The sequence below is a fragment of the Pseudomonas sp. A-B-19 genome, assembly GCF_019947515.1.
Taxonomy (GTDB): Bacteria; Pseudomonadota; Gammaproteobacteria; order Pseudomonadales; family Pseudomonadaceae; genus Aquipseudomonas.
On sequence record NZ_JAGYGN010000022.1, the window covers coordinates 1 to 110,513 of the forward strand.

General features: G+C 59.5%; 95 protein-coding genes, 1 tRNA gene and 1 pseudogene. 55 read left to right on the forward strand and 42 right to left on the reverse strand.

Going from position 1 to position 110,513, the window contains the following annotated elements:
- Window positions 1–391: 391 nt before the first annotated feature.
- A complete protein-coding gene (gene tyrS / locus KGA81_RS21740; protein WP_223548506.1) occupies window positions 392–1,591 on the reverse strand; it encodes a tyrosine--tRNA ligase in 1,200 nt (399 codons plus the stop codon).
- A gap of 211 nt (window positions 1,592–1,802) precedes the next feature.
- Here tyrS and KGA81_RS21745 point away from each other — a divergent pair, with 211 nt between their 5' ends.
- Window positions 1,803–3,227 carry a peptidoglycan DD-metalloendopeptidase family protein gene (locus KGA81_RS21745; protein ID WP_223548309.1) on the forward strand — a complete coding sequence of 475 codons (1,425 nt, stop codon included), beginning with the start codon at window positions 1,803–1,805 and terminating at the stop codon, window positions 3,225–3,227.
- A gap of 3 nt (window positions 3,228–3,230) precedes the next feature.
- Window positions 3,231–4,322, forward strand: a complete 1,092-nt coding sequence (locus KGA81_RS21750) for an anhydro-N-acetylmuramic acid kinase (protein WP_223548311.1) — start codon at window positions 3,231–3,233, stop codon at window positions 4,320–4,322.
- 68 nt (window positions 4,323–4,390) lie between these two features.
- Here KGA81_RS21750 and erpA read toward each other — a convergent pair whose 3' ends face one another.
- Both erpA and argC read right to left on the reverse strand, forming a co-directional pair.
- The gene (gene erpA / locus KGA81_RS21755; protein WP_007906865.1) at window positions 4,391–4,741 is read right to left on the reverse strand and encodes an iron-sulfur cluster insertion protein ErpA; all 351 of its coding nucleotides are present in this window, start codon (window positions 4,739–4,741) and stop codon (window positions 4,391–4,393) included.
- A gap of 166 nt (window positions 4,742–4,907) precedes the next feature.
- Window positions 4,908–5,942, reverse strand: a complete 1,035-nt coding sequence (argC, locus tag KGA81_RS21760; RefSeq protein ID WP_223548314.1) for an N-acetyl-gamma-glutamyl-phosphate reductase — start codon at window positions 5,940–5,942, stop codon at window positions 4,908–4,910.
- 135 nt (window positions 5,943–6,077) lie between these two features.
- On the opposite strand from argC, the gene hemJ reads away from it, so the two are divergent.
- The 6 genes from hemJ (at window position 6,078) to coq7 (ending at window position 10,667) form a co-directional block, all read left to right on the forward strand.
- Window positions 6,078–6,509: a protoporphyrinogen oxidase HemJ gene (gene hemJ, locus KGA81_RS21765; protein WP_223548316.1), complete on the forward strand. Its 432-nt coding sequence runs from the start codon at window positions 6,078–6,080 to the stop codon at window positions 6,507–6,509.
- 33 nt (window positions 6,510–6,542) lie between these two features.
- A complete protein-coding gene (locus KGA81_RS21770) occupies window positions 6,543–7,511 on the forward strand; it encodes an NAD(P)H-dependent flavin oxidoreductase (protein ID WP_223548318.1) in 969 nt (322 codons plus the stop codon).
- A gap of 93 nt (window positions 7,512–7,604) precedes the next feature.
- Complete coding sequence (locus KGA81_RS21775) at window positions 7,605–8,570, forward strand: DUF805 domain-containing protein (RefSeq protein WP_223548320.1); 966 nt, start codon at window positions 7,605–7,607, stop codon at window positions 8,568–8,570.
- Between the two features lie 61 nt (window positions 8,571–8,631).
- The gene (locus KGA81_RS21780) at window positions 8,632–9,420 is read left to right on the forward strand and encodes an SDR family NAD(P)-dependent oxidoreductase (protein WP_223548322.1); all 789 of its coding nucleotides are present in this window, start codon (window positions 8,632–8,634) and stop codon (window positions 9,418–9,420) included.
- 80 nt (window positions 9,421–9,500) lie between these two features.
- The gene (locus KGA81_RS21785) at window positions 9,501–9,839 is read left to right on the forward strand and encodes a histidine triad nucleotide-binding protein (RefSeq protein ID WP_007986008.1); all 339 of its coding nucleotides are present in this window, start codon (window positions 9,501–9,503) and stop codon (window positions 9,837–9,839) included.
- Between the two features lie 180 nt (window positions 9,840–10,019).
- On the forward strand, window positions 10,020–10,667 hold the full coding sequence (gene coq7, locus KGA81_RS21790) for a 2-polyprenyl-3-methyl-6-methoxy-1,4-benzoquinone monooxygenase (protein WP_007980187.1): 648 nt from the start codon (window positions 10,020–10,022) through the stop codon (window positions 10,665–10,667).
- A gap of 176 nt (window positions 10,668–10,843) precedes the next feature.
- Here the strand turns inward: coq7 and speD are convergent, their stop codons facing one another.
- Both speD and KGA81_RS21800 read right to left on the reverse strand, forming a co-directional pair.
- Window positions 10,844–11,635, reverse strand: coding sequence for an adenosylmethionine decarboxylase (gene speD, locus KGA81_RS21795; protein WP_057396317.1), 792 nt, complete (start codon window positions 11,633–11,635; stop codon window positions 10,844–10,846).
- A 239-nt stretch (window positions 11,636–11,874) separates the two neighbouring features.
- The gene (locus KGA81_RS21800; protein WP_007994936.1) at window positions 11,875–12,297 is read right to left on the reverse strand and encodes an OsmC family protein; all 423 of its coding nucleotides are present in this window, start codon (window positions 12,295–12,297) and stop codon (window positions 11,875–11,877) included.
- Between the two features lie 228 nt (window positions 12,298–12,525).
- Between KGA81_RS21800 and crp the strand changes: the two genes are divergently transcribed.
- On the forward strand, window positions 12,526–13,170 hold the full coding sequence (gene crp, locus KGA81_RS21805; protein WP_223548325.1) for a cAMP-activated global transcriptional regulator CRP: 645 nt from the start codon (window positions 12,526–12,528) through the stop codon (window positions 13,168–13,170).
- Window positions 13,171–13,180: 10 nt separating this feature from the next.
- Here the strand turns inward: crp and KGA81_RS21810 are convergent, their stop codons facing one another.
- The 4 genes from KGA81_RS21810 to KGA81_RS21825 form a co-directional block, all read right to left on the reverse strand.
- Complete coding sequence (locus KGA81_RS21810; protein ID WP_223548327.1) at window positions 13,181–13,882, reverse strand: biotin/lipoate A/B protein ligase family protein; 702 nt, start codon at window positions 13,880–13,882, stop codon at window positions 13,181–13,183.
- Between the two features lie 142 nt (window positions 13,883–14,024).
- Window positions 14,025–14,861 carry an indole-3-glycerol phosphate synthase TrpC gene (trpC, locus tag KGA81_RS21815; RefSeq protein ID WP_223548330.1) on the reverse strand — a complete coding sequence of 279 codons (837 nt, stop codon included), beginning with the start codon at window positions 14,859–14,861 and terminating at the stop codon, window positions 14,025–14,027.
- On the reverse strand, window positions 14,858–15,907 hold the full coding sequence (gene trpD / locus KGA81_RS21820) for an anthranilate phosphoribosyltransferase (protein WP_223548332.1): 1,050 nt from the start codon (window positions 15,905–15,907) through the stop codon (window positions 14,858–14,860). Before trpD ends, trpC begins: the two co-directional genes overlap by 4 nt.
- Before the next feature lie 9 nt (window positions 15,908–15,916).
- Window positions 15,917–16,510 (reverse strand): aminodeoxychorismate/anthranilate synthase component II, encoded by a 594-nt coding sequence (locus KGA81_RS21825; protein WP_007980194.1) that lies wholly within the window; start codon window positions 16,508–16,510, stop codon window positions 15,917–15,919.
- A gap of 408 nt (window positions 16,511–16,918) precedes the next feature.
- Here KGA81_RS21825 and estP point away from each other — a divergent pair, with 408 nt between their 5' ends.
- Window positions 16,919–18,829, forward strand: a complete 1,911-nt coding sequence (gene estP / locus KGA81_RS21830; RefSeq protein ID WP_223548334.1) for an esterase EstP — start codon at window positions 16,919–16,921, stop codon at window positions 18,827–18,829.
- A 164-nt stretch (window positions 18,830–18,993) separates the two neighbouring features.
- Here the strand turns inward: estP and trpE are convergent, their stop codons facing one another.
- The 9 genes from trpE to KGA81_RS21875 form a co-directional block, all read right to left on the reverse strand.
- Window positions 18,994–20,475: an anthranilate synthase component I gene (gene trpE / locus KGA81_RS21835; protein WP_223548336.1), complete on the reverse strand. Its 1,482-nt coding sequence runs from the start codon at window positions 20,473–20,475 to the stop codon at window positions 18,994–18,996.
- Between the two features lie 70 nt (window positions 20,476–20,545).
- Window positions 20,546–21,364 carry a phosphoglycolate phosphatase gene (locus tag KGA81_RS21840; protein ID WP_223548338.1) on the reverse strand — a complete coding sequence of 273 codons (819 nt, stop codon included), beginning with the start codon at window positions 21,362–21,364 and terminating at the stop codon, window positions 20,546–20,548.
- Window positions 21,361–22,035, reverse strand: a complete 675-nt coding sequence (rpe, locus tag KGA81_RS21845; RefSeq protein WP_218431068.1) for a ribulose-phosphate 3-epimerase — start codon at window positions 22,033–22,035, stop codon at window positions 21,361–21,363. Before rpe ends, KGA81_RS21840 begins: the two co-directional genes overlap by 4 nt.
- Before the next feature lie 282 nt (window positions 22,036–22,317).
- Window positions 22,318–23,142, reverse strand: a complete 825-nt coding sequence (locus KGA81_RS21850; protein WP_223548340.1) for an ABC transporter permease — start codon at window positions 23,140–23,142, stop codon at window positions 22,318–22,320.
- 12 nt (window positions 23,143–23,154) lie between these two features.
- Window positions 23,155–24,402 (reverse strand): ABC transporter permease, encoded by a 1,248-nt coding sequence (locus tag KGA81_RS21855; protein WP_223548342.1) that lies wholly within the window; start codon window positions 24,400–24,402, stop codon window positions 23,155–23,157.
- 193 nt (window positions 24,403–24,595) lie between these two features.
- Window positions 24,596–25,639: an ABC transporter substrate-binding protein gene (locus tag KGA81_RS21860; protein ID WP_223548344.1), complete on the reverse strand. Its 1,044-nt coding sequence runs from the start codon at window positions 25,637–25,639 to the stop codon at window positions 24,596–24,598.
- 48 nt (window positions 25,640–25,687) lie between these two features.
- Window positions 25,688–26,812, reverse strand: coding sequence for an ABC transporter ATP-binding protein (locus KGA81_RS21865; protein ID WP_046039490.1), 1,125 nt, complete (start codon window positions 26,810–26,812; stop codon window positions 25,688–25,690).
- A 359-nt stretch (window positions 26,813–27,171) separates the two neighbouring features.
- On the reverse strand, window positions 27,172–27,801 hold the full coding sequence (locus KGA81_RS21870) for a response regulator (RefSeq protein ID WP_223548346.1): 630 nt from the start codon (window positions 27,799–27,801) through the stop codon (window positions 27,172–27,174).
- A 14-nt stretch (window positions 27,802–27,815) separates the two neighbouring features.
- Entirely contained in the window at window positions 27,816–30,212 is a 2,397-nt protein-coding gene (locus tag KGA81_RS21875; RefSeq protein WP_223548348.1) for a PAS domain S-box protein, read from the reverse strand.
- Window positions 30,213–30,285: 73 nt separating this feature from the next.
- Here KGA81_RS21875 and KGA81_RS21880 point away from each other — a divergent pair, with 73 nt between their 5' ends.
- Complete coding sequence (locus KGA81_RS21880) at window positions 30,286–31,275, forward strand: alpha/beta hydrolase family protein (protein WP_223548351.1); 990 nt, start codon at window positions 30,286–30,288, stop codon at window positions 31,273–31,275.
- Window positions 31,276–31,428: 153 nt separating this feature from the next.
- Here KGA81_RS21880 and KGA81_RS21885 read toward each other — a convergent pair whose 3' ends face one another.
- Genes KGA81_RS21885 through KGA81_RS21895 form a run of 3 tightly spaced genes read right to left on the reverse strand, consistent with a single transcriptional unit; the run spans window position 31,429 to window position 33,885 of the window.
- Window positions 31,429–32,196 carry a DnaJ domain-containing protein gene (locus tag KGA81_RS21885; protein WP_223548354.1) on the reverse strand — a complete coding sequence of 256 codons (768 nt, stop codon included), beginning with the start codon at window positions 32,194–32,196 and terminating at the stop codon, window positions 31,429–31,431.
- Window position 32,197: 1 nt separating this feature from the next.
- Complete coding sequence (gene murU, locus KGA81_RS21890; RefSeq protein WP_223548356.1) at window positions 32,198–32,869, reverse strand: N-acetylmuramate alpha-1-phosphate uridylyltransferase MurU; 672 nt, start codon at window positions 32,867–32,869, stop codon at window positions 32,198–32,200.
- Window positions 32,866–33,885 (reverse strand): aminoglycoside phosphotransferase family protein, encoded by a 1,020-nt coding sequence (locus tag KGA81_RS21895; protein WP_223548358.1) that lies wholly within the window; start codon window positions 33,883–33,885, stop codon window positions 32,866–32,868. The genes murU and KGA81_RS21895 overlap by 4 nt, the downstream gene beginning before the upstream one ends.
- A gap of 130 nt (window positions 33,886–34,015) precedes the next feature.
- On the opposite strand from KGA81_RS21895, the gene KGA81_RS21900 reads away from it, so the two are divergent.
- From KGA81_RS21900 to KGA81_RS21950, 11 genes are all read left to right on the forward strand, one after another.
- Entirely contained in the window at window positions 34,016–36,811 is a 2,796-nt protein-coding gene (locus KGA81_RS21900) for an LPS-assembly protein LptD (protein ID WP_223548360.1), read from the forward strand.
- Window positions 36,792–38,108, forward strand: coding sequence for a peptidylprolyl isomerase SurA (gene surA, locus KGA81_RS21905; RefSeq protein ID WP_411736570.1), 1,317 nt, complete (start codon window positions 36,792–36,794; stop codon window positions 38,106–38,108). The genes KGA81_RS21900 and surA overlap by 20 nt, the downstream gene beginning before the upstream one ends.
- A complete protein-coding gene (pdxA, locus tag KGA81_RS21910) occupies window positions 38,105–39,094 on the forward strand; it encodes a 4-hydroxythreonine-4-phosphate dehydrogenase PdxA (RefSeq protein ID WP_223548364.1) in 990 nt (329 codons plus the stop codon). The genes surA and pdxA overlap by 4 nt, the downstream gene beginning before the upstream one ends.
- Window positions 39,091–39,909 carry a 16S rRNA (adenine(1518)-N(6)/adenine(1519)-N(6))-dimethyltransferase RsmA gene (gene rsmA, locus KGA81_RS21915; protein WP_223548366.1) on the forward strand — a complete coding sequence of 273 codons (819 nt, stop codon included), beginning with the start codon at window positions 39,091–39,093 and terminating at the stop codon, window positions 39,907–39,909. Before pdxA ends, rsmA begins: the two co-directional genes overlap by 4 nt.
- A 115-nt stretch (window positions 39,910–40,024) precedes the next feature.
- Window positions 40,025–40,405: a Co2+/Mg2+ efflux protein ApaG gene (gene apaG, locus KGA81_RS21920; protein ID WP_223548368.1), complete on the forward strand. Its 381-nt coding sequence runs from the start codon at window positions 40,025–40,027 to the stop codon at window positions 40,403–40,405.
- Complete coding sequence (locus tag KGA81_RS21925; RefSeq protein ID WP_223548370.1) at window positions 40,405–41,286, forward strand: symmetrical bis(5'-nucleosyl)-tetraphosphatase; 882 nt, start codon at window positions 40,405–40,407, stop codon at window positions 41,284–41,286. Before apaG ends, KGA81_RS21925 begins: the two co-directional genes overlap by 1 nt.
- A gap of 33 nt (window positions 41,287–41,319) precedes the next feature.
- On the forward strand, window positions 41,320–41,649 hold the full coding sequence (glpE, locus tag KGA81_RS21930) for a thiosulfate sulfurtransferase GlpE (RefSeq protein WP_223548373.1): 330 nt from the start codon (window positions 41,320–41,322) through the stop codon (window positions 41,647–41,649).
- A 297-nt stretch (window positions 41,650–41,946) separates the two neighbouring features.
- Entirely contained in the window at window positions 41,947–43,869 is a 1,923-nt protein-coding gene (locus tag KGA81_RS21935; protein ID WP_218431083.1) for a PrkA family serine protein kinase, read from the forward strand.
- A gap of 204 nt (window positions 43,870–44,073) precedes the next feature.
- Window positions 44,074–45,345, forward strand: coding sequence for a YeaH/YhbH family protein (locus KGA81_RS21940; protein ID WP_223548375.1), 1,272 nt, complete (start codon window positions 44,074–44,076; stop codon window positions 45,343–45,345).
- Entirely contained in the window at window positions 45,342–46,904 is a 1,563-nt protein-coding gene (locus tag KGA81_RS21945) for a SpoVR family protein (RefSeq protein WP_223548377.1), read from the forward strand. The genes KGA81_RS21940 and KGA81_RS21945 overlap by 4 nt, the downstream gene beginning before the upstream one ends.
- A gap of 63 nt (window positions 46,905–46,967) precedes the next feature.
- Window positions 46,968–48,191, forward strand: a complete 1,224-nt coding sequence (locus KGA81_RS21950) for a multifunctional CCA addition/repair protein (protein ID WP_223548379.1) — start codon at window positions 46,968–46,970, stop codon at window positions 48,189–48,191.
- A gap of 88 nt (window positions 48,192–48,279) precedes the next feature.
- On the opposite strand, the gene folK is transcribed toward KGA81_RS21950, so the two are convergent.
- Window positions 48,280–48,798: a 2-amino-4-hydroxy-6-hydroxymethyldihydropteridine diphosphokinase gene (gene folK / locus KGA81_RS21955; protein ID WP_223548382.1), complete on the reverse strand. Its 519-nt coding sequence runs from the start codon at window positions 48,796–48,798 to the stop codon at window positions 48,280–48,282.
- Window positions 48,789–49,145 carry a dihydroneopterin aldolase gene (folB, locus tag KGA81_RS21960; RefSeq protein WP_223548385.1) on the reverse strand — a complete coding sequence of 119 codons (357 nt, stop codon included), beginning with the start codon at window positions 49,143–49,145 and terminating at the stop codon, window positions 48,789–48,791. The genes folK and folB overlap by 10 nt, the downstream gene beginning before the upstream one ends.
- A gap of 74 nt (window positions 49,146–49,219) precedes the next feature.
- Here folB and plsY point away from each other — a divergent pair, with 74 nt between their 5' ends.
- Window positions 49,220–49,789, forward strand: a complete 570-nt coding sequence (gene plsY, locus KGA81_RS21965) for a glycerol-3-phosphate 1-O-acyltransferase PlsY (protein ID WP_223548388.1) — start codon at window positions 49,220–49,222, stop codon at window positions 49,787–49,789.
- Between the two features lie 23 nt (window positions 49,790–49,812).
- Here the strand turns inward: plsY and tsaD are convergent, their stop codons facing one another.
- Window positions 49,813–50,838 (reverse strand): tRNA (adenosine(37)-N6)-threonylcarbamoyltransferase complex transferase subunit TsaD, encoded by a 1,026-nt coding sequence (gene tsaD / locus KGA81_RS21970; protein ID WP_223548400.1) that lies wholly within the window; start codon window positions 50,836–50,838, stop codon window positions 49,813–49,815.
- Between the two features lie 199 nt (window positions 50,839–51,037).
- On the opposite strand from tsaD, the gene rpsU reads away from it, so the two are divergent.
- The 5 genes from rpsU to KGA81_RS21995 all read left to right on the forward strand — a co-directional run bounded on the left by rpsU (window position 51,038) and on the right by KGA81_RS21995 (window position 59,580).
- Entirely contained in the window at window positions 51,038–51,253 is a 216-nt protein-coding gene (gene rpsU / locus KGA81_RS21975; protein WP_002551877.1) for a 30S ribosomal protein S21, read from the forward strand.
- Window positions 51,254–51,733: 480 nt separating this feature from the next.
- Window positions 51,734–53,701: a DNA primase gene (gene dnaG, locus KGA81_RS21980; protein ID WP_008051597.1), complete on the forward strand. Its 1,968-nt coding sequence runs from the start codon at window positions 51,734–51,736 to the stop codon at window positions 53,699–53,701.
- A 67-nt stretch (window positions 53,702–53,768) separates the two neighbouring features.
- Window positions 53,769–55,616: an RNA polymerase sigma factor RpoD gene (gene rpoD, locus KGA81_RS21985; protein ID WP_223548403.1), complete on the forward strand. Its 1,848-nt coding sequence runs from the start codon at window positions 53,769–53,771 to the stop codon at window positions 55,614–55,616.
- Between the two features lie 125 nt (window positions 55,617–55,741).
- Entirely contained in the window at window positions 55,742–59,488 is a 3,747-nt protein-coding gene (locus tag KGA81_RS21990; RefSeq protein ID WP_223548406.1) for a bifunctional diguanylate cyclase/phosphodiesterase, read from the forward strand.
- Between the two features lie 15 nt (window positions 59,489–59,503).
- Window positions 59,504–59,580: transfer RNA gene (locus KGA81_RS21995), tRNA-Ile, on the forward strand.
- Window positions 59,581–59,739: 159 nt separating this feature from the next.
- Here KGA81_RS21995 and KGA81_RS22000 read toward each other — a convergent pair.
- The 3 genes from KGA81_RS22000 to KGA81_RS22010 are packed head-to-tail and all read right to left on the reverse strand — an operon-like array spanning window position 59,740 to window position 61,878.
- Complete coding sequence (locus tag KGA81_RS22000; protein WP_223548409.1) at window positions 59,740–60,411, reverse strand: serine/threonine protein phosphatase; 672 nt, start codon at window positions 60,409–60,411, stop codon at window positions 59,740–59,742.
- On the reverse strand, window positions 60,408–61,109 hold the full coding sequence (locus KGA81_RS22005; protein ID WP_223548411.1) for a hypothetical protein: 702 nt from the start codon (window positions 61,107–61,109) through the stop codon (window positions 60,408–60,410). The genes KGA81_RS22000 and KGA81_RS22005 overlap by 4 nt, the downstream gene beginning before the upstream one ends.
- A 1-nt stretch (window position 61,110) precedes the next feature.
- Complete coding sequence (locus KGA81_RS22010; RefSeq protein WP_223548413.1) at window positions 61,111–61,878, reverse strand: MarR family transcriptional regulator; 768 nt, start codon at window positions 61,876–61,878, stop codon at window positions 61,111–61,113.
- A gap of 531 nt (window positions 61,879–62,409) precedes the next feature.
- Between KGA81_RS22010 and KGA81_RS22015 the strand changes: the two genes are divergently transcribed.
- Window positions 62,410–62,709 (forward strand): DUF3077 domain-containing protein, encoded by a 300-nt coding sequence (locus KGA81_RS22015; RefSeq protein ID WP_223548416.1) that lies wholly within the window; start codon window positions 62,410–62,412, stop codon window positions 62,707–62,709.
- Between the two features lie 91 nt (window positions 62,710–62,800).
- Here the strand turns inward: KGA81_RS22015 and KGA81_RS22020 are convergent, their stop codons facing one another.
- On the reverse strand, window positions 62,801–63,481 hold the full coding sequence (locus KGA81_RS22020; protein WP_223548419.1) for a peptidase M41: 681 nt from the start codon (window positions 63,479–63,481) through the stop codon (window positions 62,801–62,803).
- 128 nt (window positions 63,482–63,609) lie between these two features.
- Here KGA81_RS22020 and KGA81_RS22025 point away from each other — a divergent pair, with 128 nt between their 5' ends.
- From KGA81_RS22025 to KGA81_RS22070, 10 genes are all read left to right on the forward strand, one after another.
- The gene (locus tag KGA81_RS22025; protein ID WP_007980298.1) at window positions 63,610–64,071 is read left to right on the forward strand and encodes an Lrp/AsnC family transcriptional regulator; all 462 of its coding nucleotides are present in this window, start codon (window positions 63,610–63,612) and stop codon (window positions 64,069–64,071) included.
- Window positions 64,072–64,356: 285 nt separating this feature from the next.
- Entirely contained in the window at window positions 64,357–66,039 is a 1,683-nt protein-coding gene (locus KGA81_RS22030; RefSeq protein WP_223548422.1) for a flavin monoamine oxidase family protein, read from the forward strand.
- A 12-nt stretch (window positions 66,040–66,051) separates the two neighbouring features.
- The gene (locus tag KGA81_RS22035; protein ID WP_223548424.1) at window positions 66,052–66,846 is read left to right on the forward strand and encodes a carbon-nitrogen hydrolase family protein; all 795 of its coding nucleotides are present in this window, start codon (window positions 66,052–66,054) and stop codon (window positions 66,844–66,846) included.
- Between the two features lie 38 nt (window positions 66,847–66,884).
- The gene (gene pqqF / locus KGA81_RS22040) at window positions 66,885–69,314 is read left to right on the forward strand and encodes a pyrroloquinoline quinone biosynthesis protein PqqF (protein ID WP_223548426.1); all 2,430 of its coding nucleotides are present in this window, start codon (window positions 66,885–66,887) and stop codon (window positions 69,312–69,314) included.
- Window positions 69,315–69,473: 159 nt separating this feature from the next.
- Window positions 69,474–69,548: a pyrroloquinoline quinone precursor peptide PqqA gene (pqqA, locus tag KGA81_RS22045; RefSeq protein WP_003444522.1), complete on the forward strand. Its 75-nt coding sequence runs from the start codon at window positions 69,474–69,476 to the stop codon at window positions 69,546–69,548.
- A gap of 78 nt (window positions 69,549–69,626) precedes the next feature.
- Window positions 69,627–70,538: a pyrroloquinoline quinone biosynthesis protein PqqB gene (pqqB, locus tag KGA81_RS22050; protein ID WP_223548428.1), complete on the forward strand. Its 912-nt coding sequence runs from the start codon at window positions 69,627–69,629 to the stop codon at window positions 70,536–70,538.
- Window positions 70,539–70,663: 125 nt separating this feature from the next.
- Window positions 70,664–71,416 carry a pyrroloquinoline-quinone synthase PqqC gene (pqqC, locus tag KGA81_RS22055; protein ID WP_223548430.1) on the forward strand — a complete coding sequence of 251 codons (753 nt, stop codon included), beginning with the start codon at window positions 70,664–70,666 and terminating at the stop codon, window positions 71,414–71,416.
- A complete protein-coding gene (pqqD, locus tag KGA81_RS22060) occupies window positions 71,413–71,688 on the forward strand; it encodes a pyrroloquinoline quinone biosynthesis peptide chaperone PqqD (RefSeq protein WP_223548432.1) in 276 nt (91 codons plus the stop codon). The genes pqqC and pqqD overlap by 4 nt, the downstream gene beginning before the upstream one ends.
- Window positions 71,689–71,695: 7 nt before the next feature.
- Window positions 71,696–72,832 (forward strand): pyrroloquinoline quinone biosynthesis protein PqqE, encoded by a 1,137-nt coding sequence (pqqE, locus tag KGA81_RS22065; RefSeq protein WP_411736571.1) that lies wholly within the window; start codon window positions 71,696–71,698, stop codon window positions 72,830–72,832.
- On the forward strand, window positions 72,798–74,624 hold the full coding sequence (locus KGA81_RS22070) for a S9 family peptidase (protein ID WP_223548438.1): 1,827 nt from the start codon (window positions 72,798–72,800) through the stop codon (window positions 74,622–74,624). The genes pqqE and KGA81_RS22070 overlap by 35 nt, the downstream gene beginning before the upstream one ends.
- A 233-nt stretch (window positions 74,625–74,857) precedes the next feature.
- On the opposite strand, the pseudogene KGA81_RS22075 reads toward KGA81_RS22070, so the two are convergent.
- Together KGA81_RS22075 and KGA81_RS22080 are read right to left on the reverse strand one after the other, a co-directional pair.
- Window positions 74,858–74,947 (reverse strand): annotated as a pseudogene (locus KGA81_RS22075) (transcriptional regulator); the annotation flags it as partial.
- Window positions 74,948–75,105: 158 nt separating this feature from the next.
- Window positions 75,106–76,389 (reverse strand): aspartate aminotransferase family protein, encoded by a 1,284-nt coding sequence (locus tag KGA81_RS22080; RefSeq protein WP_223548441.1) that lies wholly within the window; start codon window positions 76,387–76,389, stop codon window positions 75,106–75,108.
- A 169-nt stretch (window positions 76,390–76,558) separates the two neighbouring features.
- Between KGA81_RS22080 and KGA81_RS22085 the strand changes: the two genes are divergently transcribed.
- Window positions 76,559–77,488: a LysR family transcriptional regulator gene (locus KGA81_RS22085; protein ID WP_223548444.1), complete on the forward strand. Its 930-nt coding sequence runs from the start codon at window positions 76,559–76,561 to the stop codon at window positions 77,486–77,488.
- A 227-nt stretch (window positions 77,489–77,715) separates the two neighbouring features.
- Here the strand turns inward: KGA81_RS22085 and KGA81_RS22090 are convergent, their stop codons facing one another.
- The 4 genes from KGA81_RS22090 to KGA81_RS22105 form a co-directional block, all read right to left on the reverse strand.
- Complete coding sequence (locus tag KGA81_RS22090; RefSeq protein WP_223548447.1) at window positions 77,716–79,494, reverse strand: acyl-CoA dehydrogenase C-terminal domain-containing protein; 1,779 nt, start codon at window positions 79,492–79,494, stop codon at window positions 77,716–77,718.
- A 211-nt stretch (window positions 79,495–79,705) separates the two neighbouring features.
- A complete protein-coding gene (locus KGA81_RS22095; protein ID WP_223548449.1) occupies window positions 79,706–81,502 on the reverse strand; it encodes an acyl-CoA dehydrogenase C-terminal domain-containing protein in 1,797 nt (598 codons plus the stop codon).
- A gap of 85 nt (window positions 81,503–81,587) precedes the next feature.
- Window positions 81,588–82,880, reverse strand: a complete 1,293-nt coding sequence (locus KGA81_RS22100; RefSeq protein WP_223548451.1) for a GGDEF domain-containing protein — start codon at window positions 82,878–82,880, stop codon at window positions 81,588–81,590.
- A 197-nt stretch (window positions 82,881–83,077) separates the two neighbouring features.
- Window positions 83,078–84,883 (reverse strand): phenylacyl-CoA dehydrogenase, encoded by a 1,806-nt coding sequence (locus KGA81_RS22105; RefSeq protein ID WP_223548454.1) that lies wholly within the window; start codon window positions 84,881–84,883, stop codon window positions 83,078–83,080.
- A 319-nt stretch (window positions 84,884–85,202) separates the two neighbouring features.
- Between KGA81_RS22105 and KGA81_RS22110 the strand changes: the two genes are divergently transcribed.
- Window positions 85,203–86,459 carry a hypothetical protein gene (locus tag KGA81_RS22110; RefSeq protein ID WP_223548455.1) on the forward strand — a complete coding sequence of 419 codons (1,257 nt, stop codon included), beginning with the start codon at window positions 85,203–85,205 and terminating at the stop codon, window positions 86,457–86,459.
- 90 nt (window positions 86,460–86,549) lie between these two features.
- On the opposite strand, the gene KGA81_RS22115 is transcribed toward KGA81_RS22110, so the two are convergent.
- The 6 genes from KGA81_RS22115 to bioB all read right to left on the reverse strand — a co-directional run bounded on the left by KGA81_RS22115 (window position 86,550) and on the right by bioB (window position 91,576).
- A complete protein-coding gene (locus tag KGA81_RS22115; protein WP_223548457.1) occupies window positions 86,550–86,846 on the reverse strand; it encodes a pyrroloquinoline quinone biosynthesis protein PqqE in 297 nt (98 codons plus the stop codon).
- A 124-nt stretch (window positions 86,847–86,970) separates the two neighbouring features.
- Entirely contained in the window at window positions 86,971–87,651 is a 681-nt protein-coding gene (bioD, locus tag KGA81_RS22120; protein WP_223548460.1) for a dethiobiotin synthase, read from the reverse strand.
- Window positions 87,648–88,460, reverse strand: a complete 813-nt coding sequence (bioC, locus tag KGA81_RS22125; protein WP_223548462.1) for a malonyl-ACP O-methyltransferase BioC — start codon at window positions 88,458–88,460, stop codon at window positions 87,648–87,650. The genes bioD and bioC overlap by 4 nt, the downstream gene beginning before the upstream one ends.
- On the reverse strand, window positions 88,453–89,184 hold the full coding sequence (locus KGA81_RS22130) for an alpha/beta fold hydrolase (protein WP_223548464.1): 732 nt from the start codon (window positions 89,182–89,184) through the stop codon (window positions 88,453–88,455). The genes bioC and KGA81_RS22130 overlap by 8 nt, the downstream gene beginning before the upstream one ends.
- Window positions 89,177–90,355 (reverse strand): 8-amino-7-oxononanoate synthase, encoded by a 1,179-nt coding sequence (gene bioF / locus KGA81_RS22135; RefSeq protein WP_223548466.1) that lies wholly within the window; start codon window positions 90,353–90,355, stop codon window positions 89,177–89,179. The genes KGA81_RS22130 and bioF overlap by 8 nt, the downstream gene beginning before the upstream one ends.
- Window positions 90,356–90,520: 165 nt before the next feature.
- Window positions 90,521–91,576 carry a biotin synthase BioB gene (gene bioB / locus KGA81_RS22140; RefSeq protein WP_223548469.1) on the reverse strand — a complete coding sequence of 352 codons (1,056 nt, stop codon included), beginning with the start codon at window positions 91,574–91,576 and terminating at the stop codon, window positions 90,521–90,523.
- 93 nt (window positions 91,577–91,669) lie between these two features.
- Between bioB and KGA81_RS22145 the strand changes: the two genes are divergently transcribed.
- From KGA81_RS22145 to rarD, 5 genes are all read left to right on the forward strand, one after another.
- Entirely contained in the window at window positions 91,670–92,410 is a 741-nt protein-coding gene (locus KGA81_RS22145; protein WP_223548471.1) for a ComF family protein, read from the forward strand.
- A 63-nt stretch (window positions 92,411–92,473) separates the two neighbouring features.
- Window positions 92,474–93,238, forward strand: coding sequence for a TOBE domain-containing protein (locus KGA81_RS22150; protein WP_223548473.1), 765 nt, complete (start codon window positions 92,474–92,476; stop codon window positions 93,236–93,238).
- Window positions 93,239–93,305: 67 nt separating this feature from the next.
- Complete coding sequence (locus KGA81_RS22155; protein ID WP_223548475.1) at window positions 93,306–95,207, forward strand: PhoX family protein; 1,902 nt, start codon at window positions 93,306–93,308, stop codon at window positions 95,205–95,207.
- A 196-nt stretch (window positions 95,208–95,403) separates the two neighbouring features.
- Window positions 95,404–96,378, forward strand: coding sequence for a serine/threonine protein kinase (locus KGA81_RS22160; RefSeq protein WP_223548478.1), 975 nt, complete (start codon window positions 95,404–95,406; stop codon window positions 96,376–96,378).
- A gap of 230 nt (window positions 96,379–96,608) precedes the next feature.
- Window positions 96,609–97,496 carry an EamA family transporter RarD gene (rarD, locus tag KGA81_RS22165; protein WP_223548480.1) on the forward strand — a complete coding sequence of 296 codons (888 nt, stop codon included), beginning with the start codon at window positions 96,609–96,611 and terminating at the stop codon, window positions 97,494–97,496.
- A gap of 215 nt (window positions 97,497–97,711) precedes the next feature.
- Here rarD and KGA81_RS22170 read toward each other — a convergent pair whose 3' ends face one another.
- Entirely contained in the window at window positions 97,712–98,230 is a 519-nt protein-coding gene (locus KGA81_RS22170) for a glycine cleavage system protein R (RefSeq protein WP_223548482.1), read from the reverse strand.
- A 576-nt stretch (window positions 98,231–98,806) separates the two neighbouring features.
- Between KGA81_RS22170 and KGA81_RS22175 the strand changes: the two genes are divergently transcribed.
- Both KGA81_RS22175 and KGA81_RS22180 read left to right on the forward strand, forming a co-directional pair.
- Window positions 98,807–100,996, forward strand: coding sequence for a malate synthase G (locus tag KGA81_RS22175; protein ID WP_223548484.1), 2,190 nt, complete (start codon window positions 98,807–98,809; stop codon window positions 100,994–100,996).
- Window positions 100,997–101,030: 34 nt separating this feature from the next.
- Entirely contained in the window at window positions 101,031–101,222 is a 192-nt protein-coding gene (locus KGA81_RS22180; RefSeq protein ID WP_223548486.1) for a hypothetical protein, read from the forward strand.
- A gap of 1 nt (window position 101,223) precedes the next feature.
- Here the strand turns inward: KGA81_RS22180 and KGA81_RS22185 are convergent, their stop codons facing one another.
- Window positions 101,224–101,685 (reverse strand): response regulator, encoded by a 462-nt coding sequence (locus KGA81_RS22185; protein ID WP_223548488.1) that lies wholly within the window; start codon window positions 101,683–101,685, stop codon window positions 101,224–101,226.
- Between the two features lie 253 nt (window positions 101,686–101,938).
- Here KGA81_RS22185 and KGA81_RS22190 point away from each other — a divergent pair, with 253 nt between their 5' ends.
- From KGA81_RS22190 to KGA81_RS22225, 7 genes are all read left to right on the forward strand, one after another.
- Window positions 101,939–103,879, forward strand: coding sequence for a putative nucleotidyltransferase substrate binding domain-containing protein (locus tag KGA81_RS22190; protein ID WP_223548489.1), 1,941 nt, complete (start codon window positions 101,939–101,941; stop codon window positions 103,877–103,879).
- Window positions 103,876–104,583: a PolC-type DNA polymerase III gene (locus KGA81_RS22195; RefSeq protein WP_223548491.1), complete on the forward strand. Its 708-nt coding sequence runs from the start codon at window positions 103,876–103,878 to the stop codon at window positions 104,581–104,583. Before KGA81_RS22190 ends, KGA81_RS22195 begins: the two co-directional genes overlap by 4 nt.
- Before the next feature lie 225 nt (window positions 104,584–104,808).
- Window positions 104,809–105,327, forward strand: a complete 519-nt coding sequence (locus KGA81_RS22205; RefSeq protein WP_223548493.1) for an RNA polymerase sigma factor — start codon at window positions 104,809–104,811, stop codon at window positions 105,325–105,327.
- Window positions 105,324–106,298, forward strand: coding sequence for a FecR domain-containing protein (locus tag KGA81_RS22210; RefSeq protein WP_223548496.1), 975 nt, complete (start codon window positions 105,324–105,326; stop codon window positions 106,296–106,298). Before KGA81_RS22205 ends, KGA81_RS22210 begins: the two co-directional genes overlap by 4 nt.
- Window positions 106,299–106,541: 243 nt before the next feature.
- Window positions 106,542–108,977: a TonB-dependent siderophore receptor gene (locus KGA81_RS22215; protein ID WP_223548498.1), complete on the forward strand. Its 2,436-nt coding sequence runs from the start codon at window positions 106,542–106,544 to the stop codon at window positions 108,975–108,977.
- Window positions 108,978–109,049: 72 nt separating this feature from the next.
- Entirely contained in the window at window positions 109,050–110,180 is a 1,131-nt protein-coding gene (locus KGA81_RS22220) for a PepSY-associated TM helix domain-containing protein (protein ID WP_223548500.1), read from the forward strand.
- Complete coding sequence (locus tag KGA81_RS22225; RefSeq protein ID WP_223548503.1) at window positions 110,177–110,356, forward strand: hypothetical protein; 180 nt, start codon at window positions 110,177–110,179, stop codon at window positions 110,354–110,356. Before KGA81_RS22220 ends, KGA81_RS22225 begins: the two co-directional genes overlap by 4 nt.
- Window positions 110,357–110,513 lie beyond the last annotated feature (157 nt).

Sequence of the window (110,513 nt, forward strand, 5' to 3'; positions counted from 1 at the left end):
TAGCAGTCTGACTCCACAAGCACCCACACGAATTGCTTGATTCAGTTGTTAAAGAGCGGTTGGTTAAGAGCTTTCGTCTCAACCGAGGCGCGCATTCTACAGCAGCCTCATTTGCTGTCAAGTGATTTTTTAAGAAGCTTTCAAGGATTTCCTTAACAACTTCAACCACTTGCGCTTCAGATCTCTCATCAGCGGGAGGCGAATTCTACAGCGTTACTCGCTGTTGTCAACACCTCTTTTTCAACTTCCTTTTGGCTTCGATGACCTGAAGCAACCTGCTGCCGAAAACTGCGTAACTCGTTGTTTACCAAGGAGTTTTCCGTTTCGACTGCGCCGGAAGTGGGGCGAATTATAGGCCTCTGGAATTCGCCGTCAACACTTTATTTCAACTTTATTCAGCCTTGAGCGTAATACGCGCAAATGCCTTCTTACCGGCCTGGCAAACATGGGTCGCGCCCAGCGCATATATAAAGGTGCGATCGACCACCTCACCATCTATACGTACACCACCGGAACCGAGAAGATCCCGCGCCACGGCAGAGTTCTTCACCAGGCCCGCCTTATTCAGGACAGCTGCAATCGGCATATCCTCGGCAGCGGTCAACTCGATTTCTGGCAGATCATCCGGCAGCTCGCCATCCTTCATACGGTTACCAGCTGCACGATGAGCATTGGCCGCAGCTTCCTCACCATGGAAACGCGCAACGATCTCTTCAGCCAGCTTGATCTTGATGTCGCGCGGATTGGCACCCGACTCCACATCAGCACGGAAAGCATTGATCTCATCCATGGAACGGAAGCTGAGCAACTCGAAGTAACGCCACATCAGCGCATCCGGAATGGAAACCAGCTTGCCGTACATCACACCCGGCGCCTCCTGGATACCGACGTAGTTGCCCAGAGACTTGGACATCTTCTTCACGCCATCCAGACCTTCAAGCAGCGGCATGGTCAAAATGCACTGGGCTTCCTGACCATAACCACGCTGCAGCTCACGCCCCATCAGCAAGTTGAACTTCTGATCGGTGCCGCCGAGCTCGACGTCTGCGCGCAGAGCTACCGAGTCATAACCCTGAACCAGCGGATAGAGGAACTCATGGATGGCGATTGGCTGATTGGTCGTGTATCGCTTGTCGAAGTCATCGCGCTCGAGCATGCGAGCCACGGTGTACTGCGAAGTCAGGCGAATGAAGTCGGCCGGCCCCATCTGATCCATCCAGGTGGAGTTGAATGCCACTTCGGTCTTTGCCGGATCCAGAATCTTGAAGACCTGAGTCTTGTAGGTCTCGGCGTTCTCGAGGACCTGCTCGCGAGTGAGGGGTGGGCGCGTGGCACTCTTGCCGCTTGGATCGCCGATCATCCCGGTGAAGTCACCGATGAGGAAGATCACCTGATGCCCCAGCTCCTGGAACTGACGCAGCTTATTGATAAGCACGGTGTGACCCAAGTGCAGATCCGGAGCCGTTGGATCGAAGCCTGCCTTAATACGTAGCGGCTGGCCACGCTTGAGCTTTTCAATCAGCTCGGACTCGACCAACAGTTCTTCCGCACCACGTTTGATCAGCGCTAGCTGCTCTTCAACCGACTTCATAACCAACCTGCAAGGCTCAGATTCAAAGGGAACCAACCATACAAGATCGCGCGTCAAATACAAGGTTTGCCCGGCGCACGGACGCCAATCCGCAGACAGAGTGCCTGTGGACTTGCTTCAGAGATGATTTGGTTATATTTTATACAGTTATTTCATCTTCATCATGTCATTCATCTTTTCCAATTCATCTTTTTCAAAGTCAAAACCACTTATGACCACAGAATCGTCTAAAGCGCCGCCGCTTTACCCGAAGACCCACTTGCTTGCCGCAAGTGGCATCGCCGCCCTTCTCAGCCTGGCGCTCCTGGTATTCCCTTCCAGCGATGTTGAAGCCAAAAAGACGACCCTGAGTCTTGAACTGGAAAGTCCTGCTGAACAACTGACACAAGATCAAGACGCTGCTGACGCCGTTCAAGCCACAAATGAACCGGCAACCTCCCCCTTCGCGCAGATTGACAACAGCGCCGAAGATACCCAGGAAACCGCTCAAGCCGAACCTGTGCCGGTGCCGGTCGTCGAAGAAAAGAAGCCGGCAAGCCACAGGGAAGTGATCGTCACCAAGGGTGACACCCTCTCTACACTGTTCGAGAAGGTCGGCCTCCCAGCCACCTCGGTGCATGAAATACTGGCCAGCGACAAGCAGGCCAAGCAGTTCAGCCAGCTCAAGCACGGGCAAAAACTCGAATTCGAACTGAGTCCTGACGGTCAGTTGACCAACTTGCACAGCAAGCTCAACGATCTCGAAAGCATCAGCCTGACCAGGAACGACAAGGGCTACACCTTCAATCGCATTACCGCCAAACCGACCGTGCGCTCCGCGTATGTTCATGGCGTGATCAACAGCTCGCTGTCGCAGTCCGCAGCCAGGGCCGGCCTGTCTCATAGCCTGACCATGGACATGGCCAGTGTGTTTGGCTACGACGTGGACTTCGCTCAGGATATTCGCCAGGGCGACGAGTTCGACGTGATCTACGAGCAGAAGGTGGTCAACGGCAAGGCCGTCGGCACTGGCCCGATCCTGTCGGCACGCTTCACCAACCGCGGCAAGACCTACACCGCCGTGCGCTACACCAACAAACAAGGCAACAGCAGCTACTACACCGCTGACGGCAACAGCATGCGCAAGGCGTTCATCCGTACACCAGTGGATTTCGCCCGCATCAGCTCGAAATTTTCCATGGGCCGCAAACACCCGATCCTGAACAAGATCCGCGCCCACAAAGGCGTCGACTACGCAGCCCCGCGCGGCACGCCGATCAAGGCAGCCGGTGATGGCAAGGTTTTGCTGGCCGGTCGCCGTGGCGGCTACGGCAATACCGTGGTCCTCCAGCACGGCAATACCTACACTACGCTCTATGGCCACATGCAAGGCTTCGCCAAAGGCGTGAAGACTGGCGGCACGGTGAAACAGGGCCAGGTGATCGGTTATATCGGCACCACCGGCCTCTCCACCGGGCCACACCTGCATTACGAGTTCCAGGTCAATGGTGTGCACGTTGACCCGCTGGGCCAGAAACTGCCAATGGCCGATCCGATTGCCAAGGCCGAACGCCCGCGCTTCCTCGCCCAAAGCCAGCCACTGATGGCACGCATGGAACAGGAAAAAGCCACTCTGCTGGCTTCGAGCAAGCGCTAAGTCATGGCGTTCTATATAGGAGTGATGTCCGGAACCAGCCTTGATGGTCTGGACATCGCACTGGTCGAGCAAGCCCCGGCGATAAGGCTGATCGCCTCTCACTACATCCCGATGCCCGATTCCCTGCGCGCCGAGCTGCTCGGCTTGTGCGCCAGCGGCCCGGACGAAATCGCCCGCTCCGCCATCGCCCAGCAGAACTGGGTGAAACTGGCAGCCCAAGGGATTCATACCCTTCTCGCTCAGCAGCAACTGAAGCCTGACGATATTCGTGCGATTGGCAGCCATGGCCAGACCATCCGCCACGAACCGGCACGCGGTTTCACCGTGCAGATTGGCAACCCGGCCCTTCTGACAGAGCTGACCGGCATCACCGTGGTCAGCGACTTCCGCAGCCGCGACGTCGCTGCCGGCGGACAAGGCGCACCATTGGTTCCCGCCTTTCACGAAGCCCTGTTTGAAGAGCGTCCCGGTAATCGTGCCGTGCTGAACATCGGTGGATTCAGCAACCTGAGCCTTATCGAGCCCGGCAAGCCGGTCGCCGGCTTCGACTGCGGCCCGGGCAATGTCCTGTTGGACGCCTGGATTCATCAGCAACGTGGCGACAACTATGACCGCGACGGCCAATGGGCCGCCAGCGGCAAGGTTGAACCGACTCTATTGAATGAACTGCTCAGCGATCCGTTTTTTGTAACCAAGGGCCCGAAGAGTACCGGACGTGAAGTATTCAACCTGCCTTGGCTGACACAGCACCTGGCACAACTGCCAGCCTACGCCGCCGAAGATGTTCAGGCGACGCTGCTTGAGCTGACCGCGCTGACCATCATCGAATCACTGCAAAGCGCCCAGGCAGACACGCAGGAACTACTGGTCTGCGGCGGCGGCGCCCACAACACCACGTTGATGAACCGCCTGGCCAACCTACTGCCAAACGCCAGTGTCAGCAGCACTGCCACCTACGGCGTAGACCCTGACTGGGTCGAAGCCATGGCCTTCGCGTGGCTGGCTCATTGTTGCCTCGAAGGTATTGCGGCCAACCGTCCGAGCGTTACCGGTGCCCGCGGCTTGCGCGTACTGGGCGCCATCTACCCCGCATAAATCCTCCACACAGCAAAACGCCGCAAGACCTTGAGGCCGTGCGGCGTTCTGTGAAACAGGTACGCTGATCAGATCGAGAACGAAGAACCGCAGCCACAGGTGGTGGTCGCATTCGGGTTCTTGATGACGAAACGCGAACCTTCCAGACCTTCCTGATAGTCCACCTCGGCACCCGCCAGGTACTGGAAGCTCATCGGATCGACCACCAGACTCACACCTTCGCGCTCGACGATGGTGTCGTCATCGGCCACTTCTTCATCGAAGGTGAAGCCGTACTGAAAACCTGAACAACCGCCGCCCGTAACGAATACGCGCAGCTTCAAGCGATCATTCCCCTCTTCATCGACCAGGCTCTTCACCTTGTGCGCGGCACCATGGGTGAATTGCAAAGCCGTGGGGGTGAAGGATTCGACGCTCATGCTGACTATCTCCCGGCGTTACGCCGTCATATTGCGTGATGACGCGCATTATCCGCTTCTCCTAGAAAAGCGGTCAACTATTGTTATGGTATATCAACCAATCCAATCGCCGGCCCACAATGCAAAAAGGCCCGTCAGACGGGCCTTTTGCTGTACGCGATAAAGCTTACGGCAGCATGCCTGCGTGGGACAGGCCCAGACGCTCATCCAGCCCGAACAGAATGTTCATGTTCTGCACGGCCTGACCCGACGCGCCCTTGACCAGGTTGTCGATCACCGACAGCACAACCACCAGCTCGCCATCCTGAGGGCGATGCACCGCGATACGGCAGACGTTGGCGCCCCGTACGCTACGCGTCTCCGGGTGGCTGCCGGCAGGCATCACATCGACGAACGGTTCGTTGGCATAACGCTTTTCAAACAGCGCCTGCAGATCCACCGAGCGATCAACAACGGTTGCGTAGAGCGTGGAGTGAATGCCACGAATCATCGGTGTCAGGTGCGGAACGAAGGTCAGGCCGACGTCCTTGCCTGCCGCACGACGCAGGCCCTGGCGGATTTCCGGCAAATGACGGTGCCCTTTGACCGCATAGGCCTTCATGCTTTCCGATGTCTCGGAGTACAGCGAGCCTACGGAAGCACCACGACCGGCACCGCTGACACCGGATTTGCAGTCAGCAATCAGATGCGCAGTATCGGCCAGGCCGGCTTCGAGCAATGGCAGGAAACCCAATTGCGTTGCAGTTGGGTAGCAGCCCGGCACTGCAATCAGTCGTGCTTTCTTGATCTGCTCGCGATTGACTTCCGGCAAGCCATAGACCGCCTCATCCAGCAACTGCGGTGCACCGTGCGGCTGGCCGTACCACTTGGCCCATTCATCCGCATCCTGCAAACGGAAGTCGGCCGACAGGTCGATGACCTTGGTCCCGGCCGCCAGCAGTTCGCCCGCCAGGGCGTGGGCAACACCGTGCGGTGTGGCGAAGAACACCACATCGCAGGCACCCAGGGTCTTGATGTCCGGAACGCTGAACGCCAGGCCATCGTAGTGGCCGCGCAGGTTCGGGTACATGTCGGCCACGGCAAGGCCAGCCTCGGATCGGGAAGTGATGACAACCACCTCAGCTTGCGGATGTTGCGCCAACAGACGCAGCAGTTCGACACCGGTGTAACCCGTGCCGCCGACGATACCGACCTTGACCATAAACCTGCCCTCAACGAACCCACTGGAAAGCCGTCGATAATAGGGGCCGCGCGCGCCTGCGACAACCGCCAAGGTGACGTGCGGAGCGTCAAGCCTCTACTATTGCGGCTAACGTGAATCCTGGAATAACAAAAAATGCTCTATCTGTGGCTCAAAGCGCTTCACATCATCAGCGTCGTGTGCTGGTTTGCCGGCCTGTTCTACCTGCCACGCCTGTTCGTTTATCACGCACAAAGTGAAGACAAGATCAGCAAGGAACGCTTCAGCATCATGGAGCGCAAGCTGTACCGCGGCATCATGGGCCCGGCAATGATCGCTACGCTGATCTTCGGCGGCTGGCTGATAAGCCTCAACCCGAGTGCGTATTTCACTCAGGGTGGCTGGATGCACGCCAAGCTGACGCTAGTGGTGATTCTGATCGGCTACCACCACATGTGCGGCGCGCAGGTAAAACGTTTTGCCCGTGGCGAAAACACCCGCAGCCATGTCTTTTATCGCTGGTTCAATGAGGTTCCGGTTCTGATATTGCTGGCAATCGTAATTCTGGTCGTCGTTCGGCCGTTCTAAATCCAACAGGCACAACTCACCGGGGTACTTCCAATGTCGCTGCCCGCTCTGCTCGAACAAAGCTTGCGTCTGCCTGTAGTGGCAGCGCCGATGTTCCTGATTTCCAATCCGCAATTGGTACTGGCCTGTTGTCGCCAGGGCGTGGTCGGCAGCTTTCCGGCGCTTAACCAGCGCGAAAGCAGCGGATTCAAGGCCTGGCTGGAAGAAATCGAAGCCGGGCTGGCGACACTGAAAACCCCCGCGCCTTACGCCGTGAACCTGATCGTTCACAACAGCAATCCTCGTTTACAGGCGGATCTGCAAATCTGCGTCGAACACAAAGTACCGATCGTGATCACCAGTCTAGGTGCCGTGAAAGAACTGGTCGACGCGGTCCACAGTTACGGCGGCCTGGTATTCCATGATGTGACAACTCGTCGTCATGCAGAGAAAGCGGCCGAAGCCGGCGTAGATGGATTGATCGCCGTGGCCGCCGGCGCCGGTGGACACGCAGGGACCTGGAGCCCGTTCTCCCTGATTGCCGAAATCCGCCAGTTCTTCGACAAGACCTTGTTGCTGGCCGGCTGCTTGAACCACGGTCACGAAATTCTTGCCGCCCAACTGCTCGGCGCGGATTTGGCCTACTTTGGTACACGATTTATCGGCACGACCGAAAGTCACGCACCTGACGCCTACAAAGAAATGCTGCTGACATCCAAAGCGGCAGACATCATCCATACTCCAGCCGTGTCAGGTGTCCCCGCGAGCTTCATGCGCCAGAGCCTGGAGGCCGCCGGTTTCGACATGGCCGCCTTGCAAGGCAAGGGCGAGGTCAACTTCGGCTCCAGGCTCAAGCCCGTGAGCGATGAGGCCAAAGCCTGGAAAACCGTTTGGTCCGCAGGCCAGGGTGTGGGAGAAATCGAAGACTTGCCGAGTGTCGAGCAGTTGATTACACGTCTCGACGCGGAGTACCGCACGGCCCTGGAGCAGGCCGCCCAGTTGACCAAACGCTGGCCGCGCTGACAGCAAACCTTGGCCAGTCTTTCCCGGCTGGCCTTACACTGGCCCAGGCACAACACTCTTTTTTCAACCTCTCGCGACAAGGATGCTTCGCACATGGGCGAAAACCATTTCAAGATAGTATTCGAGGGTGCCTTGCTGCCCGGTGTCGACATCACCACGGCAAAGCTCAATCTCGCCGAGTTGTTCAAAAGTGATGTCTCAGCCATCGAGCGCCTGTTCACCGGACGTCCGGTAGCGCTCAAACGCAACCTGTCGCAAGCCGATGCCCAGACCTATCTCCAGGCGCTGAGCAAAACCGGTATCGACGCCCGCATCGAAGCCGAGACGCCGATCGAGCTGAACCTCGCCGACGTTCACGACCACCCCTCGGCCAGTAGCCAGGCTGCCCAGGCAGATCCGCAGTCCCCTTACGCGCCGCCTCGCGCCCCCGTCGGCGAAGCCGTGGCGGAATTCGCCACGCTCAAGCCCTTCAGCTTCGATGGCCGTATCGGTCGCTTGCGTTACCTCGCCTGGACGCTGGTGCTGTCAACTGTACTCCTGGCAGTTTGCGGGGTGTTTGCCTTGATCGCCCTGGCTCTCATCGGCGCGGATTCGACCGCCGGCCTGATATTGGGCAGCTTGCTGGCCTTGATCCTGTTCGTCGGATTTGTATTCGTCAGCATCCAGTTCACTGTTCAACGCTTGCACGATGTCGGCTGGTCCGGCTGGCTGTGGCTGCTGAACCTGGTGCCGTTCGTTGGCAGTTTCTTTCCGTTCGTGATCATGGTCATACCGGGCAACGACACCGCCAACCGCTACGGCCCGCCGCCCGCGCCGAACAGTACCGCGGTCAAGGTATTGTCTTCGCTGTGGCTGATCGTTATCGCGCTGGTTCTATTCGGCTCGCTGGCCGGTGGTCTCACGGCGATACGGGAAGGATACGAAAACGCCGCCCAGAGCAGCTACGAGAGCAGTTCTGTCACCACCGATGAAATCGACGTCGAGGTCGATCCGGCGCCAAATTCCACCGACGATGCAGCCGAAGAGGCCCAGCCCCCTGTAGACTCTGCGAAAGAATGAACAGCGCTCCTGGCCCGTGACACCTGCGTCGCGGCGCGGAGCTGTTGCGATGGAGAACTGCATGACCCGTTACGCTCTGATCACTGGCGCCTCCAGCGGCATCGGCCTGGCGATGGCCGAAGCGCTGGCCCGGCGCGGCCGCAGCCTGATTCTGGTGGCCCGACAACGTGATCAGCTGGAAAGTATTGCGATTGAACTGACCCAAAGGTTCGGCGTGGAAGTGTTGTTCCGTGCCTGTGACCTGGGCGAGCCGCTGCGCCTGTCCGGATTCCTGCTGGAGCTGGAAGAAGGCGACCGGCAGATCGATCTGCTGGTCAATTGTGCCGGTATCGGTACCTGCGGCCCGTTTCTGGCCCAGGACTGGATGACCGAGCAAGACCTGATCGAAGTGAACATCCTCGCCCTCACCCGCCTGTGCCACGCCATCGGCAACAGCATGGCCCTGCAAGGCGGCGGGCAGATTCTGAATGTGGCCTCGGTAGCGGCGTTTCAACCCGGACCGTGGATGAGTAGCTATTACGCCAGCAAGGCGTATGTGCTGCACTTTTCCGAAGGATTGCGCGTCGAGCTGAAAAAATGTGCAATCAAGGTTTCGGTGCTCTGCCCCGGACCGACCCGCACGGCGTTTTTTCGCACCGCGCAACTCGACAGCGAAAAACTGACCAACAGCAAACTGCTGATGAGCCCCGAGGAAGTGGCGCTCTACACCGTGCGCGCACTGGAAAAGAATAAAGCGATCATTATTCCCGGGCGCCGCAACCGCTGGCTCGCCTTCCTGCCGCGGCTCGGCTCGCGCTGGCTGACGCGCACCATCGCCGGCATGATCAACAAGGCGTACTGCCCGCGCTGATCCAACCCAAGGTAAAAGGCTGGGCGCAGGCATACGCCATGAGTACACTCAGCCCAGCCCAAACAACGGAGAAAACAGCTGTGGATACTCTGTTCACCAAGATCATCAACCGGGAAATCCCGGCGAAGATCATTTACGAGGACGACCAGGTACTGGCCTTCCACGACATTGCCCCACAGGCGCCAGTACATTTCCTGGTGGTCCCGAAAAAACCGGTTCGCACCTTGAACGACCTGACCGAGGACGACAAGGCGCTGGCCGGGCATATTCTGTTCACCGCCCAGCGTCTGGCACTGGAACTGGGCTGCGAAAAAGGTTTCCGCGTCGTCATGAACTGCAATGAAGAAGGCGGGCAAACTGTCTACCACATTCATATGCACGTGCTGGGTCAGCGCCAGATGCACTGGCCGCCGGGCTGATTGACCACCCCACCCTGTAGGAGCTGGCTTGCCAGCGAAGAACGATAGCGCGCTGAATCAGGTTAACCGCGTCGCTTTGTTCGCTGGCAAGCCAGCTCCTACAGGGATGACTGACCCAGCGCAAACCATCCCCCGGCCGATTGGGTTAAACTGGCCACCGAAATCCCCCCGGAGGTCAGCATGACTACCCAACGTCACTACTCGCCGATTGACCGCCTGCTGCTGCAAGCCGATGCTGCGATGCGTACCCTGCTGCCCTTCAGCGGCCAGCCGTACCGTCCGTCACCCGCCATCGTGCAGCCGGATGCGAAAATGAGCGACGAAGACACGCGCCACGTTGCCGGTCTGATGCGCATCAACCATACCGGCGAAGTCTGCGCCCAGGCGCTGTACCAGGGGCAGGCGCTGACCGCCAGGCTGCCGCAAGTGCGTGCTGCAATGGAGCATGCCGCCGAAGAAGAAATCGATCACCTGGTCTGGTGCGAACAACGCATCCATCAACTGGGTAGCCACACCAGCATCCTCAATCCGCTGTTTTATGGCATGTCGTTCGGGATTGGCGCGGTGGCCGGCCTGATCAGCGATAAAGTCAGCCTGGGGTTCGTGGCGGCAACGGAAGACCAGGTGTGCAAACACCTGAATGAACATCTGGAGCAATTGCCGGCCGAGGATGAAAAATCCCGGGCGATTCTTGAGCAGATGCGCATCGATGAAGAACAGCATGCCGAAAGTGCGCTGGAGGCAGGCGGGTTCCGCTTTCCGGCACCAGTGAAGTTCGGGATGAGTTTGATGGCCAAGGTGATGACCAAGAGTACCTATCGGATCTGACTGCATTTTTTTGTAGGAGCGAGCTTGCTCGCGAAAGACCTGAAGGCGACACGTCATCCAGAAATCAAACGTTATCGTTGGCGTCCATCGCGAGCAAGCTTGCTCCTACAAGAGCCAGTCAGAATAAAAAAAGGCGACTGCCGTGAGGGAGTCGCCTTTTTTGTGTTCGATGAATCTTACGCCATGTTGCGCGCGTAGAAGATTTCGAGCATTTCGTGTTTCACCCGCTCGGTCACCTGGGCGCGTTGCTCAGAGGACAGGTTGCTGGTGGCGTCGCCGAACAGGTAGTTATCCAGTTCGAAGTTCTTCAGCAGCATCTTGGTGTGGAACAGGTTTTCCTGGTACACGTTCACGTCGGTCATCTGGTACGCGTCGTAAGTGTCTTCGGAAAGGTAGTTCTGGATCGAATTGATCTCATGGTCGATGAAGTGTTTTTTGCCTTCAACGTCACGGGTGAAGCCGCGCACACGGTAGTCCACGGTCACGATGTCCGAATCGAACTGGTGAATCAGGAAGTTGAGCGCCTTGAGCGGTGAAATGACCCCGCAAGTCGACACGTCGATGTCCACACGGAAGGTTGCAATACCGCTGACCGGATGGATTTCCGGGTAGGTGTGCACCGTGATGTGGCTCTTGTCGAGGTGAGCAAGAATGATTTCAGGCAGCGGGCCCGGGGATTCTTCGATCTGACTGTCGGTCGGGGTTACCGGCTCTTCGGAGATCAGGATCGTGACGCTGGCGCCCTGCGGCTCATAGTCCTGACTGGCGATGTTCAGGATGTTGGCACCAATGATATCGACAACTTCCGTGAGGATCTGCGTCAGGCGTTTCGCGTTGTACTCTTTATTGATGTACTCGACGTAAGCCTGCTGGTCTTGCGGGGTTTCCGCGTAGCAGATGTCATAGATGTTGAAGCTCAAGGTCTTTGTCAGGTTATTGAACCCGTGGAGCTTGAGTTTGCTTTTCACCGTTAAAAACTCTCTATGTGTTTGCGGCCCGGCCGCGTGATCAAGCATGCCCGTCAGATGCGAACAACGCACCTGCGTAGGACGGTTAACACCTCTTCGCGATGGCGATTTTGGTTGTCTGTTCGGGTGCGAGGCCTGTCTGCCGACGGGCCACTACCCTGAAAAAAGTGGCGCATTATGCAGAGGTCAGCTTGTGTTCGCCAGAGTCTGCACTGCTTTTATGATAGTTGAATGTCGATTCAACCGAGCTCGATGATTTCATAGTCGTGGGTAATTGCCACGCCTGCCGCGCCGAGCATGATCGAGGCCGAGCAATACTTCTCGGCAGACAATTCGATGGCACGCTTGACCTGGGCTTCTTTCAGCCCGCGCCCCTTGACCACAAAGTGCATGTGGATCCTGGTGAACACCTTTGGATCTTCGGTCGCGCGCTCGGCTTCAAGGAAAGCTTCACAGCTTTCGACCGCCTGGCGGGACTTCTTGAGGATGCTGACCACATCGAAATTGCTGCAGCCGCCGACACCCAGCAGCAGCATTTCCATCGGCCGGACACCCAGGTTACGTCCGCCGGCATCGGGCGGACCGTCCATGACCACGACATGACCGCTACCGGATTCGCCGAGGAACATGGCTTCGCCAGCCCATTGGATGCGTGCCTTCATCGCCAAGACTCCACTGTATAAAAAGGGTCGCCAGCTTAGCACAGGCCCCGTGATTGACAGCGCCTGGCGTCTTGGGAGATATCCCACCGCCTTGTAGGTAAATGCTCGAATATTTCGGGAAGTGTCTGTTAAGCTGGCGCCAATTCGATGGCGCATGGCCAGCTTTATCCCAGCGTTCGTTATTCATAAAAAACCAAACACACCGTGCAGTCTTTTCGGGATACAACCATGGTTGCTATTGCCCCCACCCCCAGGATCAAGAACCTCGACAAGCTGCTGATGCATTGCCAGCGCCGCCGTTATCAGGCCAAGAGCAACATCATTTGTGCCGGCGACCGCTCGGAAACGCTGTTCTTCATCATCAAAGGCTCAGTCACCATCCTGATTGAAGATGACGACGGCCGGGAAATGATCATTTCTTACCTGAACGCCGGGGACTTTTTCGGCGAGCTGGGCCTGTTTGAGCAAGCCGGCCTGGAGCAGGAGCGCAGCGCCTGGGTGCGGGCCAAGGTTGAATGCGAGGTTGCGGAAATCAGCTACGCGAAATTCCGCGAGTTATCCCTGCTGAATCCGGACATTCTTTACGTGCTCAGCGGACAAATCGCACAGCGCCTGCGCAACACCACACGCAAGGTCGGTGACCTGGCATTTTTTGACGTGACCGGCCGCGTTGCCCGCTGTCTGCTGGAGCTGTGCAAACAGCCTGACGCCATGACCCACCCCGACGGCATGCAAATCAAGGTGACCCGTCAGGAAATCGGGCGGATTGTCGGCTGTTCCCGGGAGATGGTCGGTCGCGTGCTCAAGGATCTGGAAGAACGCAACCTGGTGGACGTCAAAGGCAAGACCATGGTGGTCTTCGGTACGCGATAAGCCCGAAAACCTAGCCGCTGAACATCTGCGCCAGCATCAACCGGTAGAGTTCGTCCAGACGTGCCGGTGCATCGGGGGCGGCGAACTTCTCATGCAACGCGATGTGACTTGCGGCGCGTACGCGTTGCTCCAGACCACAGGCCTCGTTGAAACGATTGACCGCGGCGACCATTGACGCTCGCTCGTTATCGATCAACATCGCTCCGTGCACCAGTCCTACCGGTCGCTGCCCACCCTGACTCTGGCGCCAGCGCTGGGCGGTGCCGACCATTTTGCGTCCATCGAGGTTGACGTTGAAGCGACCGTCACAGAAAGCGCCTTCGATTTCTCCCAGGGATGAAGTGCCACCCAACTCATCCAGCAGCTGACAAATGGGATCGCACAAACGGCGGTAACCGGTTTCGATGCGATTCAGATCCCCTTCGCTGCGCGGCGGCGCATATACCAATGCGATATTGATCGTTGAGGCCGATTGCGGCACTGGCTCGCCACCGGTTTCACGCAACAGCACTGGCCAGCCTGCCGCCGCCGATACTTCACATGCGGATTCAAAGTCTGGCAAGCGATTCAAACGGCGCGGCATGACCAGCGCCCGATCGCTCGGCTGCCAGAACAGCAGGCCGAACTCCGCGTCGCCGGCGCAGACCGAGGCCAACAGATCCTGTTCGGCTTGCAGGCCGGCTTCGATGGTCAGGGAACTAGGTGAGGTCATAAGGTATTCCGTAGGACATAAAGTCTGTGGTGCTTCTTATGCCGCTATCGCGAGCAATCTCGCTCCCACATTTGATCCCGGCAGCCCATGGATCTTGTGGCCACCATCAAACCCTGTGGGAGCGAGCTTGCTCGCGATGCTTTTAGTCGAGGGTCGAGCCACTGACGGGAATGCCGCGTTCAGGGAAGAACAGACGCTGCAACTCGGTACCCGGGCTTTCGGCGCGCATGAATGCTTCGCCGACCAGGAATGCGTAGACGTCGCTGATTTCCATTAGCTCAACATCGGCACGGTTGAGAATGCCACTCTCGGTGATGACCAGACGATCGCGCGGAATACGCGGCAACAGGTCGAGAGTGGTTTCCAGGCTGACATCGAAAGTGTGCAGGTTGCGGTTGTTCACGCCGACCAGCGGAGTGTCGAGGGTTTTCAAGGCCCGCTCCAGCTCATCGCCGTCGTGGACTTCCACCAGCACATCGAGGTTGACGCTTTTGGCCACGGCTGCCAGTTCGGCCATTTTCACATCGTCCAGAGCGGAGACGATCAACAGCACGCAGTCGGCACCCAGGGCCCGGGCTTCAACGATCTGGTATGGATCGATCATGAAGTCCTTGCGGATCACCGGCAGCTGGCACGCCGCGCGGGCCTGCTGCAGGTACGCATCGGCACCCTGGAAGTAGTCGATGTCGGTGAGTACCGACAGGCAGGTCGCCCCGCCCTTCTCGTAGCTTCTGGCGATATCGGCAGGAACGAAGTTCTCGCGGATCACGCCTTTGCTCGGCGAAGCTTTCTTGATTTCGGCAATGACTGCCGGCTGTTTCAGCTTGGCCTGAGCCAGCAATGCCTTGGCAAAACCACGGGGTGCATCGGCCGTCTTGGCCAGGCTTTCCAGCTCGGCGAGGCTGATGCGAGCGCTACGCCCGGCGACTTCCTCGACCTTGCGCGCCAGAATCTTTTCCAGAACCGTCGGTACACTCATCCCTCATTCTCCACTTTGAATACCGCGGTGAACGCACCCAGCTCCTCGAGCTTCTCTCGAGCGAGACCGGTGTGCAGCGCATCGTGCGCAAGTGCAACGCCCTCTTTCAAACTGCTGGCGTGGTCGGCTGCGTACAGCGCGGCACCGGCATTGAGCATGATCATCTCGGCCGCTTTCTGACCGTTCTCGGTCTTGCGCTTGCCCAGGGCATCGCGAATCAGCTCCAGGGACGCCGCCGGGCTATCCACCGCCAGGCCATGCAGGCTCTGGCTCTTCATGCCCAGGTCTTCCGGTTCGACCCAATACTCGGTGATCTGGTCATTTTTCAGCTCTGCCACGAAGGTCGGTGCTGCCAGACTGAATTCGTCGAGGCCATCCTTCGAATGCACCACCAACACGTGCTTGCTGCCCAGACGCTGCAGCACTTCCGCCAGCGGTCGGCACAGGGCCTGGGTGAATACGCCGACCACCTGATGCTTCACACCGGCCGGATTCGTAAGCGGGCCGAGCATGTTGAACAAGGTCCGCAGACCCAGTTCGCGGCGCGGGCTGGCCGCGTATTTCATCGCAGAGTGATGAGTCTGGGCAAACATGAAACCAATACCAACGTTGTCAATGCAACGCGCCACTTGCACTGGGGTCAGGTTCAGGTAGATACCGGCCGCCTCCAGCAGATCGGCACTGCCGCTCTTGCCCGAGACTGCACGGTTGCCATGCTTGGCCACGGTGCAGCCAGCAGCGGAAACGACGAACGCAGCAGCGGTCGACACGTTGAAGATATTGGCACCGTCACCGCCGGTGCCCACCACATCGACCACGCCGTCGAGGGTCTTGAGCTCGACCTTGTCCGCCAGCTCGCGCATCACCGACACCGCGCCGACGATTTCGTCGATGCTTTCGCTCTTCATGCGCATGGCCATCATGAACGCGCCAATCTGCGCGTCCGAGCATTGCCCGGTCATGATTTCGCGCATCACATCGCGCATTTCATCGGTGCTGAGGTCGAGGTGATCGACGATGCGGCTCAGGGCTGTCTTGATATTCATGAAAAGTCCTTAGCGCGTGCCGCCGGTTTGTTTAAGGAAGTTGGCGAACAGTTCGTGGCCCTGCTCGGTGAGAATCGATTCTGGGTGAAACTGCACGCCCTCGATGTTCAGGGTCTTGTGACGCAGCCCCATGATCTCATCGACCGAGCCGTCTTCGAGCTGGGTCCAGGCCGTTAGCTCCAGGCAATCGGGCAGGGTTTCGCGCTTGACGATCAATGAATGATAACGCGTGACCGTCAGCGGACGATTCAGGCCTGCGAACACTCCCTTGTCCTCGTGAAATACCGGGCTAGTCTTACCGTGCATCACTTGACGGGCGCGCACCACATCGCCGCCAAAGGCCTGGCCGATGGACTGGTGGCCGAGGCAGACGCCAAGAATCGGCAGTTTGCCGGCGAAATGCTTGATCGCTTCAATCGAGATGCCGGCTTCGGTCGGAGTGCAAGGACCGGGGGACACAACGATGCGCTCTGGATTGAGGGCTTCGATTTCAGCGATGGTCAGTTCATCGTTGCGCACGACTTTGACCTGGGAGCCGAGCTCGCCCAGGTACTGCACAACGTTGTAGGTAAAGGAGTCGTAGTTATCGATCATCAGCAACATGGCGTTTAGAACCTCTTGAATTCACTGACTTTGAGGATGGCCTTCGAATGATTTACCCGCAGAGCGCTGCGCTTTGTCAGGTGCCGGTGTAGCGCCAGCAAAGCGGCATTTCAAACAGGTAAAGAAGGCAAAGCGATACAGGTCCGGCAGGGCCGGCAAAAGAATTCAGGCGCGCCAACGCCAGCGGGCATGTGCCTTGATGACTTGATCCAGGAGTTTACTGATGATCAACACGGGGAAGGTCTCGTTCGTACGTCCGGGCACAGTAACTTAGCTGGGCAGAGCGCGCAATATCACCGGGGGCACTGCCCGCGAAACTATCAAAGGCTTCGCGACAGATGGCAAAAGGCCGGAAGTTTTTGGTACTGTCGTTTCGTTAACTACAACAATAAATAAACGGACTTGCATATGATCAAACAGTCGTTGTTTGTACCGCTCGCTGGATGCTTGCTCGCGATCGCATGCGCCCAGGCGAACGCCGCACCTAATCCTTATACCAATTTCGTTGTCTTCGGGGACAGCCTCAACGATGCAGGGACCTTTGCCGACACGGGTGGGCCTGCCGGGGCGACACAGCGCTTTACCAACCGTACGGGGCCGGTGTACCTGAATGGCAGCGGCGAAGTCCGCTCGCTCAACTCCACGCAGATTCTGGGTGGGAAACTGGGGTTTTCGCCGGACCAGACGGCATCCTCTGCTTCAGCAGTTCGCGCCAACGAAGGCCTGCCTGATGGTAACAACTGGGCTGTAGGCGGCTATCGTACCGACCAGATTCTTGATTCGATTACCAGCATCTCCGCCACCGGCGAACGCACCCGGGCCGGTTATCTTCCATCCAATAACTTCCGTGCCGACCCGAACGCACTGTATTACCTGTCGGGTGGCGGCAACGACTTCCTGCAAGGTCGCGTCACCAGCCTGCCCCAGGCCAGTGCCGCCGCCGACCGCCTGGCCGACAGCGTGCAGACCCTGCAAACCGCCGGCGCCAAATACGTCATGGTCTGGCTACTGCCCGATATCGGCTTTACCCCGGCGTTCAACGGCACCCCGCTGCAAGCGTTCACGTCCCAACTCAGCACCCAGTTCAACACTGAACTGGTAAGCCGACTGCAAAACATCAATGCCGAAGTCATCCCGCTCAACATTCCGGTACTGCTCAAAGAGACGTTCGCCAACCCGGCGCAGTTTGGCCTGGCTACCGACCAGAACCTCATCGCTACCTGTTTCAGCGGCAGCGGTTGCACCGAAAACGCCCGCTACGGCATCAACAGCGCCACGCCGGACCCGACCAAGCTGGTCTACAACGACTCGGTGCACCCCACCGAAGCCGGGCAGCGCCTGATCGCCGATTACGCGTATTCCTTGCTGGCAGCGCCGTGGGAGCTGACCTTGCTGCCGGAAATGGCCCAGGGCACCGTGCGCGCGCACCAGGATGAATTGCGCAATCAGTGGCTGGCCGATTGGGAAAACTGGCAGGGCGTTGGCCAATGGCGAGCCATTGTCAGCGGCGGCGGACAGCATCAGGACTTTGACAGTCAGGACAGCGTGGCAAGCGCCGATGGCAACGGAGCCAACGTGAACATCGGTGGCAGCTATCGTCTCGACGATGCCTGGCGAATTGGTCTGGTGGCGGGTTTCTATAACCAGAAACTCGAAGCCGGCAACAACGATTCCGACTACAAACTCAACACTTACCTGGGCACGGCATTCGCCCAGTACCAGCAAAACCGTGTGTGGGCCGACGCGGCGTTGACGGCCGGGCATCTGGATTACGATAGCCTCAAGCGTAAATTCCAGCTGGGCGCCAACGAACGCGGCGAAAAAGGCGATACCAGCGGCTACGTCGAAGCCTTCAGCGCACGGGTGGGTTACGACATTGCGCAACAAGCCAGCAGCCCCTGGCACCTGTCGCCGTTTGTCAGCGCCGATTTCTCCAAAGTACAAGTCGATGGTTACTCGGAGGATGGCAGCGATTCCACGGCGCTGACCTTCGCCGATCAGGAGCGTATTTCCCGGCGTCTGGGCGCTGGCCTGCAGGGCAAATACCAGATCACCCCGCAAACCCAGGTTTTTGGCGAAGCGGCAGTCGAACGTGAGTACAACGACGATACCCAGGACGTGAGCATCAGCCTCAACAGCCTGCCAAACAACCAGTTCACGCTGGAGGGCTACACCCCGCAAAGTCACATGCAACGTGTGAACCTGGGTGTGAGCCACAACCTCACCAAGGACCTGGCGTTGCGCGCCAGCTACAACATCCGCAAGGACGACGACTTCACCCAACAAGGCATCAACCTGGGTGTTGCGCTGGACTTCTGATGTGCAGCCAATAAAAAACGCGGCGCCCTCACAGGTGCCGCGCTTTTTTGGTGTCCGCAAATCCCCTGTAGGAGCTAGCTTGCTAGCGAAGGTGTGTCAGTCGACACTGTGTTGCTGACACTCCTTCGCTAGCAAGCTAGCTCCTACAGTAGGTTTTGCGTGGATCAGGTATTCGGGGTTTGTTCCGCCAGGGCAACGGCGCGGAACATCGCACGGCGCTTGTTCAGGGTTTCTTCCCATTCCAGCGCTGGCACCGAGTCGGCGACGATGCCACCACCGGCCTGCACATGCAGTTCGCCGTTCTTGATCACCGCCGTGCGGATCGCAATGGCCGTGTCCATATTGCCGTTCCAGGCGAAGTAACCGACCGCACCACCGTACACGCCACGCTTGACCGGCTCCAGTTCGTCGATGATTTCCATCGCGCGAATCTTCGGCGCGCCGGACAAGGTGCCCGCCGGCAGAATCGCCCGCAGTGCGTCCATGGCCGTCAGCCCTGCCTTCAGTTGCCCGGTGACGTTGGACACGATGTGCATCACGTTGGAGTAACGCTCGATGACCATTTTCTCGGTGAGCTTTACCGAACCGATTTCCGATACGCGACCGGTGTCGTTGCGACCCAGGTCGATCAGCATCAAGTGTTCGGCGATTTCCTTGTCGTCCGACAGCAGGTCTTTTTCCAGCGCCAGGTCAGCCTCTTCGTTGGCGCCCCGCGGACGGGTACCGGCAATCGGGCGCACGGTGATCAGGTTGTCTTCGACCCGCACCAGCACTTCCGGCGAACTGCCGACGACGTGGAAGTCGCCGAAGTTGAAGAAGTACATGTAAGGCGTCGGGTTGAAGCAGCGCAGCGCACGATACAGATCGATCGGTGCCGCCTTGAAGTCAATCGACATGCGTTGGGACGGCACGACCTGCATGCAGTCACCGGCCAGGATGTATTCCTTGATGGTGTCGACGGCTTTTTCGTAATCGTGCTGGGTGAAGCTGGAACGGAATACCGGATCGGCCGCTTGTTGCTTGCTCAAGTCCAGGCCACGGCGTGGGGTGATCGGCTGACGGAGTTTTTCCAGCAGTTCTTCCAGGCGTGCGCGACCTTGTTCGAAGGCATCTTCCTGCGCCGGGTCGGCCAGGACGATTGCGTGCATCTTGCCGGCCAGGTTATCGAACACCACCACGGCGTCGGAGACCATCAGCAGAATGTCCGGCACGCCCAGCGGATCCGGATTCGGGCATTTGCCCAAGCGCTTTTCCACGTAACGCACGCAGTCATAACCGAAGTAGCCCACCAGCCCGCCATTGAAACGCGGCAGGCCGGCAATGGTCGGCACGTTGTAGCGAGCCTTGAAGGTTTCGACGAAGGCCAGCGGGTCTTCCACGTCGTGGCTTTCGGTCTCGACACCATCGACGGTCACGCTGACGTGATGGTCGTGAACCCGCAGCACGGTGCGGCACGGCAGGCCGATGATCGAGTAACGGCCCCACTTCTCGCCGCCCTGTACGGACTCCAGCAAGTAGGAATTGGGCTCGTCGGCCAGTTTCAGGTAGATCGACAGCGGCGTGTCGAAGTCGGCCAGGGTTTCACAGGCAAGCGGGATGCGGTTGTAGCCGGCAGCGGCCAAACGCAGGAATTCTTCGCGGATCATGAGGTGCCTCGTGGCTTGAGGGTCGAACAGTCGGGTATGCAAACGCGCCGGGTAACCGGCCAGGATCAAGTCAGGCGCGCCAACGCCAGCGGGCCAGGGCCTTGATGACTTTCATCCAGAGTTTGCGAGTGACCACCACGATGGCGTTTCCAGAAGGGGATTTGACAGCGTCGGCCAACGTTATCTCAGCGGCCGGATCCAGGCAACCGGGAATTAGCTTGCGCAGGTCATCGATCACCAGCGCCGGCGATTCTTCGGCGATCGGCCGGCCGTGGTTATAGCCGTAGCTCAAGGCCACGCACTTGACCCCCGCCGCTTTCGCCGCCAGCACATCGCTACGCGAATCGCCGACGAACAACGATTGCGACGCCGGAATGTTGGCCATTTTCATCACGAAAAACAGCGCTGCCGGGTCGGGTTTCTGTTGTGGCAGGGTGTCGCCGCCGATGATCCATTTGAAGTAACGGCCGATTTTCATCTGATCCAGCAACGGCGCGACGAAGCGCTCCGGTTTGTTGGTGATCAGCGCCATTTCGACACCCTGCTTGTGCAGCCATTTCAGGGTGTCGCGCACGCCGGGGTAAACCACCGTCAGCTCGTGACCGTCCTCATAAAAGCCATTGAACAATTGCAGAGCATGCTCGGCCTCGACCTCATCGACACCCGCGCCGTCGATATGGTTGGCCAAGGCCCGGCGTACCAGCATGCGCACGCCGTTGCCAACCCACTCCCGCACCGGTTCGATACCGGCAGGTTGACGCCCGAGTTTGAGCAGCATGTTATCCACAGCCGCCGCGAGGTCCGGGACCGAGTCGATCAACGTACCGTCCAGATCGAACATCACCAGCCGCGGCAGTTTCCCCGGGAACAACTGCTCAATGCCACTCATGGGCGAGCCAGCGCCAGTTCGGTACGCATCTTGTCGATGACTTCCTGATAGTTCGGCGCATTGAAGATGGCCGAGCCAGCGACGAAGGTGTCGGCACCGGCCGCCGCGATTTCGCGGATGTTGTTCACGTTCACGCCACCGTCGATTTCCAGGCGGATGTCACGGCCGGAGGCATCGATCAACGCCCGCGCTTCACGCAGTTTGTCGAGGGTGCCGGGGATGAACTTCTGCCCGCCGAAGCCCGGGTTGACGCTCATCAGCAGGATCATGTCGACCTTGTCCATCACGTACTTGAGCACGTCCAGCGGAGTCGCCGGGTTGAACACCAGGCCCGACTTGCAGCCGCCTTCGCGGATCAGTTGCAGGGAGCGGTCGACGTGCTGGGTGGCTTCCGGGTGGAAGGTGATGTAGGTCGCGCCGGCTTCGATGAAGTCGCCCACGATGCGGTCCACCGGGCTGACCATCAGGTGCGCATCGATCGGCGCGGTCACGCCGTACTTGCGCAGTGCCGCGCAGACCATCGGGCCGATGGTCAGGTTCGGCACGTAGTGATTATCCATGACGTCGAAGTGCACGAAGTCGGCACCAGCGGCCAGGACGTTGTCCACTTCCTCACCCAGGCGGGCGAAGTCGGCGGAGAGAATCGACGGAGCAATTACGAAGGGCTGCATGACGCACCTTTTCTGAGCAGAATCACGATGGCGCGCATTGTATACCTCATGCTTTGACGCGCGCACCGTGAGCGCGATGATTGGATCTTGCCATCATCCATCAACGGCAGAAGCCCCGGTGCGCCGCGCGATAGATCTTTTCGATATCGACGGCACCCAACTTGTGCGGACTGTTGCGCATCAATCGCTCGAACAGGTCATGGATGACCCACGCCGGACACGACCCTGTAGGAGCCGGCTTGCCGGCTCCTACAGGGCATGGCGTCGATAAAACTACCGGTTTCAGACCTGCGCGGTACGCAGTTTCTCGCCTCGCCCGCGCAACCATTCCAGGGTCAGCAACAGGATCACCGAGAAGGCAATCAGCAGCGTCGCGGCGGCAGCGATGGTCGGACTGAGGTTTTCGCGGATGCCGCTGAACATCTGCCGTGGCAGGGTCGCTTGTTCAGGACCTGCCAGGAACAGCGTCACCACCACCTCATCGAACGAAGTCGCAAAGGCAAACAGCGCTCCGGAGATCACGCCCGGCGCAATCAGTGGCAAAGTCACCCGGCGGAACGTGGTCAGCGGCGAAGCCCCCAAACTCGCAGCGGCCCGCACCAGGTTGTGATTGAACCCCTGCAACGTCGCCGACACGGTAATGATCACAAACGGCACACCCAACACCGCATGTACGACGATCAGCGAGGTATAGCTGTTGCCAAATCCCAGTGGAGCGAAGGTCAGGTAACTGGCCACACCAATGATCACCACCGGCACCACCATCGGCGAAATCACTAGCGCCATCACCAGCGGCTTGCCCGGGAAATCGCCTCGGGTCAGGCCGATCGCCGCCAGCGTGCCGAAGATCATCGCCAGTACCGTCGCTGCCGGGGCCACGATGATGCTGTTCTTCAACGAGCGCATCCATTCCGCTGAGGCAAAGAAGTCCTGGTACCAGTGCAGCGAAAAGCCTTGCAGCGGATAGACCAGAAAACTCCCCGAGTTGAACGACAGTGGAATGATCACCAGTACCGGCAGGATCAGGAACAACAGAATCAAGCCGCAGAGAATCCGCAAGCTGTAGAACCACACCCGTTCGATGGGCGACATATAAGGACTCAGCATTTCGTTCTCCCCTTAGCTCAGGCGCAGGCGGCTGGCGCCTACCAGCCAGCTGTAAATCAGATAAAGCACGACCGTCGCGAGCAACAGCAACCCACCGAGCGCGGTCGCCATGCCCCAGTTGATGCTGGTGTTGGTGTAGAAGGCGACGAAGTAGCTGACCATCTGATCGTTCGGGCTGCCCAGCAACGCCGGGGTGATGTAGTAGCCGATGGCGAGGATGAACACCAAGAGGCAACCGGCGCCTACACCGGCATAGGTCTGCGGGAAGTACACCCGCCAGAAACTGGCGAACGGATGGCAGCCGAGGGAAATCGCGGCACGCATATAGGTCGGCGATATGCCTTTCATCACGCTGTAGATCGGCAGGATCATGAACGGCAGCAGGATGTGCACCATCGAGATGTAGACACCGACGCGGTTGAACACCAGCTCGATCGGCTTATCGATGATGCCCATGGCCATCAGGCCGCTGTTGATCAAGCCACCCGATTGCAGCAACACGATCCACGCCGCGACCCGTACCAGGATCGACGTCCAGAACGGCAATAGCACCAGAATCATCAGCAGGTTGCTCTGCCGTGACGGCAGGTTCGCCAACAGGTAAGCCAGGGGATACGCCAGCACCAGGCAGATCACGGTGATGACCAAGCCCATCCAGAAGGTGCGGGCGAAGATGTCGAGATAAATCGCCTGGTCCGGGGTGGCCGGGGCGATTTCGCCGAGGTCGTCAATGCGATGATCGACGGCCGCCAGCAGGTAATACGGGGTAATGCTGCTGGTGTTGCGGCGCACCGCTTGCCAGTAGGCCGGGTCGCCCCAGCGCTCATCAAGACCTTCCAGCGCTTCTTTATAAGAGGACGGTTCAGTGGCGAGCGGCAAGGCACGGGCAGTTTTGGTCAGCAGGCTGCGGTAGCCGGCCAGCTCCATGTTCAAGCGCTTGGACAGATCGCCCAGGGTCTGATTCTTGCGAGCGTCAGCGAGGTCTTCGGCCGCCGCTTTGTAAACCGGCTCAGCGGGCAGGCCGCGGCCGTCCCAGCTGGCGATGGCGGTCACGGTGCGCGGCATGCCGCCGACCACTTCCGGGTTGCCAACGCTTTTGTAGAGCAGCGCCACGATCGGCACCAGGAACACCAGCAACAGAAACAGCACCAGCGGCGCGATCAACGCCTGGGCCTTCCAGCGGTTGACCCGCTCGGCGTGCTTGAGCCGCTGCTTCAAGGTGGGGCTGGTGCCCTCGTTCAGGGGAACGGCGATAGCCATGACGTACTCCGGGAATCTTTGAATGGGCGGCACCACCCACGGTGATGCCGCATTACATCAACACTCATCAAACACACCGCACCCTGTAGGAGCTGTCGAGTGCAACGAGGCTGCGATCTCTTGATCCTGGAAAGGCAAAGTCAAAACCAAAATCAAAAGATCGCAGCCGTCGGCAGCTCCTACGGGCGAAGGATTACTTCGCCGCCCAGGAATTGAAGCGCTGCTCCAGTTGCTCGCCGTTGTCAGCCCAGAAGCTGACGTCGATCTGCACCTGGTTGGCGATGTTTTCCGGGGTGGTCGGCATGTCTTTCAGGACATCCTTGGACAGCAACGGTACGGCTTGGGTGTTGGCCGGGCCGTAGGCAATGTTTTCCGAGTAGGTCTTCTGCTGTTGTGGCATCACCGAGTAAGCGATGAACTTCTTCGCCGCTTCGGCCCGTGCCTTGTCCAGACCTTTCGGAATGGCCCATGCGTCGAAGTCGTAGATACCGCCGTTCCACACGACTTTCAGGTTGCTTTCTTTCTGCACGGCAGCGATACGACCGTTGTAGGCCGAGCTCATGACCACGTCACCGGAAGCGAGATATTGCGGCGGTTGTGCACCGGCTTCCCACCACTGGATGTTCGGCTTGAGCTCATCGAGCTTCTTGAATGCGCGGTCCTGACCGTCTTTACCGGCCAGCACTTTGTAGACGTCTTTCGGCGCAACGCCGTCGGCCATCAGTGCGAACTCCAGGGTGTACTTGGCGCCTTTACGCAGGCCACGCTTGCCCGGGAACTGCTTGGTGTCCCAGAAATCCACCCAACTGGTCGGTGCGGTTTTCAGCTTGTCGGCGTTGTAGGCCAGCACAGTCGACCACACAAAGAAACCCACGCCGCAAGGCTGGATGGCACCCTTGACGTAGTCTTCGGTCTTGCCGAACAGTTTCGGATCGAGCTGCTCGAACATGTCTTCGTCGCAACCACGGGACAGCTCCGGCGACTCAACCTCTACCAGATCCCAGGACACGCTTTTGGTGTCGACCATGGCCTTGATCTTGGCCATTTCGCCGTTGTACTCGCCAGCCACGATCTTGCCGTTACCTGCCGCTTCCCACGGTGCGTAGAAGGCTTTGACCTGAGCCGCCTTGTTCGCCCCGCCAAAGGACACCACGGTCAGGTCCGGGCCGGCCGCCATTGCGTGTGCCGCGCCCATCATGCCCAGTGCCAAAGCGGTGAATTTCAGGGATCTCAACATTTATTGTTCTCTCCACGTGCAGGGTTGGTGTTGGTGTTGCCGGGGCGATCAATGCGCCTCTAAAAGAGGGTCGAGCGCGCGAACGTGCTCGACCTGCCAGCCAAGCGGTACCACGTCGCCGACGGCGAGCGAGGGATCAAGCTCGGCTATCGGCTGTTTCACGAAGAAGTCGGTCTTGCCGCAGACTTCCATGCGAACCCGGACGTGGTCGCCCAGATAGATGAATTCCTCGACTCGCCCGGAGAAGCGGTTGACGCATTGGTCGCTGGAGCCATTGAGGCTCACCCGCTCCGGACGAATGGACAGGGTCACCGGCTCGCCGGTCTGGCCGACGTTGACCGCCAGGGCCTCCACCTTTTCGCCGCGTCCGAGTTCGACAATGCAACGGTCGCCGGTTTGACTGTGCAGGCGACCATTGAGGCGGTTGTTCTCACCGATGAAGTTGGCGACGAAGGTGTTCTTCGGCTCTTCGTAGAGGGTGCGCGGCGGCGCGATCTGCTGGATTTCGCCCTGATGGAACACCGCCACACGGTCGGACATGGTCAAAGCTTCGCCCTGATCGTGGGTCACGTAGACCACGGTGACGCCCAGGCGCTGGTGCAGGTGCTTGATCTCCATCTGCATGTGTTCACGCAGTTGTTTGTCGAGTGCGCCGAGGGGCTCGTCCATCAGCACCAGTTGCGGCTCGAACACCAGCGCCCGGGCCAATGCCACACGCTGTTGCTGACCGCCGGAAAGCTGCGCCGGGTAGCGCTGGGCGAAGGCATCGAGCTGAACCATGCTCAGCACACGCTTGACCCGGGCACTGACATCGCTCTTGTTCATGCCACGCACGGTCAGCGGGAACGCCAGGTTCTCGGCCACCGTCATGTGCGGGAACAATGCGTAGTTCTGGAACACCATGCCGATGTCGCGCTTGTGCGGCGGCACGTTGTTGATGGCGCGCCCGGCCAACAGGATTTCGCCCGCGGTTGGCGTTTCGAAACCGGCGAGCATCATCAGGCTGGTGGTCTTGCCGGAACCGGACGGCCCGAGCAAGGTGAGGAATTCGCCTTTGCGAATGTCCAGGTTGAGGTCTTTGACGATCAGGTTCTCGCCGTCGTAGCTCTTCTGCACTCCACGAAAGCTGACCAGAACATCATTGGCCCCTGCGCTTGAATCGACCTGGCTCATACCCACACCTTTGTTATTGATGACTGCTGTGGGATTAAGCCTAGTGGACGCTGGGGGCCGCGCAAATCGGGGCGCAAGAGAGATTGGCCTCAGCCGGATGGAAGGTTGTGGGTAGGGATTGCCCTACAAGGATGGCGTGTTTTGGCAAATGCAGCGGCAGTGATCAGCTACAAACCGCAGGTAATGGCAAAAGCGGCTCGTCAGGCACGTCGCTATTGGATATGCGCACGGTTCAACGACTGATGGAGATCTCTGCGGGAGCGAGCTTGCTCGCGATGAGGCCCGATCAGTCAATACATGCATTGCCTGACAAGACGCCATCGCGAGCAAGCTCGCTCCCACAGGTACGGTGGTGCTCTTTAAAGGAGCTTGTGTTCCATCGCGTACCTCACCAGCTCCGCCAGCGAGGTGATGTTGAGCTTTTGCATCAGCCGCGCCTTGTGGGTGCTGATGGTCTTGCTGCTCAGCGCCAGTTGCTGGGCGATGTCGTTGACGTTGGCGCCCTGGGCCAGGCGTTCGAACACGGAAAATTCGCGCTCGGAGAGCAACGAGTGCAATGGACGCGAGTCGGTCAGGCCGACCTCGAAGACCATGCGGTCGGCCAGTTCAGGGTCGATATAACGCCCGCCTGACGCCACTTTGCGAATGGCCGTCAGTAACAGTGCCGGATCGCTGTCCTTGGTTGCATAACCGGCGGCCCCGATCTTCAGCGCCCGGGCAGCCATCTGCGCTTCGTCGTGCATCGACAACACCAGGATCGCCGGCGGATTGTTCAGGGCGCGAATCCGCGGAATCGCTTCCAGACCGTTGACGCCTGGCATGGAGATGTCCAGCAACACCACTTCGCAGGGCACATGACGCAAGGTGTCGAGCAACTGCTCGCCATTGCTCGCCTCCCCCACCACCAGCAAATCCTTGGCCAGGCCAATCAGCTGCTTGATGCCTTCACGGACGATGGTGTGGTCTTCGGCTACCAGTACACGGATCACGTTCTTCTCCAGATTCAAGATCTATCGAGCGGTACTCGCACGCTTAGGGAGGTGCCTTCACCCGGCTCACTCTCAAGGGATAACTCACCGCCCATAATCAACACCCGCTCGCGCATGCCGACGATCCCAAAGGACGTTGGCCTGCCATGCGTGGCGACAAATCCTACGCCATCATCGCTGACCGTCAGACACAACTCGTCGCCTTCCAGCGCCAGCGTCAGTTCAACAGTATGCGCCTGGGCGTGACGCATGACGTTGGTCAGCGCTTCCTGAAGGATCCGGAACAGGCCGATAGCCTTGGCGTCGCTGAGCACCGGAAGATTGTCAGGCACCTGCACCAGACACGGGATATGTGTGCGCGCCTCGAATCGGCGGGCCTGCCACTCTATGGCCGAGGCGATGCCAGCGTCGAGAATCGGCGGGCGCAATGCCGTGGCCACATCACGGACCAACTGAAACAACTGAGCGATCAAGCGCTTCATGCTGTTCAAGCGTTCGTTCAGACCAGGATCAAGCTGCGCGTAGGCCAGTTCGCACATGGACGTTTCCAGCTTCAACACGGTGAGCATCTGCCCCAGCTCATCGTGAACTTCCCGGGCGATGCGCGCCTTTTCTTCTTCGCGCACGCTTTCCAGGTGCGCTGACAACTCACGCAGTTGTTCCCGGGAGCTGGCCAGTTCAAGTTCGATGCGCTTGCTCTCGCTGATGTCCCAGACGATGCCGTCCCAGACATACGTGCCATCTTCAAGCTGGCGGGTGATGGCCTTGATTTCCGCCCAACGCTGTTCGCCCTGGCGCGTAAGAATTCGACCTTGCCACGACCAGTCGCTGTCGGTATCCAGCGCATGATCCTGGGTCTGGTGATAGCTGGCCTTGTCATCCGGATGCACGAGACTGCGCAGGCCTTTGTCGCGATGCGCCAGCGTGGCCGGCGAGTAACCCACCAGGCTTTCGCTGCCTTCGCTGATGTAGGCAAAGTCGATCTGACCGGTCACCGGCGCCCGCTCCAGGCGGAATACCAGCCCCGGAACGTTGGCGGCGATGCCTTGCAGTCGCGCCTCGCTTTCCTGCAAGGCGGCCAGGGCACGGCGCCGCTCGGTGACGTCGTTGAGGTAAACCACCAGGTATTCGCCATCGCGAAAGCGCAGAAAACTCAACGAAACATCGGTCGGCAGAATGCTGCCGTCGGCGCGCACGCAATTGGTTTCGAAGCTTTGCGGGCCGTCTTCACTGGCCCTGGCGCGCTTCCACAGGTTCAGCCAGCGGTCCATGTGCAGGCCGGGTTCGAAATCGATCAAGGGCCGATCAATGATCCCGCCAGCCGGATAGCCAAGCATGCTTTCCGCCGCACGGTTGGCGTAGCGCACGTGGCTGTCCCAGTTGACCCAGAGGATACCGACGGTGCTTTGATCGATGGAAAACTGGGTGAGCCGCAATGCCTCTTCGCTGGCGGCGCGCAAGGCAATGTCTTCCTGCGCGGCCATCAAGCGTTGCTCCAGGCTGTGCTGCTGGCGACGCTGCCAGAACACGATGGCCATGCAGCTCAACACCAGCACAGCCAGCAACAGGCAGAGGTTTTGCCAGAACCCCGGAGACTCCGTCAGCCGCGGATACTTGGGTTGCAGCCATTGATTGTGCAGTTGCTCCAGATCCTTGGCCGGGATTGCCCGCAATGCACTTTCGACGATACCCGCCAGTTCCGGCTTGTCGCGACGCGTGGCCACTCGCAGCAGTTGCGGCAAGCCGACGTCCCCGACCACCACCAACCCGGCGAACTCCGGCTCGACGGACAGGCGCCCCAATTGTGCCTCATCAATCACCGCATAACCCGCCTGCTGGCCAGCCAGCAATTGCAATGCCTGACGTTCCATCGGGACGCCTTGCAGATTCAGGTGCGGATAGTTGCTACGCAGGTAATCGGCGATGGCGCTGGGCATGCGCACGGCGACGCGTGTCTGGCTGTCGAGCTTTTCGAGCTCGACCGCGCCGGCGCTCTTCTGGTCGCTGACCACCAGTTGCGGTACTCGCATGTAAGGGTCGGAAAACTGCCAGAGGCGCAATCCGCCAGGGGTTTGGGTCAGCCCCGGGGCGATGTCGATTTCGCCCTCGCGTGCAGCCGCCTCAAGCTGTTCAAGGTCAGGAAAGTTGCGCCAGCTCAGTTCGACGTTGAGGGTCTTTGCCAGCCACTTCATCAAGTCGACATTCACCCCGGACAGGCGCTGCAAACGGCGATCATATTGCGCATAGGGCGCCTGCAACACCACGCCGACCCGCAACTCGTCCTGCTGCGCCAGCCAATGCTGTTGTTTCGGGGTCAGTTGGGCAACGTGCTCCGGGGGCATGGCCGCCGCCCAACCCATCAAGGGAAACCACAAACAGCCGATAACCCACAGGCAGCGTAAACGCATCATTGAACTCTCACACACTGACAAATACTGACCAACCCATTAGGCTGCCGGAACAACTTCTGGCCTGGAAAATCCGATGCCCCCTGTCTATCGCCTGGCACTGCCAGCATTGTGCCTGTCGCTGATCCTGCCATGTGCTTTTTCCGTCGAGGCGGCCGACCCGGCGCCTGCGGCAGCAGAAAAAACCGCCGAAGAAAAACCACTCGAACGTCAGCCGTTGCCTGAGCGTAGTCAGGAAGAAGCGACTGCACTTGAGCGAAAAATCCCGGCTCAGGAACAGCAACAACTGCAAGCGGGCACCGACACGTTTCTGGCCTTGTGGAAACCGGCCAATACCGCCGAACCCAAAGGCGCGGTGATTATCATCCCCGGCGCCGGCGAAACCGTTGACTGGCCGCAAGCGGTTGGCCCTTTGCGGCGCAAACTGCCGGACGCCGAGTGGAGCAGCCTGAGTATCACCTTGCCGGATCCGCAAAGCGATGCCATTGCGCCACGAGTCATGGAAGCAGCACCGGCTCCCAAGGCCCCCGAAACCGGCAGCAAAGACTCGACCACCGCGGCCCCCATCGAACAGGTGGCCAGTGGCGAGGCCGATGTGGCCGACAAGGTCATCGCCCAAACCACTGAGGAGCAGTCCAAGGCCGATGCCGAGCGCATCTTCGCCCGGATCGACGCCGCACTCGCCTTCGCCGAACAGCAAAACGCTCGCAGTATCGTCGTGCTGGGGCATGGTTCCGGCGCCTATTGGGCCACGCGTTACCTGAGCGAGAAGCAGCCGTCGCAAGTCGAAAAGCTGGTGATGGTTGCTGCCCGGACACCGGTAGCGGCAAAGCCTGAGTTGGCGGAGCTGACCCCGACCCTGAAACTGCCGACTGCGGATATTTACTACAAGGACAAAGCGTCAGATCGCAACGCAGCACTGGAACGCCTGCAGGCCAGCAAGCGTTCGAAGTCATCGGCATTCAGCCAGGTCGCGCTCAAGGCGTTGCCCGATACCAGGGCCGAACAGGAGCAACTGTTCCGGCGAGTGCGGGGTTGGTTGACTCCTCAGAACCCGGCTAACTGACAGACCGAGGCGCCTTCATCGCGGGCAAGCCACGCTCCCACAGCGTTTTATGCCGATCACAAAATCGCGTACGACACAAAACCTGTGGGAGCGAGCTTGCTCCGGGCGGCGTTCTGACGATAGGGCCGTTACAGACGACACTAGTCTTTCCTGTTAGCGAAAATTCCGCCGCTCCCGAATCAGCGTATAGGCATTGTGCAGTTCACGCGTTCTCTCGGTAGCCTCACGAACCTGCATCGCCGTCGCGCCACTGCCGGCAATTTTGTCCGGATGATGGCGGCTGAGCAGACGCCGATAGGCACGCTTGATCTGCGCCGGTTCAGTGGTGGCCGACACCCCCAAAAGCCTCAGGGCGTCCTGATAACTTGGCACGCTGTTGGTCACGGGTCGCTTCTGCGGCTCATAGTCGTGGGCCAGCGCTTGCACCTGGCGCGGCGTCCAGCCCAGCCACTGGCCCCATTGGCCGATCAATTCACGTTCGCGGCGGCCGGCACAACCATCGGCCCACACCATTCGCCAGCAGGCGCGCAACACGCCTTCCGCCGCATAGGGCTGGGCACTCAGGCGACGCAGATAACCGCGCAGCCGGTCACAGCCGGATTTGCCGCGATTGAACGCGGCAATCGCACGACGCCGGGCCGGCTCGGACATGTCCAGAGCGCGCATTTCCGCTCGGGCCTGATCGATGTGCCCGGCCACCACCTGGCCGTCGCACTTGGCCAGGCGCCCCAACAGGACAAACAGCAATTCATCGTTACGCAACACCGGACGACCGCCCAGCTTTTCCCGCAAATGCCCCCAGCTCTGCAGGTGCAAGCGCCGGTCCAGCGCCTGCCCCAACAACCCGCCGAGCAAGGCCCCCGGAATACTGGCTATGGCAAAGCCAGCTCCGGCTCCAATCAGAGTCCCTGGCCACAACATGTCAGCGGCTCGCTTCGATTAACGTTTCAACTTCGGCCAGACGCTCATGAGTGCCGACATCGACCCAGTACCCCCTCAATTGCTCGCCGGTAACCTGCCCCTCAGCCATCGCCTTGCGCAACAGCGGCGCGAGCTTGAAGGCCCCCGCGGTGCAACCGTCGAACAACTGCGGATGCAACACGGCGATGCCGCTGTAAGTCAGGGTGGCTGATTCCGGCTGACCGTCACGCACCTGGGTTCCGACCAGGCTGAAGTCCCCGGCCGGATGATGGGGCGGGTTGCTGGCCAGTACCAGGTGCGCCAGGCCGTTGATGGGCTGATGCAGCATGCTGAAGTCGTAATCGGTCCAGATGTCGCCATTGACCACCACAAACGCGTCATCCCCCAGCAACGGCAATGCGCGGAAAATCCCGCCGCCGGTTTCCAGGGGCTCACCTTCCGCCGAGTACTGAATGCTCACGCCATAGCGCGATCCATCGCCCAGGTAGTCTTCGATCTGTCGACCAAGCCAGGCGTGATTGATCACGATGTCGGTGAACCCGGCCGCGGCCAGTGCTCGCAGGTGATATTCGATCAGCGGCACGCCGCCTGCCCGAACCAGCGGTTTTGGCGTGGTCAGGGTCAGCGGGCGCATGCGCTCGCCTTTGCCCGCAGCCAGAATCATTGCCTTCATGCTTTCACTCCGGCGCGCAGACTGGCCAGCAACACATCCAGCTCGGCCAGCTCAGGGCGGCGAGCGATCACCGCGTCTATGTACGCAAAGAAACGTGGCACATCGCCCAGATAACGCGGTTTGCCGTCGCGATGGCAGATGCGCGCAAAAATGCCGATGACTTTCAGGTGACGTTGCACCCCCATCAAGTCGCTGGCACGCAGGAAGTCCTCGAACTCGGACTGAACCGGAATGCCAATGGCACCCGCTTGCTGCCAGTAGCTTTCGAGCCAGCCGTACACGCGCTCCTCGGGCCAGCTGAGGAAGGCGTCCTTGAACAGGCAGGTCACATCATAGGTCACCGGGCCGTACACCGCATCCTGGAAATCCAGCACGCCAGGATTGGGCTCGCCAAGCATCAGGTTGCGCGGCATGTAGTCACGATGCACCAGGACTTTTGGCTGTGCCAGGGCACTGTCGATCAACAGTTCGCTGACCTGCTGCCAGAGTACTTGCTGCGCCGCGTCGAATTCGATGCCCAATTCACGCTTCACGTACCACTCCGGGAACAGTTCCAGCTCACGACGCAGCAAGGCCACGTCATAGCTCGGCAATGGCGCAATCATCGGCAACTGCTGGAAAGCCAGCAATGCTTGCAGGGCATCGTTGAATAAATCGTCGGCGTTTTCGCTGTCGATGACGTCCAGATAGGTCTTGTTGCCCAGGTCATTGAGCAAAAGAAAACCACGCTCGAGGTCTTCGGCATAAATTTTCGGCACATTTATTCCGGATTTCGCCAGCAAAAAGGCGATATCCACGAAGGGTTTACAGTTTTCCTGGGGGGGCGGCGCATCCATCACGATGAAACTTTTGCCACCGCCCTCCCAGCGAAAATACCGTCGAAAACTCGCGTCGCTGCTGGCCGCAGTCAACGTGGACGGGGGGACGGCGCCCCAACTTTGCTCGGCAAAAAAGGTCGCCAATTGTTCATCGAGCCAAACTTTCAGGTGTTGCAAGCGTACATCTTGATCAGGCATTGCAAGGGTCTCCGACGGCGCTAGCCGTCAAGCGGGTCATGCTTTATTATCCAGCATCTTTTTCAGACCATCGAGAGGCGTGCGGCCCACACCGCGGGCAGATGGCACGCAGGAAGCCCGGACTAATAAGATGGCATTGAAATCCCCCGCGTTTCGTAAAAAATTTCCGTTGTTGGTTACCGGCAGTTTGCTGGCGCTGCAACCCCTTGCCACTTCCTACGTGGTCGCCGCGGAACAGTTTGACTGCTCAGTCTCTGCTTCGGGTTCCTGGGACTGTGCACCAAAAACGCCGGCGGCTGTATTGCCACCGCGTCCCGTCCATGATGGCAGCGCAGTTTCCGCCACCGGCGAAGCCCCGGCCGAGAACGGTTCCAGCCAAGACGCCGGCGCCAAGCCGGCGCTGGTCACCGAATCCAAAGGCCGTGGCCTGAAGTCGCGTAGCGCAGACTACAGTCACCTCGACTGGGTTCCCCGCGAGCAGCTCACCGCCGCACAATTGGCCGAAACCGGTCCTTATTGCTCTGGTTCCTATATCGAACCGATTCGTCCCGGCATGGACGACAAGACGAATAAAAGTGACGCTCCAACCTTTATCGGCGCCAAAGCCTCCCGCTATAAGCAGGATGAGCAGGTCGCGACCCTGGCCGGCGACGTTGTCATGCGCCAGGGCAGCATGCAGGTCGAGGCCGACGAAGCCAACCTGTACCAGGCCGAGAGCCGTGGCGACCTGAACGGCAACGTGCGCATTCGCGACAACGGCGCGCTGATCGTCGGCGACCACGCCGACGTGCAGCTCGACACCGGTGAAGCCAAGGTCGACAACGCCGAATACGTGATGCACAAATCCCGCATCCGCGGTAATGCGCTGTACGCCAAACGTGCCGAGAATGCGATCATCCGCCTCAAGGATGGTACGTACACCACGTGCGAACCGAACAGCAACGCCTGGCAGCTCAAGGGCAACAACATCACCCTGAACCCGGCCACCGGTTTCGGTACGGCGACCAACGTGACGCTGCGGGTCAAGGACATTCCGGTCCTGTACACGCCGTACATCTATTTCCCGATCGACGACCGTCGCCAGTCCGGCTTCCTGCCGCCGACCATCGGCACCGGCAGCGATACCGGCTTCATGCTGGTCACCCCGTACTACTTCAACCTGGCGCCAAACTACGATGCCACGTTGTACCCGCGCTACATGGAAAAGCACGGTTTGTTGATGGAAGGCGAGTTCCGCTACCTGACAAAGTCCAGCGAAGGCCAGTTCGGCGCGGCGTACCTCAACGACGAAAGCGACGAGCGCGACAAGCAGAGCGACGCCGAAAAAACCCGCTACATGTACAACTGGCAGCACAAGGGAGGTCTCGACTCGCGAGTACTCACGCAAGTCGACTACACCAAGATCAGCGATCCGTATTACTTCCAGGATCTGCAGACCGACCAGATTGGCGTGAAAAGCCAGGACTACGTGAACCAGCAGGGTTCTGTCACCTATCGCGGCGACAGTTATACCGCTCGCGTAAATGCCCAGGCCTTTCAGCTAGCGACCGTTTCGAACATTACGCCGTACGACCGCCTGCCGCAGATCACCCTCGACGGTATGCTGCCTTATCATCCGGAAGGCCTGGATTTCACGTACAACACCGAAGTCGTACGGTTTGACCGGGATCTGCAGAACGGGGAATACTTTGACGAAGATGGCGTCGGCTCTCCCCGTCTTGATAACAACATTCAAGGCCTGGCTCGCGCCAATGGCGACCGACTCAACCTGGCTCCGGCTGTCAGCCTGCCATTGAACTGGACCTACGGCTTTCTGAAGCCGACGCTCAAGTACCAGTACACCCAGTACCAACTGGATCTGGACAACACCGGCAAGACGCAGATCGCCGCGCAAAGCGCAGAGCAGGACAAGCTCAGCGGGACCTTCGACAGCAACCAGAACCGCGGCGTGCCGATCGCCAGCATCGACAGCGGCCTGTACTTCGATCGCAATACTCAGTATTTCGGCAAGAACTACCGCCAGACCCTCGAGCCGCGTCTGTTCTACCTGTACGTGCCTGAAGTCGACCAGGAAGACATCCCGGTATTCGATACCAGCGAATCCACCTTCAACTTTGCATCGCTGTTCCGTGACAACCGTTTCTCTGGCTCCGACCGTGTCGGCGACGAGAACAAATTGTCCCTGGGTGTGACCAGCCGCTGGATCGAAGACAACGGTTTCGAGCGTCAACGCATCAGTGTCGGCCAGGCCTTGTACTTCAAGGACCGTGAAGTCCAGTTGCCAGGCGTGAACTTCAACGACCGTGACGACGCCAAAGCCAGCGTTTCCCCATATGCACTGGAATACGAGTATCGCTGGAACCGCGACTGGCGTACCACGGCCGACTACAACTGGGACCCGGACAGCCGCAGCCCTCGTTCGGGCAGCGCGATGTTCCACTACCAGCCTGAAGACAATCCGAACAAGGTCGTCAACGTTGGCTATCGCTATCGTAACGACCAGGTGATCTACAACCAGAACACCGGTAAATGGCAGTTCGGCGGTGACTACGGCACCCCTGGCCAGCCTGGCTTCGTGAAGGATTACTACAAGATCCAGCAGCACGACTTCTCGGTGATCTGGCCGATCGTGCCACAATGGAGCGCCATCAGCCGTTGGCAGTATGATTACAACCGCAACCGTACCCTGGAAGCCTTCGGTGGTTTCGAATACGACAGCTGCTGCTGGAAACTGCGCCTGATCAACCGCTACTTCGTTGATTATGACGAGTTCAGCCAGCAAGCACCGCAAAACGAAAAAGGCGACCATGGCGTCTTCCTCCAAATTGTTCTGAAGGGACTCGGCGGCCTTACCGGCGCCAAGGCCGAGAGCTTCCTCGACAAAGGCATTCAAGGTTATCGTGAACGTGAAGACCAAGCTTTCTGATTGTCTGCGCCCGCTGATGCTGGGCGCGCTGTTCCTGAGTACGGCGGCCAGTGCCGCCGTACAGTCCATCGATAAGGTGGTGGCCATCGTCGACAACGACGTGGTCATGCAGAGCCAACTGGACCAGCGCGTTCATGAAGTTCAGCAAACCATTGCCAAGCGCGGTTCTGCCGTGCCGCCGGCCAGCGTGCTGGAACAGCAGGTACTTGAGCGTCTGATCGTCGAAAACCTGCAATTGCAGATCGGCGATCGCTCCGGCATCCGCATTACCGATGAAGAACTGAACCAGGCAGTCGGCACCATTGCCCAGCGCAACAACATGTCGGTAGAGCAGTTCCGCGCCGCCCTGACTCGCGACGGCCTGTCCTACGACGACGCACGTGAGCAGATTCGCCGCGAAATGGTCATCAGCCGTGTGCGCCAGCGTCGGGTTGCCGAACGCATTCAGGTCTCCGAGCAGGAAGTGAAGAACTTCCTGGCGTCCGACTTGGGCAAAATGCAGCTATCCGAAGAGTTCCACCTGGCCAACATCCTGATTCCTACACCGGAAAGCGCCAACTCCGATGCGATTCAGAATGCAGCCAAACAGGCCGATGCGATTTACCAGCAGCTCAAGCAAGGCGCTGACTTCGGTCAGTTGGCCATCGCCAAGTCCGCCAGCGAAACCGCACTGGAAGGTGGCGACATGGGCTGGCGTAAAGCCGCTCAATTGCCCCCGCCGTTCGATCGCCTGCTGAGCACCATGCCAGTGGGTGACGTCACCCAGCCAATGCGCACGCCAGGCGGTTTCATCATCCTGAAGATTCTTGGCAAGCGTGGCGGCGAGACCCAGATGCGCGATGAAGTGCATGTGCGCCACATCCTGGTCAAACCGAGCCCGATCCGCGACGAAGCGAAGACCAAGGCCCTGGCCGAGTCGCTCTACAGCCGTATCGAGGCTGGCGAAGATTTCGGCGAGCTGGCGAAAAGCTACTCGGAAGACCCGGGTTCCGCTCTCAACGGTGGCGACCTGAACTGGGTCGACCCGAACGCGCTGGTGCCCGAGTTCCGCGCAGTGATGGCCAAGACCCCGCAAGGTCAATTGTCCAGGCCGTTCCAGACTCAATACGGCTGGCACGTCCTGGAAGTCCTTGGCCGCCGCGCCACCGACAGCACCACACAGGCTCGCGAGCAGCAGGCAATGACCGTTTTGCGTAACCGCAAATATGACGAAGAGCTGCAAACCTGGCTGCGTCAGATCCGTGACGAAGCGTACGTGGAAATCAAACTCCCTGGCGCCGACCAGGCAGCGCAGTGAAACCCCAACGTTTCGCGCTGACACCCGGTGAACCAGCCGGCATAGGTCCCGACCTGTGCCTGCTGCTTGCCTCGCAAGCCCAGCCTCACCCCCTGATTGCCATTACCAGCCGCGACCTGCTCATTGAGCGGGCCGCGCAACTGGGCGTGGCTGTCGACTTGCTGGCGGTAAAACCGGGCAACTGGCCGGATGCACCCGCGCCCGCCAACAGCCTGTATGTCTGGGATACACCGCTCAACGCCAAGGTCGTCACCGGGCAACTGGACAAGGCCAACGCTGCCTTCGTTCTGGAAACCCTGACCCGGGCCGGCCAGGGCTGCCTGAGCGGGGATTTTGCCGGCATGATCACCGCACCGGTGCACAAAGGCGTGATCAACGAATCCGGCATCGCCTTTTCCGGGCACACCGAATTCCTCGCCGACCTGACCCACACCACACAAGTGGTGATGATGCTGGCCACACGTGGCTTGCGCGTGGCCCTGGTGACCACTCACCTGCCACTTCGCGAGATTGCCGATGCAATCACACCGGAGCGCCTGGAGCGCGTCACGCGAATCCTGCACGCCGACCTGCAAAACAAATTCGGCATCGCCCAGCCACGTATCCTGGTCTGCGGGCTCAACCCCCATGCTGGCGAAGGCGGGCACCTGGGCCATGAAGAAATCGATATCATCGAACCCACATTAGAGCGCTTGCGCGGCGAGGGCATGGACCTTCGCGGCCCCCTGCCCGCCGACACTCTGTTTACCCCCAAATATCTGGAGCACTGCGATGCGGTGCTGGCGATGTACCACGACCAGGGCCTGCCGGTGCTGAAGTACAAAGGCTTCGGCGCGGCAGTCAACGTGACCCTCGGCTTGCCGATCATCCGCACCTCGGTCGACCACGGCACTGCCCTGGACCTGGCCGGCAGCGGCAAGATCGACACCGGCAGCCTGCAAGTCGCCCTGGAAACCGCCTATCAGATGGCCGAGACCCGTTTATGACCGAGCACTACCAACACAAGGCGCGCAAACGCTTTGGCCAGAACTTCCTGCACGATGCCGGCGTTATCGACCGCATCCTGCGTTCCATTCATGCCAAGAGCGACGACCGCCTGCTGGAAATCGGCCCGGGCCAGGGCGCTCTGACCCAAGGCCTGCTCAGCAGCGGCGCGCAACTCGACGTGGTGGAACTGGACAAGGACCTGATCCCGATCCTCAACCAACAGTTTGCCGGCAACAGCAACTTCAACCTGCATCAGGGCGATGCACTGAAGTTCGACTTCAACAGCCTGAATGCCGCGCCAGGTAGCCTGCGCGTGGTCGGCAACCTGCCGTACAACATCTCCACGCCACTGATTTTTCACCTGTTGCACAACTCGCACCTGATCCGCGACATGCACTTCATGCTGCAAAAGGAAGTGGTCGAGCGCCTGGCTGCCGGTCCTGGTGGAGGTGACTGGGGCCGCCTGTCGATCATGGTTCAGTACCACTGCCGGGTCGAGCACCTGTTCAACGTTGGCCCGGGGGCATTCAACCCGCCGCCGAAAGTCGACTCGGCCATCGTGCGCCTGGTGCCCCACGCGGTGCTGCCGCACCCGGCCAGGGATCACCGCTTGCTGGAGCGCGTCGTGCGCGAAGCGTTCAACCAGCGCCGTAAAACCCTGCGCAACACCCTCAAGCTGCTGCTGAGCAATGCCGAAATCGAAGCCGCCGGCGTCGATAGCAGCCTGCGTCCCGAGCAACTCGACCTGGCCGCCTTCGTGCGCCTGGCCGACAAGCTCAGCGAGCAAGCGCCACAAAAGCCTGTCACTGACTGACCGGCGATGAGCGCTATCGGGTAGGACGCCACTCTGGTCTACTACCCGATACTTGGCCTAGACTGAACTCCATCAGCTACGCCCCGCGTCCCGCTTCGTTTTTAAGGCCCCTTGCATGTCCGATCCTCGTTATCAGGTCGACGTCAGCGTCGTCACCCGTTATCTGGCAGAACAATCGCAACCCGAGCACGACCGCTTTGCCTTCGCCTACACCATCACCGTGCTAAACAATGGCGAAATGCCCGCCAAACTGCTTTCACGGCACTGGGTCATCACCGATGGTAACGGGCATGTCGAAGAAGTGCGCGGCGCAGGCGTGGTAGGTCAGCAGCCGTTGATCGAACCTGGCAAAAGCCACACCTACAGCAGCGGCACGGTCATGACCACCAAGGTCGGCACCATGCAAGGCACCTATCAGATGCTTTCCGACGACGGCAAACATTTCGATGCCATCATCGCGCCCTTCCGCCTGGCGGTGCCCGGAGCCCTGCACTGATGGCGACGTACGCTGTCGGTGACCTGCAGGGCTGCCTTCAAGCCCTGCAATGCCTGCTCGAACAAGTGGCGTTCGACCCACAACAGGATCGTCTGTGGCTGGTGGGCGACCTGGTCAATCGCGGCCCGCAGTCCCTGGAAACCTTGCGCTTTCTCTACAGCATTCGCGAATCGCTGGTGTGTGTGCTCGGCAACCACGACTTGCACCTGCTGGCAGCCGGACGCAACATCGAACGCCTGAAGAAGGCCGATACCCTGCGCGAGATCATTGAAGCACCGGATTGCGCCGAACTGCTCGAATGGCTGCGCCAGCAAAAGCTCATGCACTACGACGAACAGCGCAACATTGCACTGGTCCATGCCGGCATTCCACCCCAGTGGTCGCTGCGCAAAGCCCTGAAGTGCGCAGCCGAAGTCGAAACCGCCTTGCGTGACGACAACCTGTTGCCGCCTTACCTCGATGGCATGTACGGCAACGATCCGGCGAAATGGGACAACGACCTCAAAGGCGTGACGCGCCTGCGGGTGATCACCAACTATTTCACGCGCATGCGTTTCTGCACCGCCGAAGGCAAACTCGACCTCAAGAGCAAGGAAGGCCTCGATACCGCACCACCTGGCTACAAGCCCTGGTTCCAGCACAAGGAACGCAAGACCAGGGATGTGAAAATCATCTTCGGTCACTGGGCCGCACTGGAGGGCAAGTGCAACGAACCGGGTGTTTCGGCCCTCGACACCGGATGCGTCTGGGGCGGCGCCCTGACCCTGATGAACGTCGACAGCGGTGAGCGCCTGTCCTGCAAATGCGACGAACACGGTCATGCCGTGCCGCCAGTCGCCTCATTCATTCCCCAATCATCGCCAGCCAGCGCCCCGCGCTAGACTGCCCATTCAGCCGAGCCACAGGAGCCCGCCATGAGCGAATTCAAACGTATCCCCCCGGAACAGGCCCAGGCCCTGCGCGAACAAGGCGCGGTGGTGGTCGACGTCCGTGACCCGGCCACTTTTGCCGCCCTGCACATCACAGGCTCCAGGCATCTGGACAATCACTCCCTGCACGCTTTCATCCAGGGTGCCGACCTCGACGCACCGACCGTGGTGGTCTGTTATCACGGCAATTCCAGCCAGGGCGCGGCCGCCTACCTGATCAGCCAGGGCTTCTCCGACGTCTACAGCATGGACGGCGGATTTGAGTTGTGGCGTACGACCTATCCAGCAGAAACCGCGCAAGGCACCTGCGAATAATTTTTTTGCAACGTTGCAGGCCCCGGCTCCCGCGGGCTGGCGCGGTGGCAGACGAACGGTCTGCCACAAACAATTACGCATCTTGCCTTTCCCTGCCAAATTCCCAACTATCCTTAAGCGCAGGCCATCCAAAACAGGGGAGAGCCGGTACACCGGCGCACGGATCATCGGGAGTAGCTTTCGGGGCGGTAAGCCTTGAGGGAGTTCTGGGGGGTAAACAGCAACCGCCTGTTCGGTTGCTGCCAGCATCGACTGAGTGATCCGGCGTCGGCTCCACGTATCGAGCGAGGTGACGTCATGAGTATCTTTAGCCACTTCCAACAACGCTTCGAGTCCACACGCCAGGAAGAACTCTCTCTGCAAGAGTACCTGGAGCTGTGCAAAAAAGACCGCAGCGCCTATGTTTCCGCCGCCGAGCGCTTGCTGCTGGCCATCGGAGAACCGGAGCTGCTCGACACCTCGACCAACTCGAGACTGTCGCGAATCTTTTCCAACAAGGTGATCCGCCGCTATCCGGCCTTTGAAGACTTCCACGGGATGGAAGAATGCATCGACCAGATCGTGTCGTATTTCCGCCACGCCGCTCAGGGCCTGGAAGAGAAGAAACAGATCCTCTACCTGCTCGGCCCCGTCGGTGGCGGTAAATCGTCCCTGGCCGAAAAGCTCAAGCAACTGATGGAAAAAGTGCCCTTCTATGCGATCAAGGGCTCGCCGGTTTTCGAATCCCCCCTGGGTCTGTTCAACGCCACCGAAGATGGCGCGATCCTCGAGGAGGACTTCGGCATTCCACGGCGCTATCTCAATACCATCATGTCGCCATGGGCCACCAAACGCCTGGCCGAATTCGGTGGCGACATCAGCCAGTTCCGCGTGGTCAAACTCTATCCGTCGATCCTCAATCAGATCGCCGTGGCCAAGACCGAACCGGGCGATGAAAACAACCAGGACATCTCGGCACTGGTGGGTAAGGTCGATATCCGCAAACTGGAGGAGTTCCCACAGAACGACGCCGATGCCTACAGCTACTCGGGCGCACTGTGCCGGTCCAACCAGGGCCTGATGGAGTTCGTCGAAATGTTCAAGGCACCGATCAAGGTGCTGCACCCATTGCTGACGGCTACCCAGGAAGGCAACTACAACAGCACCGAAGGTCTTGGTGCGATTCCGTTCACCGGGATCCTGCTGGCCCACTCCAACGAATCGGAATGGCATACCTTCCGCAACAACAAGAACAACGAAGCCTTCATCGACCGGATCTACATCGTCAAAGTGCCGTACTGCCTGCGGGTCAGTGACGAAGTGAAGATCTACGACAAGCTGCTGTTCAACAGTTCGCTGGCCAAGGCTCATTGCGCGCCGGATACCCTGAAGATGCTGGCCCAGTTCACCGTGCTCTCGCGCCTCAAGGAGCCGGAAAACTCCAACATCTACTCGAAGATGCGCGTGTACGACGGCGAGAACCTCAAGGACACCGATCCGAAAGCCAAGTCGATCCAGGAATACCGCGACAACGCCGGTGTCGACGAAGGCATGAACGGTCTTTCCACCCGTTTCGCGTTCAAGATCCTGTCGAAGGTGTTCAACTTCGATCCGCACGAAATTGCCGCCAACCCGGTGCATTTGCTCTACGTGCTGGAACAACAGATCGAACAGGAACAGTTCCAGGCGGAGACCCGCGAACGCTATCTGCGCTTCCTCAAGGAGTACCTGGCACCGCGCTATATCGAATTCATCGGCAAGGAGATCCAGACCGCCTACCTCGAGTCCTACAGCGAGTACGGCCAGAACATCTTCGATCGCTATGTGCTGTACGCCGACTTCTGGATCCAGGACCAGGAATACCGCGACCCGGAAACCGGCGAGATCCTCAACCGCGTAGCGTTGAACGAAGAACTGGAGAAAATCGAGAAGCCGGCCGGCATCAGCAATCCGAAGGATTTCCGCAACGAAATCGTCAACTTCGTCCTGCGTGCCCGGGCCAACAACAACGGCAAGAACCCGACCTGGCTCAGCTACGAAAAACTGCGGGTGGTCATCGAGAAGAAAATGTTCTCCAACACCGAGGACCTGCTGCCAGTCATCAGCTTCAATGCCAAGGCCAGCAAAGAGGACCAGCAAAAACACAACGACTTCGTCACACGGATGGTCGAGCGGGGCTACACCGACAAACAGGTGCGACTGCTGTCCGAGTGGTACCTGCGGGTCAGAAAATCACAATAACCCGCTGCCGGTCAGACCGGTTGTCGTCAGCCAGAGACCTGTGTGGGCTTTTCTGTTACACAGGCCTCTGGGAGGTGTTCGAAAGTCGGTAGCGAGTTCAGGCAGCATCCAAAGCGCTTGGGGGGAGCGTTCAATATCCCTCGGCTCTCGGTTCGATGCTGCATCACCGCTCGCCCCTTTCAGGACAGCTTCTAAGGAGCAGTCATGAGCTATGTGATCGACCGACGTCTCAATGGCAAGAACAAGAGCACGGTGAACCGTCAGCGGTTTCTGCGGCGTTACCGTGACCACATCAAGAAGGCTGTCGAAGAGGCGGTCAGCCGGCGCTCCATTACCGATATGGAACACGGCGAACAAATCAGTATTCCCGGCCGCGACATCGACGAGCCGGTGCTCCACCACGGTCGCGGCGGCAAGCAGACGATCGTGCACCCGGGCAACAAGGAATTCACCAGCGGTGAACATATCGCCCGCCCACCGGGAGGCGGTGGGGGTAGAGGCCCCGGCAAGGCCGGCAATTCCGGCGAAGGGATGGACGAATTCGTCTTCCAGATCACCCAGGAAGAATTCCTCGAATTCATGTTCGAGGATCTCGAACTGCCCAACCTGGTCAAGCGCAACCTGACCGGCACCGATACCTTCAAGACCGTGCGGGCCGGGATCAGCAACGAAGGCAACCCGTCGCGGATCAACATCATCCGCACCCTGCGTTCAGCCCACGCCCGGCGAATCGCCCTGTCCGGCAGCAGCCGGGCGAAACTGCGCGAAGCAAAAGAAGAACTTCTTCGAATCAAGCAGGAAGAGCCAGACAATTTCGGCGATATTCAGGAAATAGAAGCTGAAATCGAAAAACTCACTGCGCGCATTCACCGCATACCGTTTCTCGACACATTCGACCTCAAGTACAACCTGCTCGTAAAGCAACCCAATCCCAGCTCCAAGGCTGTGATGTTCTGCCTGATGGACGTGTCCGGCTCGATGACCCAGGCGACCAAGGACATCGCCAAACGCTTCTTTATCCTGCTGTACCTGTTTCTCAAGCGGAACTACGAAAAGATCGACGTAGTCTTCATCCGCCATCACACCAGCGCCCGCGAAGTGGACGAGGAGGAGTTTTTCTACTCCCGGGAAACCGGCGGCACCATCGTCTCCAGCGCCCTGAAACTGATGCAGGAGATCATGGCCGAGCGCTATCCGAGCAACGAGTGGAACATCTACGCCGCCCAGGCCTCCGACGGCGACAACTGGAACGATGACTCCCCGATCTGCCGTGACATCCTGATCAACCAGATCATGCCATTCGTGCAGTACTACACTTACGTTGAGATCACCCCGCGCGAACACCAGGCCCTGTGGTTCGAGTACGAGCGCATCGCCGAAGCCTTTTCCGACACTTTTGCCCAGCAACAACTGGTCTCGGCCGGGGATATCTATCCGGTCTTCCGTGAACTCTTCCAGCGCAGGTTAGTGACATGACCGCCAAAGAGCAAAAGCGCCAACCCATTTCCACCGGCTCCGAATGGACGTTCGAGCTGATCCAGGCCTACGACCGCGAAATCAGTCGTATTGCGGCAGGTTACGCCCTCGATACGTACCCGAACCAGATCGAAGTAATCACCGCCGAGCAGATGATGGACGCCTACGCTTCCGTCGGTATGCCGCTGGGTTATCACCACTGGTCCTACGGCAAACATTTCCTCAGTACTGAAAAATCCTACACCCGCGGCCAGATGGGGCTGGCGTACGAGATCGTGATCAACTCCGACCCATGCATCGCCTACCTGATGGAAGAAAATACCATCTGCATGCAGGCGCTGGTGGTGGCCCATGCCTGCTACGGGCACAACAGCTTTTTCAAAGGCAACTACCTGTTCCGCACCTGGACCGACGCCAGTTCGATCATCGATTACCTGGTGTTTGCCAAGCAGTACATCATGCAATGCGAAGAACGCCACGGTATCGACGCGGTCGAGGACCTGCTCGACTCCTGCCATGCGCTGATGAACTATGGGGTCGACCGCTACAAACGCCCTTATCCGATTTCCGCCGAGGAAGAACGCCGTCGGCAAAAGGATCGGGAAGAGCATTTGCAGAAGCAGATCAACGATTTGTGGCGAACCATCCCCAAGGGCGCGGACAAGTTCAGCGACAAGGACAACGCACGCTTCCCTGCCGAACCTCAGGAAAACATCCTGTACTTCATCGAAAAACACGCCCCGCTACTGGAGCCGTGGCAACGGGAAATCGTGCGGATCGTGCGCAAGATCGCTCAATATTTTTACCCTCAACGCCAGACCCAGGTGATGAACGAAGGCTGGGCAACGTTCTGGCATTACACGCTGATGAATGATCTGTACAACGAAGGCCTGGTCACCGACGGCTTCATGATGGAGTTCCTGACATCCCACACCAGCGTGGTTTTTCAGCCGGGCTTCGACAGCCCTTACTACAACGGAATCAACCCCTACACTCTCGGATTTGCCATGTACCGGGACATCCGGCGCATGTGTGAAGAACCCACCGAGGAAGATCGCCGCTGGTTCCCGGAAATTGCCGGCACCGACTGGCTGTCCACCATCAAGTTCGCCATGAGCAGCTTCAAGGATGAGAGTTTCATCCTGCAGTACCTGTCGCCGAAGGTGATCCGGGACCTGAAGTTGTTCAGCATTCTCGATGACGACCAAAAGGACGATCTGCTGGTGCCAGCGATCCACGATGAAGAAGGCTACCGCATCATCCGTGAAACCCTGGCGGCGCAATACAACCTGGGCAATCGCGAACCCAACGTGCAGATTTACAGCATCGACCGCCGTGGCGACCGCTCCCTGACCCTGCGCCACCAGCAGCACGACCGCAAACCGCTGGGGGACTCGACCGAAGAAGTGCTCAAACACCTGCACCGCCTATGGGGTTTCGACATTCACCTGGAAACCCTGCAGGGCGATCAGGTGATGAAAACCCATCATGTGCCGCCCAGAAGCGAGCACAGCGAAGGCGATTACGGCCGCCTGGACCTGGCCGTCATCCATCTTTGATCCGCTTTGCGCCTCCGAAAGCTCGACGCAACGGTTATCCTGTCGAGCTAACGGAGGTTTTTTATGCGTATTTATAAGGTCGGCGGTGCGGTTCGTGATCGCCTGCTGGGCAAACCGGTTACCGACATCGACTGGGTCGTGGTCGGCGCCACCACCGAAGAAATGCTCGCCAAGGGCTTTCGCCCGGTGGGCGCGGACTTCCCGGTGTTCCTTCATCCAAAAAGCGGTGAGGAATATGCCCTCGCCCGCACTGAGCGCAAAAGCGGGCGCGGTTACGGCGGGTTCACTTTTCACGCCAGCCCTGAAGTCACCCTCGAAGAAGACTTGATCCGTCGCGACCTGACCATCAATGCCATGGCCGAAGACGATCAGCAAAACCTGACTGACCCGTACCACGGGCAGCGCGATCTCGAAGCACGCCTGCTTCGCCATGTTTCCCCGGCATTTGCCGAAGACCCGCTCCGGGTCCTGCGTGTTGCCCGCTTCGCGGCGCGCTACGCGACACTGGGTTTTACCGTTGCCCCGGAAACCCTGGAGTTGATGCGTCAACTCAGCGAGTCAGGCGAACTTGAGGCGCTGACCCCGGAGCGCAGCTGGAAGGAAATTTCCCGCGCACTGATGGAAGATCAGCCACAGGTGTTTGTTGAGGTTTTGCGCGCATGCGGCGCACTCAAGGTACTGATGCCCGAGGTCGAGGCGCTGTTCGGCGTACCACAACCCCCGGCCCATCACCCGGAAATCGATACCGGCACGCACACCCTGTGCGTTTTGCAGCAAGCCGCCATACACAAACAGCCACTGACCGTGCGCTGGGCCTGCCTGCTGCACGACTTGGGCAAAGGCCTGACGCCAGAGCAGGAATGGCCGCGACACATTGCCCACGAGTTCAAGGGGCTGAAGCTGATCAAAGCGGTCAATGAGCGCTTCAAGGTGCCGAGAGACTGCCAGGAACTGGCGCTACTGGTGGGCGAGTATCACACCCACGGGCATCGTGCCCATGAACTGAAGCCATCGACATTGCTGGAACTGCTGCAAAGCTTCGACGTCTTCCGTCGACCACAGCGGTTCGAGGAGTTCATCGCGGCATGTGAGATGGATGCGCGTGGACGCAAAGGACTGGAAGAAAGAAGTTATCCACAGGCGGATTATTTGCGCGGCGCAGCAACCGCTGCTCGCAGCGTTGCGGTTCAGCCGCTGCTGGAACAAGGCTTCAAGGGGCCGGAGTTGGGGGAGGCGATCAAGCGCGAGCGGCTCAGGGCACTGAAGGCTTACAAGGAAAAAGCCTAAGCAGATCAAAAGATCGCAGCCTTCGGCAGCTCCTACATGGATTGATATGCGTCCTGTAGGTGCTGCCGAAGGCTGCGATCTTTTTGTTTTACAGCAAATCAGAGGGCGTCAGTTGCTCGCCGCGCCACTCGAAAGCTACCGGCGCCAACACTTGATCAATCTGCGCCTCACTCCACAAGGTCGCAAAGTTCTTGCCTGCACCCGGATGCACGCGATCCGGTGCTATCAACGACAACGGCCACAGAACAAAAGCATTTTTCAGAATTTCTGCCCGCGGCAAGATCAAGCCATCGAAGTTGCCCACCAGATCACCAAACAGCAACACGTCGATATCCAGCGGCAAACCTCGGCGATCCGGTGCATAACGACCGTTATCTGCCTCGATGAATTTCAGCCGCCGATCCAGCTCCGTCAATGGCAGATCGGTGTACGCCGACACCACGAAATTGAAGAATGGCCCGCTCTTGATGCCCACCGGCTGGCTTTCGAACACCGCCGAACAACGGATATCCACCAGGAACTCCGCCAATGCATCGAGCCCTGCCCGCAAATGGGTTTCACGCTCGATATTGCTACCGAGCCCGAGGTACACCTGAGTCAGCGACATCCGCGCTCGATCTCCACGCCCACGCCGCCGGTGGCGGCAGGAATCGCACCTGGCTTGGTCAGCTTGAGACGCACCCAGGTGATCTTGAATTCGTTCATCAGCACTTCAACCAGGCGCTCGGCAAAGGTTTCAACCAGCTGGAACTGCGCCTGCTCGGCAAACGCCTGAATGCGTGAGGAAACACTGGCGTAGTCGAGCGCCAGGGTCAGGTCATCACCGGCCGCGGCCGGGCGATTATCCCAGGCGAAGCTCAGATCAAGACGCAGGCACTGTCGGATGTTTCGTTCCCAGTCGTAGGCACCAATCACGGTGTCGACTTCCAGGCCCTCGATAAACACTCTGTCCAAGCACTTCTCTCCGCTACACGACAAGGGCGCAATGCGCCGTTAGAATCAGGGCTTCCTCGCCCGGAATAGTTAGCATGTTTTGGTTATTGGCGATCCTCGCCTACCTGCTCGGCTCTCTGTCCTTTGCCATTTTGCTCAGCCGCCTGACCGGTAACCCCGATCCGCGAATGAGTGGTTCTGGCAATGCCGGTGCCACCAACATGTTGCGCCTGGCCGGCAAGAAGCTCGCCATCCTGACCCTGCTCGGCGACCTTTGCAAAGGCCTGCTGCCGGTACTGATTGCACGCCTTGCGGGCCTTTCGCAGCAGGAGCAAGCCTGGATCGGCGTCTATGCCGTCATCGGTCATCTGTTTCCGCTGTACTTTCGCTTTCGCGGCGGCAAAGGTGTCGCCACTGCTGCCGGCATGTTACTGGGACTGTACCCGCCCGCAGCCCTTCTGGCGGTCTGCGCCTGGCTCCTGACGTTCTACCTGACCCGCACCAGCTCCCTGGCCGCGCTGATCGCCACGCCACTGACCCTGCCCTTGCTGGCCTGGCAAGAACCGGTGGCCCTGCTGCCCATGAGCACGCTCACCGGGCTGATCGTCTGGCGCCATCGCGGCAATCTACGCGACCTGTTTGCCGGGCGCGAACGGCATTTTTAGGGGCCGGGCATGAGCGCAGCTCATTACAACGCCGACAACTGCTCCATCGGCCAACGCGCCTGCACACTGATCGCCAGGCTTTCCCGCTGACCGGCCTGCAAGCGCTGGCAGCCGGCAAAGGCGATCATCGCGCCGTTATCGGTGCAGAACTGCGCACGGGCATAAAACACATCGCCCTTCATGTCGCCGAGCATTTTTTCCAGGGAGGTGCGCAACGCCTTGTTGGCACTGACGCCCCCAGCGATCACCAGGCGCTTCATGCCGGCGGCTTTCAGGGCGCGCTTGCACTTGATGGTCAAAGTCTCCACCACGGCCTGCTGGAACGCCAGCGCGATGTCGCATTGGGCTTGCTGGCCGTCGTCCCCGGCGCTGACGCACTGCTGCCAGGTGTTCAACGCAAAGGTTTTCAGGCCACTGAAGCTGAAATCCAGGCCCGGGCGGTCGCACATCGGACGCGGGAAGACGAAACGTCCTGCAACGCCCTGCTCTGCAAGGCGAGCGATCTCCGGCCCACCCGGATAATTGAGGCCCATCATCTTGGCCGTCTTGTCGAAGGCTTCGCCGGCAGCGTCATCCAGGGTTTCCCCCAGGAGCGTGTATTGACCAATTCCGTCGACCTGAACCAATTGCGTATGGCCGCCTGAGACCAACAAAGCGACGAACGGGAATTGCGGCGGCTGCGACTCCAGCATTGGTGCCAGCAAATGACCTTCCATGTGATGCACGCCAAGGGCCGGAATGCCCCAGGCAAAGGCCAGCGCCTGAGCACAGGACGCCCCTACCAGCAACGCGCCCACCAGGCCAGGACCCGCAGTGTAGGCGATCGCATCGATCTCGGTCGGCACGCAGTCGGCTTCAGCCAACACCTGACGAATCAAGGGCAGCATGCGTTTGACGTGATCGCGCGAAGCCAGCTCCGGCACCACACCACCGTAGACGCGATGCAGGTCGATCTGACTGAACAGTGCATCGGCCAGCAGGCCGCGCTCACTGTCATACAATGCGACGCCGGTTTCGTCGCAGGAGGTTTCTAATCCCAGTACTAGCATGGGTTTGCGCCTTGTTTAGGCTGAATTCGAAGGCGCGCATAATAGTCGTCGTGTGATGCCCCGACCAGCGGTTTTCGATCAGAGGCTTTGCATTCCGCGCGTTGAGGGGTTAACATCCGCAACCCTTAAAAACCGACGTCTTCAAGTGCTCTTTTGCCGCGAGGATGTTGACCCCGGTAATGAATGAAGGTAGCTCTGGATGCCAGCCGTCAAAGTAAAAGAGAACGAACCCTTCGACGTAGCTCTGCGTCGTTTCAAGCGCTCCTGCGAAAAAGCCGGTGTACTGGCTGAAGTTCGTAGCCGCGAATTTTACGAGAAGCCAACTTCTGAGCGTAAGCGCAAAGCAGCAGCCGCTGTTAAGCGTCACGCCAAGAAAGTTCAGCGCGAACAGCGCCGCGCCGTTCGTCTGTACTAATACACAGACGATCGTAGCAAGCTTCTGCCAAGCCCGGCCCTCAGCCGGGCTTATGGCATTTGCGTAAAACGCTTGATGCTTCACTGTCAAAGCCGCAGACGCGACCGAGACAAATCTGCTTCATCGCGTCAGACCTGGCTCTTTTGCCAGCGGTGCACGTCTTTTCTGACGAGCCTTTCAAGGCTACTGACGAGCACACCCACTGATTCCTCTCACGACGATCAGCCCAAGGCACCTGCTTGCGTGCCAGATGATGAGCTATCCGGGGCCATGATTGGCCGCAGCGGATTCAGCGCAACACATTCAAACAGTCGAATACTGATTGGCATTAACGTCAGCGGATTTTCGGCAGATACACTTCCCGACAGCGATTACGCAGACGACACTGGTCGAGCCGCACACTTTGCGCGCCTCAAACGATGACCGCGTTCGGTCGCCGTACGTTTCGGACCCCTTTTCAGCGCAGATGACGAGAACGCCATGGCCGGGCTAATTCCCCAGAGCTTCATTGACGACCTTCTGAACCGCACCGACATTGTCGATGTGGTCAGCTCGCGCCTGCAATTGAAAAAGGCCGGCAAGAATCACACCGCCTGCTGCCCGTTCCACAAAGAAAAGACTCCGTCATTCAGCGTCAGCCCCGACAAGCAGTTCTATTACTGCTTCGGCTGCGGCGCTGGCGGCAACGCCCTCGGCTTCATCATGGACCACGACAACCTGGATTTCGTCCAGGCTGTCGAAGAACTGGCCAAAGCCGCCGGCATGGAAATCCCCCGCGAAGAAAGCGGCCGGCCGCACAAACCGCGACAGCCAACCGATTCGCCGCTGTATCCGCTACTCAGCGCCGCTGCCGATTTCTATCGCCAGGCCCTGAAAAGCCATCCATCGCGCAAGGCCGCCGTGGAATACCTGAAAGGTCGCGGGCTGACCGGCGAAATCGCCCGGGACTTCGGCCTCGGCTTTGCTCCACCCGGCTGGGATAACCTGTTCAAGCACCTGAGCAGCGATACCCTGCAACAAAAAGCCATGATCGATGCCGGCCTGCTGATCGAAAACGCCGAAAGCGGCAAACGTTACGACCGCTTCCGCGACCGCGTGATGTTTCCGATCCGCGACAGCCGCGGGCGCGTCATCGCCTTCGGCGGCCGGGTGCTGGGCGACGACAAGCCGAAGTACCTGAACTCCCCGGAAACTCCGGTTTTCCATAAAGGCCAGGAACTCTACGGCCTGTACGAAGCGCGCAAGACCAACCGCAACCTCGACGAGATCATCGTCGTCGAGGGCTACATGGACGTCATCGCCCTGGCCCAGCAAGGCCTGCGCAATGCCGTCGCGACCCTGGGCACCGCCACCAGCGAGGAACACCTCAAGCGGCTGTTTCGCGTCGTGCCCAGCGTACTGTTCTGCTTCGATGGCGATCAGGCCGGCCGCAATGCGGCCTGGCGGGCGCTGGAGGCGACACTTTCGAGCCTGCAGGACGGTCGTCGCGCACGTTTTCTGTTCCTGCCCGAAGGCGAAGACCCGGACACCCTGGTCCGCTCCGAAGGCACCGATGCCTTCCGCGCACGGATCAACCAGCACGCGCAGCCCCTGGCCGATTATTTCTTCCAGCAACTGACGGAAGAAGCCGACCCACGCTCGCTCGAGGGCAAGGCCCACATGGCCACCCTCGCCGCGCCGCTGATCGACAAAGTCCCCGGCGCCAACCTGCGCACCTTGATGCGTCAGCGCCTGAGCGAAATCACCGGCCTTAGCGGCGAAGCGGTGAGCCAGCTGGCACAAAGCGCCCCGCAAGAAGCACCGCCTGCCTACGACCCGGGCATCGATTACGACGCAATGCCCGATTACAGCGACTATCATCAGCCGCAGGCACAGGAAATGTATGTGCCGCAGCAAGAATGGACGCCGAAGAAGCCGGGTGCAGGAGGCAAGAAATGGGACAAGAAACCATGGGACAAGAATGGCAAGCGGGGCGGCGACCGTGATCAACCCCGCGCGCCACGGGTGCCCGCCGCCGTAGAGCCGCCGACGCTCGCCGCCTTGCGTACGCTGCTGCATCACCCGCAATTGGCCGAAAAAGTCGAGGATGCCGGGCACTTCGCCGCCGAGGATCACACCAACACACAATTGCTGGTGGCGCTGCTCGAAGCTGTGCAGAAGAATCCCAAGCTAAACTCAATTCAATTGATCGCTCGTTGGCACGGCACAGAACAAGGTCGCTTGCTCAAGGCCCTGGCGGAAAAGGAATGGCTGATTGATGGAGACAACCTTGAACAACAGTTTTTCGACACCATTACTAGCTTGTCGGCACGCCAACGCGAGCGAAACCTGGAACAACTTCTTAGAAAAGCACGTCAAAGCGAATTGACCAGCGAAGAGAAAAATCAACTGCGCGACCTCTTGAGTCGCAATGTTTCCGCATCAAACCCGACCTCAACTGGCGCGTGAGGTCATTGCTCAGGTATAATCCTCGGCTTGTTTTTTGCCCGCCAAGACCTTCAGTGGATAGGGTGTTATGTCCGGAAAAGCGCAACAGCAGTCTCGTATCAAAGAGTTGATCCTATTGGGTCGTGAGCAGGGCTACCTGACTTACGCGGAGGTCAACGACCACCTGCCGGAGGATATTTCAGATCCGGAACAGGTGGAAGACATCATCCGCATGATCAACGACATGGGGATCAACGTATTCGAGGTTGCTCCAGATAAGGATGCCCTTATGCTGGCCGACGCCGATACCGACGAGGCGGCCGCTGAAGAAGCGGCCGCAGCGTTGGCAGCGGTCGAGACCGACATTGGTCGCACCACCGACCCCGTGCGCATGTACATGCGTGAAATGGGTACGGTAGAGCTCCTCACACGTGAAGGCGAAATCGAAATCGCCAAGCGTATTGAAGAAGGCATCCGTGAAGTGATGGGCGCAATCGCGCACTTCCCTGGCACGGTTGACCATATTCTCTCCGAGTACACCCGCGTCACCACCGAAGGTGGCCGCCTGTCCGACGTCCTGAGCGGCTATATCGACCCGGACGACGGCATCGCGCCGCCTGCCGCCGAAGTGCCGCCGCCGATCGACGCGAAAGCCGCCAAGGCCGACGACGATACGGATGACGACGACGCCGAAGCGAGCGACGACGAGGAAGAAGCCGAAAGCGGTCCGGATCCGGTCATCGCCGCACAGCGTTTCGGCGCTGTGGCCGATCAGATGGAAATCACCCGCAAGGCGCTGAAAAAGCACGGCCGCAACAACAAGGCGGCAATTGCCGAGTTGTTGGCCCTGGCCGAGCTGTTCATGCCGATCAAACTGGTGCCGAAGCAATTCGAAGGCCTGGTCGAGCGTGTTCGCAGTGCCCTGGATCGCCTGCGTCAGCAAGAGCGCGCAATCATGCAGCTCTGCGTTCGTGATGCGCGCATGCCGCGTGCAGACTTCCTGCGCCAGTTCCCGGGCAATGAAGTCGACGAAAGCTGGACCGATGCACTGGCCAAAGGCAAAAGCAAATACGCTGAAGCCATTGGTCGCCTGCAACCGGACATCATTCGTTGCCAGCAGAAGCTGACCGCGCTGGAAACCGAAACCGGTTTGACCATCGCCGAAATCAAGGACATCAACCGTCGCATGTCGATCGGTGAGGCCAAGGCCCGCCGCGCGAAGAAAGAGATGGTTGAAGCCAACTTGCGTCTGGTGATCTCGATCGCCAAGAAGTACACCAACCGTGGCCTGCAATTCCTCGATCTGATCCAGGAAGGCAACATTGGCTTGATGAAAGCGGTAGACAAGTTCGAATACCGCCGCGGCTACAAATTCTCGACTTATGCTACCTGGTGGATCCGTCAGGCGATCACTCGCTCGATCGCCGACCAGGCCCGCACCATCCGTATTCCGGTGCACATGATCGAGACGATCAACAAGCTCAACCGCATTTCCCGGCAGATGCTGCAGGAAATGGGTCGCGAACCGACCCCGGAAGAGCTGGGCGAACGCATGGAAATGCCTGAGGACAAGATCCGCAAGGTATTGAAGATCGCAAAAGAGCCGATCTCCATGGAAACCCCGATCGGTGATGACGAAGACTCCCATCTGGGTGACTTCATCGAAGACTCGACCATGCAGTCGCCAATCGATGTTGCAACCGTTGAGAGCCTTAAGGAAGCGACTCGCGAAGTGCTGTCCGGCCTCACTGCCCGTGAAGCCAAGGTACTGCGCATGCGCTTCGGTATCGACATGAATACCGACCACACCCTCGAAGAGGTTGGTAAGCAGTTCGACGTGACCCGTGAGCGGATTCGTCAGATCGAAGCCAAGGCACTGCGCAAGCTGCGCCACCCGACGAGAAGCGAGCATCTGCGCTCCTTCCTCGACGAGTGATACCAGAACCCCCGGCCCAGGCCGGGGGTTTTGTTTTATGGCAGATTAATATCTGCGCACCTCCCCCCTCCGCCCCGTAGCCCGTCTACACTCGAAACAATCCCCCGAGCCATAACGAGACCGTTATGCCCAGACTGCCGACCGTGCTTTTTTTGCTGTCGCTGATGACCTGGACCGCAACGGCTGGCGCGCTGACTCTAACCGACGAAGAACGTAGCTGGCTGGCGGCTCACCCAGACTTGCGCCTGGGTGTCGATGCGTCGTGGCCGCCCTTCGAGTTTCGCGACGATGAGGGTCGCTACCAGGGCCTTGCCGCGGATTACATCGAGCTCATCCGCAAAAGGCTGGCAACCCGGCTCACACCCATCGAGCCGGTGAGCTGGACCGCCGTCCTGGAACAGGCCAAAAAGGGCAAACTGGACCTGCTGCCGGGCATCATGTCGACCCCGGAACGCCAGAAATACTTGTCGTTCACCCGTCCCTATCTGGACTTTCCGATTGTCATCCTGGCCCATGTAGGGGGCCCCCAGCCACACAACCTGAAAGAACTGTACGGCCTGAAAATCGCCGTGGTGGAAAACTACGCCCCCCACGAACTGCTGCGCACCCACCATCCCGACTTGAACCTGGTGGCGATGCGCAACGTCAGCTCGGCGCTACAGGCACTGGCCACCGACGAAGTAGACGCCGTGGTGGGCGATCTGGCTTCCAGCGTCTGGAGCCTGCGCCAACTCAAGCTAGATGGGTTGTATGTCAGCGGTGAAACCCCCTATCGCTATCAACTGGCTATGGCTGTACCTCGCGACAACAAGTTGCTGGTCGGCATTCTCGACAAAGTCCTGGCGGACATGAGCCCCGCTGAAATCAGCGCCATTCAGGAGCATTGGGTTGGCAACGTCCTCGATCATCGAACGTTCTGGAGTGACCTGCTGGTGTATGGCCTGCCCGGATTGCTGCTGCTGACTACCGTGCTGGCGGTGGTTATCCGCATCAACCGTCGCTTGAGCTCGGAAATCGCCCGCAGGGTCGACCTTGAACAGGAACTGCGCAGCAGCGAATACCACTACCGCGGCCTGGTGGAGAGCCTGTCGGCCATCGCCTGGGAAGCAAAGGTCACCGACTTTACCTACAGCTATGTATCCCCCCACGCCGAAGACCTTCTCGGCTATCCCCTGTCCCATTGGCTGATTCCGGGCTTCTGGCGCAATATCATCCATCCCGCCGACCTGACCCGCGCCCAGACATTCTGCGATCACGAAGTGCTGGCCGGGCGTGATCACCGCCTCGACTACCGGGTGATCACCGCCGACGGCCGCTGCCTGTGGGTACGCGATATCGTCAGCCTGATCGAACACGGGCATGAGCCGGTGCTGCGCGGGCTGATGATCGATATCACTGACGCGAAGCGCACCGAAGAAGCGCTGCGCCTGTCGGAACAGAAGTTCGCGTCCGTGTTCCAGCAATGCCCGGACATTCTGGTGATCGCGCGCCTGAGCGACGGTTGCCTGCTGGAAGTCAACGAAGCGTTCGAAGAACAGATCGGCCTCAAGGCCGAGGACGTCGTTGGCCAGACCGCCACCAACCTGAACATCTGGGGGATTCCCGGTGTTGGGCCGGGCCTGTTGCAACGCTTGCAGGCCGGCAGCATCCGCAACCTGGAAATGCCCTTTCGTCGCAGCAACGGCCAGGTGTTTACCGGCCTGATCTCCGCCGAACCGTTCAACCTCGACATGACAGCAGCGCTGGTGGTCGTGGTGCGGGACATCACCCAGCTCAAGGAAACCCAGCAACAGCTGCAAACCTCCGAAGAAAAATTCGCCAAGGCTTTCCATGCCTCCCCCGATGGCTTGCTGCTGTCGCGGCAAAGCGATGGCTTGCTGTTGGAGGTCAACGACGGTTTTAGCCGCATCACCGGGTTCAACAGCGCCATGTCGGTGGATCGTTCCGCGCTGGACCTGGGAATCTGGGTCAACCTCAATGAGCGCAAGCAAATGCTCGACCTGCTGCACCGGGACGGCTTTGTCCGCGACTTCAGTTGCCATATCCGCCGCAGCGACGGGCAGATCCGCCTTTGTGAAGTGTCCAGCCGTCCACTGCCGATTGGCGATGAGGACTGCATGCTGACCATCGCCCGGGACATCACCGAGCGGCACCTGATGCAGGAAAAACTGCAACAGGCCGCCACCGTGTTCGAAAGCACCGCCGAAGGCGTTTTGATCACCGATACCCAGCAGCACATCAGCGCAGTCAACCGTGCGTTTAGCGAAATCACCGGTTACAGCGAAAGCGAAGCGCTGGGCCACACGCCGCGCCTGCTCGCCTCGGGCCTGCATGACAGCGCATTCTACGCAGCCATGTGGCATCAATTGACCGCCGAAGGTCATTGGCAAGGCGAGATATCCAATCGGCGCAAGAATGGCGAGCTGTACCCGAGCTGGCTGACCATCAGCGCCGTGCGCAACCGCGACAAGTTCATCACCCACTTTGTCGCGGTGTTCGCCGACATTTCCAGCCTCAAGCATGCCCAGGCCAAACTCGACTACCAGGCACATCACGACCCGCTGACCGGTCTGCCGAACCGCACGCTGTTCGAAAGCCGCTTGTTGACGGCGCTCAACAACCAGCAGGAAAACGGCGGCCAGGGCGCTGTGCTGTTCCTCGACCTTGACCGCTTCAAGCACATCAACGACAGCCTCGGCCACCCGGTCGGCGACCTGCTGCTCAAGGGCATCGCCGTACGCCTCAAGGAGCAGCTGCGCGATATCGACACCGTAGCGCGCCTGGGTGGTGACGAATTCATCATTCTGTTGCCGGGCCTGCAACAATCCAGCGACGCCGACCACATCGCCACCAAATTGCTCAATTGTTTCGCCGCACCGTTCCAGGCTGGCGAACACGAGTTTTTCATCAGCGCCAGCATCGGCACCAGCCTCTATCCGAAAGATGGTTGCGACGTTGCCACACTGATCAAGAACGCCGACGCCGCGATGTACCGCTCCAAGGCCAAGGGCCGCAACCGTGTCGAAAGCTACACCCGCGACCTCACCGCCCAGGCCAGCGAACGCGTGGCGCTGGAACACGAACTGCGCCGCGCCATCGAACGCAATGAGTTGCACCTGTGCTACCAACCGAAAATCAGCCTCGAAGACTACAGCCTGGTCGGTGCCGAAGCCCTGATCCGTTGGCGCCATCCGACCTTTGGCGACGTGCCGCGAGAACACTTCATCCCGCTGGCTGAAGAAAACGGCATGATCCTGCAAATCGGCGACTGGGTCCTGGAAACCGCCTGCCGGCAGATGGCCGAATGGCACCGGCTGTACGGAAGCCCCGGCCCGCTGTCGGTCAACCTTGCCGGCGCCCAATTGCGCCAACCCAACCTGCTGGGCCGTATCGAGCAGTTGCTCAAGGACAACGGCCTCAACCCCGGCTTCCTGCAACTGGAAATCACCGAAAACTTCATCATGAGCCAGGCCGAAGAAGCCCTGGCGGTGCTGCACCAACTCAAACATCTGGGCGTGCAACTGGCCATCGATGACTTCGGCACCGGTTACTCGTCCCTGAGTTACCTCAAGCGCCTGCCACTGGACATCCTCAAGATCGATCAATCCTTCGTCCGCGGCCTGCCGGACGACCCCCATGATGCGGCGATCGTACGGGCCATCATCGCGCTCGGGCGCAGCATGCCATTCACCGTGATTGCCGAAGGGGTCGAGACCCTGGCGCAACAACAATTCCTCGCCGCCGAGGGCTGCGAGCAAATCCAGGGCTACATCGTCAGCCTGCCCCTGACAGCGGAGGAGTTTGCCGCGACATTTCTTCGTACAACCGTAATGGCTTTTTCAGATGGCACAGCCGCGAAACCGTCGCTATAATCCGCGGCCTACTGAGGGCCTATAGCTCAGTTGGTTAGAGCAGAGGACTCATAATCCTTTGGTCCACGGTTCAAGTCCGTGTGGGCCCACCAAACAAGAAAGCCGCGCATTGCGCGGCTTTTTCGTGTCTAGTCGGCGGGAGCGACTGAAACTCTTCTATTGAAATAACTTCAACCCCATTTCAAGCCCTTCGACCCACTTCATACACAGCTGGCGCGCCATCAATGAAAAAAACGGCCAACTCGCACTGTTTACAGCTTCACATCAATCCAAGTCACGTCATCGTCTACATCGTTGATTTCAATGGCAGGAGCTGCAAGCACGTCACCCTGTCGAGCATCGGTCAGCTCCGCCCAAAAGCCATCCGTTGCGAACACCAGGCGCTCGCCTGCAGCCACTGAACGGAAAACAAAATCTGGATCCGGGGAACGGTCGGCCCGATAGCAACGGGTGATCAGATGGCGGGCCGGATCAAGCGCAAGTTCCCGATGTGATCGGTCACGCCTCCAGTTCGCCTTGCAATGCGGTGGTGTGAACCACTCGATTCCACCCTCCGCGCTGGCAAAGCCACATGAACAGCCCCCCTCATATGCAAGGGTGAGCTGCCCATGAGAAGCAACACCAACCAAGTAGCTTGTTGTACCGGTCTGCTTAGCAAACAGTGGAACGTGTAAATCTGTAAGTACAGACCGTAGCTGCTGCTGGACACCACTATGAATAGTGTCTTCAGCGCCTTGACTAAAACGGGCCTGACAGGCCTCCATCACTGCTTGCACAAATCCATAGGCCAACTGGCCACTACCTGGTTTCGAAGTGCCATCCACGACAACAAACAGCCCCCTCACGCCATCGAATACCGCGCCAGCGCAATCATGATTGGCTTCTCGGGCTCGCCCTTTTACCGATCTGATTTCGTATCTCATACGAGCAGGCTCAGATCCTTCATACGCTGATGGATGAGCATGCCTCGAGCGGGGTTTGCCCGAACCGAGCCTGAGCTTTGAATCGCATAGTCGATGCCATTGAGCCTAAGCAGCTCACCAACTCCCTTGGCGATGAACTGCAGCAATTCAGATTCCGCCCCTCGGACCTCCTCCAACAGCTCCGGACGCCCATCAATCAGGATAACGATGTCCTCGACATCCTTGTGATAAGGATCGCCTTCTCCGCGCCCGCTGAAGGCTTCCAGCTTCGTAGCAAGAAAGTAAGTCGACTTGAAGATCTGTATCTCTAGACCACCGGGTAGCGCGAACTTCACAGCGTGAGCGAGCCCTTCCACGAACCAGCGGTTCGCATAGCCGAGAACAGCCGGATCCGAAGGCATCACATCCACGATGACATCGTTGAAACGAAATCGACAGTTGACCTCGTCTTCCCCTGTGATTTTGAATTTTTTGGCCGCCAGGCGTTCTGTGAGGCGTTGCCAGGCACTAACACCCGCCAACTCGATTACCAAGTCGACATCATCAGTAAACCGGATGTCATCCATGACAGCGGTGTCGGTCACCAGCATTGCCGTCGTGCATCCACCGACAAAGGCAACTTCAGTCAATAATTCTTTGCCCAGACCTTCAGCCACATACTCGATCAGCTCGTAATTATGGTCAGCATTTGAAGCCATCTTATTTCAGCCCCATCCCTGCCTTGAGTATGTTGACCGCTACTGCGCACTCTCTCGGTCCGCCAACGCGGATCGCATCAACGAGCGCCAAGTAATGGTAAAGAGTTCGGTCCTTCTTCACCGCGTCTGGAACGGTTTTGTAGAGCGGCTCAATCGCCTGACCGCGCTCACTCCCGAAAGCATCAGGCCAAACTGGAATGAGCCCACCCGCACTTTTAAGGCTCTTGGACAGCGCCGGCGCTGCAAAGCCGGTGGGGATGCCGCGAACAATTGCACCGAGCTTTACCGGGAAAAAGTATTTGAGGGCATGCTCCGTGATTTTCACGAGCTCTCGGCGGTTCACCTTCGGAAGAGCGGTGTCGTAGTCGTTGGTGAGCAACCCCGCCTCACGACACCGTGCCATTGAGTTCGAAACCTCACTTTTACTCAGGCCAAGAGATGCAGAGAGTGCGCGCAAGGAGTAACTTTCATTCCAGCTCGACACTGGAAGGGACGGAACCGCGTCCGACCACCCCTCCCACCCGTCAGCATCACCCATGGGGGTATCCAGCTCCTGCACGCGATAAACCCCGTCTTCCGGATCAGGATTGTGAGCAGCCAATGCGCGCCCCACCGGATCGCCAGCCACCATTGATAGGTTCACACCAGGTTCCAGCAGCGGTTCAAATAAATCCGCGATTGACTCCGACTCCATTTTTTCAAATAGCTTCTCCTCCTGTGCGTGGAGGCTAGCCATTTTAAAAAGAAGCAAAATATCTTGACTCTTCATGAACTCAAAAATCCCCGCTGTCCACATTCCATAAAACGTGGACACTTGTCGCACAAGAAAAGTTTTACCGTCAAGCCGTTTTACGACCGCCCTGATTATCGTGCTGGTAGTAGATGGAGTCTGTGCGACTGACCCGGGCTTCTACGTCAAACTAAAACGCCGCGTTCATATGCAGCTTTTTTGCCCGATTGTTTAGTTTTGTTTACTTAAGGTGTCGAAATATCAGATGACGCCTTAGGACCTTGTAGGCAAACTCCGAATCTTCTATTTGGGCACATTGCCGCCTTGTTGCGCGTTTCTTCGACGGGATAGTCTCCGGACGTCGCTGACCATTCAGCGATCGGGCTTGGAAACCCGACGAAATTGGACGCAACAGTTTGCCCACCTGAACCTTGAGTTATGGCAGCTGTGCGCGGGACGTCTTCGGGCGTGCCGGTTTCCTAATTTCCCGGTTTTCCAACCTGCGCACAGCTGCCACCCATTCGCTTGGAAACGAATGTGACAGCTCCTTTAAAAATTAGGAGTTTGAACATGAGCACATCCGCACCTTCAGATCTGAAAACCATAGGCTTCACCCCCTTCCTCTATCTCTCGGATCAACCCCTGTTCCACGTCTGCCGCGACGTCCCCATCGCCGACGCCCTGGCCCAAGCCTCCGACCTGCTGTTCCTCGCCAAGTCCCTCACCGTGGACGCCGCCTACGCCCAAGACTCCGACCGCCACGCCTGGGCCGCGCATTACCTGACGACGATGAGCAAAGCGGTGATTGATGATGTGGTGAAGGTGCTGACGCGGCGGTCTGTTCAAACGAGAGCTGAAGCAGATCGATAGAACAACGCGTAATCACGCCGCCTGAAAAGTCCCAAAAAGGGACCGAGCGTTCCCTTTTTGGGACTGATAGCACCAGACTTTTCGCCCTTCGCTACCTCCAGTGCTGAACGACATCGCTGCAGCTGTCAGTCCAAACACGTAACGAAGGTATGGCCTGCACCGCCCGCAGCCGTTCCAGCATCTGCCCCGTCAACACAACCTCATACGTATCCGCCGCCCTTCCCCACTGCTCCACGATGGCCATTCCTTCCACCAGCGCCACAGCCAATTCGGCAATCGTCCCGGCCTGATCCTCGATGATTTGTTGCGTCCGATCCCACACCTGATCTGTCATCGCTTTGAGCTGCGCCGTTATGCGTTCAGACGACGCTGGATCGGTATCGGGATAGGCGATGTTGCGCAGCAGATACTGAAGCTCCCTGATTTTTGCGTAATCCTGTTCCGCCCCCTGCTCGCCTTTGAGGATGGCTGTCGCTTGCCGCTTATCGACGCGTTTGGCGGCTGAAGGTTTTGAAGGCAGTGTCTGCGCCATGGCGCCAGCCAGGAGCACCATCATCCGGGCTTCCAGATGTTCCGTCATGGCTTCCATCGACGAAATTGGGCGCACGAGGGTAATGGAGGCCCCTCCCTGGTGGCGCAAATCCTTGGTCACTGTCAGGGTCACGCCGCCCGTTTCAAATCCCAGGGCCCGGGCCACCACGTAGTGCCCCATTTCGTGATGGGCGATCTGCAATGCACGGTCCCGTACAGCAGCGGGTAGGTTCGTTGTCATGTCCTTGGCCTCTGACCCTCGACTGCATCAATCTTAGTCGATTGCCCACTCTCTTTCGGCCACAAGCGTTGCGTCGAACGAGCCTGTAACATGCTGGACCATTGATTCATACCTCTGGAGCCACGCCGTTGCCCGACACTCGCCCCCCTGTTCTCGACGAAATCGATCGCCAACTGATCGCAGCCCTGCAGATCAACGCCCGCGAGAGCGTGGCCATGCTTGCCCGGCAACTGGGCATCGCCCGTACCACGGTCACCTCGCGTCTGGCGCGGCTGGAAAAGGCCAAAGTGATCACCGGCTACGGTGTGCGCCTCGGTCAGCGGGTGGTGGATGGCGGGTTGCAGGCGTATGTCGGGATCACTGTGCAACCGCGTTCCGGCAAGGAGGTGTTGCGACGTTTGAGCGCAATGGCACAGGTGCAGCAGTTGTGTGCTGTGAGTGGCGAATTTGATTATGTGGCGTGGTTGCGCACCGATTCACCGGAACAGCTGGATCAGTTGCTGGATCAGATTGGCAGTGTGGATGGGGTGGAGAAGACCACGACCTCGATCATCTTGAGCAGCAAGATTGATCGGGGGCAGCCGGTTTGAGTTTTGCCGTGATGTTGGGTATCTGGCAGGCAAGCAAAGACCTGTAGGAGCCGGCTTGCCGGCGAAGGCGTCCGGACCTTCGATACAAAATTCCACGGCCTCTTCGCTGGCAAGCCAGCTCCTACAGTGGTCATTGTGCGTAGTTACATTGTCATAATGACCTAATAAATGGCAAAACGACGACACTTTGCGTCTTATTAACGTGCTCCGTGCTCTCTAGAATGGCTGGCATCTTTTCCTATACTCAGATGCGCATTCCGCGTCGGGTCGCCAGTAAGGTCAGCCATGAACAAGAACAATCGCCATCCTGCAGACGGTAAGAAACCAGTCACCATTTTCGGCCCGGACTTTCCTTTCGCCTTCGACGACTGGATCGAGCACCCGGCCGGGCTGGGCAGCATTCCCGAGCATAGTCACGGTGCCGAAGTGGCGATTGTCGGCGGCGGGATCGCCGGCCTGGTGGCCGCGTACGAGCTGATGAAGCTGGGCCTGAAACCGGTCGTCTACGAAGCTTCGAAAATGGGCGGCCGCCTGCGCTCCCAGGCGTTCAATGGCGCCGAAGGTATCATTGCCGAACTGGGCGGGATGCGCTTCCCGGTGTCGTCCACCGCGTTTTATCACTACGTCGACAAACTGGGTCTGGAAACCAAACCTTTCCCTAACCCGCTGACACCCGCTTCAGGCAGCACGGTGATCGACCTCGAAGGTCAGACCCATTACGCACAGAAGCTGTCGGACCTTCCTGCACTGTTCCAGGAGGTGGCTGATGCCTGGGCCGATGCCCTGGAAGCCGGTTCGCAGTTTGCCGATATCCAGCAAGCCATTCGCGACCGTGACGTGCCACGCCTCAAGGAACTGTGGAACACCCTGGTGCCGCTGTGGGACGACCGCACCTTTTACGATTTCGTCGCCACCTCCAAGGCATTCGCCAAGCTCTCGTTCCATCACCGTGAAGTGTTCGGCCAGGTCGGTTTCGGCACCGGCGGCTGGGACTCGGACTTCCCGAACTCGATGCTGGAAATCTTCCGCGTCGTCATGACCAACTGCGACGATCACCAGCACCTGGTGGTTGGCGGCGTAGAACAGGTGCCCCTGGGCATTTGGCGCCATGTACCGGAGCGTTGCGCGCACTGGCCGGCCGGCACCAGCCTCAGCTCGCTGCACAACGGCGCACCGCGCACTGGCGTGAAGAAAATTGCCCACGCGCCAGGCGGTCGTTTCGCTGTCACCGACAACTGGGGCGACACCCGCGAATACGCCGCAGTGCTGACCACTTGCCAGAGCTGGCTGCTGACCACCCAGATCGAATGCGACGAAACCCTGTTCTCGCAAAAAATGTGGATGGCCCTGGACCGCACCCGCTACATGCAGTCGTCGAAGACTTTCGTGATGGTCGACCGCCCGTTCTGGAAAGACAAAGACCCGGAGACCGGCCGCGACCTGATGAGCATGACCCTCACCGATCGCCTGACCCGCGGAACCTACCTGTTCGACAACGGCGACGACAAACCCGGCGTGATCTGCCTGTCGTACTCGTGGATGAGCGACGCCCTGAAAATGCTGCCGCAGCCGGTTGAAAAACGCGTGAAGCTGGCATTGGATGCGTTGAAGAAGATCTACCCGAAAGTCGACATCGCCGCGCGGATCATCGGCGATCCGATCACCGTGTCCTGGGAAGCCGACCCACATTTTCTCGGTGCATTCAAAGGCGCCCTGCCCGGCCATTACCGCTACAACCAGCGTATGTACGCGCACTTCATGCAGGACGACATGCCTGCCGAGCAGCGCGGGATTTTCATCGCCGGCGACGATGTTTCGTGGACGCCGGCCTGGGTCGAAGGCGCGGTGCAGACGTCGCTCAATGCGGTGTGGGGCATCATGAAACACTTCGGTGGTGCAACTCACGCCGAGAATCCGGGTCCAGGAGATGTGTTCAACGAGATCGGACCGATCGCCCTTCCCGAGTAAGAGGAATCCGAAATGCGCGTAGCCCTTTACCAGTGTCCACCGCTGCCCCTGGATGTCGCCGGCAATCTGCAACGCTTGCAGCAACTTGCGCTGGAGGCAAAAGGCGCCGACCTGCTGGTGCTGCCGGAGATGTTCCTGACCGGCTACAACATCGGCGTCGATGCCGTCAGCGTGCTGGCGGAGGTGCATAACGGTGAATCGGCGCAGCAGATCGCGCGCATTGCCAAGGCTGCCGGGATCGCCATTTTGTATGGCTACCCGGAGCGCACCGCCGACGGGCAGATCTACAACGCCGTGCAGTTGATCGACGCTAACGGCGAGCGCATCTGCAACTACCGCAAGACCCATCTGTTCGGCGACCTGGATCACTCGATGTTCAGCGCAGGCCCCGACGATTTTCCCATCGTTGAGCTCAACGGCTGGAAGCTCGGCTTCCTGATCTGCTACGACCTGGAATTTCCGGAAAACGCCCGGCGCCTGGCCCTGGCCGGTGCAGAGCTGATTCTGGTGCCGACTGCCAACATGATTCCGTTCGATTTCGTCGCCGATGTCACCGTGCGCTCCCGCGCCTTCGAAAACCAATGTTATGTGGCTTACGCCAACTACTGCGGCCAGGAAGGCGACATCCACTATTGCGGTCAAAGCAGCATCGCCGCACCGGATGGCAGTCGTATCGCTCAGGCAGGCCTTGATGAAGCATTGATTGTCGGTGAGTTGGATCGTCAGTTGATGGTCGACTCCCGCGCCGCCAATCGCTACTTGATCGATCGCCGCCCTGAGCTTTACGGCGAGCTGAACAAGTCCTGATCCGCTAGCATTGGCACTTCACTGTTCTGGAAGTGCCCATGCCCGCGCTGAATCCCCTTCGCCCCCACACTGAAACCCTGGCCAACGGTCTGCGGGTGACGCTGCGTCATGCCCCGAACCTGAAGCGTTGCGCGGCGGCGTTGCGCGTGGCAGCCGGCAGCCATGATGTGCCGCTGGCCTGGCCTGGCCTGGCGCATTTTCTTGAGCATCTGCTGTTTCTGGGGACTGAGCGTTTTCCTGCCGGGCAAGGGTTGATGGCCTACGTCCAGAGTCATGGAGGGCAGGTAAACGCGCGGACCAGCGAGCGCACCACGGACTATTTTTTCGAACTGCCGCCACAAGCGTTTACCGGTGGGCTTGAGCGTCTGTCAGACATGCTCGCCCATCCACGTATGAATCAGGACGATCAACAGCGGGAACAGGAAGTGCTACAGGCGGAATTTGTCGCCTGGTCGCAGGATCCGGTGGCGCAACAACAGCGGGCATTGTTCGATGGGCTTTCTGAGGCTCATCCGCTGCGCGGTTTCCATGCCGGCAATCGCGACAGCCTCCCGGTGTCGCAACCGGAATTTCAGCAGGCATTGCAGGATTTTTATCAGCGGTTTTACCAGACCGGGCAGATGACCTTGAGCCTGGCCGGGCCGCAGAGCCTCGATGAACTAAGAGGTTTGGCCGAGACATTTGCCAGCGTTATTGCCAGCGGTGAAAAGGCCACGCAACAATCCCCGCCACCGCTGATGGCGACCTCAAACGCCAGTTATCAACAGGCTGGTGAGCGCCGACTGGATTTGCTGTTTGCCCTCCAAGCGCTACCCGACTCCGCCGCCGAAGCACTGGATTTTCTGTGTCACTGGCTCAATGCCGAGAAACCGGGCGGTTTGCTGGCGGATTTGCGTGAGCGTGGATTGGCCGAAAAACTGAAGGCCGAGTCGCTGTATCAATTCGCCGGGCAAGCCTTGCTGCACTTCGAGTTCACATTGCCCGCCAACTCTTTGGCAACCGGGATTCGCGAACGGCTAATGGATTGGCTGGGCTTCTTCGCCAGGCAAGACTGGAGCCGATTGCGCGAAGAATACGCAGCCCTGCTCCAGCGCCAACAGCAAGTCAGCAGCGCCTTGCAACTGGCCCGACTGGACAGCGAACAGCGCGAAGCCGGGTTATCTGACCAAGGCGTTACAGCCCTCAAGCAAGTCCTCAAACAAATCGGCGCTGTGGATAACTTCAGCGGTCCCTGGCAATTGCCGGCACCCAACCCGTTCTTGCGCTGCGAAGCACCGGCAGCCAACGCCGGATTGATTCGCGGCCAAACCAGCGCCCATCGAGGCCTACGCACTTTTGCCCAGGATCGCTCGCGCAGCCGTCGTGAACGTTCGCCGATGCAATTCAGCCAGGCATGGCCGGACAACAACGCCGATGGTGCGATTTATCTGCGCTGGCGCCTGGACTCGGCTCCCGACAGCCATCTTCAATCACGACTGGAAAACCACCTGCAGCCGTTGCGCGAAGACGCGCACCAGGCCGGTGTGGATTTTTCCTTCAGCGCGTCGGGCAGCGAATGGCTGCTGAAAATGACCGGGCTACAGGAACCGATGCCGAGCGTCCTTGAGCATGTGCTGAAGGAACTGACAACCCCTGATACCGCTGTCTCACAATCGGAACCGACGAGTGTTGCGCTAATTCCGATTCGGCAACTGCTCAAAACATTGCCCGATCACTGCCTCGAGCACAGCACAAGCTCGGATGACCTGCGGCAACTCTGGTCGAGTGCGCGATGGGACGGGTTGGCGATCGGGTTATCGGCTCAGACTCAAGCGGCCATGGGCCTGGCCTTGAGCCGCATACCCGGCACGCCGGACAATCAGCTGACGCTACCCTCTTCGATCCACTCACAACGTCTGTGGAACACCGTCGATACCGGCTCCAGCGAGCACGCGCTGCTGCTGTTTTGCCCTACAGCTACCGATGAAATGGCCGACGAAGCCGCGTGGCGTTTGCTGGCACACATCTGTCAGACGCCGTTCTACCAGCGCCTGCGGGTTGAGCTGCAACTCGGCTATGCAGTGTTCAGCGCCCTGCGACAGATTCACGGGCAAACCGGGCTGCTGTTCGGGGTGCAATCGCCAAGCGTTGCGCCGGCGGAGCTGCTGCAGCACATCGAGCAATTTCTGAATCGATTACCGGACCTGATCAGCTCGCTCGACGACAGCACCTTCAACGCTCAACGCCTGGCCTTGGCGGATCAGTTTTCCAGCGCCACGCTCACCACGGATCAAGTGGCCGAATTACTCTGGCAGGGTAAACTGTCCGGCCGCTCGTCGGATTATCTGACTCAATTGCCCGAGGCAATCCTGCTGATCGAGCGGGCCGAACTGCTGGACGCCGCACAGCGATTGAATCAGGCCGAGGGCGGTTGGCGCTGCCTGGCCAACAGCCCTGCACCCGGCACTCCCTGGCAAGCGACAAAATGATCTTTACCGGAGCTGTAAGGCGCTTTCTCAAAGTTTCACGGGCAACCCCTTCGAAATTTTGAGTAACATAGCCACCTAACTGTCTGGAACATCTCTGATTTGAGGTGGACTATACCTATAGACAGCGCTGTCTCACCACCACCTGAAGGAGTTCAACTCATGGCCTGGACCAAACCTGCCTACACCGACCTGCGTATCGGCTTTGAAGTCACCATGTACTTCGCCAGCCGCTAATCTGCCTTGGTAGACTGCAGCTAACGCCTCGGTTATCCCGAGGCGTTTTATTTTCAGCGTTGAAATGATGGAGCGCCCATGTTTGTCCAGATTCTAGGTTCCGCTGCCGGCGGCGGCTTCCCCCAGTGGAACTGCAACTGCGTGAACTGCGCAGGCTTTCGTGACGGCAGCCTGCGGGCCAAGGCGCGGACGCAATCGTCCATCGCGATTTCCGATGATGGCGTGAACTGGGTGCTGTGCAACACCTCCCCGGACATCCGCGCCCAACTCCAGAGTTTCGCCCCAATGCAGCCAGGCCGCGCCCTGCGCGATACCGGGATCGGCGCGATCATCCTGATGGACAGTCAGATCGACCACACCACTGGCCTGCTCATGCTGCGCGAAGGTTGCCCGCATCAGGTCTGGTGTACCGACATGGTCCACGAAGACCTGAGCACTGGTTTCCCACTGTTCAACATGCTGACTCACTGGAACGGCGGGCTGAACTGGAACCGTATCGCACTCGATCAAAGCTTCACCATCCCCGCCTGCCCGAACCTGCGCTTCACCCCGCTGCCTTTGCGCAGTGCCGCGCCGCCCTATTCGCCGCACCGCTTCGACCCGCATCCGGGCGACAACATTGGCCTGATCGTCGAAGACCTCAACACCGGCGGCAAACTGTTCTACGCACCGGGACTGGGCAAGGTCGACGCACCGCTTCTGGAAATCATGGCCGGCAGCGATTGCCTGCTGGTGGATGGAACCTTGTGGGATGACAATGAAATGCAGCGGCGCGGTGTAGGCACCCGTACCGGCCGCGAAATGGGCCACCTGGCACAGAATGGCCCTGGCGGCATGCTCGAAGTGCTTGAGCAATTGCCCAACCAGCGCAAAGTACTTATCCACATCAACAACACCAACCCGATTCTTGATGAAGATTCGCCCGAGCGCGCGGAGCTGGATCGGCGCCAGGTTGAAGTGGCGTATGACGGCATGAGTATTGTGTTGTAGCGGATGGCCTCATCGCGAGCAAGCTCACTCCCACAGTTGACCTCATTCCCCTGTGGGAGCCAGCTTGCTCGCGATGAGGCCGGCACAGGCACTAGACCTCTACGCTTGTTTCACGGAGAACCGCAATGACCGACACCCCAATGTCCCCCGCCGAGTTCGAGGCCGCCCTGCGCGCCAAGGGCGCCTATTACCACATCCATCACCCCTACCATGTGGCGATGTACGAAGGCCGGGCGAGCCGTGAGCAGATTCAGGGCTGGGTCGCCAACCGTTTCTACTATCAGGTGAACATCCCCCTGAAGGACGCAGCCATTCTGGCTAACTGCCCTGACCGCGAGATCCGCCGCGAATGGATTCAGCGCCTGCTCGACCACGACGGCGCACCCGGTGAAGACGGCGGTATCGAAGCCTGGCTGCGTCTGGGCCAGGCCGTGGGCCTCGACCCGGACCAGCTGCGTTCTCAGGAGCTGGTGCTGCCCGGCGTACGTTTCGCCGTGGACGCCTATGTCAATTTCGCCCGCCGTGCCAGTTGGCAGGAGGCCGCGAGCAGCTCGCTGACCGAACTGTTCGCCCCGCAAATCCACCAGTCGCGCCTGGACAGCTGGCCTCAGCATTACCCATGGATCGACCCGGCCGGCTACGAGTATTTCCGCACGCGCCTGGGTCAGGCACGGCGTGATGTCGAGCACGGTCTGGCGATCACGTTGCAGCACTACACCTCCCGTGAAGGCCAGGAGCGCATGCTGGAAATTCTCCAGTTCAAACTGGACATTCTTTGGAGCATGCTCGATGCCATGAGCATGGCCTACGAACTGAAACGCCCGCCGTATCACAGCGTGACCGGGGAACGGGTCTGGCACAAAGGAATCACCTTATGAGTTTCGATCGCAGCAAGACCCCGACCTGGCGTCCCGGTTATCGCTTCCAATACGAACCGGCGCAGAAAGGCCACGTGCTGCTGTACCCGGAAGGCATGATCAAGCTCAACGAAAGTGCCGCACTGATCGGCGGTTTGATTGATGGTGAACGGGATGTCGCGACGATCATCAATGAGCTCGACCAACAGTTCCCGGGCGTACCTGAACTCGGAGACGACATCGAGCAATTCATGGAGGTTGCCCGTGCGCAGCACTGGATCGAACTTGCCTGATTCATCGGTGCAAGTGCCGCCCAAACCTGAAATCGGCTTGCCGCTATGGCTGCTGGCCGAGCTGACGTACCGCTGCCCGCTGCAATGTCCGTACTGTTCCAATCCGCTGGATTTCGCCGAGCAAGGCAAGGAGCTGAGTACCGAGCAGTGGATCAAGGTATTTCGCGAAGCGCGGGAAATGGGCGCGGCGCAACTGGGCTTCTCCGGTGGCGAACCGCTGGTGCGTCAGGACCTCGCCGAGCTGATTGCCGAGGCCCGCAAGCTGGGTTTCTACACCAACCTGATCACCTCCGGCATCGGTTTGACCGAGCAGAAAATCAGCGACTTCAAGAAGGCCGGCCTCGATCACATCCAGATCAGCTTCCAGGCCAGCGACGAGCAGGTGAACAATCTGCTGGCCGGTTCAAAAAAGGCCTTCGCGCAGAAACTGGAAATGGCCCGGGCAGTGAAGGCCCACGGTTATCCGATGGTGCTGAATTTCGTGACCCATCGGCACAACATCGACCAGATCGACCGCATCATCGAGCTGTGCATCGCTCTGGAGGCGGACTTTGTCGAGCTCGCCACATGCCAGTTCTACGGCTGGGCGCAGCTCAATCGCGTTGGGTTATTGCCGACCAAAGAGCAACTGGTGCGCGCCGAACGCATCACCAATGAGTACCGCGCCAAACTGGAAGCCGAAGGGCACCCGTGCAAGTTGATTTTCGTCACCCCGGACTATTACGAAGAACGCCCGAAAGCCTGCATGAATGGCTGGGGCAGTATTTTTCTGACGGTCACGCCAGACGGAACCGCTCTGCCCTGTCACGGTGCCCGACAGATGCCGGTGCAGTTTCCCAACGTGCGCGACCACAGCATGCAGCACATCTGGTACGACTCGTTCGGCTTCAACCGCTTTCGCGGTTATGACTGGATGCCCGAGCCGTGCCGCTCCTGCGACGAGAAAGAAAAAGATTTCGGCGGCTGCCGCTGCCAGGCGTTCATGCTCACCGGCGATGCAAGCAACGCCGACCCGGTGTGCAGCAAGTCGCCACAACACGGCGTGATCCTCAAGGCTCGCGAAGAAGCCGGGCACGCTACCCAGACCATCGACCAACTGGCCTTTCGCAATGAACGAAACTCACGCCTCATCGCCAAAAGCTGAACCTTTGAGCGCCGCCAAAGCCGTGGCCGCCGGTATCGACTTTGCCGAACTGCAAGTCGGTCGGCAGGGCCTGTTCTGGAACGAGTACCGACCCGAAGATGCGGCGTGCCGGATCTGGCATTGGCGTGACGGTGCAGCGAAATGTCTGACCCCACTGGAGTTCAGCGTACGCAGTCGCGTGTACGAATATGGCGGCGGAGCGTTTTGTCTGACAGATGACGGTATCGTTTTCGTCAACGAGGCAGACCAGCAACTGTATCGGCAATCACTGCGAGGCGAATCGCCCGAAAGGCTGACGTCCGGTGCGTGCCGCTATGGCGATCTGCAGTTCGCCAACGGGCAAGTGCTGGCGGTCGAGGAGCATCGCGATCAACACCGACTGGTGGCAATCGACCTGTTCGATGGCGCGCGTCACTTGCTGGCCGAGGGTGCTGATTTCTACGCGGCACCGACACTGAGTCCCGATACTCGGCGCCTGGCCTGGATCGAATGGAGTCGCCCGGATCAGCCATGGACAGCGACCCGCTTGATGGTTGCCGAACGCCTCGCCAACGGCGGCTTTGCCGAGGCCCGTTGTGTGGCGGGCGACGGCGTTCAAGAGTCTGTGCAACAACCGCGGTTTGATGCTGGCGGTCGCCTGTATTGCCTGACGGATCGCGCGGGTTACTGGCAGCCATTCGTTGAATCTGCAAATGGTCTGAATCCGTTGCCATGTAACACCGCGGACCATGGTCCCGCACCTTGGCAACTTGGCGGCTGCACCTGGGTGCCGCTGAACGAAAACAGCTACCTGGCCAGTTGGACCGAGGGCGGGTTTGGCCGATTGGGGATAGGCGGCAGCTCCAGCGCCGACTTCACCGGTGACTACAGCCGCTTCCGCCATCTCGCAGTGGATGAGCAGTTCATCTATTGCATCGCGGCGTCGCCCGTCAGTTCAACCGCCGTCATCGCCATCGACCGCCAGAGTCGGCAAGTGAAAGTATTGGCCGGCGGCATTGCACCACTTCCTCCCGACCAGATCAGCCGCCCGCAAACCTTGCGCTACCCGAGTGGCTCAGGCGAAGCACACGGCTTCTTCTACCCGGCGATGACCGGCGAGACGAAACCTCCACTGGTGGTATTCATCCATGGCGGACCGACGTCGGCGTGCTACCCGATACTCGATCCGCGTATCCAGTACTGGGCACAGCGGGGCTTCGCCGTGGCCGACCTCAACTATCGCGGCAGCAGCGGTTATGGCCGGGCCTATCGTCAGGCGCTGCATTTGAGCTGGGGTGATGTGGATGTCGAAGACGCTTGCGCGGTGGTCAGCCATCTCGCCGAACGTGGCTTGATCGATGGCGACAAAGCGTTTATCCGCGGCGGCAGTGCTGGCGGTTACACCACTCTTTGCGCCTTGGCATTTCACAACGTGTTCCGCGCCGGCGCCAGCCTGTATGGGGTCAGCGATCCGGTGGCGCTGGGGCGCACGACCCACAAATTCGAAAGCGATTACCTGGATTGGTTGATCGGCGATGCTCTGCGGGATGCCGAACGCTACGCGGCCCGCACGCCTCTGCTGCATGCGGGCAACATCCGCGTGCCGGTGATCTTCTTCCAAGGGGAACTGGACGCCGTGGTCATCCCGCAGCAGACCCGCGACATGGTCTCGGCGCTTCAGGACAACGGCATCCTGGTCGAAGCACACTACTACACGGATGAACGCCACGGTTTCCGCAAGGCCGGCAATCAGGCCCATGCACTGGAGCAGGAGTGGTTGTTTTATCGGCGGGTGATGGAGCACGCCAGCTGAAACCGGCGGTATTCCAATCGCTGGCAAGCCGGCTCCTACAGAACCGTGATCTCCCGTAATTGGATGGACTCGCCCAAGCTGAGGCGTCAATGCGCCACGGTGGCGGTCTAAACAGCCAGCGACAGCGAGGGCGAGTCCATGAAAAATCATAGTTCGATTGATCAATCCGTGTCTTCTTCCGATTTGTCGGCCTGCACAACCTTGGCGGTCGATCTGGCCAAACAGGTCTTTCAGGTCGCCTTGCTGATTGCACCAATGGCGTACAAGGCGCTGGCCGATTCGTGGATCGATTTGGACGCCGCACTTTTGAATTTCTTACTCATGAAATACCTCCACAAACTCCTGTACCGGCTACCGATCAAGGGGAAAATAGCCGCTGGCAAAACACAGAGACAAAAAAACGCCCCACGCCAAAAGTTTAGGGCGTGAGGCGTGCGTATTACCGCGAGACGGTTCTGGAATGTATGCAGGGCGCGTCTGATCAGACGGCAATCCCTTTGCGGCACTGCAATTGCGCGGTGCGTACTCGGGAGAAGGCACGCGCCAGGCGCAGGAGCATTTCATCGATGTTGGCGTTGCTGACATTCAGCGCCGGGGTAAAGCGCAGGCAGTCGGGTTGCGGGGCATTGAGCAGCAGGCCTTCGTAGAGCGCGGCCTTGACCACCGCGTCAGCAGAGTCGTCCGACAGCGTCAGCCCCCAAAGCAGCCCTTGTCCGCGCAACTCACCGTGATCATAACGATGGGCCAATCGCTCCAACCCTTCACGCAGGTGTTGACCGGTTTCTGCGACGTGCTTGAGGAAAGCCTTGTCCTGCACCGTATCGAGCACCGCAAGTCCTGCCGCGGCCATCAACGCATTACCGTGATGAGTACCTGTCACCTCGCCCACGTCGAAACAGCAAGCCTTGCCCCGCGCCAGCAGGGCGGCCAATGGCACGCCACCGCCCAAGCCTTTTCCGAGCACGACGATATCCGCCGTTACACCGCAGGACTGTTCCGCGAGCAAGGTGCCACAACGGCCAATGCCGGTTTGCACTTCGTCGAAGATCAGCAAAATGCCGAGTTCACGGCACAAGCGTTCGACGCCCTTGAGGTAATGCGCGGTGGCCGGGATCACGCCGGCTTCGCTCTGGATCGGCTCGAGCATGATCGCTACGGTCCGTTCATCCACAGCCGCATGCAACGCTGGCAGATCATTGAATGGAACACGACTGAAGCCTGGCAATTGCGGCTCGAATCGGTTGCTCAAGGTCGAACTGTCCGACGCCGAAATCGTCGCCAGGCTGCGACCATGGCAACCATTGTTGGCCACAATGATTCGCGACGCACCGCCGCGATGCTGCTGCCCCCATTTGCGCGCCAGTTTGATCGCCGCCTCGCAGGCTTCGCTACCGGTATTGAGCAGGTAAGCCTGATCACTGCCGGTGCTGGCACACAGATGTTCGGCGAGGCTGAGCATGCCGCGGTTGTACAGGCCGAAACCCGGGTTGATCAGCGATTGGGCCTGGGCAGTGATTGCATTGACCAGCACCGAAGGGCTGTGACCCAGGCTGTTGGTCCCGCCGCCTTGGGAAAAATCCAGGTACGCACGGTCATCGCTATCCCACAACCATGAACCCTGGCCACGCACAAACACCTGTTTCGGCCGCTCGACACTGGGCATCAAGTACTCGCTGGAAAGATTATCGCCTGGAGATGGCAGGGAGGCGTCCATGACCAGATCATCAAGACTGGGAGGACTGCGGCGCAGACTGAACAGGTTCATCTGAAAAAACCTCTGATGAGATTTTTTGCCTTACCTATGTAAACACCATCGAAGCAAAGGGTATTCATCGCGCTCTATGGCCCTGTAAGCCCTGTGAATGCGGTTAGACTAGGCTCAGACGAGGCGTTCAGCCATTTCGATTTCCCAGCATTTTCGATAAGTAATACTTATGGATTTCAAGCAACTGCGTTATTTCGTCGCGGTCTATGAAGAAGGTCACGTGGGCCGGGCCGCCGAGCGCCTGTCCATCTCCCAGCCGGCGCTGTCCCAGCAAATCCGTCACCTGGAACAAAACCTCGATGTCAGCCTGTTCGAGCGCAGCAGCAAACGCCTGTTGCCGACCCTCGCGGCCCACACGCTGTACAACCACGCCCTGCCTTTGCTCGATGGCCTGCAACGGGCACGGGAAGCGCTCGGCAACTTCAAGGGTCAGGCGCTGCGCACCCTGGCCATCGGTGTATTGCAGACCGTGCATACCAGCCTCGTTCCGCAGATGCTTGAGCGGGTGCGCAAGGCGCAGCCGCACCTGGTGGTGCAGATCTACGAATTGACCGGCCTGGAAATCGAGCGGCGACTGCTCAACGGTTCTCTGGATATCGGCATCGGCTATCTGCCGCCCCGTCAGCCTGGCTTGCATGGCGTGATGCTGTACGAAGATGAACTGACCCTGGTCATCCCGGCAGAGCATCCGCTGCGTGAATTCAAGAAAGTGTCCATGAGTCAGGCCGCCGAACTGCCGATGTTGCTGCTGGGCGAAGAATTTCAGATCAGGCAGATCTGGCAGGCCCAACTGGCGAGCCTCGGGCGTCGCCCACAGGTGCAAGCCGAACTGAACAACATGGCCGGCATCCTCGACAGCCTGCCACATACGCGCCTGGCGACGGTGCTGCCCGGACGTTCGCAAAAGACCCATGGCAGCCACGAACTGCTGTGGAAACCCCTGAGCGAACCACGCGTACCGCTGAAAGTCGGTTTGGTGTGTCGGGATGTGCAACGGCAGCAGGCCTCGCTGGCCTTGCTGCGGACATTGCTGGAAGAAGTGATAAACGGCCCGGATGTACGCTTGAACAGCCCGCAGTCTCTGGATGGGCTGGGCTAGAAACTTTTCTTTGGGAAAAAGAAAACCCCGCCGAAGCGGGGCTTTGCAGACTGTTTCCCTGACATCCATTTCACTCCGCCGTCCTGGCAGAATCCTACGTGTCCCTGTTGTTGCTTTGCGCTTCCTGCGCTACGTCCATGAGAAGTAGATTAGCTCTGGATCCAATTTGCATCTATGGGAGAACAGCAGCACGTTATGTAAGAGAATGCTTACAAAATACTACTGACTCAGAATTGTCCTGCATCCAGCAGGAACAACGATTCGCTACCGGCCTTCACCGATGCGCTTAACGAGTGAATGCGCGGCAACAGGCGGGCAAAATAGAAGCGCGCCGTGCCCAGTTTGCTGGCATAGAAATCGTCTTGCGCTTCCTTGCCGAAAGCCGCCTTGGCCATCAGGGCCCACATGTAGGCGTACGCCACGTAACCGAACGCCTGCAGATACTCGACCGATGCCGCGCCGATCTCGTTCGGATTGCTCTTCGCACGGTCAAGCAACCACGCGGTCAGTTCATCGAGGGTGGTTACGGCGTCGTTCAGTGGCTTGGTGAACTCGGCAAGGTCCGCGCTGGCGGTCGCCGTGAAGTGACGAATCTCGTCAGCGAACAGGTTGTAGAACGCCCCGCCGCTACCCACGATCTTGCGTCCGACCAGGTCCAGTGCCTGAATGCCGTTGGTGCCTTCGTAGATCTGGGTGATGCGCACGTCACGCACCAATTGTTCCTGGCCCCACTCACGGATGTAGCCGTGGCCACCGAAAATCTGTTGGCCGTGTACGGTGGTTTCCAGGCCGAGGTCAGTCAGGAACGCCTTGGCCACCGGGGTCAGCAACGCCACCAGGTCTTCCGCACGCTTGCGGGTAGCGGCTTCTTCGCTGAACTTGGCAGTGTCGAGTTGCATCGCCACATAGGTTGAGAACGCACGGCCACCTTCGTTCGAGGCTTTCATGGTCAGCAGCATGCGACGCACGTCCGGGTGGACGATGATCGGGTCAGCCACTTTGTCCTTGTTCTGCGCGCCGGTCGGCGAACGGCTTTGCAGACGGTCACGGGCGTACTCAACGGCGTTCTGGTACGAGCGCTCGCCCGTGGCCAGGCCCTGGATACCGACGCCCAGACGCTCGTAGTTCATCATGGTGAACATCGCCGCCAGGCCTTTGTTCGGCTCGCCGACCAGGTAACCCACGGCTTCATCGAAGTTCATCACGCAGGTCGCGGACGCCTGGATGCCCATCTTGTGTTCGATCGAACCGCAGCTCAAAGGGTTGCGCGCGCCCAGGCCGCCATCGGCGTTGACCATGAACTTCGGCACCAGGAACAGCGAAATGCCTTTCGGCCCCGCCGGTGCATCCGGCAGCTTGGCCAGCACCAGGTGGATGATGTTTTCGGTGAGGTCGTGTTCGCCACCGGTGATGAAGATCTTGGTGCCGCTGACCTTGTAGGAACCGTCGGCCTGAGGCTCGGCCTTGGTACGGATGATTCCCAGGTCGGTACCGGCATGGGGCTCGGTCAGGCACATGGAACCGGCCCAGACACCGGCATACATGTTCGGCAGGTATGCGGCTTTCAGCTCTTCGCTGGCGTGGGCGTTGATCGACAGGCAAGCGCCGGCGGTCAGCATCGGGTACAGGCCAAACGCCAGGCTGGCGGAGTTGACCATTTCTTCGACCTGGGCCGAAACGGCTTTGGGCATGCCCATGCCGCCGTAAGCCGGATCACCTCCCACACCGACCCAACCGCCTTCAGCGTAGGTCTGATAGGCCTGTGGGAAACCTGCTGGCGTGGTGACGGCACCGTCCGCCCAATGGCAACCTTCCTCGTCAGCGGCACGGCTCAGCGGTGCGATGCTTTTGCTGGTGACTTTGCCGGCTTCTTCCAGGATGGCCTCTACCGTTTCTGCATCGACGGTCTCGGCCAGCGCAGGCAGTTCGGCCCAGAGTTTGGCGACCTCGAAAACTTCATTGAGAACGAAGCGCATATCGCGCAGGGGCGCTTTGTAGTCAGCCATGGCAAACCTCGCAAGATCTATACAGGTGATTCACAGGAAGAGTGTTTTGTTGGCTCGGAGTGTACCTCAACAACTTTTGAGACACATAGGGTCAGTCTGTGACGTTTTTGTTATTTTTAGTCACTAGAAAAAATCGCAGCCTCCGCCAACTCCTGCGCCAATCAAGGTAGGAGCTGCCGGAGGCTGCGATCTTTCAAGGATTGAAAATCAATTAAAGCGCGAACAACTCCGCTGGCAGTTGCATAAGGCAATCGCTGCCCGCCTCGATGGCTGCCCGATGAGCGGCGGTTCGCGGCAACAAGCGCTTGAAGTAGAACTCGCTGGTCGCGAGTTTGCCCCGGCAGAAATCGGCATCGCCGGTACCGCTATCGAGCTGCGCCTGGGCCACCAGCGCCATGCGCAACCACAGGTAGCCAAGGATGATGTAACCGCTGTACATCAGGTAATCCACCGACGCGGCACCGACTTCGTCCGGGTTTTTCATCGCCGCCATGCCGACCCTGGTGGTCAACTCACCCCACTGCCGGTTCAGTTGATTGAGCTGCGCCACATACCCGGCCAGTTGTGGATGCTCGGCGTTCGCCGCGCAGAACTTGTGGACGATTTTGGTGAAACCGCGCAACAGCTTGCCCTGGCTGCCGAGGACCTTGCGCCCGAGCAGGTCCAGCGCCTGAATGCCGTTGGTGCCCTCATAGATCGGCGCGATCCGGCAGTCGCGAACCAGTTGCTCCATGCCCCATTCGCGAATGAATCCGTGGCCGCCAAACACCTGCATGCCGTGGTTGGTCACCTCCAGCCCGGTGTCGGTCATGAAGGCTTTGCAGATCGGGGTGAGGAACGCCAGCAGGTCTTCGGCATCCTGACGCGCCGTTTCGTCCGAGCTCAGGTGTACAACGTCGAGCAACTGCGCGGTGAAGTAGGTCAGCGCGCGGTTGCCCTCGTTGAAGGCTTTCATGGTCAGCAACATCCGCCGCACATCAGGGTGCACAATGATCGGATCGGCGGCTTTTTCCGGGGCTTTCGGGCCGGTCAGCGCGCGCATCTGCAAACGCTCGTTGGCGTATTTGACCGCGCCCTGGAAGCTCGCCTCCCCCAGACACAGCCCTTGCATGCCAGTGCCCAGCCGCGCGTGGTTCATCATGGTGAACATGCAGTTGAGGCCTTTGTTCGGCTCGCCGATCAGGAAACCCTTGGCCTCGTCGAAGTTCAGCACGCAGGTGGCCGAGGCCTTGATGCCCATCTTGTGTTCGATCGAGCCGCAGGACACACCGTTGCGCTCGCCCGCTTCGCCCGTCGCATCGGGCAGGAACTTGGGCACGATGAACAGCGAAATGCCCTTGGTACCGGCCGGTGCATCCGGCAATTTGGCCAGCACCAGGTGAATGATGTTGGCGCTCATGTCGTGCTCGCCGGCGGAGATGAAGATCTTGCTGCCGGAGATCGCGTAGCTGCCATCGGCCGCAGGCACGGCGCGGGTCTTGATGATGCCCAGGTCCGTGCCGCAATGGGCTTCGGTCAGGCACATGGTGCCGGTCCATTGGCCAGCGGTAAGTTTCTTCAAATAGGTCTGCTTCTGCGCCTCGGTGCCATGGGCGTGGATCGCCGACATGGCTCCGTGGGTCAGGCCGGGGTACATGCCCCATGAGGTGTTGCTGGAGCCCACCATCTCGCTGATCACCAGGCCCAGAGAGACCGGCAACCCTTGACCGCCGTAAACCGGATCCGCCGCAAGGCCATGCCAGCCGCCCTCGACATATTGGGCGAATGCCTGCTTGAAACCCGCGGGCGTTGTGACCACGCCATTGTCGAAATGACAGCCTTCTTCATCCCCGCTGCGGTTGAGCGGCGACAGTACGTTTTCGCAGAACTTCGCGCCCTCCTCGAGGATCGCATTGACCATGTCCGGGCTGGCATCGGTGGCCCCCAGCACGGCGTAGTTGGCGTGAAAGTCGAAGACGTGGTCGATCAGAAAGCGCATGTCGCGCAAGGGAGCTTTGTACTCGGGCATGGTCATTCTCCGTCGGCAGATTTCTTCAACCTACTGCCGCCAGCCGTGCCTCACAATCACCTGGCGCTCGCTGAATGCGCCATCATCACTCAACCGTAGCGGCGTCCATGCGCACGGCACCACGGCGGTTCTGCCCGAACGCCATCACGCAGTTTCGCCCGGCACCCTTGGCGCTGTAGAGCGCCTGGTCAGCGGACTTGAGTACCTCTTCGGGGCTGCGTTGATCGATCCGTTCGGCAACACCGATACTGACCGTCACTGACACACTCGACGCCCCGGAGCCCGCACGGCGCTGGCGCCCCTGATTATCGTCCTGCGGGCGATTTTCCTGATTGCGCAGTTGAATGTTGTAAGTGGCGATGGACTCGCGGATGACTTCCAGGTGCGGCAGGCACTCTTCGAGGGTCTTGCCTGCAAACACCAGGGCAAATTCCTCGCCGCCATAGCGATACGCCTTGCCGCCACCGCCGATTTTCGACAGTTTGCTGGCCACCAGCCGCAACACCTGGTCGCCGACATCGTGGCCGTGGGTGTCGTTGAATTTCTTGAAGTGGTCGACGTCGCTCATCGCCAACACGTAGTTGCGCCCCAACCGTTGCAGGCGTTCATTCAACGCACGACGGCCCGGCAGCCCGGTCAGTTCGTCGCGGAAGGCCATTTGATAGGCTTCGTGGGCAACGGCAGCGGCGATCATCAGCATCACCTGGCTGCACATGATGTTCAGCGTGAACGGCAGGATGAAGGTCTTCGGCAACATCCAGAACAATCCGAGCAGCCCCACCCATTGCGCGGCATGCAGCGGTCGCGGGTTGCGCCAGTATTGCCAGGCCAGCAGCAAAAACGCCGCAACGAACACCGGATAGGACAACTGGATGAGGCTCATCCAGGCGCCATGCAAGGCAGGCCAGCGAATCTCCGACAGCCAGATCAGCAGCGCCTGCGGATAGCTTTGCTCAAGCCCCAGCGCCACGCTGCCGACCGCCAGCAATACCGCGAAGCGCGCCACCATGTCCTGAAACAGGTGGGTGCGTTCCTGCCACGCCGCGAACACGCCAAACAACAGCGGCAGCAGCAGGCAACACAAATGAAAGACCACGGCGGCATCGTCACGCACCTTGCCGTTGTCGCGGTAATAATCGGTCTGGGTGTCGAGCAGGAAGTAGGCGATGTACACCGTGACCATCAGAAACAGTTCACGCTGGCGTCGGTAAACCGCGCAATAGGCGCCACCGAGCAATAACACCAGGGTGGGCAGCACGTTGAACAGCGAGGTGAAGAAGACGCTCAGATCCTTGATGTATGCAGCCGCAAGCCCCGTCAGCAACAGCAGCAATGACGGCAGGAAATGACTGAAACGCACAGCGGAAGAGCGCGGCAAGGGTAAAGCTCCGACCGGTCAGATCAATAGATGGCAATGTGCCAACTACTGTAACGGCAGAGCGTCCGAGTTGTTGAGTGAATTACTGAGGCATTTTTCAAGGGCCTCACAAACGCTTGTTCCATCGGCAACCGTCTAAAGCAAAAAAGCCACTGTTCCCGAAGGAGCAGCGGCTTTTTCAAGTGCTTCGTTAAGGCTTAGTAGCCCAGGTCGAAGTTCTCTTCTTTCATGTCCATCAGGTTGTTGGCGCCCGACAGCATGGTTGCGACGTGAGTGCGGGTACGCGGCAGAATGCGCTGGAAGTAGAAACGCGCAGTCTGCAGTTTGGCGGTGTAGAACGCCTCTTCGGACGTGCCGGCAGCCAATTTCTCGGCAGCCAGACGCGCCATGTCAGCCCAGAAGTAGGCCAGGCAGGCGTAACCGGAGTACATCAGGTAGTCCACGGAGGCCGCGCCGACTTCTTCGCGGTCTTTCATGGCAGCCATACCGACCTTCATGGTCAGCTCGCCCCATTCCTTGTTCAGTGCCGCCAGTGGAGCGACGAACTCTTGAATCGCTTCGTTGCCTTCGTTGGTCTGGCAGAACTTGTGGACGATCTTGGTGAAGCCTTTCAGAGCCTCGCCCTGGGTCATCAACACTTTACGGCCCAGCAGGTCGAGTGCCTGGATACCGGTGGTGCCTTCGTACAGCATCGAGATGCGGCTGTCGCGAACGTTCTGCTCCATGCCCCACTCGGCGATGAAACCGTGGCCGCCATAGATTTGTACGCCGTGGTTAGCGGATTCGAAACCGACTTCAGTCATGAAGGCTTTGGCGATTGGGGTCATGAACGCCAACAGTGCGTCGGCTTTCTTCTTCTCTTCCTCGTCCACGCCGTACTTGACGATGTCGACCTGCTTGGCAGTGAAGTAAACCATCGCACGGTTGCCTTCGGCGAATGCCTTCATGGTCAACAGCATGCGGCGTACGTCAGGGTGGACGATGATCGGGTCAGCGGCTTTGTCCGGCGCTTTCGGGCCAGTCAGCGAGCGCATTTGCAGACGGTCACGAGCGTATTTCAGGCCGCCCTGAAAACCGACTTCGGCGTGGGCCAGACCTTGCAGCGCGGTACCCAGACGTGCGGTGTTCATGAAGGTGAACATGCAGTTCAGGCCTTTGTTCGCCGGGCCGATCAGGAAACCGGTGGCGCCGTCGAAGTTCATCACGCAGGTGGCGTTGCCGTGAATGCCCATCTTGTGTTCCAGGGAACCGCAGGACACGGCGTTACGCGCGCCGACCGAACCATCAGCGTTCGGCAGGAACTTTGGCACGATGAACAAGGAGATGCCTTTGGTGCCAGCCGGAGCATCCGGCAGGCGGGCCAGCACGATGTGGACGATGTTGTCGGCCATGTCGTGTTCACCGGCCGAGATGAAGATCTTGGTGCCGGAGACTTTGTAGGAACCGTCGGCCTGAGGCTCGGCCTTGGTGCGCAGCATGCCAAGGTCGGTGCCGCAGTGCGGCTCGGTCAGGCACATGGTGCCGGTCCACTCGCCGGAAACCAGCTTGGTCAGGTAAGCCGCTTGCTGCTCAGGGGTGCCGTGCTCGGAGATGGTGTTCATCGCACCGTGCGACAGGCCCGGGTACATGCCCCACGACCAGTTGGACTCGCCAACCATTTCGCTGATGGCCAGACCCAGGGACTCCGGCAGGCCTTGGCCGCCGTGCTCGACGTCGTGGGCCAGGCTTGGCCAGCCACCTTCGACGAATTGCTTGTAGGCTTCCTTGAAGCCAGTCGGGGTCTTGACGCCGGACTCGCTCCAGGTGCAACCCTCGATGTCGCCCACTCGGTTCAGCGGAGCCAGTACCTGTTCACAAAACTTGGCGCCCTCCTCAAGAATGGCGTCAACCATGTCTGGAGTTGCGTCGGCACAAGCCGGAAGGCTCTGATAGTGCGCTTCGTAGCCGAGCAGTTCGTCACGAACGAAGCGAATATCACGCAAGGGGGCCTTGTAGTCAGGCATAGCGATAAACCTCTGCTGATGTAACCGGGAATGGACGACCGCATTGATTCGTTGTTGCGATCAAACAGTTGTTTGAAACATACGTTTACGCCTAAATCTTGTCAAGCGTCGATCTTTTGCCGTTCGTCATACATGGGCTTTCGATCTTCCGAAAACTACTCACCATTGGCCCTTAAAGCATATGGATTGGCTTCTAAAGAATGGCGAACTGTCAGTTTTTACAGGCTCGAAAACTCTGTAAAACGTATGTACTGACTATAGCCAGCACGCTTCACGCCATGGTGGTCATGGGGAAAATGAGTGCGGCAGGAGAGTCAATATGGAAATGCAGCCTCGCGACAATCAGCCCCGCAGACCCGGCGAGCTCGACCAGACCTTCGCTACCAATGGCACCATCGAGTTCAGCGAAAGAGGCACCGCAAACTCAATCACCTCTGACAAAGACGGCAAGCTGATTCTTGTCTCCCAGATCGGCGACCGTTTTCGGCTCTCGCGCTACCTCGTCGACGGAGCAAAGGATGGCTCGTTCGAGGAAACAACCTGGAACTTCGAAGATGGCGACCAATCCACACCGATGCGTGTACTGCTGCAGGAAGATGGAAAAATTCTGGTCATCGGTGACTCGCTAAAAGCCGGAGCACTGAGGCCCGCCGTCACCCGCTTTAACCCCAGTGGCAGCCCTGACCTGGTATTTGGCCGCCGAGTCATTACTACCGGGCCAGAAGATGCGTATCCACCAAACTTTCGTTACAAGTCAGTCGATGGCTGTCTGCAAAAGGCTCAAAAAATACTCATGGCAGCGAGCTACACACTTCGATCAGGTCGCCCTTTGAGCAGGCTGTTTTGTCTGCTCGCTGATGGCGAGGCTGACAAAACTTTTGGCGAAGGCCGTGGGTTCATCGATATCAGGTTCCATGACCGCGAAAGCTATGCCTGTGACGTCCAGATCCAAAGTAATGGCAGCATTATCGTCGCGGGCAGTTGGAGATTTGATGGCGAACAGCAGAGAACACGGACCGTCGCTCGTTACACGGTTGAGGGCATTCTGGACAATACCTTTGGCCAAGCAGGTTATGCCGATGTTGTGGTGCCCGGCGAGCAAGGGGAAAAGTCGCCGACTGAGGAGCTTTTTCTGGACGATATTGTCAGCCGGGTTGCTGTTCAGAAAGACGACAAAGTCATCATCGCCGGCTCTGCAAAAGGCCCTGACGGCTTCACTAGCGGGCTGCTGGCCAGACTCGAAGCCGACGGCAAAAAACTTGATGAGCAGTTCAATGACGGGAAACCTCTACTGATCTCTCGCTCATTGAATGATTTGTCCTTCCATTCCATTACGATACAACCGGATGAAAAAATCGTGGCCGTAGGCAGAGGCATCATGGCAAATACGACCATGGAGCTTTACGAACGGGTTAGCGAAAACGGAGAAACAGAGGATTTCTGGGCCGGAAACAGTGTCGGTGACTGTACCGACGTGACGATTCAGCCGGCAGGACGAGTTGTTATTTCGGGTAGTCGCGGGACTCCTCTCATTGGCTCTCGCTATCCAAGAGTATGGGGGCGCCTGGGGTTCTGATTCTGATTTTTTGCCAGACACGTACGCTTAATAGTCACAAGCCATTGAGCGTACGCATTAAAAGGATATTGGTTTGTCGCTCAACCAGGATCAGGCGTAGGTATCGATCAGCGTACCGAGCATTTCATCGGCTGCCTTGGCCACTTTGACGCCCAGTTCCACCTGGAACTTGCCCTCGGACATCTCGACTATGTTACTGGTCAGATCCGATTGCTGGCTGCGGTCTACCGATCGCAGACGATCGACCTGCGCCTCGGAGGACTGGCTGGTGACCGATCGCTCGATCGTCATGTTGGCGATCTGCCCGGCGGCTTGATCGACACGGTTCTGCCCGGCCTGAAGGGTGCTCAGACCGGCATAAAAAGCGCTGTTTCCTGAGATTTCCATGGGAAAACTCGTCCTTTCAAAGGATGAACAGCGGCCATTGAAGCAGAGTGGCCAGCAAAACACTCGACAAAAACACTAATGGCACAGTGCCTTATCATAGGCAAAACCCGCACTGCAAAAAACGTCAGTCCAACAGGTCCAGTTGCAAGTGCTCGGCCACTGCTTCGGCCGTGACGGCCTTGAGTTTAGGCACACGTCCCAGGCACGGTGCCGGGAGGCGCTCGGCAAGGGTGGCCAGGTTCTCTTCCAGCCGCGAGGTCTTGGGGTCGATGATGTTGGCCACCCATCCCGCCAGTTGCAAACCGTCCCGGGCAATCGCTTCGGCGGTCAGCAAAGCATGGCTGATGCATCCCAGTCGCACGCCGACCACCAGAATCACCGGCAGCTTCAATGCGATGGCCAGGTCCGACAGATTGTCCTGATCCGCCAACGGTACGCGCCAGCCACCGGCGCCTTCGATCAGGGTGAAGTCCGCCTGCATGCCCAGAATCTGCCGCATCGGCGCCAGCAACGACTGCACCGTCAGCGCCACACCCGCCTCTCGCGCCGCCAGGTGCGGGGCGATGGCCGGTTCGAAGGCCACCGGATTGACCTGTGCATACGTCAGCGGCAGCGAACACTCCGCCAGCAAGGCCAGCGCATCGGCGTTGCGCAGACCTTTGGGCGTCACATCGCAACCGGAGGCGACCGGCTTGCCCGCCGCCGTACTCAACCCCGCCGAACGCGCCGCATGCAGCAGCCCGGCAGCGACCGTGGTTTTACCGACATCGGTATCCGTGCCGGCGATGAAATAGGCTGCGCTCATAAGGGCTTCTCCAATACGGCGTACACCACTTGATAAGTCGCCGGCAGTCCCTGGGCCTGACGAAACTGCTCATAAGCCTGAATCAGACCCAAAATCCGCGCCCGGCCGGTCAAGCCACCCGGCCGTCCGGGATTGAGGTTGTGCGCGCCCAGCGCCTTGAGTTCATGGGTCAGGCTGCGCACATCCGGGTAATGCAGCACATGCGGCTGGTTTTGCAGACTGACGACACGTAACCCACTGGCCGCACACAACTGCTGATAAACACCAAACTCCCGGAAACGGTTGACGTGCACCATGCCATCGACCTGCCGCCAGCTGTCGCGCAGTTCAAACAACGTCCCTGCACAAAGACTGGCAAACGCGAAGATGCCGCCCGGTTTCAGCACCCGAAAAGCTTCACCGAGCACCGATTCGAAGTCCGCGCACCACTGCACCGCCAGGCTGGAGAAGATCAGCTCGCAGGTCGAATCCTGCAGCGGCAAACGCTCGGCATCGCCGGCCACGAAGTGCATGGCACCGCCCAACGGCCGGGCGTGGTTGAGCATGCCCTCGGCGATATCCAGTGCCACCCCGTGGCTGCCTGGAAATTGCTCACCCAAGGCACGACTGAAATGCCCGGTGCCACAGCCCAGATCCAGCCAACGTTGCGGTACGAAGTCCTGCGGCAAGCGCCCGAGCAATTGACTGCCGACATCACGCTGCAACTCGGCCACGCTGTCGTAGCTTGCCGCCGCGCGGGAGAATGATGCTGCGACCTGGCGCTTGTCAGGCAAGCCGCCGGGCAGTTTGGGAAAGGATAAATCAGTCATCACCGGACTCATGCAAAAAGGCCTGGATCGCCCCCGCCACACCGTGGGGATCCTCCAGAAGAAACCCGTGACCGGCCTGTTCAATCAGACCGATTTCGACATCCGGCAGCAATGCCAACATCTCGCCCGCCGCTTCCACCGGCACCAACCCGTCGAGGCCGGCGAACAGATGCAGTTGCGGACCGCGGAACGATTGCAATGCCTGCCGTGTATCCAATTGCGCGAGCACTTGCAGGCCACTGAGCAGCACTGGCGCGGCGGTGTTCGGTGCGCCACCGAGCAACAATCGTGACAATCCGCGCGGGTCTTCGGCGCCTTGGGCGCAGAGCAGTGAAAAGCGTTTCAATGTCGCGCGTGGATCGGCTGCACATCCCGCCAGAAACGCATCGAAGGTTTCCCCGGGCATGGCGCTTGACCATTGTTCATGAGCGACAAAAGAAGCGTTGCTGGCCAGGGTGAACACGCCACAACAACGATCGCCACGCCGGGCCGCCAACTCGCAGGCGAGCATGCCGCCCAATGACCAACCGCCCAGCCAGGCGTCTTGCGGCAAGGTTGAGTCAAGCTCATCGAGCCACTCTTCAAGATCGCTCGACTCCAGCTCCGGCAACGGCTCGATCTCGACGCGCAGGTGCTCATCCAGACCGCGCAAGGCCGCCGCCAAAGGCTCCAGCGGTGAAACGCCAAGGCCCCAGCCAGGTAGCAGAATCAGACGATCACGCATGGCTTGGCTCCGGCTGCAGCTGTTGAAAACAATCGGCCAGTGCGTTTAACAATAGCTGTACTTGGGCCTCGCTGTGGGCCGCCGTCAGCGTGACCCGCAGTCGGGCGCTGCCGGCGGGTACGGTCGGCGGACGAATGGCGGTCACCATCAACCCGCGTTCGCGCAGCATTTGCGAAAGGCGCACCGCGCGCCCGGCGTCGCCGATCATGATCGGCTGGATCGGCGTGGAACTATCCATGAGTTCCAGGCCAATCTGTTCGGCACCGTGGCGGAACTGGCGAATCAGCGTCTGCAAATGCTCGCGGCGCCAGTGTTCGCTGCGCAGCAGTTCCAGGCTTTTCAACGTGGCGCAGGCCAGCGCCGGTGGCTGGCTGGTGGTGTAGATGTAGGGGCGGGCGAACTGGATCAGACTTTCGATCAACTCTTCGCTGCCAGCCACAAAGGCTCCCGCCGTACCAAAGGCTTTGCCGAGCGTGCCGACCAGCACCGGCACGTCTTCCATGCTCAGACCGAAATGCTCGACGATGCCACCACCATTGGCACCCAGCGGCCCAAAACCATGGGCATCGTCGACCATCAACCAGGCGCCTTTGGCCTTGGCTTCTCGGGCCAGCGCTGGCAAGTCGGCGATATCGCCGTCCATGCTGAACACGCCGTCGGTGACCACCAGCGTATTACCAGTGGCTTTTTCCAGACGCTTGGCCAGGCTCACCGCGTCGTTGTGCAGATAACGATTGAACCGCGCACCGGACAACAATCCTGCGTCGAGCAGCGACGCATGATTGAGCCGGTCTTCGAGCACCGTATCGCCCTGCCCCACCAGCGCCGTGACCGCACCGAGGTTGGCCATGTAACCGGTGGTGAACAGCAACGCGCGCGGGCGACCGGTCAGGTCGGCCAATGCTTCTTCCAGGGTATGGTGCGGGGCGCTATGGCCGATGACCAGATGTGACGCCCCTCCGCCCACACCCCACTTCGAAGCGCCGGCGCGCCAGGCTTCGATCACTTGCGGATGATTGGCCAGGCCCAGGTAGTCGTTGCTACAGAACGCCAGCAACGGCTGGCCATCGACCACCACTTGCGGCCCCTGCGGACTTTCGAGCAGCGGACGCTGGCGGTAGAGGTTTTCGGCACGACGGGCAGCAAGGCGTGCGGCGAGATCAAAAGACATGCAGGCCTCGGACAAACAATCAAGGTAGACACCGAACCTGTAGGAGCTGGCTTGCCAGCGATGAGGGCGTCAAATTCGACTAACCATCAGCTGACAGACCGCTATCGCTGGCAAGCCAGCTCCTACAAGTGTTTTGCATTTCAACCAGAGGGAGCCGTGACGCAATCAAACCGCGGCGTTATAGAACTGCTCGCTGCTTTTCTGCTCCACCAACGCCTGCTCGATCGCCGCCTGGTGCACTTCATCGGCGTGCTCTTCGCGGGCTTCCGGCAGGATGCCCAGACGCGAGAACAGTTGCATGTCCTTGTCGGCCTGCGGGTTGGCGGTGGTCAGCAGTTTTTCGCCGTAGAAAATCGAGTTGGCACCGGCGAAGAACGCCAGGGCCTGCATCTGTTCGTTCATGGCTTCGCGGCCGGCGGACAGGCGCACGTGGGATTGCGGCATCAGGATGCGCGCGACGGCGAGCATGCGGATGAAGTCGAACGGGTCGACGTCGTCGGCATTTTCCAGTGGCGTGCCGGCGACTTTCACCAGCATGTTGATCGGCACCGACTCCGGGTGCTCCGGCAGGTTGGCCAGCTGGATCAGCAGGTTGGCGCGGTCGTCCAGCGACTCGCCCATGCCGAGAATGCCGCCGGAGCAGATCTTCATCCCCGAATCACGCACATACGCCAGGGTTTGCAGGCGCTCGCTGTAGGTGCGGGTGGTGATGATGCTGCCGTAGAACTCCGGCGAGGTATCGAGGTTATGGTTGTAGTAGTCGAGGCCGGCATTGGCCAGCGCTTCGGTCTGCTCCTGATCCAGGCGACCGAGGGTCATGCAGGTTTCCAGGCCCAGAGCTTTCACGCCTTCGACCATCTTCAATACATAAGGCATGTCCTTGGCCGACGGGTGCTTCCACGCCGCGCCCATGCAGAACCGGGTCGAACCGATAGCCTTGGCACGCGCGGCCTCTTCGAGGACCTTCTGCACTTCCATCAGCTTTTCTTTTTCCAGACCGGTGTTGTAGTGACCGGACTGCGGACAATATTTGCAATCTTCCGGGCAGGCGCCGGTTTTGATCGACAACAGGGTCGACACCTGGACACGGTTGGCATCGAAATGCGCACGGTGCACCGTCTGCGCCTGGAACAACAGGTCGTTGAATGGCTGAACGAAGAGTGCTTTGACTTCGGCCAAAGTCCAGTCATGACGCAGGGTTGCAGTGGTGCTGGCGCTCATGGGCGTTTCCTTTGAATTATGCTTTGGCAGGCGGCTGGGTAATGGAATGTCACAGCCGCTTCACAGATGTTTCGGCATATTTAAGGAAGAGCGATGCGCTGTCAACCGCGATACAAAGGACTGGTTTACATCTGGTCAAAAAACAATCAAACATGTCTGTTGTGCGATGAAACGGCGGACGGCATCGCCCCTGTCTGTACGGCCTGCGAAACCGAGTTGCCCTGGCTCGGCGATCACTGCCAGACCTGCGCCCTGCCGCTCCCGGCCGCGGGCCTGACCTGCGGCCATTGCTTGAAGCAACCACCGGCCTTCGAGCAAGTGATTGTCCCCTGGACCTACAGCTTTCCGGTAGACAGCCTGATCACTCGCTTCAAACACAACGCGAAGTGGCCGTTTGGCCGCCTGCTCGCCGAACTTCTCGTTCAATACCTGCAACATCGCTTCGAAGATGACCTGGAACAACCCGATTCGCTGATCCCGGTGCCGCTGGCCAACCGACGCCTGCGTAAGCGCGGGTTCAACCAGGCGGCGATGCTGGCTCACTGGTTGAGTGCCAGTCTTGATATTCCTTGCGACGAACGGTTGCTGCTGCGAACCCAGGATACCGACGCCCAACAGGCGTTGAATGCCGAAGCGCGCCGCAAGAACCTGCGCAATGCTTTCGCCCTGGCGCCCGGCGCCGTCGTCAAAGGCCGGCATCTGGCCCTGGTCGACGACGTCCTGACCACAGGTGCCACGGCCCAGGCCCTGGCTCGCCTGCTAATGGACGCCGGTGCGGCGAGGGTCGACGTCTATTGCCTGGCCCGCACGCCAAAACCCGGTGAAACACCCTGACTTGACTCGCACGGCCCAAGCGACCAACGTCCTCCCCATCGTCACAGCCCAAAGCGACTTGTCATGTCCTTGCCTACCTTGTTGTCCCAGCACATCGTCCGCCGCCCGCAGCGCATCGCCCTGTTGCAGCACATCGCCGAACAGGGATCGATCACCCGTGCGGCAAAAAGCGCGGGCATGAGCTACAAGGCCGCCTGGGATGCAATCGATGAACTGAACAACCTGGCGCAAAAGCCGCTGGTGGAGCGGATTGTCGGTGGCAAGGGCGGTGGCGGTGCGCGCCTGTCCAGCGAAGGCGAGCGGGTGTTGCGCCTGTACCGGAAGCTGCAAGCCTTGCAGGCCCAAGTGTTGGAAGCCGCTGAAGACGCGAGCGATCTCGACCTGCTCGGGCGCCTGATGCTGCGCACCAGCGCACGCAATCAGTTGCACGGCAAAGTGATGGCGATTGAACCTCAGGGGCGCAACGACCTGATTCGCCTCGAGGTCGCCGAAGGCGTGATCGTCGCCGCACAAATCACCCACGACAGCACCGAGCGCCTGGAACTGCAAGTCGGCACCGACGTCGTGGCATTGATCAAGGCCGGCTGGCTCGATGTGCTGGCAATCGACTCCATTGAAACGCCTGGAAATAATTGCCTCAGTGGCATCATCGAAAAAATCCTCGAGGCCGACGATGGCCCCAGCGAAGTGCGTATTACCCTGCCCAATGGACTGATCCTGTGCGCCCTGGCCGAACCGAGTCATCTGCAAGCATCGGGGTTGACCGGCGGCAAACCGGTGCGCGTGGAGTTTTCGCCGTCCAGGGTTCTGCTGGGCACACCGCTATAAGCAAAACTGCAACAAAAGGTTCATTACTCACCATTAAGGTGTTTGCAAAATCCGCAGGGAGCCTGAAATGAGCCTATTAGAAGAAAACCAGTCCACCGACCTCGAAAAAATGGTCGGCCTCAGCCGTCGCGGCTTCATCAGCGCAGGTGCCCTGTGCGGCGCAGCGATGTTCCTGGGCGGCAACCTGCTGAGCCGCAGCGTGATGGCTGCCAGCGTCAGCGCCGGTAACAGCCAGTTGCTGGGCTTCGACAGCATTGCCGCCGCCACCACTGACTCCATCACCCTGCCACCGGGCTACAAGTCCTCGGTGCTGATCAGCTGGGGTCAGCCTTTGCACAAGGACGGACCGGCGTTCGACCCGAGCGGCAACGGCAGCGCCGAACATCAGGAAGCCCAGTTCGGCGACAACAACGACGGCATGAGTCTGTTCGAGTTTCCCGGTGAAAAAGACCGGGCGCTGATGGCGATCAACAACGAATACACCAACTACCGCTACCTCTACGCCCACGGCGGCATGCCGCAATCGGCACAAGAAGTGCGCAAGGCGCTGGCCTGCGAAGGTGTGTCGGTGATCGAAGTGCAACGCAAGAACGGTCAATGGCAATTCGTCCAGGGCTCGCGCTACAACCGCCGCATTCACGGCAACGCCCCCATCACCCTGAGCGGCCCGGCCGCCGGACATGCTCTGCTGAAAACCGGCGCCGATCCCCACGGCAAGAACGTTCTGGGCACGTTCCAGAACTGCGCCAACGGCAAGACACCGTGGGGTACCTATCTGACCTGTGAAGAGAACTTCACCGACTGCTTCGGCAGCAGCAACGCCGAGCAGAAATTCGACCCCGCGCAAAAACGCTACGGCGTGGTGGCCACCAGCAAAGAGATCAACTGGCACCCGCACGACGAGCGCTTCGACCTGGCCAAGAACCCCAACGAACTCAACCGTCACGGCTGGGTGGTGGAGATCGATCCGTTCGATCCGCAGTCGACACCAGTCAAACGCACGGCCCTGGGGCGCTTCAAACACGAAAACGCCGCCCTGGCCGAAACCGCCGACGGTCATGCCGTGGTGTACATGGGCGACGATGAACGCGGTGAGTTCATCTACAAATTCGTCAGCCGCGACAGGATCGACCACAAAAAACCCAAGGCCAACCGCGACATTCTCGACCACGGCACCCTGTACGTGGCGCGTTTCGATGCGGGCGACGGCAACGTCGATCACCCGAAAGGCCAGGGTGAATGGATCGAACTGACCCATGGCAAAAACGGCATCGACGCCAGCAGCGGTTTTGCCGATCAGGCCGAAGTACTGATCCACGCCCGTCTCGCCGCCACGGTGGTGAAAGCCACGCGCATGGATCGTCCGGAATGGATCGTGGTCAGCCCCAAGGATGGCCAGGTTTACTGCACGCTGACCAACAACGCCAAGCGCGGCGAAGACGGGCAACCGGTGGGCGGACCGAACCCGCGCGAGAAGAACGTCTACGGGCAGATCCTGCGCTGGCGTACCGAGCGTGACGATCACGGTTCGAAAACCTTTGCCTGGGACCTGTTCGTCGTCGCCGGTAATCCGGGGGTTCACGCCGGCACACCCAAAGGCGGATCGTCGAACATCACGCCGCAGAACATGTTCAACAGCCCGGACGGACTGGGTTTTGACAAGGCCGGACGCTTGTGGATTCTCACCGACGGCGATTCGAGCAACGCCGGTGACTTTGCCGGCATGGGTAATAACCAGATGCTCTGCGCTGATCCGGCGACCGGCGAGATTCGCCGTTTCATGGTCGGGCCGGTAGGCTGCGAGGTGACCGGGATCAGCTTCTCGCCCGATCAGAAAACCCTGTTTGTCGGGATCCAGCACCCGGGTGAAAACGGCGGTTCGACCTTCCCCGAACATCTGCCCAATGGCAAGCCGCGCTCATCGGTGATGGCGATTTCGCGGGAAGATGGCGGGATCGTCGGCGCCTGACAGGCCCTCATCGCGAGCAAGCTCGCTCCCACAGGATTGGCGCGATTTCAAATCCAACGCCAGACCTGTGGGAGCGAGCTCGCTCGCGATGGCGTCAGCGCAAACAACGCACATCTCAAGCCCACCCCCTAAAGCCCCGCCGTCTGCGCTACCATGCCTGGCCGGACGCAGCAGCCTGCTGCGCGCAGGAGTCAGCATGGCCCACCCGTTTGAAACCCTCACACCAGACCTCGTACTCGACGCCGTCGAAAGCATCGGCTTTCTCAGCGACGCGCGCATCCTGGCCCTCAACAGCTACGAGAACCGCGTCTATCAAGTCGGTATCGAAGACGCCGAGCCACTGATCGCCAAGTTCTACCGGCCGCAACGCTGGAGCAACGAAGCGATTCTGGAAGAGCACCAGTTCACCGCCGAACTCGCCGACTGCGAGGTGCCGGTCGTGGCACCGTTGATCCACAACGGTCAAACCCTGCACGAACACAACGGTTTCCGTTTCACTCTGTTCCCCCGCCGTGGCGGCCGCGCGCCGGAGCCGGGCAACCTCGATCAGCTGTATCGCCTGGGCCAGTTGCTCGGGCGCCTGCATGCGGTCGGCTCGACCCGGCCATTCGAGCACCGTGAAGCACTGGCGGTGAAAAACTTCGGCCATGACTCGCTGGCCACGCTGCTCGACGGTAATTTCATCCCCCGCAGCCTGCTGCCGGCCTACGAGTCGGTGGCCCGCGACCTGCTCAAGCGTGTGGAAGATGCCTACAGCAACACACCGCACCAGAACATTCGCATGCACGGTGACTGTCACCCCGGCAACATGATGTGCCGCGACGAAATGTTCCATATCGTCGACCTCGACGACTGCCGCATGGGCCCGGCGGTGCAAGACATCTGGATGATGCTCGCCGGTGATCGCCAGGATTGCCTGAGCCAGTTGTCGGAACTGATGGACGGCTACAACGAATTCCACGACTTCGATCCGCGTGAGTTGGCCTTGATCGAACCGTTGCGCGCCCTGCGCCTGATGCATTACAGCGCCTGGCTCGCCCGCCGCTGGGACGATCCGGCCTTCCCCCGCAGTTTTCCGTGGTTCGGTACCGAGCGTTATTGGGGTGATCAGGTGCTGGCGTTGCGTGAACAACTGGCGGCGCTCAACGAAGAGCCACTGAAACTCTTCTGACCCACACAAATCCCCTGTAGGAGCGAGCTTGCTCCGGGCGGCGTTCCGACGAAAAACTCAAGGGCAACGCGTTCATCCAGACGCACGCGTTATCGTTGACGTCCATCGCGAGCAAGCTCGCTCCTACAGTTATCCGTGTTCACAAATGTCCTACCTATTCAGTCAGGACATTCGTAGACAAATCTCCTTACAATCCTTCTCTTTGTTAGCTGCCTAAGCAAGGATTCTGCATGCAAGCCGCCAACCCGCGTCGCGGGTACATTCTGGGCCTGAGTGCCTACATCATCTGGGGACTTTTCCCCCTCTATTTCAAAGCCATCGCCAGCGTGCCCGCCGTGGAAATCATCATCCACCGGGTACTGTGGTCGGCGCTGTTCGGCGCCTTGTTGCTGATGGTCTGGAAGCATCCCGGCTGGTGGCGCGAACTGCGGGAGAACCCGCGAAGGATGGCGACCCTGGCCCTGAGCGGTGCTCTGATTGCGGCCAACTGGCTGACCTACGTCTGGTCGGTGAACAACGGCCGCATGCTGGAGGCCAGCCTCGGTTACTACATCAACCCGTTGGTGAACGTGTTGCTGGGCATGCTGATTCTTGGTGAGCGGCTGCGACGCATGCAGTGGATTGCCGTGGGTCTGGCGGCCGTGGGTGTGGCGCAACAGGTCTGGCAAGTGGGCAGCCTGCCGTGGGTGTCGCTGGCGCTGGCACTGACCTTCGGTTTCTATGGCCTGATTCGCAAGCAGGCACCGGTCAAGGCGCTGCCGGGGCTGGTGGTGGAAACCTGGATGCTGGTGCCGATTGCCCTCGGCTGGTTGCTGCTCAATCCGACGGCCAGCAGCGCCCAGGTCGAATTCTGGACCACCTCCCAGGCCTGGTGGCTGGTGGCCGCCGGCCCGATCACGCTGGTGCCGCTGGTCTGCTTCAACGCGGCTGCCCGGCATTTGCCCTATACGACACTGGGCTTTCTCCAGTATCTGGCACCGACACTGGTGCTGCTGCAAGCGGTCCTGCTGTTTGGTGAGCACCTGTCTTCCAGCACCCTGGTAGCGTTCATGTTCATCTGGGCCGGTCTGGCGGTTTACAGCGTCGATGCGTGGATAAGTTTGCGCCGCCGCAGCTGATCAAAAAACACACAGAACCCTACAGGCCACGTCTTCCGTGGCCTGCATCATTCCTTCCCAAGGTTATCCACAGCGTGATCCCCGCCGATTGTGCGCAAGTGGCTGAAACTGCTGGTTTTTTGATCAAGTCCTGAAGAACCCCGGCCGGTGTGGCCTGGCGGGGTGTCTCTACAGGTTATCCACAGGCGGGTGCACGATTAATCTGGATAACCCGATCAGGGTTCACTGCGCAGCACCAGCTCGACCATCAGGTCGTCCGCCAGGGTTTCCAGGCGCGATTGCAGTACGTCCAGCGACAACGTTAGCGGGACGGCAAGAATCGCTTCGGCATGGAACAACGGCTCGCTGCTCATTGGTGCCGGGCGCACTTCAGTGACCAGCCGCTCCAGGTTCACCCCCTGCTCGCTCAACAAGCGTGTGATGTCACGTACGATCCCCGGACGGTCATTGCCCACCAGTTCCATGGCGATCGGCTTCCAGGTGCAGAATTGTTCGATACTGCTTTCGGCGATCAACACGCGAATGCCCTGGACGGACAAGCCCTGCAGGGCATCGACCAGTTCGTCGTAGGCCTCGGCCGGCACACCCACTCGAAGAATCCCGGCGAATTGTCCCGCCATGCGCGACATGCGGCTTTCCAGCCAGTTACCGCCGTGTTCGGCGATGCATTGGGCAATGCGCTCGACTTGCCCTGGCTTGTCCGGTGCGAATACGGTGAGTACGAGGTGGTCCATGGCGCGGCCCTCTGGTCATGACTTTTGTTATAGAGAACCAAGTATAGGCAAGGGTAACCATTCAGCGCGGCAGTACTTTCTGTGGCGAGGGAGCTTGCTCCCGCTGGCTTGCGAAGCGAGCCCAATACCTTTTACGACTGCTGCGCAGTCGGGCGGGAGCAAGCTCCCTCGCCACAGAAAGCGCCGCTCCATAGCAGAGCACCGAAGACAATGTGTACAACTTTTGATATTTAACTGGAACAATCTACTGGTTTTTTGAGAACATCCCGATCCGCGCCGTGACCGCAATGCGTCATGGGGTCGCAGAACGACGTAATTAGTCTGATTTTCACAACCGCAATTCATCATGTAGTATGCCGCAGCGTGCACTACATAACGTTGAATCGATGTCTGCCGCAGGCACGTCCGCAACCCTGAAAGCCCTGTCAGCAAGGCCCCAAGCCGTTGATCGGTCCCAACCCAGCCGTCCGTAATGGGCATGTACTGGTAGAGGGGTTTGTGGTTTAAATGGCCAAAGGCTTCATTGTTAATTTGAAGAGCTGAAAAGCGAAATAGCTGAGCAGAGTGAGGCAAGCAATGACTGAACACGTTCAAGTCGGTGGCCTGCAGGTCGCCAAAGTCCTGTTCGACTTCGTGAACAACGAAGCCATTCCCGGTACCGGCCTCACCGCCGATAAGTTCTGGGCCGGTGCCGACAAGGTCATCCATGACCTGGCACCGAAGAACAAAGCCCTACTCGCCAAACGCGATGATTTCCAGGCTCGTATCGATGGCTGGCACCAAGCGCGCCAAGCTCTTGGGTCAGCCCAGCCGCACGACGCGAAGGCCTATAAAGCCTTCCTGCAAGACATTGGTTATCTGCTGCCAGAAGCGGCCGATTTCCAGGTAGCGACGCAAAACGTCGATGAAGAAATCGCCCGCATGGCCGGCCCGCAGCTCGTGGTGCCGGTCATGAACGCCCGCTTCGCGCTCAATGCCTCGAACGCCCGCTGGGGCTCGCTGTACGATGCGCTCTACGGCACCGACGCCATCAGCGAAGCCGATGGCGCGGAAAAAGGCAAAGGCTACAACAAGGTGCGTGGTGACAAGGTCATCGCCTTCGCCCGTGCCTTCCTCGACGAGTCAGCGCCTTTGGCGGCCGGCTCTCACGTCGACTCCACCGGCTACAAGATCATCGACGGCAAACTGGTCGTCGCCCTTAAAGGCGGCAGCAACACCGGCCTGCGCAACGACGCGCAACTGATCGGTTTTCAGGGCGATGCCGCTGCACCGACCGCGATCCTGCTGAAAAACAACGGCCTGCATTTCGAAATCCAGGTCGACGCCAGCACCCCGGTCGGCCAGACCGACGCAGCCGGCGTCAAAGACATCCTGATGGAAGCCGCGCTGACCACCATCATGGACTGCGAAGACTCTGTTGCCGCTGTCGATGCCGATGACAAAGTGGTGATCTACCGCAACTGGCTTGGCCTGATGAAGGGCGATCTGTCGGAAAACGTCGCCAAGGGCGGTCAGACCTTTACCCGCACCATGAACGCCGACCGCACCTATACCGCTGTCGATGGCAGCGAACTGAGCCTGCACGGTCGTTCGTTGCTGTTCGTGCGTAATGTCGGTCACCTGATGACCATCGACGCGATCCTCGACAGTCAAGGCAATGAAGTGCCGGAAGGCATTCTCGATGGTCTGGTGACCTGCCTGTCGGCGATCCACAACCTCAAAGGCAACACCTCGCGCAAAAACACCCGCACCGGCTCGATCTACATCGTGAAGCCGAAGATGCACGGCCCTGAAGAAGCCGCGTTCACCAATGAACTGTTCGGCCGCATCGAAGACGTGCTGGACCTGCCACGCAACACCCTCAAAGTCGGGATCATGGACGAGGAGCGTCGCACCACGATCAACCTCAAGGCCTGCATCAAGGCGGCGAGCGAGCGCGTGGTGTTCATCAACACCGGCTTCCTCGACCGCACGGGTGATGAAATCCACACCTCCATGGAAGCCGGCCCGATGGTGCGCAAGGCAGACATGAAGGCGGAGAAATGGATCGGCGCCTACGAGAACTCCAACGTCGATATCGGTCTGAGCACCGGCCTGCAAGGTCGCGCGCAGATCGGTAAAGGCATGTGGGCCATGCCGGATCTGATGGCGGCGATGCTCGAACAGAAAATCGCTCACCCGCTGGCCGGTGCCAACACCGCCTGGGTACCGTCGCCGACTGCTGCTGTGTTGCACGCGCTGCATTACCACAAGGTTGACGTGTTCGCCCGTCAGGCCGAGCTGGCCAAACGTGCGCATGCCTCGGTAGACGACATCCTGACCATCCCGCTGGCGGTAAACCCGCAGTGGACCGCCGAGCAGATCAAGAACGAACTGGACAACAACAGCCAGGGCATTCTCGGTTATGTGGTGCGCTGGATCGACCAGGGCGTCGGCTGTTCGAAAGTGCCGGACATCAACGACGTCGGCCTGATGGAGGACCGTGCAACGCTGCGTATTTCCAGCCAGCACATCGCCAACTGGCTGCGCCACGGCATCGTCACCGAAGACCAGGTCATGGAAAGCCTCAAGCGCATGGCGACAGTGGTTGACCGCCAGAACGCCGGCGACGCGTTGTACCGTCCGCTGGCCCCGAACTTCGACAGCAACATTGCCTTCCAGGCAGCCGTCGAACTGGTGGTCGAAGGCACCAAACAGCCGAACGGCTACACCGAGCCGGTCCTGCACCGTCGTCGTCGCGAGTTCAAGGCTGCCAATGGCCTGTAACTGAGCGTCTGCGCCGGACATGAAAAAGCCCTGATTGAAAGATCAGGGCTTTTTTTTGGTTCTTCACGCAATCCCGGAAAAAACAGATAACGCAATACCTGTAGGAGCTGGCTTGCCAGCGATGGTCGTTAACGATAACGCGTATGAACTGGATAAACGCGGCGCACTTGTGTCCATCGCCGGCAAGCCGGCTCCTACAGGAAATGTGCAAGGGCGGCAGGTTTGAGCTAAGGCTTCATCCCCAGCTCACGCTTGACCAACTCAAGCAAATGCCCGACATCAACCGGCTTGAGCAGAAAATCCACCACGCTCAAATGCATCGCGGCGATCGCATCCTTCACGTCGGCGTCACCCGAGACAATGATGATCGGCAATGCCGCCCTTTCCGATTCGCGTATCTGACGGATCAGGTCCAAACCATCAACGTGGCCCATTCGCAGGTCGGTGATCATTAAACCGATCGAGGGCTTTTTGATCTCGGCCTTGGCCAGCAGGATCTTGAGCGCCGCTTCGCCACTGGACGCCATTACACAGTGAATGCTGTCCATCGCCAAAATCTCTGACAGCAGCTTGCGGGCGTCTTTATCGTCGTCGACGATCAGCACCCGTTGCTGCGGCAGGTCAGGTTCTAGCATGACGGCACTCAGTGCTTCGCGCTCGGCGTCGCTCAAAATATCGTGGTCGGACATGGCGCTCCCTACATGTTCAATTCAGTTCCCTGGCGCAGTGCTGAAACATTGCTGAGCAGACCATCAATGTGCACTTCGTCGGATATTTTTCCAATAGCAGAATAGAGAGGTTTTTCTCACAGTTGCGTAAGGTTTTTCCGACATTCCATCACCCTGATCGCCTACCTAGACTTACGTCCAATGGGCACCCCGGCCAGAGGGGTCGACCATGTCCGGGTCATCCGACTACAACAATTCAAAAAAGACTGCGGTAATGGTTATGAGTAAAGCGGACGCCTTCACACAGGCAGGAAAAACCGCGGTGTTGCAGAACATCCAGGGCACGTTGCAATTCCTTCAGCGCTTCCCGCCTTTCAACCAGATGGAACATGCTCACCTGGCGTATCTGGTCGAGCAATGTCAGCTGCGTTTTTACGCCCCCGGCGAGAGCATCATCAAACCTGCCGACGGCCCGGTCGAGCACTTCTATATCGTCAAGCAAGGCCGGGTCGTGGGCGAGCGTCCGCACACGGCCAAGGGTGGCACCGAAACGGTCTTCGAGATCACCACTGGCGAATGTTTCCCCCTCGCGGCGTTACTGGGTGAACGGGCGACCCGCACCGAGCACCTGGCCGGCGAAGACACCTTCTGCCTGCAACTGAACAAACCGGCGTTCATCCGCCTGTTTTCGCTATCGGACACCTTCCGCAACTTCGCCCTGCGCTGCGTCAGCAGCCTGCTGGATCAGGTCAACCAGCAAGTGCAGCAAAAAGCCGTGGAAACCCTGGGCACCCAATATTCGCTCAATACCCGACTGGGCGAATTGGCCATGCGCCACCCGGTGACATGCGCCCCGCAGACGCCATTGCGCGAAGCCGTGACGTTGATGCACGAACAACAGGTCGGCAGCATCGTGGTAGTCGATGAACTCAAGGCGCCACTGGGGATTTTCACCCTGCGTGACCTGCGTCAGACCGTGGCCGACGGCAGCAGCGATTTCAATGAAGCCATCGAAGGGTACATGACCCGGGCGCCGTTTTTCCTGTCGCCTGATCACAGTGCATTCGACGCAGCGATTGCCATGACCGAGCGGCACATCGCCCATGTCTGCCTGGTCAAGGACCAACGCCTGTGCGGCGTGGTTTCCGAGCGCGATCTGTTTTCCCTGCAACGGGTCGACCTGGTGCACCTGGCCCGTACTATCCGCAATGCCCAGAAGGTGGAAAACCTGGTGGCGCTACGGGGCGAAATCGGTCAACTGGTCGAGCGCATGCTGGCCCACGGCGCGTCTTCGACGCAGATCACCCACATCATTACCCTGCTCAACGACCACACCGTGTGCCGGGTGATCGAGCTGACCCTCGCTGAAAAAGGCGACCCCGGCGTGCCGTTCAGCTGGCTGTGTTTCGGCAGTGAAGGCCGTCGCGAGCAGACCCTGCACACCGATCAGGACAACGGCATTCTGTTCGAAGCCAGGGACGCGGCCCATGCCGCCGAGATTCGCGGCAAGCTGCTGCCTATCGCCCAGCAGATCAACCAGAGTCTGGCGCTGTGCGGCTTCACCTTGTGCAAGGGCAATATCATGGCTGGCAACCCCGAGCTATGCCTGTCCCGGGCCGAATGGGCGCGGCGCTTTGCGGCGTTTATCCGCGAGGCAACCCCGGAGAACCTGCTGGGTTCGAGCATCTATTTCGATTTGCGCGTGGTCTGGGGCAGCGAGCAAGGCTGCGAGCAGTTGCGTCGGGGCGTTCTCGACCAGGTCAGCGACAACCGTTTGTTCCAGCGCATGATGGCCGAGAATGCGCTGCGCAATCGCCCGCCCGTTGGGCGTTTCCGCGAATTCGTGCTGGCGCGCAAAAATGGCGAGAAGGCCACCCTGGACCTGAAGATCCAGGGCCTGGCACCGTTCGTCGATGGCGCCCGGTTGCTGGCCCTGGTCCACGGTATCGAAGCGAACAACACGCTGGAGCGCTTTCGCCAGCTGGTTGCCAAGGAGGTCATCGATCCCCTGGACGGCGCCGCGTACGAAGAGGCGTATCACTTCATCCAGCAAACCCGCATGCAGCAACATCAACTACAGACCCGGGAGAATTTTCCTTACTCCAATCGAGTCGACCCCGACAGCCTCAATCATCTGGACCGGCGCATCCTGCGCGAATCCCTGCGCCAGGCACAACGCCTGCAAAGCAGCCTGACCTTGCGGTATCAGTTATGAGCCTGTTTTCATGGCTGCGCCCTGCGAGTCCCACCCTCCCGGTTCATCTGCAACATCGGCTGGACCAATTACCGACGGCTGCCGACCTGTCTGAGTGCAGCCTGCGCGAGCAACGCTGGGTGGTGCTCGATCTGGAAACCACTGGCTTGAACCTGAACAAGGACCAGGTGTTGTCCATCGGCGCGGTGGTGATCGAGGATGGGGCCATCGACTTTCGCCAGCAGTTCGAACGCACCCTGCAATATCCGCAAGTGAAACTCGGCCCCAGTGTGCTGATCCACGGCATTGGCCCCAGCGCCATTGCGGCGGGCAGCGACCCGGCAGAAGCGCTGCTCGATCTGATGGAGTACCTCGCAGACAGTCCGGTGCTGGCCTTCCACGCACCGTTTGACCAGCACATGCTCGGCCGCGCGCTGAAAGATCATCTGGGTTTGAAGTTGCAGCACCCGTTTCTGGACGTGGCGGACATTGCACCGCTGCTGTGCCCGCAAGCGCACATTCGCGAAGCCGGGCTGGACGACTGGATCGACTGGTTCAAGCTCGAAATCTTCGAACGCCACCACGCCAGCGCCGACGCCCTGGCCACCGCTGAACTGGCGCTGATCCTGTTCAGCCGCGCTCGGCAGCAGCAGATACATAGCCCGTTGAATCTGCAACAGCGATTGAGTCAGTGGAAGCGACGCCAGCAGACGCCTTCCTTCTGATCCTTGCACCATCCCTGTAGGAGCGAGCTTGCTCGCGATGGTCGTCAACGATAACGCGTCCAATCTGACACCCCGCGTTGTTCTCTGGCTCATCGCGAGCAAGCTCGCTCCTACAGAGACCGTCGCCAAATTCCCACCCGACCAACGCCAATTGCTTACCTCCCGCGCCTCTGACACAATCGCGAATTATTCTCGTTAGTTAATATTTCCCAATCGGTGTGCGGCGTGTCGTCAGTCCCAAGCCCTCAAAATGAGCTCGTCGGTGCGTTATATCGCGACCACCGCAGTTGGCTATTGGCCTGGCTTCGACGCAACGTCGGCTGCCCGCAGCGGGCCGAAGACCTGAGTCAGGACACGTTCGTGCGCTTGCTGGGCCGCGAGGAACTGAAGGTCCCGCGCGAGCCGCGGGCATTCCTGGTGGCGATCGCCAAGGGCCTGCTGTTCGATTATTTCCGTCGCGCCGCGCTGGAACAGGCCTATCTCACCGAGCTGATGCTGATTCCCGAAGCCGAACAACCATCGGCGCAAGAGCAGCAAATGATCCTCGAAGACCTGAAAAACATCGATCGTTTACTCGGCAAGCTTTCCAGCAAGGCCCGTGCGGCATTCCTCTATAACCGCCTCGACGGCCTCGGCCACGCAGAAATCGCCGAGCGCCTGGGGGTATCGGTGCCGCGGGTGCGCCAGTACCTGGCCCAAGGCATTCGCCAGTGTTACATCGCACTCTATGGTGAGCCGACATGAGTCCGTTCAGTTCCAAACCGGTATCGGCCAACGTACTGGATGCGGCGATTGCCTGGCAGTTGTCCATGGACTCTGCCAACCCGATAGAGCGCGAAGAATTCGCCAAGTGGCACGCGGCCCACGATGAGCACGCCCGCGCCTGGCGCCAGTTGGGCATGCTCGACCAGCGTTTCAGCGTGGCCAGCGGCCCGGCCCGCACGGCCCTGCTGCAATCACGCGAAGGCATCCGCCGGCGAGTGCGCAAGCTCAGTAGCGGTGTTGCCAGTATCGTTGCCGTGATCGGCCTGGCCCTGTTCGCCGGGGATCGTTACCTGCCGATTGACTATTGGATGGCTGACCAGCGCACCGCCGTTGGCGAGCAGCGCACTCTGCGTCTGGCTGACGGCACGCTGATCAATCTCAATACCCACAGTGCGCTGGATCTGCGTTTCGATGAAAAGCAGCGCCGCATTGTGCTTCAGGAAGGTGAAATCCTGGTGGAAACCGGTCATGGCGATCCCCGCCCGTTCATCGTCCAAACCCGTGAAGGCAGCATGCGCGCGCTGGGTACGCGGTTTCTGGTCAAGCGTGAAGAAGACGGCACGCGCCTGAGTGTGTTGCAGTCGGCGGTGGCGGTTCACCCTGAATCCACCCCGGACGAACAGATTCTGCGCGAAGGCCAGCAGGTACTGATCCGCAACAACGGCCTGGGCCCGGTTCAGGCGGTCAACCTCGGCGCGGATGCCTGGACCCGCGGTATGCTGGTGGTGGACAACACGCGGCTGGAAGATCTGGTGCATGAAATCGGCCGCTATCGAACCGGATATGTCGGGGTTGCACCGGAAGTGGCCGACCTGCGCATCACCGGCAGCTTCCCGCTGCGCGACACCGACCTGGCACTCAAGGCCCTGCTGCCGACCTTGCCGGTGCAGATCGAACAGCACACTCAATGGTGGGTGAAGGTCGTGGCCAAGGCTGATACCAAACCCTGAAAAACTTTGTGTCTAATCGGCCGCCATCGCGAGCAAGCTCGCTCCCACATTTTGAAATGCATTCCAATGTGGGAGCGAGCTTGCTCGCGATGGCGGCGTTCGACTCCCCGCAAAAACCTTTTTGACCCAATACCCGCCGCAACCGACTTCTGAATCGAAATTATTTTCATCCAGCCCTATCACTTTTTAATTTTCGTTCGGCAGACAGGCAATTGAGAAATATTTCCATTCAGGAGCCGTTGTATGCCTCGTTCGCTAGACTCCCTGATGCGCCGCAGTTTGCTGGCGCTCGCCATTGCCCTTTGCACCCCATTGGCCAGTAGTGAACTGGTCGCCGCTGAACAGACGTCCAGCGGCCGCGCCTACAACCTGCCGGCCGCACCATTGGCCAACACCCTGAATCAGATCGCCAGCCAGGCCGGTTTGGCCCTGTCGTTGAATCCATCCCTGGCCGCAGGCAAAACCTCGGCGCCAGTCAAAGGCCAGTTCGACGCAACCGGCGCCCTGCGCGAAGCCTTGCGTGGCACCAGCCTGCAACTGGAGCAGAGCAGTGCGGGCACCTACAGCCTGGTGGCTGTTCCCGAGGGTGTGATGGACCTGCCGGCCACCAGCGTGATCGGCGTGCAAGACAGTGAAAGCGCCTGGGGCCCGGCACCGGGCTACCTGGCCAAGCGCACCGCCGCCGGCACCAAGACCGACACCGCGCTGGTCGAGGCACCGCGTTCGATTTCCGTAGTCACTCGTGAGCAGATGGACGACCGCAACGCCCACACCCTCGATGATGCCGTGCGCTACTTGCCGGGCATCACCTCCAGCAGCTTCGGCAGCGACACCCGCTCCGACTGGTTGCGCGTGCGGGGTTTCGAGCCGACTCAATTCCTCGACGGCCTGCCACTGCCAAAGGGTGTGTACTCCAACCCGAAACAGGAAACCTGGAACCTCGACCGCCTGGCGCTGCTGCGCGGCCCGGCCTCCTCCGTGTACGGCCAGACCCCGCCGGGCGGCCTGCTGGACATGGTCAGCCGTCGCCCAAGCGCTGAAGACAGCAGCGAGATCCAGCTGCAATACGGCAGCGACAATCATCGCCAGATCAACTTCGCCAGCACCGGCAGGGTCGACGATGAAGGCCAGTTCCTGTACAGCCTCAGCGGCGTACTGCGCGACGGCGGCACGCCCATCGACCACATCGATGACAAACGCTACAACATTGCGCCAAGCCTGACCTGGAACATCGACGAAGACACCAGGTTCACCCTGCTCACGCAGTTCACCCGTGACGATACCGGTATCACCAGCCAGTTCTATCCGATCCAGGGCACCAAGATCGACATGCCGTTCGGCGAGATCTCCCACCACAAGAACCTGGGCGATCCGAACTACGACTTCTACGACCGCACCTACTACGCGCTGGGTTATGCCTTCGAACACCGCCTGAACGATGTCTGGCAGTTCCGGCAGAACCTGCGCTACACCAAGTCGGAGCTGTCGTTCCAGGCCGTGACCGTCAACAGCTACGGCCCCTCTTACGGTTCTGTCGTTGACGATCAAGGCAACACCGGCCGTGGCACCACCAATGTCGACGAAGACATCGCCCAATTCGCCGTGGACAACAACTTCCAGGGCGACTTCGTCATCGGCGACGTCACTCACACCTTGCTGATCGGCCTGGACCACCAGCGCAACACCACCAACTACCTCTCGGTCTTCGGCACCGCACCAGACATCAACGTCAACGACCCGGTCTATGGCTTGCCGATCACTCGTCCGGCACGCTCCACAGCCTTCTATGACTACGAACAGAAGACCCGGCAGACCGGTCTGTACATCCAGGACCAGATGGCCCTCGACCAATGGCGCCTGACCCTCGGCGGTCGTGAAGACTGGGTCCACACCGGCACCACGTTCTTCAACAAGGGCGATGCCACCAATACCGAGCGCGACAAGAACTTCAGCGGCAACGTAGCGATCAGCTACGTGTCCGACTCGGGCTTCGTGCCTTACCTGTCTTATGCCGAATCCTTCCAGCCGACCAGCAATGCCGTCGCCTCGCCGACCGAGTCGTTCAAGCCGACCGAAGGCAAGCAATGGGAACTGGGGATCAAGTACCAGCCACCGGGCAGCAACACGCTGCTGACGGCGGCGGTGTATGACCTGACCCAGAAAAACGTTTCCGTTACCAACAACGTGGGCAACGTGACGGTCACCAGCCAGACCGGCGAAGTGAAAGTCAAAGGCCTAGAGCTGGAAGCCGTTTCCGACGTGACCGAAAACCTCAAGGTCACCGCTGCCTACACCCTGGCCAAATCCGAAGTGCAAGAGGGCATCTACAAGGGCAATCGCCTGCAACTGATGCCTAACCAGCAAGCGTCGGTATGGGGTGACTACACCTGGCACAACGGCGTACTGGATGGCTTCGGCATCGGCGCCGGCGCGCGCTATACCGGCAATACCTATGGCGACCAGGCCAACACCTGGCTGGGCAAGGCCGGCGCCTACACGGTGTTCGACGCGGTGGTTCACTACGACCTCGGTCGCCTGGACAACAGTCTCAAAGGCGCTTCGCTGGCCGTTAACGCGACCAACCTGTTCGACAAGGACTACATCTCGACTTGCGACAGCTACTACTGCTACTACGGCGACCAGCGCAGTGTCGTCGCAAGTGCAACCTACAAGTGGTAACGCGTTGATCTGACACGCCCAATGACCAGGCCGTCCTTCGTGGACGGCTTTGGTTTTTCCGAAGGCTATGAAATGAAAAGTAAAACAATTCGCCGCTGGTCCTTCGTCCACACCTGGTCCAGCCTGATCTGCACGGTGTTTCTCCTGATGCTGGCACTGACCGGCCTGCCATTGATCTTTCACCACGAGATCGACCACTTGCTGGGCGATGCACCTGAAGTGAAGGTAATGCCGGCGGACACCCCGCACCTGAATTTGCAGCAATTGGCAGAAGCGGCCGAGAAGCATCGCCCCGGTGAAGTCATGCAGTATTTCGGCTTCGAGGACGATGAGCCCAACGCGGTGCTGACCATCATGGCCGCAACCGCGGGCACTGAGCCGAACTCGTCCCACACCTTCATGCTCGACGCCCGTACCGGCCAAGCGCTGGAGACGCCATCGGCTAACGGCGGTTTCATGATGACCATGCTGCGCTTGCACGTGGACATGTTCGCCGGGCTACCGGGCAAGTTGTTGCTGGCGTTCATGGGGATTGTATTCGTGGTGTCGATGGTTTCCGGCACAGTGCTGTACTTGCCGTTCATGCGCCGCTTGAAATTCGCCACCGTGCGCCAGGACAAATCCACGCGCCTGCGCTGGCTCGACCTGCATAACCTGATCGGTGTGGTGACGTTGACCTGGGCTCTGGTGGTCGGCGTGACCGGCGTGATCAGTGCCTGTGCCGATCTGATCATTGCCGCCTGGCGCAACGACAGCCTCAGCGCGATGGTCGCGCCGTACCGCGATGCGCCACCGCTGACGCAACGGGCACCGGCCAGCCGCCTGCTCGACATCGCCAAGGATGTCGCGCCGGGCATGCAGCCGGACTTCATCGCCTTTCCCGGCACGCGATTCTCCAGCGAGCACCATTACGCGGTGTTCATGAAAGGCAGCACGCACCTGACCTCGCACCTCTTGACGCCGGTACTGATCGACGCCAGCACCCTGCAAGTCACCGCCGTGGCCGAACGACCGTGGTACATGGACGCCATGGGCATGTCGCAGCCGCTGCACTTCGGTGACTACGGCGGCATGCCGATGAAAATCCTCTGGGCGACCCTCGATGTGCTGACCATCATCGTGCTCGGCAGCGGGGTCTACCTGTGGGTGGTGCGGCGCAAGGCGGCCAGACCGGTGCTGGAAAAAGCGGAGAGCGCGGCATGAAGCCCCGGCAGTCGAACTTCTGGAAAGTGTTCGCCGTTCCGACCGTCATCGCGGTGCTTAGCGCAGCAGGGTTGTTTGCCGCGTTGCTCGGGGATGGTGTTTGGGACTCGTTGAGCTGGGTGGGGCTGGGCCTCCCCGCCGCTCTTGCCCTGCGCGGCCTCCTGCAACGCAGCTGATCCCTGTGGGAGCGAGCTTGCTCCGGGCGGCGTTCCGACGATGGGGCCATGTCTATCACCATTGTTGTATCTGACACACCGCCATCGCGAGCAAGCTCGCTCCCACAGGTTTTGCGAAAACCTTAAAAACCCAACAGTCATGCGATGACCACCCCCG

Excerpts from the sequence above, each read along its gene's own strand:
- tyrS (WP_223548506.1), bottom strand. The coding sequence starts at position 1,591 with ATGAAGTCGGTTGAAGAGCAGCTAGCGCTGATCAAACGTGGTGCGGAA.
- KGA81_RS21745 (WP_223548309.1), top strand. The coding sequence starts at position 1,803 with ATGACCACAGAATCGTCTAAAGCGCCGCCGCTTTACCCGAAGACCCAC.
- KGA81_RS21750 (WP_223548311.1), top strand. The coding sequence starts at position 3,231 with ATGGCGTTCTATATAGGAGTGATGTCCGGAACCAGCCTTGATGGTCTG.
- erpA (WP_007906865.1), bottom strand. The coding sequence starts at position 4,741 with ATGAGCGTCGAATCCTTCACCCCCACGGCTTTGCAATTCACCCATGGT.
- argC (WP_223548314.1), bottom strand. The coding sequence starts at position 5,942 with ATGGTCAAGGTCGGTATCGTCGGCGGCACGGGTTACACCGGTGTCGAA.
- hemJ (WP_223548316.1), top strand. The coding sequence starts at position 6,078 with ATGCTCTATCTGTGGCTCAAAGCGCTTCACATCATCAGCGTCGTGTGC.
- KGA81_RS21770 (WP_223548318.1), top strand. The coding sequence starts at position 6,543 with ATGTCGCTGCCCGCTCTGCTCGAACAAAGCTTGCGTCTGCCTGTAGTG.
- KGA81_RS21775 (WP_223548320.1), top strand. The coding sequence starts at position 7,605 with ATGGGCGAAAACCATTTCAAGATAGTATTCGAGGGTGCCTTGCTGCCC.
- KGA81_RS21780 (WP_223548322.1), top strand. The coding sequence starts at position 8,632 with ATGACCCGTTACGCTCTGATCACTGGCGCCTCCAGCGGCATCGGCCTG.
- coq7 (WP_007980187.1), top strand. The coding sequence starts at position 10,020 with ATGACTACCCAACGTCACTACTCGCCGATTGACCGCCTGCTGCTGCAA.
- KGA81_RS21800 (WP_007994936.1), bottom strand. The coding sequence starts at position 12,297 with ATGAAGGCACGCATCCAATGGGCTGGCGAAGCCATGTTCCTCGGCGAA.
- crp (WP_223548325.1), top strand. The coding sequence starts at position 12,526 with ATGGTTGCTATTGCCCCCACCCCCAGGATCAAGAACCTCGACAAGCTG.
- KGA81_RS21810 (WP_223548327.1), bottom strand. The coding sequence starts at position 13,882 with ATGACCTCACCTAGTTCCCTGACCATCGAAGCCGGCCTGCAAGCCGAA.
- trpC (WP_223548330.1), bottom strand. The coding sequence starts at position 14,861 with ATGAGTGTACCGACGGTTCTGGAAAAGATTCTGGCGCGCAAGGTCGAG.
- trpD (WP_223548332.1), bottom strand. The coding sequence starts at position 15,907 with ATGAATATCAAGACAGCCCTGAGCCGCATCGTCGATCACCTCGACCTC.
- KGA81_RS21825 (WP_007980194.1), bottom strand. The coding sequence starts at position 16,510 with ATGTTGCTGATGATCGATAACTACGACTCCTTTACCTACAACGTTGTG.
- estP (WP_223548334.1), top strand. The coding sequence starts at position 16,919 with ATGATCAAACAGTCGTTGTTTGTACCGCTCGCTGGATGCTTGCTCGCG.
- trpE (WP_223548336.1), bottom strand. The coding sequence starts at position 20,475 with ATGATCCGCGAAGAATTCCTGCGTTTGGCCGCTGCCGGCTACAACCGC.
- KGA81_RS21840 (WP_223548338.1), bottom strand. The coding sequence starts at position 21,364 with ATGAGTGGCATTGAGCAGTTGTTCCCGGGGAAACTGCCGCGGCTGGTG.
- rpe (WP_218431068.1), bottom strand. The coding sequence starts at position 22,035 with ATGCAGCCCTTCGTAATTGCTCCGTCGATTCTCTCCGCCGACTTCGCC.
- KGA81_RS21850 (WP_223548340.1), bottom strand. The coding sequence starts at position 23,142 with ATGCTGAGTCCTTATATGTCGCCCATCGAACGGGTGTGGTTCTACAGC.
- KGA81_RS21855 (WP_223548342.1), bottom strand. The coding sequence starts at position 24,402 with ATGGCTATCGCCGTTCCCCTGAACGAGGGCACCAGCCCCACCTTGAAG.
- KGA81_RS21860 (WP_223548344.1), bottom strand. The coding sequence starts at position 25,639 with ATGTTGAGATCCCTGAAATTCACCGCTTTGGCACTGGGCATGATGGGC.
- KGA81_RS21865 (WP_046039490.1), bottom strand. The coding sequence starts at position 26,812 with ATGAGCCAGGTCGATTCAAGCGCAGGGGCCAATGATGTTCTGGTCAGC.
- KGA81_RS21875 (WP_223548348.1), bottom strand. The coding sequence starts at position 30,212 with ATGATGCGTTTACGCTGCCTGTGGGTTATCGGCTGTTTGTGGTTTCCC.
- KGA81_RS21880 (WP_223548351.1), top strand. The coding sequence starts at position 30,286 with ATGCCCCCTGTCTATCGCCTGGCACTGCCAGCATTGTGCCTGTCGCTG.
- KGA81_RS21885 (WP_223548354.1), bottom strand. The coding sequence starts at position 32,196 with ATGTTGTGGCCAGGGACTCTGATTGGAGCCGGAGCTGGCTTTGCCATA.
- murU (WP_223548356.1), bottom strand. The coding sequence starts at position 32,869 with ATGAAGGCAATGATTCTGGCTGCGGGCAAAGGCGAGCGCATGCGCCCG.
- KGA81_RS21895 (WP_223548358.1), bottom strand. The coding sequence starts at position 33,885 with ATGCCTGATCAAGATGTACGCTTGCAACACCTGAAAGTTTGGCTCGAT.
- KGA81_RS21900 (WP_223548360.1), top strand. The coding sequence starts at position 34,016 with ATGGCATTGAAATCCCCCGCGTTTCGTAAAAAATTTCCGTTGTTGGTT.
- rsmA (WP_223548366.1), top strand. The coding sequence starts at position 39,091 with ATGACCGAGCACTACCAACACAAGGCGCGCAAACGCTTTGGCCAGAAC.
- apaG (WP_223548368.1), top strand. The coding sequence starts at position 40,025 with ATGTCCGATCCTCGTTATCAGGTCGACGTCAGCGTCGTCACCCGTTAT.
- KGA81_RS21925 (WP_223548370.1), top strand. The coding sequence starts at position 40,405 with ATGGCGACGTACGCTGTCGGTGACCTGCAGGGCTGCCTTCAAGCCCTG.
- glpE (WP_223548373.1), top strand. The coding sequence starts at position 41,320 with ATGAGCGAATTCAAACGTATCCCCCCGGAACAGGCCCAGGCCCTGCGC.
- KGA81_RS21935 (WP_218431083.1), top strand. The coding sequence starts at position 41,947 with ATGAGTATCTTTAGCCACTTCCAACAACGCTTCGAGTCCACACGCCAG.
- KGA81_RS21940 (WP_223548375.1), top strand. The coding sequence starts at position 44,074 with ATGAGCTATGTGATCGACCGACGTCTCAATGGCAAGAACAAGAGCACG.
- KGA81_RS21945 (WP_223548377.1), top strand. The coding sequence starts at position 45,342 with ATGACCGCCAAAGAGCAAAAGCGCCAACCCATTTCCACCGGCTCCGAA.
- KGA81_RS21950 (WP_223548379.1), top strand. The coding sequence starts at position 46,968 with ATGCGTATTTATAAGGTCGGCGGTGCGGTTCGTGATCGCCTGCTGGGC.
- folK (WP_223548382.1), bottom strand. The coding sequence starts at position 48,798 with ATGTCGCTGACTCAGGTGTACCTCGGGCTCGGTAGCAATATCGAGCGT.
- plsY (WP_223548388.1), top strand. The coding sequence starts at position 49,220 with ATGTTTTGGTTATTGGCGATCCTCGCCTACCTGCTCGGCTCTCTGTCC.
- tsaD (WP_223548400.1), bottom strand. The coding sequence starts at position 50,838 with ATGCTAGTACTGGGATTAGAAACCTCCTGCGACGAAACCGGCGTCGCA.
- rpsU (WP_002551877.1), top strand. The coding sequence starts at position 51,038 with ATGCCAGCCGTCAAAGTAAAAGAGAACGAACCCTTCGACGTAGCTCTG.
- dnaG (WP_008051597.1), top strand. The coding sequence starts at position 51,734 with ATGGCCGGGCTAATTCCCCAGAGCTTCATTGACGACCTTCTGAACCGC.
- rpoD (WP_223548403.1), top strand. The coding sequence starts at position 53,769 with ATGTCCGGAAAAGCGCAACAGCAGTCTCGTATCAAAGAGTTGATCCTA.
- KGA81_RS21990 (WP_223548406.1), top strand. The coding sequence starts at position 55,742 with ATGCCCAGACTGCCGACCGTGCTTTTTTTGCTGTCGCTGATGACCTGG.
- KGA81_RS22000 (WP_223548409.1), bottom strand. The coding sequence starts at position 60,411 with ATGAGATACGAAATCAGATCGGTAAAAGGGCGAGCCCGAGAAGCCAAT.
- KGA81_RS22005 (WP_223548411.1), bottom strand. The coding sequence starts at position 61,109 with ATGGCTTCAAATGCTGACCATAATTACGAGCTGATCGAGTATGTGGCT.
- KGA81_RS22010 (WP_223548413.1), bottom strand. The coding sequence starts at position 61,878 with ATGAAGAGTCAAGATATTTTGCTTCTTTTTAAAATGGCTAGCCTCCAC.
- KGA81_RS22015 (WP_223548416.1), top strand. The coding sequence starts at position 62,410 with ATGAGCACATCCGCACCTTCAGATCTGAAAACCATAGGCTTCACCCCC.
- KGA81_RS22020 (WP_223548419.1), bottom strand. The coding sequence starts at position 63,481 with ATGACAACGAACCTACCCGCTGCTGTACGGGACCGTGCATTGCAGATC.
- KGA81_RS22030 (WP_223548422.1), top strand. The coding sequence starts at position 64,357 with ATGAACAAGAACAATCGCCATCCTGCAGACGGTAAGAAACCAGTCACC.
- KGA81_RS22035 (WP_223548424.1), top strand. The coding sequence starts at position 66,052 with ATGCGCGTAGCCCTTTACCAGTGTCCACCGCTGCCCCTGGATGTCGCC.
- pqqF (WP_223548426.1), top strand. The coding sequence starts at position 66,885 with ATGCCCGCGCTGAATCCCCTTCGCCCCCACACTGAAACCCTGGCCAAC.
- pqqB (WP_223548428.1), top strand. The coding sequence starts at position 69,627 with ATGTTTGTCCAGATTCTAGGTTCCGCTGCCGGCGGCGGCTTCCCCCAG.
- pqqC (WP_223548430.1), top strand. The coding sequence starts at position 70,664 with ATGACCGACACCCCAATGTCCCCCGCCGAGTTCGAGGCCGCCCTGCGC.
- pqqD (WP_223548432.1), top strand. The coding sequence starts at position 71,413 with ATGAGTTTCGATCGCAGCAAGACCCCGACCTGGCGTCCCGGTTATCGC.
- KGA81_RS22070 (WP_223548438.1), top strand. The coding sequence starts at position 72,798 with ATGAACGAAACTCACGCCTCATCGCCAAAAGCTGAACCTTTGAGCGCC.
- KGA81_RS22080 (WP_223548441.1), bottom strand. The coding sequence starts at position 76,389 with ATGAACCTGTTCAGTCTGCGCCGCAGTCCTCCCAGTCTTGATGATCTG.
- KGA81_RS22085 (WP_223548444.1), top strand. The coding sequence starts at position 76,559 with ATGGATTTCAAGCAACTGCGTTATTTCGTCGCGGTCTATGAAGAAGGT.
- KGA81_RS22090 (WP_223548447.1), bottom strand. The coding sequence starts at position 79,494 with ATGGCTGACTACAAAGCGCCCCTGCGCGATATGCGCTTCGTTCTCAAT.
- KGA81_RS22095 (WP_223548449.1), bottom strand. The coding sequence starts at position 81,502 with ATGCCCGAGTACAAAGCTCCCTTGCGCGACATGCGCTTTCTGATCGAC.
- KGA81_RS22105 (WP_223548454.1), bottom strand. The coding sequence starts at position 84,883 with ATGCCTGACTACAAGGCCCCCTTGCGTGATATTCGCTTCGTTCGTGAC.
- KGA81_RS22110 (WP_223548455.1), top strand. The coding sequence starts at position 85,203 with ATGGAAATGCAGCCTCGCGACAATCAGCCCCGCAGACCCGGCGAGCTC.
- KGA81_RS22115 (WP_223548457.1), bottom strand. The coding sequence starts at position 86,846 with ATGGAAATCTCAGGAAACAGCGCTTTTTATGCCGGTCTGAGCACCCTT.
- bioD (WP_223548460.1), bottom strand. The coding sequence starts at position 87,651 with ATGAGCGCAGCCTATTTCATCGCCGGCACGGATACCGATGTCGGTAAA.
- bioC (WP_223548462.1), bottom strand. The coding sequence starts at position 88,460 with ATGACTGATTTATCCTTTCCCAAACTGCCCGGCGGCTTGCCTGACAAG.
- KGA81_RS22130 (WP_223548464.1), bottom strand. The coding sequence starts at position 89,184 with ATGCGTGATCGTCTGATTCTGCTACCTGGCTGGGGCCTTGGCGTTTCA.
- bioF (WP_223548466.1), bottom strand. The coding sequence starts at position 90,355 with ATGTCTTTTGATCTCGCCGCACGCCTTGCTGCCCGTCGTGCCGAAAAC.
- bioB (WP_223548469.1), bottom strand. The coding sequence starts at position 91,576 with ATGAGCGCCAGCACCACTGCAACCCTGCGTCATGACTGGACTTTGGCC.
- KGA81_RS22145 (WP_223548471.1), top strand. The coding sequence starts at position 91,670 with ATGCGCTGTCAACCGCGATACAAAGGACTGGTTTACATCTGGTCAAAA.
- KGA81_RS22150 (WP_223548473.1), top strand. The coding sequence starts at position 92,474 with ATGTCCTTGCCTACCTTGTTGTCCCAGCACATCGTCCGCCGCCCGCAG.
- KGA81_RS22155 (WP_223548475.1), top strand. The coding sequence starts at position 93,306 with ATGAGCCTATTAGAAGAAAACCAGTCCACCGACCTCGAAAAAATGGTC.
- KGA81_RS22160 (WP_223548478.1), top strand. The coding sequence starts at position 95,404 with ATGGCCCACCCGTTTGAAACCCTCACACCAGACCTCGTACTCGACGCC.
- rarD (WP_223548480.1), top strand. The coding sequence starts at position 96,609 with ATGCAAGCCGCCAACCCGCGTCGCGGGTACATTCTGGGCCTGAGTGCC.
- KGA81_RS22170 (WP_223548482.1), bottom strand. The coding sequence starts at position 98,230 with ATGGACCACCTCGTACTCACCGTATTCGCACCGGACAAGCCAGGGCAA.
- KGA81_RS22175 (WP_223548484.1), top strand. The coding sequence starts at position 98,807 with ATGACTGAACACGTTCAAGTCGGTGGCCTGCAGGTCGCCAAAGTCCTG.
- KGA81_RS22185 (WP_223548488.1), bottom strand. The coding sequence starts at position 101,685 with ATGTCCGACCACGATATTTTGAGCGACGCCGAGCGCGAAGCACTGAGT.
- KGA81_RS22190 (WP_223548489.1), top strand. The coding sequence starts at position 101,939 with ATGGTTATGAGTAAAGCGGACGCCTTCACACAGGCAGGAAAAACCGCG.
- KGA81_RS22195 (WP_223548491.1), top strand. The coding sequence starts at position 103,876 with ATGAGCCTGTTTTCATGGCTGCGCCCTGCGAGTCCCACCCTCCCGGTT.
- KGA81_RS22210 (WP_223548496.1), top strand. The coding sequence starts at position 105,324 with ATGAGTCCGTTCAGTTCCAAACCGGTATCGGCCAACGTACTGGATGCG.
- KGA81_RS22215 (WP_223548498.1), top strand. The coding sequence starts at position 106,542 with ATGCCTCGTTCGCTAGACTCCCTGATGCGCCGCAGTTTGCTGGCGCTC.
- KGA81_RS22220 (WP_223548500.1), top strand. The coding sequence starts at position 109,050 with ATGAAAAGTAAAACAATTCGCCGCTGGTCCTTCGTCCACACCTGGTCC.
- KGA81_RS22225 (WP_223548503.1), top strand. The coding sequence starts at position 110,177 with ATGAAGCCCCGGCAGTCGAACTTCTGGAAAGTGTTCGCCGTTCCGACC.